This window comes from Cupriavidus sp. NPDC089707 (genome assembly GCF_044748965.1).
GTDB lineage: Bacteria > Pseudomonadota > Gammaproteobacteria > Burkholderiales > Burkholderiaceae > Cupriavidus.
Window position 1 is genome coordinate 115,135 of record NZ_JBIVHB010000007.1, and the last position, 112,281, is coordinate 227,415.

The window sequence follows — 112,281 nt, forward strand, 5'->3', positions numbered from 1 at the left end:
ACGATCGCCACCACCATCAGGATGTCTTTCAGGATGGCGATGTAGGCCGACGCGCGCACGCCGGATATGGCGATATAGGTGAAGGCCAGCGCCGCCGAGATCAGCACCAGGTAGAGGGGATCGAACTCCCACCCCAGCCCCTTGAGCGCCGCCACCAGCCCGGTGAACTGCAGCTGGCCCCAGGGCAGCAGGAACAGGATGGAAGACGCGGCGACGATCAGTTCCAGCGCGCGGCTGCCGTAGTGACCCTTGAACAAATCGGGCAGCGTGATCGCGTTGTAGCGCGCGCCCGCCTGCCAGATCCGGGGCCCGAGGAAATAGCCGAGCGGGTAGGCCAGCAGGATGTAGCCGAGGAACCAGACGCCATACGTCGGTCCCTTGGCATAGATGCCGCCGGGAAAGCCCACCATGGTGCCGATGCTGTAGATCTCGCCCGCCGCCAGGAAGAAGACCAGGTAGGCGCCGAATTGCCGCGACGCGACAAAGAAATCATGCACGCTCTGCGCGCCGTGGCCCTTCCTGGAGCGGATGGCGAGATAGAGCGAGAAGACGATAAAGCCGAGGAATACCGCTGTAGTCATGGCTGGTCTCCCTCACGCTTCATGCGCCGTGTCGGCGGCATGGCGGTCGTACAACAGCCAGCACGCCAGCATGCAGCCCGACGTGAGCACGAACCAGGCAAAGATCCAGGCGTAGATAAAGGGCACGCCGAGCACGAAGCGATCGACCGAAGCCACCCAGGGCAGGAGCCCGATCACCCCGATATACGGGATGCCGAGGCCGATAAACAGCTTGAGCATGTGTTGTCTCCGATGTTTTCCGATAAACGGTGCGCGGTGCCTGCCGCATGGGGCCCGCGCTGGTTTCCGGTCATCTTAGGGAGCGCCGATGTATGATTCAAATGCAAATATTGAACCGCTCCCATAACCAACACGCATGGGATTCCGCATGGACACCCAGAAACTCCTGCACCTGCTCGCCATCGTCGAACACGGCACCTTCTCCGAGGCCGCACGCGCCGTGCACCTGACCCAGCCGGCGCTGAGCCGCAGCATCCGCGCGCTGGAGCACGAACTGAAAGCGCCGCTGTTCGACCGCGGCGCGCGGCGAGCGCGCCTGACCGTGTTCGGCGAGCTGGTGGCCGACCGCGCCCGCCGCATGCGGCTGGAGGAGCGCCAGCTGCGCCGCGACCTTGACTTGCTGCGCGGCGGCGAGGAAGGCTCGCTGACGATCGGCGTGGCGCCCGCGCCCGCCGCGCTGCTGCTGACGCCGTTCCTGATCCACATGGCGCAGGCGCACCCGCGCATCAAGGTGCGCACCGAGACCGGCGCCACCAGCGCGCTGCTCGATGCGCTGCGGCGCGAGACCATCGACGCCATCGTCGGCGACGCCTACGTGCTGCGCGCCGCCGACGACATCGAACTGGAGCCGCTGGGCGAGCTGCCCGCCGGGCTGGTGTGCCGCGCCGGCCATCCGATCCTGCGCAAGCGCCGCATCGATATCGAGACGATCCGCGCCTACCCGGTGGCCACCACCACGCTCAGCACCATCGTCAGCCGACAATTGGCCGAGCTATGGGGTCCCGAGGCCGCTCCCGACAAGCTCTTCACCCTGCATTGCGACAACCTCGACATGCTGCGCAGCGTGACGCTGGCCACCGATACGTTGCTGTTCGGCGTGCTGTCGATCACGCGGCAGGAGCGCGCCGCGGGGCTGATGGCGGAAGTGCCGATGCCGCCCGACCCGCGCCGCTGCGGCCGCTACGGCATTGCGCGCATGGCGGCGCGCTCGCTGTCGCCGGCGCTGGAGACGCTCTATGCCTTCACGCGCGAGCATTGGAAGGCATTGTCGTCGGCGCCGGGCAGACAAGGCGCGCGCCGCTGACCTGCCCATGGCCGCTGATGTATGCTCCGGCTGATTCCCAGTTCAAACCCGGCATGACCGATTCCACGCCAGACCGCCCCCGCCGCCTCACCATCCACGACGTTGCCCGCGCCGCCGGCGTCTCGCTGACCACGGTCTCGCACGCGCTGAACGACCGCGGCGTGCTGGACCCGGCCACGCGCGCACGGGTCAAGCGCATCGCGGCGGAGCTGGGCTACCGGCCCAGCGTGCGCGCGCAGCGGCTGCAGTCGGGGCGCGCCAACTGCATCGCGCTGCTGTCGTCGATGCCGTTCGCGGTGGCGGGCGGCACCTCGCGGCTGGGTTTCATGATGGAAGTGGCCGCGATCGCGGCGGAAGCGGCGATGGGCCGCGGACTCGGCGTGGTGCTGGTGCCGCCGCTGGAAGGCGCCGCGGGATTGCTCGATACGCTCGATATCGACGGCGCCATCGTGATCGAGCCGATTGCCGCCGATCCGCATATCGCACGGCTGCGCGAGCGTGGCGTCAGCATCGTCTCGATCGGGCGCGAGCCGCTGACCGGGACACCGGTGCCTTGCGTTGACCTGCAATCGGCCGAAACCGCGCGCCTGTTGCTGGAGCACCTGCACGGCCATGGCCGCCGGCATATCGGCCTGATGATCGGCGCTGCGCCGCGCCAGTCGTACGTGGAAACCGAGCGCGCCTATCGCGAGTTCACGCAGACCGCCGGCCTGCCCTGCCATATCGTCAAGGCGCCCGAGGAACGCGGCGAAGCCGGCGGCGCCGATGCCTGCGCGCAGTTGCTGGCGCAGATGCCGCAGCTCGATGCGCTGTGCGCGCCGGTGGATGCGTTCGCGGTGGGCGCGATGACTCACCTGCAAAGCCTGGGCAAGCGCGTGCCCGACGACGTGCTGGTGGTCACGCGCTACGACGGCATCCGCGCCCGCGGCGCGCAGCCGCCGATCACCGCGGTCAACCTGCACCTGGAACGGGTCGCGTCGCTGGCGGTGGAGCTGTTGTTTGCCCACCTGTCCGGCGACTGCAGCCGCACCGTGATCGCCGGGCCCGCCCCTGAACTGGTGGTGCGGACCTCGTCTACGCCCGACGCAACGCCCGACGCGACGCCCGGCGCCTAGCCGCGCAGCAGCACCACCGCGCCCGACACCAGCGCGAACACCAGCACGCCGATGCGCAGCATGCGCTGGTTGACGCGCCGGTGCACCAGGTGGCTGGCGACCATGCCAACGCCCAGCACCGGCAGCAGGCCGGCGGCGTAGAGCACCTGCTCCATGCCGAGCTTGCCGCTCAACGCCAGCACCACCAGCGAGATCACCTCCCCCACCAGGAAGCACAGCGCCACGGTCGCCCGCAGCGTCGCCACCGGTGCGTGCTGGTAAGCCAGCGCCAGCGGCGGCCCGCCCACGCCGGTGGCGGTCTCGGTGACGCCGGTGATCAGCCCGGTCGACGCAAAGGTCAGGCGCCCCGGCGTAAAGGCCGGCGCCAGCAGCGACGCCAGCGCGGCGGCAATCGTGCTGCCGCCGACCAGCGCGTTGAGCCACGCCATCGGCATCGCCACCAGCACCCACAGGCCGCCGAAGGTGCCGGCCAGCCGCCCGGCGCTGATCCAGCCCGCGCCGCGCAGGTCGATGGCATGGCGCTCGCGCCAGGCCACGTAGGCATTGAGCGGCAGCATCGCCAGCAGCAGTGCACCGGGCAGCATCGCCGGTGCGGCCAGCGCCAGCACCGGCACCACGATCAGCGCGAAGCCCATGCCGGTTGCGCCCTGGACCAGCGCGCCGGTGAAGACCGCCACGCCGACACTGAACCATGTCATGTCCATCGTCACGCTGCCTCGCCGGTTGCGGGGGCGGCGTGGCGCGCGCGGTGCACGTCGGCCGTTTCATGCAGCTTGCGGATCGGTGCGTTGGCGACGGTGTCCGCGGCCATCGCGTGGATGGCCTGCATCAGTGCGCGGGCGTCCCAGTCGGTGGGCCAGCCTTGCCACAGCCGCAGGCTGCCGTCGACAAAGACCGCGCGAATCTGGTCGCGGTTGGCCAGTCGCACCAGCTCCCAGGTCAGATCCCACGAGGGCGCCAGTTCGGGCACGTCCAGGTCGACCAGCAGGAAGTCGGCACGCTTGCCCGCGGCGATCTCGCCGGTCAGCGCGCCCAGTCCCGCGACGTCGGCGGCATCGTGCGTGGCCATGTCGACCCAGCGCCAGCCCGCGCCGCACGACGAATCGCCCACGCCGATGCCGAAGGCAAAGCGTTGCGCCGACTCGGCATAGTCAAGCAGGCGGAAAGCGTCGCTGCGGGTGCCGTCGGTGCCGAGGCCAAGGCGCACGCCGAAGGTCGCCATGGTTTCGGCGGGCGCTACCGCGTTGCCCTTCCACGCGCTGGCGACTGGGTTATAAGCAATGGCCGCGCCGGTATCGGCCAGCAGGCGGATCTCGTGCGGCGTCACCAGCGTGGCATGCGCCAGCAGCGCCGCCGGCCCCAGCGCGCCGACCGCCGCCAGGTGTTCGATCGGACGGCGGCCGCAGGCGTTGAGCGAGCGCTCCACCGCCACCAGGTGCTCGTTGGCGTGGGTCTGGAAGATGCGGCCGGATTCGGCGCAGAGCTGGTAGACGTGGTGCAGCATCGCGTCGGAGGCGACCTCGGGGATCGAGATCGCCAGCGACGGCGCCACCAGCGGGTCGCTGGCGTACTTGTCGAGGTGCGCGGCGGCGCGGCGCAGGATCGGCGCGGCGTCCAGCGTTTCCGTGCCCGGCTTGTCGTTGCAGATCAGCCCCAGCACGCAGCGCACGCCGGCATCGGTGACCGCGCGCGCGATCGCATCCAGCCCGGCGTCGCTGCGCGTGCCGGCATCGACCACGGTGGTGAAGCCGCCGCGCAGCGCTTCCAGCGCCGCCAGCTTGGACGACAGGTACAGGTGCTCCGCCTTCAGGCTGCCCTCCAGCGGCACCCACACCCTGCGGAAAATCTCGGACGGCTCGCCGAACACCAGCGACTTGCCGAACGACTGGGTCAGGTGATGGTGCGTGTCGATCATGCCTGGCATCAGCAGCATGCGCGGCAGCGGCAGGGTTTCCAGTTCAGGGAAACGCGCCTTGACTTCATCGGCGCTGCCGACAGCCGTGAAACAGCCATCCTCCACTACCACGGCATGCCCGCGCACCGCGCCCTGGCGCAGCAGCGTCCATTCCGGCAGCAGGATGCGCGGTTGCCTGAACAGGTCCGGCTGCAGCGCCGGAGTATTTTCGCCGGGCCAGGCCGGCAGGATTGCATTGAGTCGGGTCATTGCGATTCAGGAATCGGGATCAGTGCGTGGCGGCGGCATCGTCGCCGGCCGCCGGGGCCGGTGCCGCGGCACGCAAGCCCGTGTGGAAAAACAGGAAGTTGAGCAGCGCGGCGGTGATGGCGCCCATTGCCACGCCGTTGCCGACCAGGATGCGCAGGTTGGCCGGCAGCCCGCCGTAGATGCCGGGCACCAGGATCGGCAGCAGGCCCACGGCCAGCGCCACCGCGACGATATACATGTTGGCGTGATGGCGCAGGTCGACCTTGCGCAGCATATCGATGCCCATGGTGCCGACGATGCAGAACACCACCAGCCCGGTGCCGCCGACCACCGCCTCGGGGATCGCACTGATCAGCGACGACACCGGCACCAGCAGCCCGAAGACCACCAGAATCGCGCCCGACACCGCGGTGACGAAGCGCGAGCGCACGCCGGTGGCCCGCACAATGCCGATGTTCTCGCCGCTGGTGATGATCAGCGAAGTGCCGAACATCCCGCCCACCAGCGAGGTCAGCGCATCCGCGCGGATGGTGCGCGGCACGTCGCGCTGCTGGTCCACCGGCTTGCCGACCGCATCGCTGATCGCCAGCGTCTGGCCGGTGGCCTCCACCATCGAGATCACGGCAAACACCATCAGCGGGATCGCGGCCAGCACGTCAAAGGTCGGCATGCCGAACGGGAACGGCGTGGGCAGCGCGATGACCGGCGTCATCGACACATGGCCGACATGAAAGGCACCGGTCAGCACCGCGACCAGCGCACCGCCCAGCAATCCCAGCAGGATCGCCAGCTGCGCCAGCATTCCCGTCAGCAGCCGCGATGCGGCCACCGTGCAGGCGATGGTGGCAAACGCCAGCAGCAGGTTGAGCGGATCGACCGTGGTGCCCGCGGCGGGATGGCCCGCGACCAGCTTGCCCGATACCTGCGCCAGGTTGATCGCCACCAGCAGCAGCATCGTCCCCACCACCACCGGCGGGAAATAGCGCAGGCAGCGCCGGAACACCGGCAGCACGCAGAAGTAGAAGACACCGGTCAGGATCACCGCGCCGGCCGCGGTCTGCACGTCGGTCTGCTGCGCGATCAGGATGAACAGCACGATCGGCGCGCCGCCGGGCAGCATCACGAACGGCAGCCTGGCGCCGATACCGCGCTTGCCCAGCGACTGCAGCAGCGTGCCGAGGCCACAGATCACGAAGGTGGCGCTGAGCAGCTGCACCGCCAGCGCCGGCGGGAAATTGAGCGCCTTGCTCATCAGGAATACGGACGCGATCGGCGACGCGGCCATGACAAGGACATGCTGGAGGCCGAAGACGAACAGGCGCCGCCATGGCAGCAGTTCGTCCACCGGCGCGGGGGCGGCGTGGGACATGAATAGGCTCCTCGTTTGGTGTGCCGGGCGTTGTGCGGTAGCCGGGTGGCCAGCCGCTGCGTCTGTGCGCAGTTCGCCTCGGATGTTATCGATTTCCGCTAACAAAAACGTTTTTGTAAGTGTAGGGAAAGCGAATCCGTGGCGCAAGCGGTTTCTGCCAGGGCTAACGGCGGTGTTTCCCCTATATCGATTCAATCGATAACGACTAGCAGGAAAACCCGTTTCACAAGCTAATGCTGTCCAGCGCAAAGTGAGCGCCACAACGCATCGCGCACGCCCCTGCGAGCGCCAAGGAGACGCCCCCATGCGAGACAAGAACAAGCCCGCCGACCTTGCCGGCGCCCACCAGACTGCCCCCGCCCGCCGCCGCTTCGTTCGCCATGCTGGCGGGCTGGCGCTGGCCGCCTCACCGCTCGGCGCCCTCGCGGCAAAGGCAACCGACGGCGTCACGCTCGCCGATGGACCGCGTCCGCTGGTGCGCTATCCCGGCAAGCGCCCGCTGGTGCGCGTCAGCACCCGCCCGCCGCACCTGGAAACGCCCTTCTCCACGTTCAACGAAGGGCCGATCACGGCCAACGACGCCTTCTTCGTGCGCTACCACCTGGCCAATATTCCGCTGTCGGTAGACCTGAACACGTACCGTCTGAGCGTGGGCGGCCATGTCAGCAAGCCGTTGCGGCTGTCGCTGGACGAACTCAAGAAGCTGGCCGATCCCATCGACGTGGTCGCGGTAAACCAGTGCTCGGGCAACAGTCGCGGCTTTGCCGAACCGCGCGTGTTCGGCGCGCAGCTGGCCAACGGCGCGATGGGCAATGCGCGCTGGACCGGCGTGCCGCTGCGCAAGGTGCTGGAGCATGCGGGCGTCAAGGCCGGCGCCAAGGTGGTGACCTTCAACGGCATGGATACGCCGGTGCTGCCGAGCACGCCGGACTTCCGCAAGTCGCTCGATATCGCGCACGCGATGAACGGTGAGCCGCTGCTGGCCTGGGGCATGAACGGCGAAGACCTGCCGCTGCTCAACGGTTATCCGCTCAAGCTGATTGTGCCCGGGTACTTCGGCACCTACTGGATCAAGCACCTGTCCGAGATTGAGGTGCTCGACCACCCGTTCGAGGGCCATGACGCGTTCTTCATGACCAAGGGCTACCGCGTGCCGGACAACGACTGCCAGTGCGTGGCCCCCGGCACGCCGGCCGCGAAGACGAGGCCGATCTCGACGCTGGCGGTGCGCAGCTTTATCACCAGCGTCGAAAGCGGTGCCAGGCTTCCGGCCGACCGCACCGTGGCGCTGAAAGGCATCGCCTTTGATGGCGGGTCCGGCATCCGCGCCGTCGAGGTTTCAGTCGATGGCGGGCAGAACTGGCAGGCCGCGAAGCTTGGCGAAGACCTGGGCCGCTTCTCGTTCCGCGCCTGGCACTTGCCGGTGAAGTTCGCCCGCAAGGGCCCCGCGGTGCTGATGGTGCGCGCGACCAGCAACAAGGGCGAGACCCAGCCGGCCAAGGCCAACTGGAACCCCGCCGGCTACCGCCGCAATGTCGTCGAAGCCACGCCGGTCACCATCGCCTGAGGAACGCCATGAAAGCAACCATCGCCCCCGCGCTGCTGGCGCTCGCCTTGCTCGGTGCCGGCAGTGCCTGCGCCGCGCCGCAAGACATCAAGCTGCCGGCGGAGAACGTCAAGCTCAAACCCGCCAGGCTGCCGGGCTATGGCATCGCCATGCAGAAATGCGCGATCTGCCATTCGGCCGACTACGTCTCCTACCAGCCTCCCGGCCTGAGCCTGGCGCAGTGGACTGCCGAGATGAAGAAGATGCAGCAAGCCTACGGCGCGCCCATCGACGATGCCGAGGTCGAGCAGCTCGGCGCCTACCTGGCTGTGGCCTATGGCTCGGCCAAGGCGAAGGATCCCGAGATCGTTGCGATCGCGCAGAAGGCTGGCAAGCCGGCTGCGGCGGCGCCTGCCCCCAGCCCGGCGGCAGCCAGCGTCGACGTGCAGGGGCTGCTGGCAAAGAATGCCTGCCTGAGCTGCCACAGCGTGACGCAGAAGGTGGTCGGTCCGGCCTACCATGAGGTCGCCATGCGCTACAAGAACGATGCGCAGGCCCAGGCAAAGCTCGAAACCAGCATCCGCGACGGCAGCAGCGGCAAGTGGGGGGCGGTGCCGATGCCGCCATTTGCCAGCCTGAAGCCGGAAGAAGTGCGCGCGTTGGCGGCATACGTGCGCCAGCAATAAGGCCAGCTACCGCCAGCGACAACGCCGTCAACAAGTCTGCGCCTTGCAAACGCCCCGGCTAACACCGGGGCGTTTGCATTTATTCCTTGCCAGGCGCGATACCATCTCTATACTTAGCCACATGGCTAACCATTACGCCGCCCGATCCACCCTGCCCGCCATTGCCGAGCTGTCCGACGTCTTCTACGCGCTGGCCGATCCCACCCGCCGCGCCGTCGTCACCATGCTCGGTCGCGGTCCGGAAACGGTCTCGGCACTGGCAGCCCCGTTTGCGATGGCGTTGCCTTCGTTCCTGAAGCACCTGCAAGTGCTGGAGCGCAGCGGCCTGATCCGCTCGCGCAAGACGGGGCGCGTGCGCACCTGCGAGCTGGTGCCGCAGCCGCTGTCCGAAGCGCAGCAATGGCTGGCCGATCAACATGCGCTTTGGGAGGCTCGCACCGATCGCCTCGCCGCCTTCGTCGAAGCGCTTCACCAGGAGGAACTGTCTGATGCCGAACGGAAACAACGCAAGCCCTGAAGTTGCCCACGATCTCGCCCACGATCTCGCCCACGATCTGGTTATCTCGCGCCTGCTCAAGGCGCCGCGCGCCAAGGTCTGGCGCGCGTGGAGCGATCCGGAACTGCTCAAGCAATGGTGGTGCCCCAAGCCCTGGACCACCGAGGTGCGCGCCTTCGACATGCGCCCGGGCGGCGCCTTCCATACCTTCATGCAAGGGCCCGACGGCGGCACCAGCGACAATCCCGGCTGCTTCCTGGAGGTGGTGCCGATGGCGCGCATCGTCTCCACTTCGGCACTGGTGGCGGGCTATCGCCCGGCCAAGCCGTGGCTGTCGATGACCGCGGTCATCACCATGGAAGACGAGGGCGACGGCACGCGCTACACCGCGCGCGTGATGCACCCGGACGAAGCCACGCGCAAGCAGCATGAAGAACTGGGCTTCCACGAGGGCTGGAATATCTGCATCACGCAGCTGGAGGAATTTGCCGCGCAGCTGAAGTAGCACACGCCATCGCGCCCGGATGGCGATTGGCATTCCGGGCGCCGGCACCGCGGCTTGCATCGACGCCGCCCCTGCCGTATGGTTGCGCCTTGCAGGGATAACCGAAGCATCGCCTCGAAACCCGCCGAAACCGGCCCCGGCTTGCCGTGGCCATCTGATCGACGGGAGCGCATCTTGGACAGGCGGGTCTATCTGCTGACGGCAACGGTATTCCTGGCCGGCATTGCCGAAAATATCTGTATTGGCATCCTGCCCTCCATCGCCGCCGGCCTCGGCGTCTCGGTGGCGTCCGCCGGACAGCTCACCACCATCTTTTCCGCCATCTTTGCCGTCACGGCCTTCCTGGCCTCGGCGCTGCTCACCCGCGGCGAGCGCAAGGCGCTGCTGCTGGCCGCGCTCGGCGTGTTCGCGCTCAGCAATGCCGTCGCCGCGGCCAGTCCGGGCTATGCGACGCTGTTCGGCGCACGCATCCTGATGGCAGCCAGCTGTGCCATGGTGATCCAGTTGGCCGTGATGCTGGCCACGACGCTGGCCGCGCCGGCGCAGCGCGGTCGCGCCATCGGGCTGGTCTTTGTCGGCATCAGCGGCTCGCTGGTGCTGGGCGTGCCGGCCGGCATGCTGCTCGATCAGTGGGCCGGCTGGCGCGCGGTGTTCGGCACGCTGGCACTGCTGTCCCTGCTGCCCGCCGCGCTGCTTTGGCGCGGGCTGCCGCCTTCGCCAATCTCACCGCTGCGGCACACAGCGTCACTGCGCGCCTGCTGGCGCGAGCTGGCCGAGCCGCGCGTACTGTGCGCGCAGCTGGTCTCGGTGGCGATGATCGGCGGGCATTTCACCCTGTTCGCCTACCTCACACCATTCCTGCAAGCCAACCTTTCCGCCGACCCGCGCGTGCTGACCGCTGGCTACGTCGCCTTCGGTGTGGCTGGGGTGTGCGGTGCCTGGCTGGGCGGCTGGTGCTCGGACCGGATTGGCACGGTACGCGCGCTGCTGGCGTGCCCGGCGGCCTTCTGCGTGTCGATGGCGGTGCTGCCGCTGGCGACTGCGTCGCCCTGGCTGCTGCTGCCGGCGATGATGGTCTGGGGCGCGATCAGCTGGTCGATTTCGCCCATCGTGCAGAACTACCTGGTGCGGCATGCCCCCGGCCCGGCTGATGCCCGCGTCGGCATCAATGTCGCAGCGATGCATGTGGGCGTGGCGCTGGGCGCCGGCATCGGCGGCTTGATGGTCGAGCGCGGCGCGCTGGCCGGCACGCCATGGCTGGGCAGCGCCATGGTGGCGCTGGCGTTCGGGCTGGCGCTGGCGTCGGTGCGGCTGCCGGGCGGCGGCGCTGCCGCCGCGCAGGAGTCCTGAGCGCCCGGTTCAGTGCGAGAACAAGACCGGCACGGTCATCGACTGCAGCAGCACGCGGGTCACGCCGCCAAGGACGAGTTCGCGCAGCCGGCCGTGGCCGTAGGCGCCCATCACGATCAGGTCGGCGCCAAAGTCCGCGGCGCGCGACAGGATCAGCTCGCCGATGGTCAGGTCGGCGCCGCCGGGGCCGTGCTCGATCTCGACCGAGGCGCCCTGCCGCTCCAGCACCCGCACTGCGTGGCCGACCGGCGTGGCATCGGCGCGCAACTCCTTGGCGGCGGTATGGGCGGCGAGTATGCGAACTTGCGCGCCTGCCAGCAGAGGCAGCGCGTCGTGCAGGGCGCGCGCGGCCTCGCGGCTGCCATTCCAGGCCAGCAGCACGCGCGTGCCGATGGTGCTGAACTCGCCGGCGCATGGGACTACCAGCGTAGGTCGACCGGATTCCAGCAGCAGCGCTTCCAGCAGCTGCCTGGCAACCGGGCCTTCGACGTTGCCGCTATCGTACTGGCCGGACACGATCAGCCCGGCCTCGCGCGCTTCGCGCAGCGTCAGCGTGACGGGGTCGCGATCGACCGCACGCCAATCGGTCACGACCCCCAGTTCGCGGGTGGCGGCCTCGAAGGCGCAGTGCATGTTTTCGCGCTGCAGCCTGCGGCGTTCCTGGTCTTCGGCCAGGCAGCGCTGGGCGTTGTCCATGCGGTAGGACCAGCTGGGGTCGGGCACGCGCCCGGCCAGCAGGCCGATCAGCGGGCAACCGGCGGCGCTGGCAAGGCGGCCGGCAAGGTGCAGGCGGCGGGAGGACTGTGGATTGCCGTCCAGGTGGACCAGGATGCTGTCGTAGGCCATGATGCGCTCGCTTCTGTCTTGTTTGCATCCAGTCTAGGCCGCACGAGGGATTGGACCTTGACGTATCAAGGCGGCCGGAACCCGCGCTTGATCCGGCCGGAAGCGACAGGCGCCATCTGCCGGCACCACTCAATCGTCGTCGTCTTCGTGCCAGCGGCGCCATTCACGCTCGCGCCGCTTCTGCTCTCGCCATTCCCGCTCGCGCCACTTGCGCTCCCGCCATTGCTGCTCGCGCCAGGCGCGCGCGCGCCAGTCGTCGTAGTAGGCAGGCGCCACGACCACCGGCTGGGGTGGTGCCACATAGACCGGCGCCGGCTCGTAGTAGACCGGGGGTGGCGCCACGGCATAGCCCGGAATGCCGATGCCGATATCGACGTTGACGCGGGCCTGGGCGGTGCCCGGCCCTATGACTGCAACGCCTGCCAGAGCGCAGGCCGCCAGGATGCTTCGCATGGTGATGTCCTCCTGGCCGGCAATGTAGCGACGCCCCGCGACGGCAGGTGTTCGCAGAACGTTAGCCACGTAGCAACGTGTAACCGCGCCGGCGCTTTCGCCTGCGCCAGCGGAATGGAGCCGCTTCCATGGCCGGCAATCCCGGCACGAATGCGCGTTCGATCCAGTCGATCTCCGGCGGCGCTGGCATCGCGCGCGCATTTAACCCGGTCACGCGCCCATGGCAAGGCTGGTAAATCACCGTTGCAAAAACAAACAGAATGTCAGGTGCCTCGGCGCTAAAGTGGCCCTTCCCATGCCTGAAGGCAATTTTGGAGGTACACGCATGAAGCAACATCTGGCGAAATCCCTGTTGATGGCTGGCGCGATGGTCGCGTCCTACCCGCTGTTCGCACAGCAGGCCCAGCCCCTTCAACCGGCCCAGCCGATGCAAGCCACGCAACCGATGCAAGCCATCCAGCCGGCGCCGTCCGCGCAGCCGGTGCAAGCCATGCCGGGCGCCATGCCGTCCGCGCAGGTCGCGCAGGCCCCGGGCGCGGCCAGCCCGTATGCACCGGCAGGCCAGCCAGCGCAACCGGGCATGGCCCCGGCTCCGGTCGATCCGATGCAGGCAACCGCGCCTGCCAGCGCTGTCGACCCCGCCAGCATGAGCCTGGCCCCCGATGCGCTCGGCACCCGCCTGGGCCAGCGCAGCACCTTCCTCGACGGCGCCTGACGCCAGCTCCCGCGCGTCAACGGCGGGCGCAAGCTGTGGTAGCGTAGCGCCCTGCCGATTTGACGCCACCATGACTCCGTTCGATTCCGACGCACTGAAGCGGCTCGTCAGCGTCACCATGCCCTATGGCAAGCACAAGGGCACGGTGATTGCCGACCTGCCGGGCAACTACCTGAACTGGTTCGCCCGCGAAGGCTTCCCGCCAGGGGAGATTGGCGGGCTTCTGGCGCTGATGCACGAACTCGACCACAACGGGCTGTCGCATCTGCTCAAGCCGTTGCGCGGGCGCGGCTAACCCCGCGCCGGCTAGAGGCCCAGCGCGCGGCCGTCGCTGCGCGGGTCGTGCGCGCCGGCAAGCTGCCCCTTCGGACCGATCCGGATCGCGCCCGGATGCCCCGCCAGCTGGCTCTGCGCCGGGATCGGGCTCAACTGGTGTCCGCGCGCCGCCAGATCACTGAACACCTGTTTGCCGGCGTCCTGTTCGAGCTTGAGGCTGTCGCGGCTGTCGGAGAAAGTCTTGCCCAGCAGGAAGCGCGGCCGGCCAAGCGCGGTCAGCGGATCCATGTCGTAGTCGATCATCCGCGTCAGCACCGCCGCCAGCGTCTGCGGCTGTCCGTCGGCGCCCTGCGTGCCATACAGCAGCCGCGGGCGGCCGTTCTTCAGATAGATACCCGGGTTCAGCGTATGGAAGGGCCGCTTGCCGCCCTGCAGCACGTTGGGGCTGGCGGGATCGAGGCTGAACGACGCGCCGCGGTTGTGCCAGAGCACGCCCGTGTCGCCCACCACCACGCCGCTGCCCCAGTCGAAATACACGGTCTGCAGCATGCTGACGCAGCGGCCCTCGCGGTCGGCCGCGCCGATATACACCGTATCGCCGGGCTGGTAGACATGCGGCCACGGCATGGCCCTTGCCATGCGGATGCGTTGCGCCTGCGCATCCAGGTGCCGGCGCGACAGCAGCCGATCCACTGGCACGTCGACAAAATCGGGATCGGCAACGTAGCGATTGCGATCCAGGAACGCCAGCTTCACGGCTTCGACCAGCAGGTGATAGTAGTCCGCACTGCCCTCGGGCACGGACGACAGGTCGAAGCGGTCGAGGATCCCCATGATCTCCAGCGTCGTCACGCCCTGCGTGGGCGGGCGCAGGCCGAGCAGTTCGCCGCCACGGTAGGCAACGCGCAGCGGCACTTCCTCGCGTGCCTGGCAGCGCGCCAGGTCATTGGCGCGCAACGGCGAGCCGGACTGCGCCAGCCCGGCCGCAAGCCGGCCGGCGATGTCGCCCTCATAGAACTCCCGTCCGCCCTGCGTCGCCAGCCGGTCCAGCGTGCGCGCCAGCTCGGGCTGGCGGAACATTTCGCCTGGTTTCGGCATGCGCCCGCCGGGCGCGAACACGCGGCCGAAGCCGCTCCAGGCCGGCAGGTCCGCGGCACGGAACTCCTGCCAGAAGCACTGCGACGGCGTGACCGGGAACCCGTTGGCGGCGTATTCGGTGGCGCGCGCCAGCAGTGTCGACCAGGACTGGGTACCGCCCCACTGGCTCTTGCTGAAGGCAAAGGCGCGGTCCCAGATCGCGACTGTCGCGGCCGCCGTCAGCGCGGAACCCGGCCCGCGCAACGGGATGGCGCCGCTGTAGCCCGGCGCTTCGGCGGCGGCCTGCCCGATCCCGGAGAACGAGCGCACATTGCCGTCGCGGTCGCTGATCACCAGGAAGGCATCGCCGCCCAGCCCGGTGAAATGCGGATAGGTCACGCTCAGCACCGCCCCGATCGCAATCGCGGCTTCGATCGCATTGCCGCCTGCCTTCAGCACTTCCAGCCCCGCCTGGCTGGCAAGCCCATGCGGGCTTGTGACCATGCCCGCATCCGAATGCGCCAGGCCGTTGCGCGCCGCGGCCGCGGCGTCCTGCACCGCCTCGGCGCTTGCTGGCGCGAGGATCGTGCTGCCCGCCAGCGCTGCCGAACTCGCCAGGAAAGCCCTGCGCGAGGTGCCGCCGCAGGGATCGACTTCGATCGTATGTTTCATGCCCATGTATTCCATGCCCATGTATTTCATTCCCACTTCCCCGGAAGCGGCTGCGCCGTGCTGTCGCCAAGCGGGCAGCCGCGATGATGATGACGATGTGATAGCGGCTCAGGCCTCGCGCTTGCGCGCTGGGTACGGCCGCTCGACCAGGCTTTCCGGCGCCGAGTAGCGCGCCTTGATCCAGGCATAAGCCGGCCCCAGCGCATTCATGGCAAAGACGGCGCCGAGAACTGCTCGGCGGCCTGGCGGAAGCACAGCACGATCACGAACGCAAACAGCGATCCCACCGGCAAGGTCGGCCAGATCTTCTTCAGGTTCTCCGGCGTGGGCCCGCCCATGGCAAAGGTCGCGGCCCAGCTGATAAAGATGGCCCATGGCGGCAGGTGCGAGGCATGCGCGGCAATGGGAACGGTGGTGATGGCCAGCAGCGAGGCCACGACTTCGGCGGGCAGCTTCTTCATGATCGTCTCCTTGAAAGCCTTGAACGGAATGGGGGCGGTTCAGTGCGCGCAGCAACGGTGCCGGCGGATGTCGCAGCGGTGCTGCGTCACCACCGTGATCCGCCCGCGCTTGACCACCCACAGGCGCGGCGGAATGTCGATCAGCGCGTCCGCCACCTTGAAGGCATCGAGGATCACGATATCGGCCTGCCGGCCCACTTCCAGGCCATAGCTGTCCTGCAGCCCGATCGCGCGCGCGGCGTTGTGCGTGCCCATGCCGAGCACCGCGAGCTGGTGCTCCGGCACGCCGAACTGCGCCACGTGCGCGAGCATGTTGCCGATCTGCAGCATGTCGGCCTTGCCGAACGGCGTGAAGGCATTGCGGATGTTGTTGGACGAATAAGCCACGTTGACCCCGCCGTGATGCAGGGCCTTCACCGGCGTCAGCCCGCGGCGCTGGTTCTGCGCGTCCTTGCGCCCGCCCAGGTACAGGTCGGTCGCCGGCAGGGTCACGATGCTGATGCCGGCCTCGCGCAATTGCGCCACCAGCGGCTCCAGCTGCGCCGTGTCGAGCGCGCCCAGGCTGGTCACGTGGCCCAGCGAGACGCGGCCCTGGTAACCACATTCGATGGTCTTCCGCGCGATGTAGTCCACCGCGGCAAACCGCTGGTCGGCGGTGTCGTCGGCAAAGTCGGCATGCATGTCGACCGGCGCGTCATAGCGTTGCGCCAGCTCGAACACCATGTCGATATGGCGCACGGTGTCGGCCCAGCTCAGCTCGTTGTACGGGCAGCCGCCGACCACGTCCGCGCCCATATCCATGGCCTCGATCATCAGCTCGCGCGTGCCCTGCGACTTCAGGATGCCCTCCTGCGGGAAGGCCACGATCTGCAGGTCGAGCAGGTCCTGGTACTCCGTCTTGAGTTCCAGCAGCGTCTCCACGCCAATCAGCCCCTGGATCAGGTCGACGTCGGGATGGGCGCGGATCGCGACGGTGCCATGCCTGACCGCCATGTCCAGCACCTGGCGCGAGCGGTCCAGCACGTCGTGCCGCTGCTGCTTGCTTTTCAGGATGCCGGTGACGCGGATGGCCTCGTCGAGCGTGCCCAGCCGGGCGGGCAGCCGGCGATGCAGCAGCGCCTTGTCCAGGTGCAGATGCGGTTCCACCAGGCCCGGGATGGCGGCGCGACCGCCGGCTTCGATCACTTCGTGCGCCGGCGCGTCGATGCCGGGCTCGATGGCGGCAATGCGCCCGTCGCGGATGGCGATATCGGTCAGGGGCGCGTCGTCGCGGACGCACGCATCCCGGATCAGCAGGTCCAGCTGCATGGCGTGTCTCCTCAGGTCTTGTCGTTCTGGCGGAGCTGCTGCCCCGTGACCTGAAGCGTAGGTGCCGGCGCGCGCCGGCTGCATCAGGATCGGCTGAATTCGACCTAAGGATCGGCCTAGCTGCGCCGCACCATGCTATGGGATATGGCTCGCCTCGCCGACCTCCTCCGCATCCGCCAGCAGCCCGTGCCGGATGGCGTAGTGCACCAGCCCGGCAGTCGACGTAAGCTCCAGCTTGGCCAGGATGTTGGCCTTGTGCGTACTGACCGTCTTGCCGCTGAGCGACAGCGTCAGCGCGATCTCATTGATGCCCTGCCCTTCGGCCAGCATCTGGAACACCTGCAGTTCGCGCGCCGTCAGCCGCGCATGCGGCAAGGCTGCCAGCGGCTGGCGCGCCTGCCCGATCAGCTTGTCGGCGATCGCGCCCGACACCGCGGTGCCGCCGCGCGCCACCTTCCGGATGGCGCCGATCAGCTGGTCCGATTCGACATTCTTGGTGAGATACCCGGCCGCGCCGGCGCGGATCGCCTGTACCGCGTACTGCGACTCACGGTACATGCTCAGCACCAGCACGGGCAGCGCGGGATAACTGGCCTGCAGTTGCTGGATCAGCACGATGCCGCTGCGGCCCGGCATCGACATATCGAGCAGCAGCACGTCCGGCAGGCCGGCGCGCAGCAGCGCGAGCAGTTCGTTGCCGTCGGCGGCCTCGGCCACCACCTGCATGTCCGGCACGGTAGACAGGATCTTCTTCAGCCCGTCGCGGATAATGGTGTGGTCGTCGGCCAGCAGGATGCGGATCATCTGGTGTCTCCTCCCGCAAACCCGGCAACACCGGCATCGCGCGGAATCAGCGCCTCGATCCGCGTGCCGTGGCCCTTCTCGCTGGTCACCACCAGCTTGCCGCCCAGCATCAGCGCACGCTCGCGCATGCCGAGCAAACCCAGGCTGCGCCGGCGGCCGGTCACGGACGTATCGATGCCGCAGCCGTTATCGGCGACCACCAGCCGCAGGATGCCGCCCGCCTCGCTCAGTTCGACGCGCACGCGATCGGCCTGGCCATGGCGGCAGGCATTGGTCAGCGCCTCCTGGGCGATCCGGAAGATTGCAGTGCTGACTTCGGCGCCGAGGTCCGCCACCGGCTGGAGCGTTTTCTCGCCGGTAATGCCACCGCGCTCCGACACCGACTCGACCAGCCAGTCGATCGCCGAGGCCAGCCCCAGCTCGTCCAGAACGGGCGGGCGCAGGTCCGCTGCAATGCGTTGCACGGCTTCCACGGTCGAGTCCGCGATCTCCTTGAGCATCTGCAGGTGCTTGCGGTACGCATCGTCGGCGGCCGGGCCCTGCTGTGCCTCGATGAAGCTCAGTCCCAGGCGCAAGGCCGTCAGCGACTGCCCCAGCTCATCGTGCAGCTCGCGCGAGATCCGGGTGCGTTCGGCCTCGCGCACGGATTGCAGGTGCGCTGACAGCTCGCGCAGCTGCGCGCGCGAGGCCAGCAGCTCCTGCTCCGAGCGCTTGCGGTCGGTGATATCGCGCGAGATCCCCACCGTGCCGATCACGTCGCCGCGCGGGTTGCGGATCGGCATCTTGATGGTGTCGAACCAGCGCACGCTGCCGTCCTTGCCATGCCGGCTTTCCTCGTAGCGGCGGCGCACGCCGCTGTCGACCACCGCCTTGTCGGTATCGAGGTAGACCTGGCCCCATTCCGCCGACCAGACCTGGTCGGGCGTGCTGCCCAGGATCTCGGCCTCGGTGCGTCCGCATGCGGCCATGAAGGCGTCATTGACCAGTACGTAGCGCGAGCTCGCGTCTTTTAGCCACGCCTGGTCCGGGATGTTGTTCAGTATGGCGCGCTGCAGTTCGACATCCATGCCTTCCCCTTTGCAGGGCTGCCCGCCGCCCTGCCGTTCCGGTCTTTCGGATTGATTCGGGACGCGCATGCATTCATGCCGATTGCGCATGGGTTGCACACCAGGCGCGCGAGGTGCGGTGCCTCCTTGTCCCGCCGCACACTATAGCCAGCGGCGGGCGGCGGCGCCCTTGTCGTTTTCCTGAATGGGCGAGATCGCCGGATGCGGACGGGGCGTCGCGTGGCACCCGCCCTATGCCAGCACCGCGCGCGCAATCACCGTGCGCTGGATCTCCGACGAGCCTTCGTAGATGCGCAGGATGCGCGCATCGCGCACCAGCCGCTCCAGCGGCATTTCGCGCGTGAAGCCGTAGCCGCCGTGGATCTGCAGTGCGGTATCGGTGACGAAGGCGACCATCTCCGAGGCATAGAGCTTGGCCATCGATGCGTGTTCGGTGAAAGGCTCGCCGTCGCGGCGCCGCACCGCGGCCTGCAACGTCAGCAGCCAGGCCGCTTCCAGCCGCGTGCGCATGTCCGCGAACATCCACTGCAGGCCCTGCTTGCGCGCCAGCGGTTCGCCACCGACCTGGCGCTGCCTGGCCCAGTCGACCGCGCACGCCAGCGCCGCTTCGGCTATGCCGAGGCTGGTGGCGGCCACGTCGAGACGGCTGTTGTCGAGCACCTTCATCGCGGTGCGGAAGCCGCTGCCTTCCGCTCCCAGCCGGTTTGCGGCGGGGACGAAGCAGTCCAGCGCCACCTCGTGCGCCGGCGCGCCGCGGATGCCCATCAGTTTCTCGGCGGGCGCGACGTCCACGCCGGCGCTGTGCCGATCCACCACGAAGGCGCTGATGCCGCGCGTGCCGGCCGCGGGATCGGTCTTGGCATAGACGACGATAAAGTCGGCGGCGTCGGCGTTGGAGATGAAATGCTTGACGCCGCGCAGGCGGTAGCCGCCGCCTTCGGGCATGGCGCGCGTGGCCATGTCGGCCGGGTTGGAGCCGGCGCGCGGTTCGGTCAGCGCGAACGCGCCCAGCTTGCGGCCGGCGGCGGCATCAGGCAGGTAGCGTTCGCGCAGGCTGTCGTCGCCACCGATGAGGATGGAGTCGGTGGCCAGGTAGTGCGCGCCGATCATCGACGAGGTTGAAGCGCAAGCCTTCGCGACTTCGGCCAGCGACAGGATCAGCGCGACCGGCGAAGTCTCGGTGCCACCCCAGCGTTCCGGCAGGTTCATGCCCATCAGGCCGAGTTCGGCAAGCTGCGGCACGTAGCGCGTGGTGGAGGTTTCGGCGCGGTCCACTTCGGCGGCGTTCGGGGCCAGCTCGCTCTGCGCGAAGCGGCCGATCGCGTCGGCGATCTCCAGGTCTTCCGCTTCGACGCCCATTCGCTTATGCATGTTGCTTCTCCTTATCGAAATCGTGCGCGGCCAGGATGGCCTCGGTGTGCTGGCCCAGTGCCGGCGCGGGCGTCACGCGGTTGGCGCCGTACGCGGAAAACTTGACCGGCTGCGACGGCAGGCGCACCGTGCCGCCGCCCGTGTCGGGCACCTCGGTCAGCAGGCGGCGATGCGCCGCGTGCTCGCTTTCCAGCGCTTCCTTGACGTTGCAGATCGGCGCGACCGGGATGCCGGCGGCGCCGAGCACTGCGTTCACCTCCGCCACCGTGCGCGTGGCCGACCAGCCTTCCAGCATGGCGCGCAGGTCAGACTCGAAGCGGCACCGCGTCTCGTCATCGGCAAAGCGCGGGTCGCGCGCCATCGCGGGCTGGCCGATGGCGTCGGCAAGCGCCTGGAACAGCTTGTTATTCAGCACCGCCACCACGTAGAAGCCATCCGCGGCGCGATACGCGCCAAACGGCGCCGACGACGGATGGCGGTTGCCGACGCGCCGCGGCGCCAGCCCTGTGGCCGCGTAGCGGGCGACCAGCGTGGCGCTGAGGCTGAGCGTGGCGTCGAACATCGACACATCGACATGCGTGCCGCGACCCGTCCTCTCGCGCGCCAGCAGCGCAGCCAGCACGCCCCACGAGGCGAACAGGCCGCTGACCGCATCGGACACGGCTTCGCCGAGCATGGTCGGGGCGCCGTCGGGCGCGCCGGTGGCGTCCATCAGCCCGCACATCGCCTGCAGGATGATGTCGTAGGCCGGGCGGTGCGATTCCGGGCCGGTCTGGCCGAAGCCCGACACGCTGGCGTACACCAGCGACGGGTTCAGCTCGCGCAGCGCGGCGTAGCCGATGCCGAGCTTGTCCGCCACGCCGGGGCGGAAGTTTTCCACCACCACGTCGGCACCGCGGCACAGCGCGCGGGCGACCGCCAGACCGTCCTCCGTCTTCAGGTCGATCACGATGCTCTGCTTGTTGCGGTTCATCGCGGAGAACAGGCCGCTCTTGCCGTCGGCGAAGGGGCCGACCGCGCGATAGTCGTCGCCGCCGGGCGGCTCTACCTTGATGACCTCGGCGCCGAGGTCGCCAAGCAGCGCGGTGCAATAGGGGCCGGCGAGCACGCGCGAGAAATCGATCACGCGCAGGCCGGCTAGCGGGAGATCGGGCAAATCAGGCAGGTTGGATTGCGTCATGGTCTTGCTCCTCCAGGGCTTGTGCGCCGATTCTGCGCAGCGCAGGCTATCAAGTAAAATATTGATTTCGAGTAGCACGTATAGCCTTTCTTAATGCCATCGCTGCCCACTTCGCTGCCCTCCTCCTCGCGCGTCTCGCTGCGCCTGTTGCGATACTTCGCCGCCACGGCGGAAACCGGCAGCACCACGGCCGCGGCACGGCTGCTGAACGTCTCGCAGCCTTCCATCTCGGTCGCCATCCGAGAGTTGGAAACCTTGTTCGACGACGCACTGTTCGCCCGCGATGCGGGCACAAAGCTGGCCCTGACCCGCTTTGGGGCACGCAAGCTGGCGGAAGCACGCCAGATTCTGGGAGCGGCAACGGCATTCGAGACTGACAAGCGCGGCGACGGCGACGCCGGCGAGGTGCGGATCGGCGTGTTCCGCACGTTGGCGCCGGCCTACCTGCCGGCGGTGCTGCGCGTGGCGCGCGAGCGCTATCCCCGGCTCGCCGTGCGCTTTGTGGAAGGCGACCTGGCCCAGCTCGAAGACTGGCTGCACGGCGGCCAGATCGAACTGGCGCTGACCTACGACGTGGGGCTGCCTGCCGAGATCGGCCGCGAAGTGCTGGCGGAACTGCGGCCCTACGGGCTGGTGCCGGCCGGCTCGAAGCTGGCCCGCGGCAAGGCCGCGATCTCGCTGCACGCATTGGCGCGCGAGCCGCTGATCCTGATCGACCTGCCGCACAGCCGCGAATTCCTGATGGCGCCGTTCTGGCAATTCGGCCTGCAGCCGGAAGTACGCTACCGCGCCACGTCGCTGGAACTGGCGCGCAGCATGGTGGCGAACGGGCTGGGTTCAGCGCTGCTGATCACGCAGGCGCCAGCGTCCGGCCAGTCGGCCAGTGTCGTGGAGAAGCCGATCCTGGAGGAAACGGTGCGCCAGCCGCTGGTGATCGCGCAGGCCGGTACCGCCCAGACGCGCGCCGCGGCGCTGCTGGCGGAATGTGTACGCGAAGCCGTCAGGGAAACAATGGCGGCGCGGGCGGCCCCCAGGAAAGCCGGTACTGCGCCAGCGCGAAAACTAAGGTAGAAAGCAAGCCAGGGGCGCCGCGTTACCTGCCTTGCCTGCGCCCCCTCCCGAGCAAAACGCCACGACCAGCATGTCCAAGCCCCAGATCCTGACGTATGTCGACGCCGGCGCCTCCGACTGGACCGCCTGCCTGATGCGCACCATCGGCCACCAGCTGCAGGCCGGCGCCTACGAGATCCGCGCGGTCATGGCCGACGATATCCGCCACGACCCCACGCTGTTCGACGACGCGGTGATGTTCGTGATGCCAGGCGGCGCCGACCTGCCCTACTGCGCGGCGCTCAATGGCGCACCCAACGCGCGCATCCGCAGCTTTGTCGAACGGGGCGGCGTCTACCTTGGCATCTGCGCCGGCGCCTATTACGCGTGCCGCGAACTTGCCTTTCACGCCGGCACCCCGGGCGCGATCTGCGGCGCGCGCGAGTTGCGCTTTGTCGACGCAGTGGCGGTCGGCTCGTTGCCGGACCTCACCGGCGGACGCCTGTACGACGGCACGCCGCGCACCGCCGCCGCCGTGGAGATCCGCACCACTGGCCACCTGACGCCGGTGCCGGTCTCGCTCTACACGCATTACCACGGCGGCTGCCTGTTCGATTTCGGGGGCGAGCCCGCCCCCCCCAACCCCGATACGCAGGTTTTGGCGGTCTACACGGGCATGGCCGGCACCCCGCCCGCCATCGTGGCCGCGCGTGTCGGCTACGGGCGCGCCATCCTGACGGGGGTCCATCTGGAGATTTCCGAGCGCGAGTGCAAGGATGCGCTGCGCAGCCACGCCGACATGGATGCCCACGTCCACGTGTGCCACCGGCTGGCCGAGACCGGTGATACCCAGCTGGCCGTGTTCCGCCAGTTGCTGGCGCATGGCGGCCTTGCGCTGGGTTAGTGTCATGACACCAGCACGCGGCGCCCGTATCAGCGTGCCGTGCTGCGCACCGCGCGCGGCTGGTCGAGCAGTTCGATCATCAGCCACGCGTACAGCGTGACGCCGATAAACAGCCCCATGCGCACGATAAAGGCGGTATAGACGTCCTTGCCCGCCGCGCTGTCCTGCACCGACTGCCCCAGCAGGATGACGAGCGTCACCAGCGTGTTGAGCCAGAAGCCGGGCGCCTGGCGCGTGGGGCTGAGCCCGTAGAGCTTGCGCGCCACCAGCAGCGCGAACAGCAGCATCCACAGGAAATACATCCACAGGTGCACGAACAGGCTGAGCGCGCCCCAGAACACGATCGCCAGCAGGCCGCCGAGCAGCGTCGAGCCCAGCAGCTCGCGGCCCGCGTTGCGCGCGGAGGTGGTGCAGCTCTGCCGGCCCAGGCTGACCGCCTTCATGATGATCGGCATGTAGGCGGTGGGATCGGTCATCGTGAGCAGGAAGGCGGGCATGACCACCAGCGCCGCGCGCAGCGCGACCCACGCCGCCAGGTCGTCCGGCAGCGCGCTGGCCGGGGGCACCGGCGGCACACCCGCGGGCTCGGGAAAAAGCCAGTGCCCGAGCGCCAGCGCCAGCACCGCCAGCAGCAGGCCCTTGACCAGCGCGGCGATGACCGTCACGGCCAGCCCGAAGTCGAAGGTGCCGGCGGACGAGATCATGGTCAGGCCGATCACCAGGAAGGTCGACACCAGGTTGTTGCCGCCGCGCAGCCCGTAGCGGAATGCCAGGAACAGGCACAGGGCGGTCAGCAGCACGCCGCTCGCCGGATAGTGGCGCAACAAGGGAATCAGCAGCAGGCCGCTGCCGGTGGTCAGCATCGTCACCAGCGCCAGGCCTGCACCGGCCTTGAACGCCAGCGGACGGTCCATGCTGGCGAGCAGGAATACGGCAAGGACGGGCGCGAGCATCGGGATCGGCAGGCCCAGCCCGAAGCTGGCCGCCAGGCACAACGCGGTGCCGCTGGCCAGTCGCAGCGCGCGCCGTGCGCGTGGCGAAGGTGGCAGCGAAGGTGGCAGCGAGGGTGGCGGCGAAGGTGACGGCAAAGGCGGCGCGGGCCTGTCAGTAGACATACGACAGCCAGCTCATCAGGTACAGGAAGGCACGGCCGAGCGGGTTGAGCGGATTGCCCTGCGTCGGAAACGCCATGACTTCGGCCTGCCCGCCCACGCGCACGCCGCGCAGCGACGACAACTGCCCCGGATCGAACCCCACCGTCACCGGGAAACGCTGGGCCGGGCGCAGCCAGTCGCGGCTGTTCTGCACAGTCGGCAAGCTGCCGGGCGCCGTTGGGGGGCCGCCGACACTGACGCCGTAGCCGACGCTGCGCACGCGCCCGGTGAAGATCCGCCCCGGCAGCGAATCCAGCACGATCGCTACCGGCGTGCCGGGCACCACGTGGCCAAGGTTGTTCTCGGTCATCTCCGCGTTGATCCACACGTCGTGGATGGTGATCAGCGTCATGACCGGATTGCCCGCGGCGGCAAACTGGCCGGTCTCGGTGCGCAGGTCGGTGACCAGCCCGGCCGAGCGCGCGCGTACGCTGGTATTGGCAAGGTCGAGTTCCGCCTTTTCCAGCGCGGCGGCGGCGCTGCGCAGCTTGGCGTTGTCTTCCGCGCTGCCGCCCTCCTGCTCGCGCGCGCGCTGGACTTCGGCGCGGGCCGCGGCCACCTGGGCGGTGGCCGCTTCCAGGCTGGCACGCGCGATCTCCAGCCGGCGCAGCGATATGGTGCCCGGATCCTCGCTGTACAGGCGCTCCAGGCGTTCGCTGTCCTGGCGCGCCTTGACCTCGTTGGCGCGTGCCGCGCGCAGCGCCGCCTGCGCCGATTCGATGCCGGCGGTGCTGGCGCCGATCTGCCGGCGCGTCGACTCCAGGTCGGCGCGCGCGCGGTCGGCGGCGATCCGGTAGTGCTGTGGGTCGACCTCGAACAGCACCGCGCCGGCCGCAACGTCCTGGTTGTTGCGCACATGGACGCGGGTCACGCGCCCCGCCACCTCCGACGCCACCGGCACCACGAAGGCCTGCACGCGCGCCTGCTGGGTATAGGGCGTGAGCCGGTCGGCCAGCAGGTACCACACCAGGCTGACAGCGATCAGCACGAGCACCCAGCGGATGCCTTTCTTTGCCGGATCGGCGGCCGGTGCCGCCGCGGGCGGCGGGGGCGGGGGCGGGGGCGGTGGTGACTGCGCTGGCGACGGCGGGACTGCCGCGGGCTGTGGCGTGTCGCTCATCGGGCCTCCGCGTTGGATACCTGCCGTGGTGTCGCAGGGGCGCCGGCCCCGGCAGGCGCGGACGGCCGCCCGGCTTCGTCGAACAAATCGCCCCAGTTGGTGCGCTGCTGCATCTGCTGGCGCGTCGCCGGGTCGACCAGAGGCAGTTCGCTGTGCCACCCGCCGCCCAGCGCCTTGTACAGCGCGATCAGGTTGCTCACGGCGCTGCTGCGGTTGAGCACGTAGGCGTCCTGCTGGGCCGCCAGCGCGCGCTGCGCGTCCAGCACGCGCTGGAAGTCGGAATAGCCCTCGCGGTAGAGCGAATTGGCCAGCGACAGCGAGCGGTTGGCGGCGACGGTGCCTTCGCGCAGGATCTGTTCGCGCTCGAGCGACTTGAGCAGGCCGCTGGCGGCATCGTCGGCTTCGCGCGCGGCCTGCCGCACCGCGTCCTGGTAGGCCACGATCAGCTGCTGCAGGCGTGCGTCCTGCACCCGCACGTTGTTGCGGATGCGGCCATAGTCGAACACGTTCCAGCGCAGGCTTGGCCCGCCGACCAGCGCCAGTGTGTTGGGCGTGCCGGCCAGCGTGCCGGCGGACCAGACGATGCTGCCCAGCAGCGACAGCGACGGGTAGAGATCGGCCTCGGCCACGCCGATCAGCGCGGACTGCGCCGCGATCTGCAGCTCGGCGGCGCGCACATCCGGACGGCGCACCAGCAGGCTGGCCGGCACGTCCTGCACCACGGCGCGGTCGATCAGCGGGAGGGCCCCTTCCCGCTCCGCGAGCTCGGGCAACTCCGGCAGCGCGCCGGGCGGATGGCCCGCCAGCACCGCGAGCGCATTGCGCGTGCGCAGGATCTGCCCCTCGAACTCCGGGATGCTGCTGAGCGTGCCCAGGTACTGCGTCTTGGCTTGCTGCAGGTCAAGCTCGTCGGTCTCGCCGCTGCGGAACAGGCGCTCGGTGATTTCATAGCTGCGCTGCTGCAGCCGGGCATTGTCGCGGGCGATGCGCAGCCGCGCCTCGGCGGTGCGCAGCGCGAAGTAGGTTTCAGCCATCTGGGCGCGCAGCAGCACCAGCACATCCTCGTGGTTGGCGCGCGCGGCAAAATACGCGGCATCGGCGGATTCAATGGCGCGGCTGAAGCGCCCCCAGAAGTCCAGTTCCCAGCCGATGTCGAAGCCCGCGCTGAACTGCCAGAAGCGGCTGTTCTGCGGGTTGCGCCCGCCGGCCTGGCGGCTGGCGGTGTACAGCGCGTCGGTGCTCACCTGCTGCAGTTGCGGGTAGCGGCCGCTCTGGGCGATGCCGAGCTGCGCGCGCGCTTCCATCACGCGCAGGCCGGCGATGCGCAGGCCGGCATTGTTGGCATCGGCCTCGGCGATCAGGCGCTCCAGCGTGGGATCGCCGAATACCTGCCACCACTGCCGCAAGTCCGGCGCCGGGCGCTGTTCAGTCGCGCGCTGCAGCGCAGGGCTGTCCCATGAAGGCGTCCACGCCTCGCGCTGCGGCTGGAAGTCCGGCCCCACCCGCGCGCACGCGCCCAGGCACAGCGCGCCGGCCAGCAGCATTCCGTTGAGCCGGTTGCGGGCGGGCATGGGGCGAGCCGCCTGGCACTATTCCGCAGTCTGCTCGATGGATTCGGGAACCGGCGGGGTTGGCTGCGGCTGCGGCTGGTCTTCGACCCACTGCCAGAACAACCGGTAGGCCACGGCCAGCATCACGGGGCCGATAAACAGCCCGATGACGCCGCCTGTGACCATCCCGCCCAGCGCGCCGATCAGCACCACCGGCATCGGCACGTCCACGCCACGGCCCAGCATCAGCGGCTTGAGCACGTTGTCGGCCAGTCCCGCGACAAAGGTGTAGATGGCAAATATCACGGTCGCCAGGCTGGCACCCTCGGTGGCGAAGACAAAGGCGATCACCGGGATCGTGATCAGCGTCGCCGGCAACTGCATGATGCCGAGCAGCAGCACCGCCAGCGCCAGCAGGCCGGCGCCGGGAATGCCCTTGATGACGAAGCCGACGCCGATCAGCAGCATCTGGATAAAGGCGATGCCCACCACGCCCTGCGCCACCGCGCGAATGGTGGCGGTGCACAGGTCGGCCAGCCGGGGGCCGCGCTCCGGGCCAAACACGCGCGAGGCGATCTGCCTGGCGCTGCGCGTCCCTTCCTCGCCATAGGCCATGATGATGCCGGCGATGATCAGCGCGAACAGCAAGATCAGCAGGGCCACGCCGACGCCAGCGAGCTTGCCCAGCAGCGCCAGGCTGAAACCCTTGAGTTGCGGCATCAGCTTTTCCATCACCGCGGTCATGTCAGTGGCCGCCTGCAGCCAGAAGTCGTAGAGGCGCTGCCCGACAAACGGCCACGCGGCGACCGACTCCGCCGGCATCGGGATATGCACGCGGTCGTCCCTGACCATGGCGATGGCGTTCTCCACGGACTCGACCAGGGCCTCGCCCAGCAGGTAGGTCGGCACCAGGATGATGGCGAGGACCAGCACCACGATCAGCGTGGCGACACGCCCGTCATGGCCGCCCAGGCGTTTGCGCAGCCTGACCTGCAGCGGGTATATGGTGACCGCCAGGATCACCGACCACAGCAGCAGGTCCACGAACGGGTGGAATATCTGGAAGCAGAAGATCGCCAGGACGGCGATCAGCCCCGCGCGGATCAGGACGTCAAGCAACCCGCGGGACAGCGCCTTCTCGGAAATGGGCGTGGGCAACATCGATTGTCTCCCCGCGGTGCAAGCCGCAAAGGTTCACATCGGTACGCCAGCCTTGTGCTCAGCGCCGGCCGCAATCCAGTCTAGGCGAGCCAGGGCGGCTCGGGCAACCTTTCCGTCACCCGGGCCGCATGCGTGCCACGGCGCCGGCCCGCCTCAACTACGCTTGTCCGGGCTTGCGCAGCATCTTCTCGACCTCGCCCGCATGCAGTTCCTCCAGCTGGATCGACTGGCGCGCATATTCTTCCAGCGCCACCGAGCGGCCCTCGACCAGGCCCAGCAGCTGGCGGTACAGGTCCAGCGCCTGCCGCTCGGTCGCCAGCGATTCGCGCAGGATGGTGCCGATGTCGGTCGTGTGGCTGTCCAGCAGCGCGGCGATGCCGAGCGAGGGGTACGCGCCCAGGGTAGTGATCCACTCCCCGGCCTGCTGCGCATGCAGCAGCGATTCATTGGCTTGTTCGCGCAGCCACGACACCACCGGAATGCGCCCGAAACCGAACACCAGGAATGAGTAGTGCGTATAGCGCACAACCCCGGCGAGTTCGGCTTCCAGTATCTGGTTCAGCACCCCGACCACCTTGTCTTTCTCGATTTCCGCCATGGCATCTTCCTCACGGGTTGCAGGGACAGGAACAGCTGATTAGCAGGCTGATTCATTCTAGTCGGCGCCACGCCACACCTGAGGCTTCGCGCACCGGCCGGCAAGCGCGTGCGGGGCAGCAATCCGGCAGCGGAATTCCTATCATGCAGACGTGGCGCGCGCCTGAAGTAGCCCGGCGCGGCCCTGCCCGGAACACTGACAACATCGCCGGTGATGCAAAAGAATCCAGGTTCGCCAGCTGATCAATGCGACGGCGGCGACGGCGCCGTGATGTTCGCGGACATCTGCGACAGCACGCGGCTCTACGACAAGGCCGGCGACGCAGTGGCACTCGCCGCCATCCGCCATTGCCTGGCGCTGATGAAGGCGCGCGCCGCGCTGGCGCAGGGGCGCGTGGTCAAGACCATCGGCGACGAAATCATGGTGCTGTTCCCCGCCGCCGACCATGCGATGCAAGCCGCACTCGACATGCAGGAAGGCGTGGCCGGGCTGGCGCCCATCGCCGGCATTGCCTTGTCGATCCACATCGGTTTCCACCACGGCCCGATCCTGTCGGACGAAGGCGGCGACGTGTTCGGCGACACGGTCAACCTGGCCGCGCGGCTGGTCAAGCTGGCCTCGCGCGGGCAGATCATCACCAGCAAGCATGCGGTGGAGCAGTTGTCGGCACCGCTGCGGCAGATGACGCGCGCGTTGTATCCGATCCAGGTGCGGGGCAAGCACCAGCTGGTGGAACTGTACGAGGCGATCTGGCAGCAGAACACCGAACTGACGTTGGTCGCCCCGGTGGACCTCGCCGCGCGCCGCTCGCTGTTCCTGTCGCTGCGCTACCGCGACACCCTGTTCGAGATGGACGCCTCCTCGGCGCCGCTGACCATCGGCCGGGACTCCACCATGAGCATCGTCATCCTGGACCGGCAGGTGTCGCGCTTCCAGGCGACTGTCGAGCCCCGCGGCGGCCGCTTCGTACTGATCGACCGCAGCTCCAACGGCACCCATGTCCGCATCGACGGCGAAGACAGCCTGATGCTGCGCCGTGACGAGATCACGCTGCGGGGGCATGGCTGGATCACGTTCTCGCCGCCCGGCGATGCCGGCCAGGAGGCGATTGAGTTCTTTGTCGAGGAAGACTGAGGCGGGTCCCGCACGGTTCGGTGGTGCGGAGATTCTCCGCCTGCGGACCCTTCCAAAAAAAAGACCAGGCAAGGTGGGCCGCATGCGCGCATTGATCTTCTGCTCCGTGCAGTTCCTGCTGGCGGTCACGTGGACCCTCTACGTGGCGTTCCTGCCGCAGCTGGCCGCGCAGGCAGGCATCCCCCGCGCGCACGTCGCGTGGATCCTGGTGATGGACCAGGTGATCTTCGTCGCCATGGACCTGGCGCTGGGCATCGCCGCCGACCGTGTCGCCAACGGCATGCGCCGGCTCGGCGGCTGGATCCTGGCGCTGTCGGTCGTTTCCGCGGTGGCGTTCGTGCTGCTGCCTTCGGCTTCCTCACCTGTGCTGCTGCTTGCCCTGACGGCGTTATGGGCGGCCACCTCTTCGGCCTTGCGCGCGCCGCCCATGGTGATCATCGCGCGGCGCCTGCAGGGTTCAGCTTCGTCGTTCCTGGTCTTGGCATCACTGCTCGGCATCGGACTGGCCGGCGCGGTGGCACCGGTGCTGACGGCGCGGCTGCGCGAGGCTTCGCCGTTGATCCCCTTTGCCGCGGCCAGCGCGGCGCTGGTGCTGGCCGTAGTCGCGCTGCGCTGGGTGGAATTGCCGCCGGCAACCCAGGCTGGCAGGACGGAGCCGGCTGCCAGCGCCGGCCCGCGGCGCCTGTGGCTGCTGTTCGTGGCGGTCTGGCTGCTCGCGCTGGGCTTCCAGGTCCACACTGCGATCAATTCGGCGCCGGCCTACCTGCGCTTCGTCTCGAGCCCTGACCTGACACGACTGATGCCGGCGTTCTGGATCGGCTTCGCCCTGTGCGTGCTGCTGCCCGAGACGCCATGGCTGCGGCGCTTTCCTGCCCACGTGCTGCTGCTCGCCGCATCGGTGCTGGGCGCGCTGGCATTGTCCGGTTTCATTGCCGCCGCTTCGCTGCAGGCGGTGCTGGCCGCGCAATGCCTGGCCGGCGGCATGTGGGGCATCATGTTCGGCGCGGCGGCCAATGCCGCGCTCGATGCCGGGCATGTGGGCCGCGAAGGCAAGCTCACCGGATTGGTGTTTGCCGTGCTTGCCATCGCCGCTTTCCTGCGCATCGCAATGGTGGCGTCCGGCGCCGCCAAGGGCGCGATACTGGCCAGCCTGATGGCGTGGGTGCCGGCGCTCGCATGGAGCGCGGGCGCGCTGCTGCTGGCATTCTTCGTCGCGGCAAACCTGCCCTATCTCGCCGCCCGCACTCACACTTTGCGCCAGCAGGCACGCTCCGGCCAGCGGTAGCGGTTCACGAGTGCCACGGCAGCTCGATCGGCGTGCCGTCAGGAAAGAACACCGGCACCGGCGACACCGACAGGATGCCGATCAGCGCCAGCGGCGCTTCCCCCACGTTGATGATCTGGTGCACGGCGTTGCGCGGCACCACCAGCGTCGTATCCGGGCCGAAGGCCTGTACCCGTCCTTGCAGGTGCAGCTCGCCCCGGCCGGACTGGATGATCACCACTTCCTCGCAGTCATGGCGGTGCGGCGGCGTGGCCGCGCCGGGCGCGATGCTCTGCTGCCAGACCGACAGGTGGGCGAGCCCCTGCGCCGATCCCGCCAGCGTCACGTGATCGATGCCGGGCAAGGCGCTGCGGGGAAGTTCTGCATTGCGGATCACGCTCATGGCTGTCTCCTTGGTTGCGGTCGCTTGTAGTATGGCCGCCCCAGCCAGGGTGTGAACGGCATCAATAGTCCTAATATTGACGACACAGAGTCGGTAATCGGGAGATGCCATGGCCAGTCTCGAGCTTATCGTGTCGTTTTCGGCGGCGGCCCGCCATGCCAGCTTCGCCAGCGCGGCGCGCGAACTCGGGCTGACGCCGTCCGCGGTCGCCAAGAACGTGGCGCGGCTGGAGGCGCAGTTGGGCGTGCGGCTGTTCCAGCGCACCACGCGGCAGGTCACGCTGTCGCCGGACGGCGAAGCCTTGCACGCCCGCTGCCAGCGCATCCTGGAAGAGCTGGAATCGCTCGACGCCGCCGCCGCGGACGCGCGCACCGGGCCGCGCGGCACGCTGCGCATCGACATGCCGCTGGTCTATGGCCGGCTGGTGGTGCTGCCGGTGCTGGCCCGGCTCCGGACAAGCCATCCGGAGCTGAAGATCGACGCGCGCTTTTCCGATGGTGTCGTCGACATCATTCGCGACGGACTCGACGCCGCCGTGCGCATCGGCCCGCTGGCCGACTCGCGCCTGGTCGGGCGGCAGTTCGACAAGCAGCAGATCTGGACCTGTGCCAGTCCTGCCTACCTGGCCCGCCACGGCGCGCCGCAAACCCCTGCCGACGTCCTGCGGCATACCTGCCTGCTGTTCCGCCTGCCCTCCAGCGGCCGCGACCGGCCCTGGCAATTCCGCAGCGGCAGGCGCGACCTCTCCTTGATGCCCGATGGCGAGGTGCGGCTGGGCGATGGCGAGGCGCTGGTGCAGGCCGCCGTGGCGGGGCTCGGGCTGGTGCAGGTGCCGAGTTACATGGCCGGGCAGGAAGTGGCCCGGGGCGGACTGGTGGAGGTGCTGCAGAAGTACCGGCCGGCGGCGCTGCCGGTCTCGCTGGTCTATCCCAGCCACCGGCATATCCCGCTGCGGGTCAGGGCACTGGCGGATGCGCTGTCCGTGCAGCGCTACAACTGAGCCCGGCCGCGCTTGAGCTGGAACGCCACGGTCACCCGGTCGGCCGGGTAAATGGTGTCGGTGATTTCCAGGATCTTGCCCTGCGCGTCCTTGTAATGGCGGATCAGCCGCAGGCCTGCCGAGCCCGGTTCGGTGCCCAGTTCCCGCGCCATCCCCTCGTCGATCAGCACGCCGCGGATGACCTGCCGGATCTCGGCAATCGCCAGCCCGCATTCGCGCTCGATCAGCGCGCTGACCAGCACCTGGGGGTTGTCGCGGATGGCCGGTTCGAGGTGCGCCAGCGCGGCATCGATGTAGATCTCCGCATGCGCCACCGGCGTATTGCCCTTGCGCGCATCCACGCGCGTGCCGCTGAAACGCAGCCATTCGCTGCCCATCGGCGCTTCCAGCAGGCGCGCGTCGGCGCGGTCGAGCGTGACGCGGCGCGCCGAGCCAATGCTGCGGATCTCCGTGGCCGCCACGCGCACGAGGTCTTCGGCGGTGCCGAACGACTGCGTGTAGGCGGCATCGGGGTTGGCGCTGGCGACGATGGTCCCCACCGCCTTCTTCCGAGAGATATAGCCCCAGTCCTGCAGCAGCGTCAGCGCGGCGCGCACCGTGTGGCGGCTGACGCCGTGCTGCCCGGCCAGCTCCGGCTCGGTGGGCAGCAGGCTGCCGACCACGCGGCGGCCCTCCTGGATATCGCGCACCAGCGTGCTGGCCAGTTCGGCATAGCGGGGCGCCGCGGCGGGCTTGTCCTTCAGTTCGTTGCGCATGGGGTAGCAATGGCGGCTTGGAGCAGAGGCGAATTGTAAGCGCACGCGCGGCATCGCCGGCGATGACGGCAGCGTCCTTCAGGTTCAGGCACACCCCGGGGCATGACTCAATCATATGTCCGCACATAGTGTACAGGAAAAAGCGGATTGTCCACCGTCGCGGCGTACTCCCCATATCTGGCAGCATGTGCTCGATTTAACCCCAACCATATTTGGGTGGGTGCCGACGACCAACTTGCCTGGCCCCCTCCCCATCGATTTACGATGTACGGACATATTAGATAGACGCACGGATCGCCGCAAAGGAGTGAAGCAGTGCAAAACTGACCGAAGAGCGCCGCATGATCCAGGAGGCCGGGCGCCAGTTCGCGATGGAGCGCGTGATGCCCATCGCCAACAAGCTGGATCCCGAAAAAGGCCAGATCCCGCGCGAACTGATCGACGAGATAGCCGGGCTTGGCTACTTCGGCATTCTGATTCCCGAGGAATTCGGCGGCCTGGGGCTGGGCGCCTATGAGCGACACCGCATTCTGATGCCCGCCGCGCCAGCGGCCAGCGCATTCCATAAAGGAGACCAGCATGACCATCGATCCCACCGGCGACGCAAGCATCCTCGCCGCGCCAGCCGGCCCGCTCGCGGCGGGGCCTGGCATTGCGCTCGGCGACGTGCCGCGCGTATTCCACCCGCCGCAAACCACTGTGTTCGAGAACCTGGCGCTGTCCGCGCGCCGCTTCCCCGCCAAAGTGGCGATCCAGTTCTATCACGCCGCCACCCCCTACGCCGCGCTGCTGGCGCAGGCCGAGCGCATGGCCGGCTACCTGCAGCACGCCTGCGGTGTCCATCCCGGCGACCGCGTGGTGCTGTTCAGCCAGAACTGCCCGCAGTTCATCGTCGCCTACTTCGCCATCCTGCGCGCGGGCGCGGTGGTGGTGCCGGCCAATGCCATGCTGCTGGCCGACGAGCTGCGCCATATCGTGACCGACAGCGGCGCGGTCGCGGCCTTCGCCGCCAGCGAGCTGGCCGGCCAGATCGCGCCGCTGCTGGGCCAGACGCCGCTGCGTCACCTGATCGTGCATCACTATGGCGATGCGCTGCCCGAGCAGGACGATGGCATGCTGGCCATTCCCGACTGGGTCCGCGCACGCGGCGACGGCGCGGCGCTGCCCGACGGGACCGTGCACTGGCACCACGCCATGGCATGCGCGCTCGCGCCGCATGTCTATGGCGGCACCATCGACGACCTGTGCATGCTGCCCTATACCTCCGGCACCACCGGCGCACCCAAGGCCTGCATGCATACGCACCGCACGGTGATGGTATCGGTGGCGGGCTCGCAGCTGTGGCGGCGTTCGCACACCGAATCGACCTTCCTGGCGGTGGCGCCGATGTTCCATCTGCTCGGGCTGCAGAACGGCATCAACGCACCTGTGTACCTGGGCGGCACCATCGTGCTGTTGCCGCGCTGGGACCGGCGCACCGCCGCGCAGCTGATCGCGCGCCACCGCGTCACATTCTGGGCCGCGCCGCCGCCGATGCTGGTGGAGTTCTTCGCGCAGCCCGGCCTCGAGTCGTTCGAACTGGGCAGCCTCGCGTGCGTGGTCGGCGGCGGCGCGGCCGTGCCGGAAAGCACGGCACGGCTGATGAAGGAGCGCTATGGGCTGCAGTTCGTCGAGGGCTATGGCCTGACCGAGACCGCGTCGTTCATCATCGCCAACCCGATGGCAGCGCCGCGCACCGGCCATCTGGGCGTGCCGACCTACGGCGTCGACGCGCGCGTGGTCGACCCCGAAACGCTGGCCGAAGTGCCGCAGGGCGAGGTCGGCGAGATCGTCGTGCACGGCGCGCAGGTGATGCTGGGATACTGGAACAAGCCTTGCGCCAATGACGAAAGCTTCATCGCCATCGACGGAAAGCGCTTCTTCCGCACCGGCGACCTGGCCAGTGTCGACGCCGACGGCTACTTCCGGATGCGCGACCGGCTCAAGCGCATGGTCAACGCCTCGGGCTACAAGGTGTGGCCGGCCGAGGTCGAAGCGATCCTGCACACCCATCCCGCCATCCTGGAAGCCTGCGTCATCGCCGCGCGCGACCCGCACCGCGGCGAGACCGTCAAGGCGGTGATCGTGTTGCACGACGGCGCGCAGCAGGTATCCGAGTCAGCGCTGATCGACTGGTGCCGCAGCAACATGGCCACCTACAAGGCACCACGCCTCGTGCAGTTTGTTGAACGCCTGCCGCGCTCCGCCACCGGCAAGATCGCCTGGCGCGAACTGCAGGAGCAGGAGATGGCCGAGAAATAAGGCGCCACGCCGATCCCTTTCCCCCACAAGGTGAACAAGATGCACAAACAATCCCTGACCGCGATCGCCACAATCTCCACAATCTCCACGATCACCCTTGGCGCCTGGAGCGCCGCATGCAGCGCGCAAGGCCTGGGTGGGCCTGTTCGTGCGCGCCGGCACGCCGGCGCCGGTGCAGGCAAAGCTGGAAGCCGAGGCGCTGGCCTCGATCCAGTCGCCCGCCATGCGCGCCCGGCTCGATGCCCTGTCGCTGGAGCCGGTGGGCAGCAGCGGGGCTGAATTCAGCCGCGAGTTCGATACGCAAGAGCCGGTGGTGGCCCGGATGATCAAGGCGACCGGCGTGACGCCGGAGTGAAGCGAATAAGGCCCCGATCGACGCCGCGGCTACGCCCCTTCCGCGTAGCCGCGCAAGCCCGCGACCAGCGCGGCAAACGTCACCGCGCAGCGCGCACTGCCGCGCAAGTCCTCGTGCATCGCTACCCAGGTATCCATTGCTATTGAAAACTCGCTGCGCAACACCCTGACCAGCCGCGGGTCGCGCGCCGCCAGCGCGGACTGGCACACGCCGATGCCGAAGCCGGCGCGGATCGCGCCCAGTTGGGCCAGGTCGCTGTCGGCGCGAAAGGCCAGGCGTTGGCGCGAGAGCGCCGGGAATCGCTCCAGCAAGCGGCGGATGAACGGCGTCTCCCGATCAAAGCCGATCACTGCAAACCCGGCCAGTTCCTCCAGCGATTGCGGCACCCCGTGCGCGGCCAGGTAGCGCTCATGCGCATGCAGCCCCAGCTCGATGCCGCCGACACGCTGCGCCATCAACGCATCCTGCTCGGGCCGGAACATCCGCACGGCGATGTCGGCTTCGCGATGCAGCAGGTCGTCGACGCGGTTCGACAGCATCAGTTCGATCTCCAGCGCCGGATGGGCTTCGCGCAGTGTGGCGAGAATCGGCGGCAGGACTTCGACGCCGACGGCTTCGCTCGCCGACAGCCGCACCGTGCCGCGCACGCCGTCGCCGTGCCCGCTGGCGGCGCGCCGCATGGCCGCGGCCGTGGCGGCCAGTCCGGCGGCATAGGGCCGCAGTGTGTGCGCGGCGTCGGTCGGGGCGAAGCCGTCAAAGGAGCGCGTAAAGAGCTTCAGGCCCAGCGCGGCTTCAAGACTGTCGATATGGCGGCCAACGGTCGGCTGTGTCAGCCCCATGGCGCGTCCGGCCGCCGACAGCGAGCCGGTTTCCAGCACGTGCAGGAAGGTGCGATACCACTCCCAGTTCGGTTCGCCGGCCATGGCTATGCATTTATGTTTAGCGACCAGCCGATTATAGGCAATTTTCTATTTGCTCCGGTGCCCGCAAACTGGCTGCATCCAACGACCGCAGACCCCTGCAAAGGAGCATCCCATGTCCAGGATCGCGCTGTTTGGCGCCGCCGGCGCCATTGGGCACAGCATCGCCGCGCTGGCAAGCCGGGGCGAGCCGTATCGCGTGGTCGGCCGCGATGCGGCGCGCCTCCATCAGGCCTTCTGGGCCGACCCGCTCGCCGGGATCGTCACGTGGGATCCCGACTCGCCGACGTCTGTCCAGGCCGCAGCGAGCGGAATCGACACGCTGGTCTACATGGTCGGCGTCGACTATTGGCGCTTCGATCTGCACCCGGAACTGCTGCGCAAGACACTGGATGGCGCGATCGCAGCGGGCGTCCGGCAATTCGTCCTGATCGGTACCGTCTACCCGTATGGACGCGTCCAGGGCGGCAATCCGGTCAGCGAGGACCACCCGCGCGCGCCGCATACCTTCAAGGGCCGCATGCGCAAAGCGCAGGAAGACCTGCTGATGCAGGCCGCCGCCGCCGGGCGTATCCGCGCCACGGTGCTGCGGCTGCCCGACTTCTACGGCCCGGGCGTGCAGGCCAGCCTGCTGCACCGCGCCGCGCAGGCTGCCGCATGTGGCGGCACCGCGGACCTGATCGGGCCGATCGATGCGCCGCACGAGTTCGTCTATGTGCCGGACGTGGGGCCGGTGGTGACGCGGCTGGCCGATACGCCCGCGGCCTTCGGCAGGATCTGGCATCTGGCCGGCGCCGGCGTCACGACACAGCGCGAACTGGTGTCGGAGATGGAAAGGCAGATCGGCCGCCAGCTCAAGCTGCGCGTCGCCGGCAAGGGCATGCTGCGCCTGCTGGGGCTGTTCAACCCGTTCATGCGCGAACTGGTCGAGATGCACTACCTGATGACGGATCCGCTGGTCCTGGACGATACCGCGCTGCAGCGGCTGATCGGGCCGATCCGCAAGACGCCGTACGCCGAGGGCATCCGGCAGACGCTGGCGGCATGCCAGCCCGGCCGGCGCGCTCCTAGCCTGCCTGCTTGCGGAACGCCCAGCGCCCCGCCAGCACGGTGAAGCTGGCCACCAGCGCCACCAGCACCCAGAATCCGTGCGGATGCTCGGCCAGCGGGACGCCGCCCACGTTCATGCCGAAGAAGCCGGCGACGATATTGATCGGCAGCGCCAGCACGGTCACCAGCGTCAGCGTGAACAGCGTGCGGTTAGTCTGTTCGTTGAGCTTGGCGGCGATCTCTTCCTGCAGCAGCTTGATGCGTTCGACCAGCGCGGCAAGGTCGTTGAGCACCAGCGAGAATTCCTCGGTCGATTCGCGCAGCTCCTGCAGGTCGCTCTCCTGCAGCCACGCCGGCGGCCGGTTCAGCAGCCGGAACAGCGCGCCCGGCTCGGGTGCCAGCAGCCGTTGCAGCCGCACCAGGCCGCGGCGCATCGCGCCCAGGTCGGCCCGGTTGCCTTGCAGGCGCTGCGACAGCAACTGGTCCTCGATCTGGTCGACGTTCACGCCGGTCTCGCGCACGATCTGCACCAGCACGTCGGCCTGGTCGCGCAGCAGGTGCACCATCAGGTCCAGCGGCGAGCGGAATGCCTCGCCGTGCCGCACCGCCTCGCGCAGCCGGTCCACGGAGCGCAGCGGCCGCGCCCGGGCCGTGACCAGCAGGCGGCGGTCGGCATGGGCCCACATGGTCGAAATGTCCGTCGATGCGACGCCGAAGTTGTAGATCACATCGTTGACCACGGCCAGCAAGGCAGCGTCCAGCCGCTCGATCCGCGTCGAGCGCGAGCCCTGGCGCAGCGCCTCGAAGTACTCGGCAGGCAGTCCTAGGTGCGCCTTCATCCAGCGCTCGCAAGCGCTGTGCGACAGGTTGAAATGCAGCCAGACGAAGGGGTCGAAGGGGTGCTCCTGCGCGGCATCCGGCGGCGCCTGCTCCAGCCACGCCACCGCGCCCCGCGAATCGATCTCGCGCACGGCCCCGCCGGGCGCGAACAGAAAACCACTGACCAGGCCGACCGGGTCCGATCCATAGCCCGCCTCGACAATGCCCGCTTGCATGCCTGCTCCCTTCACATGGAATTTGCCTCGCGCGACGTTATCACGCCGCGATGACAGTGTCGGGAAATGCAGGCACGGGCGCCTGGCGTGGCTTGTCAGAGCATCGACTTGCCCTGTGCCAGGATCTTGTCGCAGACCTGTTTGGTGACTTCGGCTTTCGTGGATGGCCGCACCACTATAGCGCGAGAGGTCCCGGGTCTGATCTGCAGGTTTTCGATTTCTGGCTCCGCCGCTCCGCCCTCTTTGCCACTCCGCCCTCTCCGCCCCGGGCCCTACAACACCGTCGCGTACTCCAGCGTCTTCGGCGTCTTCACGATCACCTCGGGCGCTTCCCCGACGATGACCGTGTCATCGAGCCGGAAGCCACCCAGCCCGTAGACATACAGCCCCGGCTCCGACGAATACACCTCCCCCGCCAACAGCGCGCGCGTGTTGAAGGCCATGTCTTCGGGATAGTCATGCAGCAGCAGCCCGACCGCATGCCCGGTCCGGTGGAAAACGTACTGCCCGCAGCCGGCGGCTTCGATCACCGCTTGCGCGGCAGCGTCCATGTCGCAGACGCGCCTGCCCGGGACGGCGGCGGCAACGGCGGCATCCGTCGCGCGGGCCGCGACCTGGTAGAGCCGCGCCTGTTCGTCGCCGGGCCGGCCGCAGAACCAGGTGCGTTCGTTCTCGACATAGAGGCCGTTCAGCCGCGGCAGTATGAGATTGACGATGGTGTCGCCTTCGGCGATGCGCGATCCGCACGCGGCGCCGTCGCCGTGCGGCGAGGCCGAGGCCGGGCCAGTCAGCGTCCAGCACTTGAGGATTTCGAAATCCTCCCCCGGGAAACGCCTGGCCGCTTCCTCCACCATCAGCGCCGCCATGGCATGGTCCAGCTCCTGCACCAGGCGGCCGGGGCGGATGTTCTCGCGATAGCGGTCTTGTACCCAGTCGGTCAGTGCGCCCAGTTCGCGCATGACCTGCAGTTCTTCCGCATGCTTGACCCAGCGCAGGCTGCGCATCTCGGCCAGCGACGGGCGCAGCGTCAGTTCGGGCAGGTGGCGTTGCGCGCCGGCGAGTATGGAATGCGGCACGTCGACGGCGATGCGCGACATGCCCAGCCCCTTCGCCGCCAGCAATGCGGCAACCACCTCAGGCAGCTGCGCCGGCAGCGGCAGGCGGTTGGTGACGCGCGGGTGCTCGGCATACCAGGTGACATCGCGCAGCCAGACCGTGCCCTTCTCGATGGCAAAGCGCATGTGGTTGGTCGACAGTTCGTTCATCACCGCGAAGGTCTCGCCGTTGCGCGGCACGACCACGAACACGGGCCGCTCCCACGGCCAGACGTCGAGCTGGAAATTGGTGGCGTACTGGAAGAAATCGGGCGTGCCGAATACCAGCGCGTCCACGCGCAGCCTGTCCATCAGCTGGTGCATGGCCGACAGCCGGTCGTCGTGTACTGCCTTGGTCAGATGTGGCATGGCGGGTTCTCAGAGGGAAATGTTCAGGCGCTTGATGATCGGGCCCCAGGTCTCGGCGTCGCGCTTCATGTAGCGCTCGACTTCCGACGGCGGCCCCTTGATCGCATCGAGGAACTGGAAGCCGAGCTTCTCCTTGAACTGCGGATCGTCCAACACGCGGTTGATGTCGGCGTTGACCTGCTGCACCACGCTTGCCGGCGTGCCAGCGCGCGCCACGATGGCGTACCAGCCCGGCACCTGCACGTCGTAGCCAAGCTCCCTGAACGTCGGCACATCCGGCAGCGCGGGCTGACGCTTGTCGCCGGTCACGGCCAGCGGCACCAGCTTCTTGCCGGTGATAAAGGGCTGCACGCCGGCGACCACATTCATCATCACCGGCGTCTGCCCGGTCATCAGGCTGGTAGCGCCGCCGGCGCCGTTAAAGGGCACATGCTGCATCCGCACGCCGGTGCGCTCGGCCACCAGTTCCATCGCCAGGTGCGTGGAGTTGCCAATGCCGCCCGAGGCAAAGCTGATTGCGCCCGGCCGCCCTTTGGCCATGCGCACGAAGTCCTGGAACGTGTCGACCTTGAGCGCTGGCGCCGCGACAAACACGAACGGCGAGTTGGCCAGCATCGCCACGCCGGTCAGGTCCTTTGACGGGTTGTACGGCAGCTTCGGATACAGGAAGGGATTGAAGGCAAGGTTGGAAACGCCGGCGAAGAACAGCGTGTAGCCGTCGGCCGGCTGGCCCAGCACGTATTGGATTGCCAGCGTGCCGTTGGCGCCAGGCTTGTTCTCCACCACCACCGGCTGCTTCCAGGCCTGCCCGAGCTTCTCGGCCAGCGCGCGCGCCAGTACGTCGTTGCCGGTGCCGCCGGCCTGCGGCACCACCAGCCGCACGGGTTTAGTCGGGAAGTCCTGCGCGTGACCGATACCCGGCAGCGTCATCGCCACCGCGGTACCGGCAGCCCATGCCAGTAGTTGTCGCCGGTCCATATTGCACCCTGAGTCGTTCACCAAGCCGCCCCGACCACCGGGGCGTGGAACGAAATGTACCATGTGGTACACTCATGGGCGAAATCAGGGTTTACGCTGGGCTTATGCTGGATTTACGCGAACACTATGCCGCTCTGTCCAGCGTCGGGAGCGTTACTTTCGGGTCTTGCGAGGGCCGGGCAGCGCGGCCATCATGCCGGCGAAATACTTCAGCGCGTCAGTGGTGCCCTTGCGGTCGCCAGTGGTCACCAGGTCGAGCAGCAAGCCGCGCATGGCGGCCAGTTCGACGCGCGCGCGCAGCCGCGCCTCGGATTCACTGAGGCCCATGTCGTGGCGGAACCGTTCCGCCAGCATCGTGGTCCAGCTGCCGACCACGTCTTCAAGGAAGCCGCTGAAACGCTCACGGTCGCGGATGGCCTTACCGTAGATCTCGAACAGCAGTTGCATGATCGGCAGGTAGGACGGCGCAGCATAACGCTCCCATGCGGCTTCCATCGCGGCCTGCGGGTCCATGCCGTCGACCACCACGTTGTGCCGCGCGTCCTGCTCGGCATGGCGGATCCGGTGCAGCAGTGCCTGCCAGAAGCCGTCGGCCGATCCGAAGTAGTAGATCAGCATGCGGTGGCTGGTGCCGAGCGCGTCGGCGACGCTGCGCAGGGACAGGTCGCCGAGGCCGTTGGCGAGCACGTGTTCGGTGGCGGCGTCCAGCAGTTGGAGTGCCTGCTCGCTGGCGGAGCGGTCTGGGGCAGTGGCTTTGGCTTTCGGCATGGGAGGATTGTGCTGGGACACCACCCGCAAACCGCGGCAGTGTGGCGGCTACGGATTCTACGTCATGCAACGGCGCCGTCCCATGCGACCGGCCGCTGCCTACTGCGCCACGACCCGGTTGCGGCCGCCGGATTTTGCAGCATACAGCCGCTGGTCCGCGACCAGCACCAGCGAATCGAGATCGTTAGTGCCGTCCGGCACGATTTGCGCCACGCCGAACGAGGCAGTGAAGCGGATATTGCCCTTGGCGGTGGCATCCGCGGCGGGCTCGCAGGACAGCTCGCCCATGGCCTGCCGCAATTGTTCCGCCACGGCAGCGGCATCGGCTGCCCCGGTACGCGGCAGCAGGATCGCGAATTCCTCGCCGCCCAGCCGCGCCGCCAGGTCGACGCTGCGCACACGGGTGCGCAATACCTGCGCCACCTGCCGCAGCACGATGTCGCCGCTGGCATGGCCCCAATGGTCGTTGATGCGCTTGAAGTGGTCGATGTCGAGCATGATCAGCGCGATCGGCATCTGCTCGCGCGCACCGTGCGCATATTCGAGCGCAAAGCGCGCGGTGAAGACGCGGCGGTTGGCCAGGCCGGTCAGTGCGTCGGTTTCCGCCAGCGCGCGCAACGCTTCGCCGCGCGCGAGGTAGTGGCCGAACAGCGTATGGACCACCATCAGCGTGAGGCACAGCAGCAGCGCCAGCGCGGCGGCACCGGCCCCCACCGCGCCGCTGAGGCGCGCGGCGCTGCGCAGGATCACCTCGCGCGTCGACACCACACCGATCATGACGAGGTCGCTGTCGGCCAGCCTGCGGAAGATCAGCCGGCTGCCGTCGGACGGCTGCAGGATACCTGCGTCGGCGTCGAACAACCGTGCCATCGTGCCAGTTTCCAACCCTTCCCCGAGCACGCCGGCCAATGTTTCGCCGCGGCTGACGTTGCGCGCGCTCGCGCCGACCAGCCCGCCGTCGCGGTCGACCAGGAAGCTGCGCACGCCGTCACGGGGCGTGCTGCCCAGCAGGTCGTCCAGGCTGCGCCGCGCGATCTCCGAGACGACCACGCCCCGGAATAGCTGGTCCAGGCAGACTGGCAGGCTGAGGAACAAGGACTGGTCGCCGCTGCCGTCCGACGCCTCGGCCAGCGCCCACGTCGGCATCCGGTTCCGGCCGGCGCACGATGCACTGTCGCGGAAGTAAGCGGCCGCGGCGTGGCGGCGCAGCATGGCAAGCACCTGCCCTTCGCCGATGGACGGGCGCGACACCACGAAGCCGTTGCGGGAGACATAGGTCATGCGCCGCTGCAGCGTCGAGCCCGCGGGTGTTGCCCCCAGCAGGTGGCTCATCGCGCGGGCGACATCCAGGCCCTGCATCAGCTCCGCGTCGTTGCGTGCAAAGCCGTCGAGACCTTTGACCTGCGCCTCGCCCACGCCGATCACCGCCGCGTCGCCATCCGAAGGCAATGTCCAGGTTTCGGCATGACGGCGTTCGAACGCCTGCAGCAGGTCCGCATCGGGATGGAGCGGCCCGATCTGCTGCAGCCGCAGCAGGTGCTCGGCGTAGTTGCGCAGGCTGCGCAGGCGCTCCGCTTCCAGGTTGAGCAATGCATCGATGGCCTGCACCCGCATCCGTTGCGTCTGCTGCAGCGACTCGATGTCCCGGTCGCGCGCCTGCAGCAGGCCGCGGAACAGGATCAGCAGCAGCAGGACGATGGCGATGCCGAACGACACCAGCACGATCCGGTGCGGAAACCTGACCGCGAAGCCCCACCACTTGCCTAGCAGTGACGCCGAGCCATTCGGTGGTGTGTCCAGATCCAGTTCCTTCGGCATTCCGTCATCCGGGGCTGCGTGGCGTCGTGGTCGATGGCGACAAGACCCGCATCCGCGGGTCCTGTCCGGCAGCCATCATCGCCGAGGACATTTGCCGGTTGGAAGTGAATTCTGTGGAAGCCGAGTTAAACAAGTTTCCCGGCGAAAGATAACGATGCGCAACTTTTCAAGCTGTCCCGACTGGGCACGCCATGCCGCCGGCTTTGCGCCGGGTCAGCGCTGGCCGGCATCGAAGGCCTTCTGCCAGACATCGTGGCCCGGCGGATACACCGCATCGAAATGCTCGCGCAGCGCGGCGATCTCCTGCACGATCGCGAACGAAAAGCCCTGGCGGCCGCCGCGGTCGTCGAACTGCAGGCCGTTCAGGTAGTGCCGGCAACCGACCGCATCGAACCACTTGGCGGCGATGGTATTGATGATCCGGGGGAAGGCACGCCCGAGTTCTACCGGACGGACGGCTTCGGGCAGCTCGGCCATCCAGCGGATGGTCTCGCGGCGCAGCGTCAGGTCATCGTCGGTGGCGGTCTTGCGGTGGAAGGCTGGGTCTTGCGTCAAGGGAGTCTCCGCGTGCAGCCGGGAGAATAGCCGATTGTGGCCGGACCATGGCAGGTCCGGCCAGCCCGGGCTTTCTCCCGGTTGCGCGCCGCAAGGCTCAGGCCGCGGCCCGGCGCGCCGCCCCGCGATACTGCGCCAGCAGCGCTTCGCGGCGCGCGGCCGCCGCCTGCATGCTGGCTTCCTTGACGTGGCCGTAGCCGCGGATGTCGTCGGGCAACGCGGCCAGCGCCAGCGCGGTGTCGAGCTTGCCGGCGTCCAGCGAGGCCGCGAACTCGTCGATCATGGCCAGGTAGCCGGACACCAGCGCGCGCTCGGCGCGACGCTCCGCGGTCTTGCCGAACACGTCGAACGCAGTGCCGCGCAGGCCTTTCAGGCGGGCCAGCAGGCGGAAGGCTGTCAGCGTGCGCGGGCCGAAGCGGCGCTTCACGGGATGGCCCTTGCTGTCAGTCTTGCCCGCATTCGTCAGCGTCGGCGGGGCCAGCCAGAAGTTGAGCTGGTAGTCGCGGCCGGGCTCGCCCTCGAATTGCGCGCGCAGCTTGTCGAGGAACGCCGGATCGGCGTACAGGCGTGCCACCTCGTACTCGTCCTTGTACGCCATCAGCTTGGCCAGGTTGCGCGCCACCGCTTCGGTCAGCGGCAGCTTGCGGTCGGCGCCCAGCTTCTGCTCGGCGGCGCGGATGCGCTCGACGGCGTCACGGTAGCGCTGCGCGTAAGCGGCGTTCTGGTAGTCCGTCAGCATCGCCTCGCGCTTGCGGATCAGCGTGTCGAGCGTCTGCGGCAACGCCACCACCTGGGCAGCCGGCGCATGCGGCAGCAGTGCCTCGTTCTGGCTCAGCGCTGCCTCGCCGTGGTGCGCGAGATACCGGCCCCATTCGAACGCCTGCCGGTTCTTGTCGATCGACACGCCGTTGAGCTCGATCGCGCGCAGCAGGCTGGCATGCTGCAGCGGGACCCAGCCTTTTTGCCAGGCAAAGCCAAGCAGCAGCGGGTTGGAGTAGATGGCATCCGCCAGCAGCGTCACCGCCCAGGCGCTGGCGTCGATAAAGGCGCTGGCCTCGCCCACGCTGTTGCGCAGGTCCTGCTCGGCGCTGGCGCCGGGGAATTTCCACTTCGGGTTCTTGATGAACTCGGCGGTCGGGGTGTTGGCACTGTTGACCACCGCAGCGGTGACGCCGTGCCGGGTCTTGGACAGCACCTCGGCCGAGGCCGAGACGATGGCGTCGCCGCCGATCACCAGCCGCGCGTCTCCGGTGGCGATGCGCGTGGCATGCAGGTCGTGCGGCGCCGGTGCGATCTGCACGTGGCTGATCACTGCCCCGCCCTTCTGCGCCAGGCCCGCCATGTCGAGCACGGTGACGCCCTTGCGCTCCAGGTGCGCGGCCATGCCCAGCAGGCCGCCGATGGTCACCACGCCGGTGCCGCCAACGCCCGTCACCAGCACGCCGTACGGCCGTTCCAGCGCGGGTAGCGAAGGCATCGGCAGCGCCTCGAAATCGGCGCCGGTGCCCTTGCCGCCCGCCGCCGCCGGCTTGCGCACCTGCGCGCCCTCGGCGGTGACGAAGCTGGGGCAGAAGCCGTTGACGCAGGAGAAATCCTTGTTGCACGACGACTGGTTGATCCGGCGCTTGGTGCCCAGTTCGGTCTCCAGCGGTTCCACCGACAGGCAGTTGGACTTGGCCGAGCAGTCGCCGCAGCCTTCGCAGACCGCATCGTTGATAAAGGCGCGCTTTGCCGGATCCGGATACGTGCCGCGCTTGCGGCGCCGGCGCTTCTCGGTGGCGCAGGTCTGGTCGTAGATCAGGATGGTGACACCCTCGGTGTCGCGCAGCTCCAGCTGCACGGCATCGAGCTGGTCGCGATGGAACACCGTCACGCCGGACGGCAGCATGCTGCCGTCGCCATACTTCTGCGGCTCGTCGGTGACGACGACCAGTTTCTTCGCGCCCTCGGCCAGCACCTGATGGGCGATCTGCGGCACGGTCAGCACGCCGTCGATCGGCTGGCCGCCGGTCATCGCCACCGCGTCGTTGAACAGGATCTTGTAGGTGATATTGGCCTTCGCCGCGATCGAGGCGCGGATCGCCAGCAGTCCCGAGTGAAAGTACGTGCCGTCGCCCAGGTTGGCGAACACGTGCTTGTCGCTGGTGAAATGCATCTGGCCGGTCCACGCCACCCCTTCGCCGCCCATCTGGCTGAAGGTGTCGGTATTGCGGTCCATCCACAAGGTCATGTAGTGGCAGCCGATGCCGGCCAGCGCGCGCGAGCCTTCCGGCACGCGCGTGGAGGTGTTGTGCGGGCAGCCCGAGCAGAACCAGGGCTTGCGCTCGGCCGAGATGCGCGGCTGCGCGGCCTCGCGCTCCTTGGCCTCGATCACCGCGACGCGCGCGGCGATGCGGGCGCGCACGGCTTCCGGCAGGTCGAAGCGCTCCAGCCGCCGGGCGATGGCCTTGGCGATCAGCGCCGGCGACAGCTCGTAGTGCGCCGGCAGCAGCCAGTCGCCGCGCGGCACCGACCATTCGCCGCCGTCGTTGCCGCGCTGGTCGAACTTGCCGAACACCTTGGGCCGCACGTCCTCGCGCCAGTTGTACAGCTCTTCCTTGAGCGCGTACTCCAGGATCTGGCGCTTTTCTTCCACCACCAGGATTTCTTCCAGGCCGGTGGCGAATTCACGCGCCCCGTGGGCCTCCAGCGGCCACACGCAGCCCACTTTGTAGACGCGGATGCCGATCTGGGCACAGGTCTCGTCATCGAGGCCGAGGTCGGCCAGCGCCTGGCGCACGTCCAGGTAAGCCTTGCCGGCGGTCATGATGCCGAAGCGCGCGTTGGGGGAATCCAGCACCACGCGGTTCAGCCGGTTGGCGCGGACATAGGCGAGCGCCGCGTACCACTTGTGGTCGAGCAGCCGCGCTTCCTGTTCCAGCGGGGTATCGGGCCAGCGGATATTGAGGCCGCCGGCCGGCATGGCAAAGTCTTGCGGCAGCACCACCTGCACGCGGTCGGGGTCGATCTCGACCGAGGCGGTCGATTCGACCACGTCGGTGACGCACTTCATCGATACCCACAGGCCGGAATAGCGGCTCATGGCCCAGCCGTGCAGGCCGTAGTCGAGGTATTCCTGCACGTTGGCCGGATACAGCACCGGGATGCCGGCGGCCTGCAGCACGTGCTCGGACTGGTGCGCGACGGTGGAGGACTTGGCGGCATGGTCGTCGCCGGCCAGCAACAGCACGCCGCCATGGCGCGACGAGCCGGCCGAATTGGCGTGCTTGAGCACGTCGATGGACCGGTCCACGCCCGGGCCCTTGCCGTACCACATCGAGAACACGCCATCGCGCGAGGCGTTGGGGAACAGGTTGACCTGCTGCGAACCCCACACCGCGGTGGCGGCCAGGTCTTCGTTGACGCCGGGCTGGAACACAACGTCGCTGGCGGCCAGGTGCTGCTTGGCCTTCCACAGCGCCTGGTCGACGCCGCCCAGCGGCGAGCCGCGATAGCCGGAGATAAAGCCGGCCGTGTTCAGGCCGGCGGCGCGGTCGCGCGCCTTCTGCAGCATCGGCAGCCGGACCAGGGCCTGGACCCCGCTCATATAGACGCGGCCTTTGTCCAGGGTGTACTTGTCGTCCAGGCTGGCGCTGGCCAGGGTGTCGAGCAGGGCGTGGGGTAGGGGTGCGTTCACGATGTCTCCGTGCTTATTCTGGTGTCCGGAGCAGTGTAGGAAGGCCGCTGGCTATCGTAAAATCAAGAATTCCAACACCTGATATCTGCAAAACGGATATCCCGGAGACGATCATGGCCAAGGCGCGAGAAGGCTCGGAGAGACTTGCCAAGGAAATCACATTGCGGCAGTTCCGCTACTTTGTCGCGGCTGCGGAAACCGGGCAATTCTCGATGGCTGCCACCGCGGAACACGTGTCCCAGTCGGCGGTGACCAATGCCGTGCTGGCGCTGGAGCAGCGGCTGGCCGTGCGGCTGTTCGAGCGGCGCCCGCACGGCGTGACGCTGACGGCGGAAGGCCACCTGTTCTACCAGCATGCGCGCCAGATTCTTGACTCGGTCGAGGATGCGCTGCGCGAGCCGCGCTTCCAGGTGCACGGCCTGCAGGGCAGCGTGCGGCTGGCCGCCTCCTATACCGTCCTCGGCTACTTCCTGCCGGGCTTGCTGGCGCGCTTCCGCACCAATTACCCGGATATCGAGCTCGACCTGCTCGACATGGACCGGCCGGATATCGAGCGCGCCGTGCTGGCGGGCGAGATCGAGCTGGGGATCGCGCTGCTGTCCAACCTGGAGCGGCCGCAGCGCTTCAAGCGCCACACGCTGATGCGCTCCCGGCGCCAGTTATGGACCTCGGCCAGCCATCCGCTGCTGGAGATCGAACGGCCGTCGCTGCGCGACATCGCGGCCTACCCGTACATCCTGATCACGGTCGACGAGGCCGAGGAATCAACCATGCGCTACTGGCGCAGCCTGAGGCTATCGCCCAAGGTCGCCTTTCGCACCGGATCGATGGAGGCATTGCGCGGGCTGGTCGCGCACGGCTTTGGCGTCACCGTGCTGTCCGACATGGTGTACCGTCCATGGTCGCTGGAAGGCAAGCAGATCGAAGCCCGGCCGATCGCCAACGCGGTGCCGGACATGGAGGTCGGCATGCTGTGGCAGCCAGGGCGCAAGCTGGGCAAGCCGGCCGATGCGCTGCGGGAATTCTTGATCCACGCGTGCGGCAGCTGATGCGCCGGTAGCGGCTGATGTGTGTAGCAGGCCATCGCCGCAGGCATATGGTTCTGCGCACACCTTGGTTCCCCTGCCGCCATGGCTCGACTATGGTGGAAGCGTTCCCCCGCGCATGTCAGCCGCCGGGGGCCGCAAGGAGGGTTATGGACCTGCTCGACTGGATAACCGCCGTGGCAACCGTGGTTCTGGTGTATGCCGCGTTGCGCCATCCGCTATATCCGCCCGGCTGGAACCGCCGGAAAGGCGACCGTTCGTGACGGGGCCGCCGCTTGGATGAAAGACCGCACGCCGCGCGCGCGGTACAGCTCTTGCGGCTCCCCTCGCAACCATCCTCGGCGGCACCAGCCCCAACTGGGGCGGGTCGCCCTCTACAGCCTGCGCTGAAAATGGTGGCGCGGCCTGGCAGGCGTGAAAATCTTGCACGGCGTGCAATCTTCCCGGCACCGCATGCGGCAGCGCAGGCGCTGCGGCGCGCTGGCGCTCGCCGCGGCGGCATTCGGCGCGACCTGCGCGGCACAGGACCTCGATGAGGTGGAACGTCCGCTGTGGGAAGCTGGCCTTGGCCTCGGCGGCATCTCCTTGCCGCACTACCGCGGCTCGGACCAGCGCGCCAGCCTGCTGTTTCCCGTGCCCTATTTCATCTACCGCGGCGAGCACCTGCGCGCTGACCGCAATGGCGTGCGCGGCAAGCTGTTCGACAGCGACCGCGTCGAACTCAACGTCAGCCTGGGCCTCTCGCTGCCAGTGGAAAGCGGCGACGACGAAGCGCGCCGGGGCATGCCCGACCTGAAGACCGCGGTGGAAATCGGCCCCTCGCTGAACCTGACGCTATGGCACTCTGATTCGGACCGCACCCGCCTCGATCTGCGGCTGCCCGTGCGGCTGGCGCTGACGGTGGAATCGTCCCCACGGGCAATCGGCTGGATCTTCTCGCCAAACCTGCATCTCGACATCGCCAACGTGGGCGGGTTCGCCGGCTGGAACCTGGGCGTCACGGCGGGGCCGCTGTTCGCCACCGCACGCTACAACCAGTACTTCTATGCCGTCGAGACGCAGTTCGCCACCGCTACGCGCCCGGCCTACGCCGCCCACGGCGGCTACGCCGGCAGCATGGCGATGGCGACGCTATCGCGCCGCTTCCGCCACGTCTGGCTGGGTGCGTTCGTGCGCTACGACCTGCTGGACAGCGCCACCTTCGAGGACAGCCCGCTGGTCCGGCGCAAGGACGCACTTGCGGCCGGCGTGGCGCTGACCTGGGTCTTCGGCGAATCGGCGACGCGCGTTCCCAGCCGGGAATAAAGTCGGTAATAGCGTGCCCAGGAGGATCATTCCTCGCTGGTCCACTCGACATGGACGCCGAGGCTGCGCAGGTTCTCGACAAAGCGCGGATGCGCGCGCCGGATCGGCGTGGCGTTGCGGATTTCCGAGCGGCCTTCAATGCTGGCCGCGACCATGAACAGCGCAATCGCGACGCGGATGATGTACGGGCTTTCCACCACCGCCGGCGTCAGCGGATTGCCGCCGAAGGTGATCAGCCGGTGCGGGTCCGACTGGAACACATGCGCGCCGAACTTCGACAGCTCGCCGGTCCAGCCGAGCGCGCCGTCGTAGATCTTGTTCCAGAACATCGCATTGCCCTGGGCGCGCACGCCCAGCGCGATAAAGATCGGCAGCAGGTCGACCGGGAAGTACGGCCACGGCGCGGCCTCGACCTTGGTCAGCACATTGCTGGTGAACGGCGTCTGCACCTTCAGCGGCCCCTGCAGCAGCGCGCGCGACCAGCCGTCCTCGTGCACCACCTGCACGCCGAACTTGGCGAAGGTGCGGTCGATCAGCGGGAAGTTGCCCGGCGTGCTGTTGCGCACCACCACGTCGCCGCCGGTGATCGCGCCCAGCGCGAGGAACGTGGTGATCTCGTGAAAATCTTCCTCGAAGGTGAACTCGCCCCCGCGCAGCCGGCCCCCGCCGCGAACGGTCAGCCGCGAGGTGCCGATGCCGTCGATGTCGGCGCCCATCATCTGCATGAAGCGGCAGAACTCCTGCACATGCGGCTCGGACGCGGCATTGGTCAGCGTCGATTCGCCTTCGGCCGCGGCCGCGCACAGCACGAAGTTCTCGGTGGTGGTCACCGAGGCATAGTCGAGCCAGTGGTGGGTGGGCTTCAGCGGGCCGCCGCTGCGCACCAGCAGCGAGCCGCTGGCGCGCTCCACTTCGCCGCCGAACGAGCGGAAGATGTCGACGTGCGGATCAATTTCGCGCACGCCCAGCGTGCAGCCCTTGACGTTGTCTTCCAGCCGCGCCACGCCGAAGCGCGCCAGCAGCGGGGGCACCAGCATGATCGACGAGCGCATTTCTTCCGGCAGCCGGTGCGTGGCCGCGTCGAAGCTGGTGTCGCGGTGGTGCAGGTCGAGCGTGCCGGTCGCTTCATCAAGCCGGACATCGCTGCCCAGCATGCGGAAAATATCGAGGATCTTGCGGACATCGGTGATGTCCGGCACGCCGTGCAGGCGCAGCGGCTGGTCGGTCAGCAGCGTGGCGCAAAGCACGGGCAGCACTGCATTCTTGTTGGCCGAGGGGATGATGCGGCCGCGCAGAGGCGTGCCACCGTGGACGATGAGATTGGACATGGGCGATGCGGTCGGGTGGCGGTCGGGTGGCGGGAAAGGCAGATCCGGTAAAACAAGCGTCCGGCATTGTACTGTCCCCGCGCGCCGCCCCGGCTCGCGCGGAGAAGCGCCTCTTATTGCGCAGGGGATGAAGTGACCGGTACGCCCGCCACGGCGTGACGCAGCCTGCGCTTGCCGGCCGCGCGCTCAGCGCCGGAACCACAACAGCGACAGCCCGGATGCCAGCACCAGCAGCAGCACCGCTGCCGCCGACAACAGCGCACTCACCTCGGTTTCCCGGCGCTCCAGCGCGAAACGGGCGCTGAGCTGCCGATAGACCTGGGTCAGGTCGGCGGCCGATCCCGCCTGGAAGTACTCGCCGCCGGTCAGCGTTGCGACCGCGCGCAGGGCTGGTTCGTCGAGCTGCATGAAGTACGCCAGGCTCGACTCCGGCACGCCGCCGCCGTAGGGCGAGCCGAAGCCCACGGTATAGACGCGCACGCCGCGCTCGGCCGCCATGCGCGCGGCGTCGATCGGGTCCGGGCCGGTGGTGCGGCGGCCGTCACTGAGCAGGATCACCGCGCCATGCCGGTATGCGCCCGGCTGCATCGGCTGGCGCTCCTGCTCGCGCTTGCGCGCCTCCGCTGCCGCAGCCTCGTCGAGCGACGGCGCGCGCCGGCCGAACAGGGCGGCGCTGTCGCTGAAGAGAATCGCCTCCAGGTCGATGCCGTCGTCGGGGAACAGCACCGCCAGCGCCTGGATCAGCCCGCTGCCGGTGGCGGTGCCGCGTTGCAGCTGGACGCGATCCAGCGCGTCCAGCATGTCCTGGCGATTGCTGGTCGGCGGCAGTACCACGGTCGCTGTGGCGGCGAAGGACACGATGCCGAGCCGCACGCTGGCCGGCAGTCCCACGACCAGGTCACGCGCGGCCTGCTGCGCCGCGGCGATGCGCGTGGGCGGCACGTCGGTGGCTTCCATGCTGCGCGAGGTGTCCATGGCCAGCACCAGCGTGATCGTGTCCGACGGCAGCGTGACGGTTGCGGTGGGCCGCGCGCACGCCAGCAGCGCCGCGCCCAGCGCGATCAGAAACAGCAATGGAGGGATGTGACGCCGCAGGCGTTGGCGCCGGCCGAGCGCAGCGCGGGGCAGCGCAAGGCTGGCATACAGCAGGGCGGATTTCTTGCGCCGCGCGAGCAGGTACAGGTAGGCAGCTGCCAGCACCGGGAGCGCCAGCAGCAACCAGAGCATCTGCGGCCAGAGAAACTGCATGCCCTGCTCCTTGGCGCGTGGTTAAGAGGATGGTACTGTATTTTCCAAGGCGGGACGGGACCTCGGGGGCTGCGATGAAACGGGTGACGATCTACGGGCTGGCCTCGGCGGCGGTCGTCGTGGTCATCGCAGCGGGCGCGGCCATCGCCTGGCGGTCGCAGCCGCCACCTCGCGTGCTCAAGCAGGCAGACATCGACGCGGCGGTGCTGCACACGCTGCAGACCAAGAGCCTGCCGTCGCGCACCGCCAGGGCGGCCGAGGCGGTACGCGAATCGGTGGTCGAGATCCGCAGCTATACGCCGGCTGAGAATCCCGTGGAAGCCGCCTCCGCGCCGAAGGCAAAGCGTGATCCCCCTGCCACACGCCGCAAATCGTCGCCAGCCTCCGAGCCCGCGCCACAGGACGAGCTTGCCAGGCGCGAAACGCCCGACGGCAAGGATCCGGCCGGCGGCAAGCGCGAAACGCGCCACATCGGCTCGGGCGTGGTCGTGACCGAAAGCGGCATGGTGCTGACCAGCTACCACGTCGTCGCCGATGCCAAGCGGCTGGAGGTCAGGTTCCACGACGGCCACATGGCCGAAGCCACCGTGGTGCAGGCCATCCCCGAAAAAGACCTCGCCGTGCTCCGGCCCAAATCCATTCCCGACGACCTGCCGGCGGCGACACTCGGCTCCAGCCGTGAACTGGCGCCCGGCAGCGAAGTCGTGGCGGTCGGCTTCCCCTTCGGCATCGGCCCGTCGATATCGGCTGGCGTGGTCTCCGGGCTCGACCGCCATTTCGTCTCGCCTGACCGCAAGCAGAGCCTGGACAAGCTGATCCAGTTCGACGCCGCCGCCAACCCGGGCAATTCGGGCGGGCCGCTGGTGAACATGGACGGCGAAGTGGTCGGCATCGTCACCGCCATCCTCAACCCTAACCAGAGCGGCACTTTCCTCGGTATCGGCTTTGCCGTCACCATCGAGAGCGCCGGCGTTGCCATCGGATCTTCTCCTTTCTGAAACGTGGAGGCCTATGAACGACCAAGCCAGGGGCGCTGCGGACAGCGCAGACTTGATGGAACGCCTGCTGTACGAGGTGAAGCGCGTGGTCGTGGGCCAGGACCACTTTCTCGAACGTGTGCTGGTGGCGATGCTCGCCGGCGGGCACCTGCTGGTCGAAGGGGTGCCGGGGCTGGCCAAGACCCTGACGGTCAACACGCTGGCGCGGACCATGAGCGGCACATTCAAGCGCATCCAGTTCACGCCCGACCTGCTGCCCGCCGACCTGATCGGCACGCGCATGTATAACCAGGGCACCGGCGAGTTCTCCACCGTGCGCGGCCCGGTCTTCGCCAACCTGCTGCTGGCCGACGAGATCAACCGCGCGCCGGCCAAGGTGCAGAGCGCGCTGCTCGAAGTCATGCAGGAGAAGCAGGTCACCATCGCCGGCGAGACCCACCGCGTGCCCTCGCCCTTCCTGGTCATGGCCACGCAGAACCCGATCGAGACCGAAGGCACCTATCCGCTGCCCGAGGCGCAGGTCGACCGCTTCATGATGAAGGTGCTGGTGGGCTACCCGAGCGAGGAGGAAGAGGTCGTGATCGTCAACCGCGTCACCGGCCCGCGCATCAACGTGGGCGCGGTGGCCACGCCGGAGCACCTGGCGGCGCTGCAGGAGGCGTGCCGCAAGGTCTATGTCGATCCCGCGCTGATCCAGTACGCGGTGCGCGTGGTCGCGGCCACGCGCAAACCCGGCAGCTACGGCGTGGAGGACATGGACCGCTACATTGCCTTCGGCGCCAGCCCGCGCGCCACCATCGGCCTGATCGAAGGCGCGCGTGCGCTGGCATTCCTGCGCGGCCGGCACTATGCGCTGCCCGAAGACGTGGCCGACCTGGTGCCTGACGTCTTGCGCCACCGCCTGGCGCTGTCCTACGAGGCGATGTCCGACGGCGTCACCGCCGACCAGCTTGTCGGCCGCATCCTGCAGGCGCAGCCGCTCCCCGAGCGGCCGCTGGAATCCCATGTTCGGGCGGCTGCTGAGCGCTAGGCGCCGCCGACCGGCGGAGGCCGCGGCACCTGCCCCCGCGGCCGCCAGCGCGGCAGTGGCCGCGGTCGGGTCGAAGCAGACCGAGGCGCTGCTGCGCCGGCTCGAATGGACCGTGGTGCGCCGGCTCGACGGGCTGCTGCAAGGCGACTACCGCACCCTGTTCCGCGGCTTCGGGCTGGACCTGGCCGACCTGCGCGAATACCGTCCCGGCGACGACGTGCGCCATATCGACTGGAACGTGACCGCGCGGCTGCAGACCCCGCATGTGCGCGAGTTCCAGGAAGACCGCGATCTCTCCGCGTGGTTCGTGCTGGACCTGAGCGGATCGGTCGAGTTCGGCTCGGGCACGGTGCGCAAGCGCGACCTGCTCACCGACTTCACCTCCGTGATGGCGCTGCTGCTGACACGCTACGGCAACCGCGTCGGCGCCGTGCTCTATGGCGGTGCCACCGACAAGGCCGCGACGGTGATCCCGGCGCGTTCAGGCCGGCGCCAGCTGCTGCACGTGCTCGACCGCATGCATGCCACGCCGGCGGCCTGCCCGGGCGACACCCGCCTGCGCGGCCTGCTGGAGCAGGCACGCTCGGTTGCCAGGCGGCGCTCGGTGGTGTTCGTCGTGTCCGACTTCATCAGCGCGACGGGCTGGCAGGCATCGCTTGGCATGCTGGCGCGGCGCCATGAAGTGGTCGCGGTGCGGCTGGTCGATCCGCTCGAACTGGCCCTGCCCGACCTGGGCCTGGTCGTGCTGCAGGACGCCGAGACCGCCGAGCAGATCTTCGTCGACACCCATGACCCGGCCTTCCGCAAGCGCTTCGCCGCCGCGGCGCAGGCGCGCGAAGCCGAGTTGCACCAGGCATTCGCGCGCGCCGGCGTGCAATGCCTGACGCTGTCGACCTACGCCCGGCTGGACCTGGCGCTGCTGAATTTCACGCGCCAGCGGCGCCACCGGCAAGGAACCGCCAGGGGTGCGGCATGACCGATGCGATGACCCGCTTGCCCGTCTTCAGCTTCCTGTGGCCGAGCATGCTGTGGGGGCTGGCGACCGTGCTGGTGCTGGCCGGCGGCTACCTGTGGCTGGATGCGCGCCGCCGGCGTGCGACCGTGCACTACCCCGCGCTGAAGTCTGTCGGCGTGCCGGTCCGCGGCGGCGCGGGCTGGCGCCGCCATGTGGCACCCGCCCTGACGCTGCTGGCGCTGACCGCGCTGATCGTCGCCATCGCCCGGCCCCAGGCCCTGCTGACGCTGCCCTCGCGCATCCAGACCGTGATCCTGGTCATCGACCTGTCCGGCAGCATGCGCGCGCAGGACATCAAGCCCAGCCGCATCCGCGCCGCGCAGCAGGCCGCCAGGGTCTTGCTCGCCGACCAGCCCGCCAGCGTCAGCGTTGGCGTGGTGGCGATGGCGGGCACCGCGGCCGTGGCGCAGGCCCCCAGCCGCAGCAAGGACGACGTGGCTGCCGCCATCGAGCGCCTGAAGCCGCAAGGCGGCACGGCGCTGGGCAATGGCATGCTGATCGCGCTGACTGCGCTGCTGCCGCAGGCCACCAACGAAGCCGAGCGCCTGATGAACGACGACACCCCGCCGTCGCGCAAGCCGGCGGTTTCGGGCAGCGCCTCCTCGTCCTCCGGCGACAGCGACAAGGAGCCCGTCACGCCCGGCTCGTACGGCGCGGGCGCGATCGTGGTGTTCTCCGACGGCGAGAGCAACGCCGGCCCGGGTGCGCTGCAGGCCGCGGAGCTGGCCGCCACCTACGGCGTACGCGTCTACACCGTGGGCGTCGGCACGCCCGAGGGCGTGGTGCTGTCGGTCGACGGCATGTCGTCCCGCGTCAGGCTGGACGAAAAGGTGCTGAAGCAGGTCGCCAACGCAACCGGCGCCGAGTACTTCCGGCTGGAAGACTCGGCCCAGCTGAAGAAGGTGTACCGCGCACTCAATGCGAAGCTGGCTTTCGACAAGCGCGACCAGGTGGAGGTCACCGCGTTCTTCACCGCGCTGGGCGCGCTGCTGGCGGCAATGGCGGGGCTGCTGTCGCTGTGGTGGTTCGGTCGGGTGATGTAGTGCGGCGCGAACCCGGCTGAGCGCCGCTGTCCCTGCGCCATTGTCCCTGCGCGAGGCATGCGCGGCGCGCATGCCTCGCGCCGGCATCAGGGCAAACCCTGATATCCCCCGTCCGATCCCGGCCAGCGGCGTGGCATAAGACTTTCCGGCCTGCTGCCCGCCAGCCCTGCCCCGGCGCGGCTTTGCCGTGATCCACCGCCTGCTGCGCCCGCCCCGCCATGCGCTACGCGCATGCCTCCATGCGCAGATATCGTTTTTTTCATCATCGGGCCGACACCTATCATCGGCTTGCCTACCGATGCCTGCCGCCCTCGACCCGCTGCCGCTTCGCACGCGCGCCGGGCATCCCCCGTAGCCCCATAGCCCCCGATCTGTCGCCTGGAGTGGAGTGACATGCAAGCCAACCCAACCCTTGACCGCGTGAGCGCGCCGATCGGCGCCAGCCAGCGGCGCCGCGCCATCGTTGCCACCGTGATCGGCAACGGTCTCGAGTGGTTCGATTTCACCGTCTACAGCTTCTTCGCGGTCATCATCGCCCGGCTGTTCTTCCCCACCGGCGATGAACTCTCGTCGCTGCTGCTGGCCGTCGCCACCTTCGGCGTCGGCTTCTTCATGCGGCCGGTGGGCGGCATCATCATCGGCGTCTATGCCGACCGCGTCGGCCGCAAGGCGGCACTGTCGCTGACCATCCTGCTGATGGCGGTGGGCACCACGCTGATCGGCATCGCGCCCACCTACGAGCAGGTGGGCCTGTTCGCGCCGATGCTGATCGTGATCGCGCGCCTGCTGCAGGGCTTCTCCGCCGGCGGCGAGATGGGCGGCGCCACCGCCTTCCTGACCGAGTACGCTCCCGAGCGCGAGCGTGCCTACTACTCCAGCTGGATCCAGGCCAGCATCGGCGTGGCCGTGCTGCTGGGCGCCGCGGTCGGCACCTTCGTCACGTCGTCGCTGCCGCCCGAGGCGCTCAACAGCTGGGGCTGGCGCCTGCCCTTCCTGATCGGCATGCTGATCGGGCCGGTGGGCTACTACATCCGCCATCACCTCGATGAGACTCCGACTTTCCGCGAAGCGAAGGACAAGACCGATTCGCCGCTCAAGGAAGTGCTGCGCGACTACCCGCGCCAGACCGCCGCCAGCTTCTCGATGGTGATCCTGTGGACGGTGTGCACCTATGTGCTGCTGTTCTACATGCCGACCTACGCCGTCAAGGTGCTGAAGGTGCCGCAGTCGTCGGGCTTCGTGGCCGGCATGGTCGGCGGCATGGCGATCCTGGTGTTCGCGCCGCTGGTGGGCCGCCTGGCCGACCGCTTCGGCCGCCGCATCCTGCTGTCGGGCTCGGCCGCGCTGATCTTCATGCTGGCCTGGCCGATGTACGTGTACATCAACCAGGTGCCGGGCCTGTTCTCGCTGCTGGTGTTCCAGCTGGTCTTCGGCGTGCTGATCGCCGGCTATACCGGCCCGATCCTGGCGGCCTTCTCCGAACTGTTCCCGGCCAAGGTGCTGTCGACCGGCCTGTCGGTCGCCTACAACCTGGCGGTCACCATCTTCGGCGGCTTCGCCTCCTTCATCATCACCTGGCTGATCGCCACCACCGGCAGCACCATGGCGCCCGCGTTCTACGTGATGATCGCCGCCGCCATCAGCTTCGCCGGCACGCTGCTGGTGCGCGAACCTGCCTACCTGCGCAAATGACCATGAACCAGATCCTGTTGAAGGGCGGCAACGTCCTGGACCCCGCCCGCGGCACCGCGCTGCCGCGCGCCGATGTGCTGATCGAGGGCGAGCGCATCGTCGAAGTCTCCGCGCAAGGCATCGCGGCGCCGCATGCGCGGCAGATCGATGTCGCCGGCAAGACCGTGATGCCCGGCCTGATCGACTGCCACGTCCACGTGCTGGCGTCGCTGGCCAACCTGGGCCTGAACGCGGTGCAGCCGAATGTGCTGGTGGCCTTCCGCGCCATGCCGATCATGAAGTCGATGCTGGAGCGCGGCTTCACCACCGTGCGCGATGCCGGCGGCGCCGACTGGGGCCTGTCGCAGGCGGTCGCCACCGGGCTGATCCCTGGGCCGCGCATCTTCCCGTCCGGCAAGGCGCTGTCGCAGACCGGCGGACATGGCGACTTCCGCCCGCGTGCGGACGTGCTGGAGCCCTGCTCTTGCGCGTTCCGTGCCGGCGCCATCGCGCGCGTTGCCGACGGCGTCGACGCGGTGCGCCTGGCCGTGCGCGAAGAGATCCAGAAGGGCGCCACGCAAATCAAGATCATGGCGTCCGGCGGCGTGGCTTCGCCGACCGACCCGATCGGCAACACCCAGTACAGCGAGGACGAGATCCGCGCGATCGTGGCCGAGGCCGAGGCCGCGCAGACCTACGTGATGGCGCACGCCTACACCGGCCGCGCCATCACGCGGGCGATCCGCTGCGGCGTGCGCACCATCGAACACGGCAACCTGGTCGACGCCGCCGCGGCGCGCGTGATGCGCGAGCACGGCGCCTTCGTGGTGCCGACGCTGGTCACCTACGATGCGCTGGCCCGCGACGGCGCGCGCCTGGGCCTGCCGCCGGAATCGGTCGCCAAGATCGAGACCGTGCGCGAGGCCGGCCGCAATTCGCTGGCGATCTACGCCGAGGCCGGCGTGCCGATGGCCTTCGGCTCCGACCTGCTGGGCGAGATGCACCACTACCAGTCCGACGAGTTCCGCATCCGCGCCGAACTGCTCGGGGCGCTGGAAACCATCCGCTCGGCCACCTCGATCGCCGCCGCGGTGCTGCAGCGCGAGGACGAGCTGGGCACGGTCAGGGCCGGCGCGCTGGCCGACCTGCTCGTGGTCGACGGCGACCCGCTGCAGGACCTCAACCTGCTGTGCGGCCAGGGCGAGCATCTCTCGCTGGTCATGCAGGCCGGCCGCATCCACACGCCGCAGGGCTAAGCACCCGGCTGAGCGTCCCGTTGGCTTTCCCTTAAGATGGGCGGCTGGTTCCCCGACGTCCGGCCGCCCCATGCGCATCTCCCCGCTTCCTCCCCTTCCCTGCCTGGTCGCCTTCGAGGCGGCCATGCGGCACGGCAACTTCACCCGCGCGGCCGCGGAACTGCACCTGACCCAGAGCGCGATCAGCCGGCAGGTGGCGCAGCTGGAACGCTTCCTTGGCAAGAAACTGTTCGAGCGCGGGCCGCGCGCGCTGAGCCTGACGGTCAGCGGCCAGCAATACGCCGAGCAGGTCCAGCGCCTGCTGGTCGACTGTGCCGAAGCCACCGAAAGCGTGATGCGGCGCAAGGGCAGCACCGAGTTGACGGTGGCGGCGTCGTCGGGCGTTTCCACGCTGTGGATCGCGCCGCGGCTGGCGCAGTTCCGCGCCGAGCATCCCGACGTGCAGGTGCGGCTGTTCGTCAGCGACAGGCTGGCGTCGCTGGTCGACACCAGCTTCGACGTCGCGCTGTACTACCTGCGCGAAGGTCCGCCGCAAGGGCTCGCCGCGCAGCGCCTCTATGACGAGGAGGTGATACCGGTCTGCGCGCCCGCCTACTTGCGCGGCCGGCGGCTGGCCGTGGCCGACCTGCCGGGCGAAACGCTGCTGGCGCTGGAAGACGCGCAGCGCCAGTGGATGTCGTGGCCCACGTGGCTGGCGCAGAACGGACTGGGCAAGGCGCGTGTGCAGAACACGGTGGTGTCGAACGCCTACCCGATCCTGGTGCAGCTCGCCATCGAAGGCCACGGCATCGTGCTGGGCTGGCGCCACATGATCGACGGCTGCCTCAAGGACGGCCGGCTGGTACGTGCATGCGAGGCCAGCGCCACGCTCGGCGGCGGCTACTACGCGCTGTGGCATCGCGACCGGGTGGAGACATCGGTCGCGCGCACCTTCCGGCAATGGCTGGTGCAGCAGAGCGGCAAGCCGGGCTGATCCAGCAGCATGCCGCCAACGCTCGCAGGTCAGAGCGGCAGCAGCGCGGCGCGTCCGGCCGCCAGCACCTCGCGGCTCAGGCCGTCGAGCAGCCCGGACGCGGCGCGCGCGTATTGCCAGTGCAGCGGCACGTCCAGCGGTGTGCCCTGCACCAGTTCGACGAGCGAGCCGTCGTCGAGATGCTGCGCGATCAGCGACTGCGGATGCAGGCCCCAGCCCATGCCGGCCAGCGCCGCGGTCACGAAGGCCTGCGACGAAGGCAGCGAGTGCCGGGGCAGCTCCACGTGCCGATGGCACAGCCGCCGCGCCCAGCGCACCTGCAGCTCGTCCTTGGTGTTGAACACCAGGCTTGGGGCCTTTGCCAGCGTGCCGGCTCCCACGCCGCCGGCAAAATACTGCTGCACAAAGGCCGGGCTGGCGGCCGCCAGGTAGCGCATCGCCCCCAGCGGCTGGCTGTTGCAGCCTGCCGCCGGGCGTGCCGTCGCGGTCACGGCGGCCAGCACGGCGCCGCTGCGCAGCCACTCGGTGGTGTGGTCCTGGTCGTCCACGGCCACTTCCATCAGCACGGGGCTGGCCGCGGCGAAGGCTGCGATGGCCGGCGCGGCCCAGGTCGCAAGGCTGTCCGCATTCACCGCGATCGGCAGCGCCACGCGTGCGATGCCCTCCGGCGCCAGTGCCGGCAGTGCGCCCTGCAGATCCTGCTCGAGCAGCCGCACCCGATCGACGTGCTGGCACAGCCGGCGCCCGGTTTCCGTGGCGCGGCACGGCTGGTCGCGAACCACCAGCGCACAGCCCAGCTTTTCCTCCAGCAGCCGGATCCGCTGCGAGACGGCCGATGGCGTCACGTGCAACGCGCGGGCAGCGCGATCGAAACTGCCTTCGCGCACCACGGCGGCCAGTGCGGCGAGCGCTGAGTAGTCCAGCATCTCTTAAGTTTTCCTAAATTGGATCAAGAAAAGATAGTTTGTCTTCATTGATGCAGACAGGCAAGCTGCGCCCATGATGACACCGCTCGCCGCCCCCTTCCTCTCCCAAACCCTCCCCCCATCTCTCGCCTTGTCCGTCTCCCTCCAGGGTATGGTCCTGAGCCTGGGCCTGATCGTCGCGATCGGCGCGCAGAACGCGTTCGTGCTGCGCCAGGGCTTGCGCCGCGAACACGTCGGCAGCGTGGTGCTGTTCTGCGCCGTCGCGGACGCAGCACTGATCGCCGTGGGGGTCATGGGCATGGCACGGGCGCTGGGCGAAAATCCCGGCCTGGCGCGCGCGCTGGCGCTGGCCGGCGCCGTCTTCCTGGCGCTATACGGATGGCGGGCCCTGAAGCGCGCGCGCCAGTCGCACCAACTGCGGGCGGCGGCGGGACAGGACGGGCTGACCCGCGCTGCCGCGCTGGCGCAGGCGGCGGCATTCACGCTGCTCAACCCCCATGTCTATCTCGACACGGTGCTGCTGGTCGGCAGCATTGGCGCGCAGCAGCCACCGGCGCTGCGCGGCTGGTTCGTGGCGGGCGCGAGTTCCGCCAGCCTGTTCTGGTTCGGGCTGCTGGGCTTCGGGGCGCGCTGGCTGGCGCCGTGGTTTGCCCGGCCGTGGGCCTGGCGAGCGCTGGACGGGTTGATCGGCGTGACGATGTTCGTGCTGTCTGCGCTACTGCTGCGTCACGCCCTTGCCGGCATCTGAGGCCCCGCGCCGGCCTCCCGTGTACGGCGCCTCGCCTACTTGCGCTGCATCTCCACGACAGTCGGCTTGCCATTGACGTTGTCGAATGTGACCGACACCGATTCGCCTTCCTTGAAATGCTTCAACGAGGCGGGATCCTTGACCGGGAACGCCATGGTCATGGCGGACATGCCGAGGTTCTCGATCGGGTCATGCCTGAGGGTGACTTTGCCGGCCTTCATATCGATCTTCTTGATTTCCGCCGCTACAGGGCGAGGCGCCTGCTTCGATCCCGTCGACGGCTTCTTGTCCATGCCGTCCATCGATCCTGCAGCGAATGCCGCCGGCGTGGCAGCGAGGGCCAGCACGATTGCGAGCGTCTTGAAGCGTTTCATTCTGATTTCTCCTGAAGCGAGGGTTGAGTGGAAAGAGTGGGTCTTGTCTTGCGCCTGCGTATCAGCAGGTATGCCGCCGGCACAACAAACAGGGACAGCAACGGCGCAGTCACCATGCCGCCGACCATCGGCGCGGCAATGCGCTGCATGACTTCCGAGCCGGTGCCATGCGACCACATGATAGGAATCAGGCCGGCGAGAATCACCGCGACCGTCATGGCTTTGGGGCGCACGCGCAGTACCGCGCCTTCCTGGATGGCTTCCATCAGGGCCGCCGGGCTGGTCTCGCCTCGATCCTCGCGCTCGCGCCAGGCCTGCTTCAGGTAGAGCAGCATGATCACGCCAAACTCTGCCGCCACCCCGGCCAGCGCAATGAAGCCAACCACGCCGGCCACTGACAGGTTGTAGCCCAGCAGGTAAAGCAGCCAGAAGCCGCCGATCAGCGCCAGCGGCAGCGTGCCCATGATAAGCAGCGCTTCGTCGAGACGGCCGAACACCAGGTAGAGCAAGACGAAGATGATCAGCAACGTGAACGGCACCACCACCTTCAGCTTCGCCGTGGCCCGCTCCAGGTACTCGAACTGCCCCGACCAACTGAGGGAGTAACCCGCCGGCATCGGCACCGCCTTGGCCACGGCGGCCTGCATGTCCTGGACGGCCGAGCGCAGGTCGCGTCCGCGGATATCCACGTACACCCAGCCGGACAGGCGGGCGTCTTCGCTGCGCAGCATCGGTGGTCCCTGCACCACCTGGATACGCGCAACATCGGCCAGGACGATCTGCTGGCCCCGGTCGGTGACGATGGGGAGGTTGCGCAGTTGCTCGACCGATTCGCGGTAGTCGCGCGGGTAACGCACATTGATGGGAAAACGCGCCAGCCCGTCGACGACTTCCCCCACGTTGTCACCGCCGATCGCCGACGATACGATGCGCTGGACATCCTCGATGTTCAGGCCATACCGGCCGGCCGCCATGCGATCGATGTCGACGTCGATATAGCGGCCTCCGGTCAGCCGTTCGGCGAGCGCCGAGGTGACGCCAGGCACCGTCCTGACGGCGTCTTCGATGCGCGTGGCAAGACGGTCGATTTCCTTCAGGTCAGCGCCGGCCACCTTGATGCCCACCGGGCTCTTGATGCCGGTGGCGAGCATGTCGATGCGGTTGCGGATCGGCGGCACCCAGATATTGGACAGCCCCGGCACCCTCACCACCCGGTCGAGTTCCTCCACCAGCTTGTCGGCCGTCATGCCGGCACGCCACTGGTCACGCGGCTTGAACTGGATGGTGGTCTCGAACATCTCGATCGGCGCCGGATCGGTCGCGGTATCCGCGCGGCCCGCCTTGCCGAACACGGTGGCCACCTCCGGCACGGTCTTGATCATGCGGTCGGTCTGTTGCAGCAACTGCGCAGCCTTGCCGACGGACAGCCCCGGCAGCGCCGACGGCATGTACAGCAGGTCGCCCTCGTCGAGGGGCGGCATGAACTCGCCGCCGATTCGCATGATCGGCCACGCGGTCGCAAGCAACAGCAGCGCGGCAATCGCCACGGTGGCCCTGGGATAGGCAAGCACCCTGGCCAGCACGGGCTGGTAGGCACGGATCAGCCATCGGCTGAGCGGATTCGACTGCTCGGCAGGAATCCTGCCGCGGATCATGTAACCCATCAGGACCGGCACCAGGGTCACGGACAGTCCCGCCGCCGCGGCCATGGAGTAGGTCTTGGTGTAGGCCAGCGGCGAAAACAGCCTGCCCTCCTGCGCCTCGAGCGTGAACACCGGGATAAACGACAGCGTGATGATCAGCAACGACAGGAACAGCGCCGGCCCGACCTCGGCTGCCGCCTCGCCAATCACACTCCAGCGCTCGTGCCCGCCCAGCTCACGGCCGGGATTGTCCGCATGCCAGTGCTCCAGGTGCTTGTGCGCGTTCTCGATCATGACAACCGCGGCATCGACCATGGCGCCGATGGCGATGGCGATGCCGCCCAGCGACATGATGTCGGCATTGACGCCCTGGTATCGCATGACCAGGAACGCGGCCAGCACACCCAGCGGCAATGAAACGATGGCCACCAGCGCGGAGCGCAGGTGGAACAGGAAGGCCAGGCAGACCAGCGCGACGACGATAAACTCTTCGACCAGCTTGTGCGTCAGGTTTTCCACCGCCCGGTTGATCAGGGCGGACCGGTCGTAGGTGGTGACGATCTGCACGCCAGCCGGCAGGCTCTTCTGCAATGTGGCGAGCCTGGCCTTGACCGCCTCGATGGTTTCCAGCGCGTTCTTGCCCGAGCGCATCACGATGACGCCGCCGGCAACCTCTCCCTGGCCGTCGAGCTCGGCAATGCCGCGCCGCATTTCGGGACCGAGCTGGATGACGGCGACATCGCCCAGCCGCACCGGGATGCCGGCCTCGCTGGTCACCAGCGGGACCTGCCGGAAATCATCGAGTGTCTTCAGGTACCCGCTGGCGCGGACCATGTACTCGGCTTCCCCAAGCTCCAGCACCGAGCCGCCGGTTTCCTGGTTGGCCCCCTTGAGCGCCGCCAGCACCCTAGCCTGCGACAGGTTGTAGGCGCGCAACCGATCCGGCATCAGCACGATCTGGTACTGCCTGACCATGCCGCCCAGCGAGGCGACCTCGGCGACATTGGGCAGCGATTTCAGCTCGAAGCGCAGGAACCAGTCCTGCAGCGCGCGCAATTGGCTCAGGTCATGCTGCCCGGTCTTGTCCACCAGCGCGTACTCGTAAATCCAGCCGACGCCGGTGGCGTCCGGCCCCAGTGCCGGCCTGGCGGCGGCGGGCAAGCGGGATTGCACCTGGTTCAGGTATTCCAGCACCCGCGACCGCGCCCAATAGAGGTCGGTGCCGTCCTCGAACAGCACGTAAACAAAGGAGTCGCCAAAGAATGAATAGCCGCGCACGGTCCTGGCGCCGGGCACCGACAGCATGGTGGTGGTCAGCGGATAGGTGACCTGGTTCTCGACAATCTGAGGCGCCTGGCCGGGAAACGGCGTGCGGATGATGACCTGCACGTCGGACAGGTCCGGCAATGCATCAAGCGGTGTGCTGCGCGCCGCCCACAGTCCCCATGCGGTCACGATGACCGTGACCAGCAGCACCAGGAAGCGGTTGCGGATGGACGCGAGAATGAGCCGGGCGATCATGGCCTGGCCCCCTGGGGGACGCCTGCCGGCTCGACCGAAGACAGGATCGCCGTGCCGTCCTTGTCCAGGTAGAAGCGGAAGCGAATCCGGTCACCGGGCTTGAGCCCTTTGGGCAGCCCGGCAGGCGGCGCGGCAAAATCCATGGTCATCGCGCCCCACTGTACCGAGGGGATGGGGCCGTGCGAGATCGTCAGGCTCTCGGGGCCGCTTTTGGTGACGTTGATTGCCTCGATGCGGCCGAGCCCCTCGTGCCCGGGCGTAGCCGCCGCCGGCGCGGAAGCCGCCGGTGAGGCATCCATGCGCCCCGCGGTGCCGCGCAGGCTGGCCTCCGAATCGATCAGGAATTGCCCGGAGGTGACCACCTTCTGGCCCGCCTGGAGCCCGTCCAGCACCTCGACCATGCCCGCGCCCTCGCGTCCGGTCTTGATGTCGGTTGCCACAAAGCCTGCCGTGCCGGCATCCACCATGACGATGCTGCGCCGGCCGGTGCGGATGACGGATTCCAGGGGAATCATCAGCACCTCTTTCTGGTCGCCGCTGTCGAAACGGGCCGTCACGAACATGCCCGGCAACAGCTGCCGGCCCTGGTTGGGCAGGACAATGCGCACCTTGATGGTACGCGTGGCCGGATTGACGTCCGGCAGGACGGTATCGATCTTGCCGGCAAGTGGCTCGGTTGCGCCGGTGGGCAATACCTTGACCGCCTGGCCGGGAGCGATCGCACGGGCCTGGCCCTCCGGAACCTCTGCAATCACCCAGATCCGGCTCAGGTCGGCCAGGCGGAACAGTGTCGTGCCTGGGGAGACCGTCATGCCCTCGCGGACTGCAACCTCGGTCACGACGCCGTCCACCGAACTCACGATCCCAGGATGGGGCTGGAGCTTGCCCGACGACTCGACTGCGCTGACCTGGCCTGGCGTCATGCCTGCCTGCAGCATGCGGGCCCTGGCCGCACCGCGCAGGTCGGCCCGGCCATCGGTGGCCATGCGGGCCACGGCGAGGTATTCCTCTTGCGCGGCGATCCAGTCGGGCGAATACACAGTCACAAGGACTTGCCCGCGCCGAACCGGATCGAGGGTTGCCTTGACCGCGACATGCTGAACGAAGCCGCTGGTTCGTGCCTGAATCACCTGGACACTGCGTTCGTCGATGGCGACATTGCCTGGCGCCTCGAGCACGGCGCTGATCCGGCTGGTCCTGACCTCCGCCGTGCGGATGCCCAGGTTCTGCGCGACTCGGCTGTCGACCACGACACCGTGACTGCCGCTGCCTCCCCCTTCCCCATCGGCGTAGACCGGCACGAGCTGCATATCCATGAAGGGAGACTTGCCCGGCTTGTCGAAGCGCTGGCCGGGCACCATCGGATCGTGCCAGTACAGGATCTTCTTGCCGGTCTTCGGATCGATGTCTCCGGCCTTGAGCGCGGACCCGCCGCCGGGTGCTCCCGATCGGGCAAGCTGTGTCCCGCGCGTGACGCCAAGATGATAGGCGCCATAGATGGCGGCGCCGGCGAGAATGAGGGCCGCGGCCGCTGCAATGACTGCTTTCTTCATTTCAGATCCTTGATGGCCGGCCCGGTCTGCGCGGTTGGCAGCGGGATCAGGAAGGCCAGATCGGCCCAGAGCTTAGCCGTCCTGGCCTCCAATGCCAGCCGTTCCGCCGCCAGGTCGATGGCGCGATGGTTGGCCTCGGCGACAGCGAGCAGCGACCCGGTATTGGCCCGGTAGGCGGTGAGCGCTGCATCCGCTTGCGCGCTGGCGAGCGGCAGGGTCTTCTCGTCGTAGCGCTTGAGCCGCGCCAGGTTGCGCTGCAGTTCGGCGAGCCTGGCGCCCACCATGGCCTGCGTGTTGCGGCGGATGATTTCGAACCTGGCGCGCGCCTCATTGGCCTGTGCGAGCCTGGCTGCGACGTCGCGGTCCTGGCGATTGCCGCGGTCCCACGGTACCGGGAAGCTGACGTTGAGCGACCCCATGTTGGAGTACGCCGGGCCGCGCTGGCTATACATCAGCTCGACCGTCACATCCGGCTTCCGGGCTTCGGTCGCCACCTGGATCTCCGACTCCGCCAGGTCCACTTCGCGCTGCGCCGCCGTCACCTCAGGCACCGCGTCGAACTCGCCTTGCACCAGATGCTGGATGCCTTGTGGCACGTCGAGCGGCGGGCGCTCCGACAACGGGCGCCTGGCCGCTGGCCCGACCCAGCGCTCAAGACTGAGCATGGCAGTGGCAACCGCGGCACGGTTTTCGTCCTGGCGATCGTGCAGCTTCTCGATTTCGAGCTCCATCGCCAGGACATCCGCACGCGAGCCACGTCCGCTGCGATAGGCGGCCGTCGCCGCCTGGAGCGCAAGTTCCAGCGGGTGGAGGTGGTGGCCGAGGAGGACGGCGGTCTGCTCGGCGTACCACCGCTCGAGCCAGGCACCGACCGCATTGCGCTGCACGCTGGCCAGTCCGACGGCACGTTTCGCCTCGGCTGCAGTCGCCTCGGCTGCGGAACGCGCCGCCCTTGCGCGCCGCTTGTCCGCGCGCGTGAATTCCTGCATCACGCTGACGGACCGCATAGTCATGAAATCCCGGGTCAGCGAGAACTGGTCCGGCCCGTTCAGAGGGACGTTGTTCAGCCCGAGCTTGAGCACCGGGTCCGGCAGCTGGCCGGCGGCGACCGCCATCTGCGCGGCCGACTCGACGGCTCCGGGAGAGGATTCGGCATTCCCCGCGTGGGCGGTCGCGAGCGCAACGGTTTCCTCGAGGGAAAGCGTTGGAACCGCTTGCGCAGCCGCGGCGTGCAGCCACACTGGCGCGCACAGCAGCGCCAGTGTCAGGCGACGAAAAAAATGCATAAAGCCTCCGTTAGCGACGACAGCTGCGCCCGGGTCTGGCGGGGCAGCACTGAATGGACGTCGATCCGGAGGCTACGTTTGAAAACTGCAGTGAAGGATATTCAGGGCCGGCGGGCCGCGGGCTTCCACTTCTGCGCGCAGCGCGACGCGAACATCGGCAAGGACCACGCGCGTGGGCTCCACGATGCTCTTCAGCACCGGCAGGAATGCGGGAAGCTGCGCAGGGGCATGGTCCGCACTCTTGGAATCGGCCTGGCAGTGCGCCTGGCATAGCCCGCTCTGGTCAACGCCCTGGCCGTCGCTGTCAGGCGCCATGTCCGCACACGATTCGGTCATTGCCGCCGCCGTGCCGCTGGCTTCCAGCTGGTAGCGGATGCCGGTACAGGCGTACGCGGCCGCTGCCAGCTGAACTGTCAGGAATACAACCAGCAGGAGGCCGGCAAAGACGGGGTGCCGGCGAAAAGATTGGCGCAAGAGTGATGTGCGGGTGGCGTGCGTGTCGGAAGGATACTGCGTTTTTGGCCGATCGAGCTGCCTGTTGGCGAATGCCAGGGCATGCCAGCGTGAATGCACAGCGAAACGAAAACGAAAACACAAAACCGTGCAAAAACGCCGAAACCATCGGGGAATCCCCTTAGCGCCCCACACCACATTGTTTAGAGTGTTTACTCTAGAATGGGGCGCGAATGATGCAACGCAGCACTCCGGGTGTCTCCTGTTTCCTTCGACGCACCCCGGTCGTGCGTTTACGAGCAAACGTGTCGCCGGGCACCATGCCCAGGCGGACCCCAAGGAAACCATTGCATGCCCGTTTTCGCGCCCGATCCGTTCGCGGTCACCCACGGCAGCGGCTTCGCTGACTGCTTCGCCTACTCCAGCATCCTGTTTGCCGGCTTCCAGCGGATCGCCGAACTGAACCTGCAGACCGCACAGGCGGCCTTCGAGGAAAGCCAGCAACGCATGCAGGCGCTGCTGGCCAGCAGGGACCTGCGCAAGGTCCTCGACATGCAGAACGGCCTGACGCCCGTTGCCGCCGACAAGGCCTGCGCCTACACGCGGCAGGTGTGCGAAATCGCGTCCGAAACGCAGGCCGGGCTTGCCCAGCTGGCGCAGGCCCGCTTCCAGCAAGCAGTCGAACTTGCGCAATCCAGGCTGAGCCACGCCACCACGTCGGCTGTCGCCGGGCGAGTCGCCGCATAAACCACGGCCGCCGGACGTGCCGCGCCGCTTGCCGCCCCCTGCCGCGGCGGCGGCGCCACGTCCGCGCGCAAGAGAGAAGTATGCAATGAAGGTGCTGTTGATTGAAGCCCACGCTTTGCTGCGGGTGGCGTTGCGCAGGACGCTGGAAGATGTCGGGGCCGGCGGCGAGGTCGTCACCGTCGACCCGGCGGAACTCGCAGGGTGCCGCGCTGCCGGCGAAGCCATCGCATTGGTCGTGCTCGGCCTGCCGGAGGATCCGGAGGCGGCATGGCAGCTGCTATGCCAGGTCGGCAGGACCTGGCCCGCGGCGCGGGTCCTGGTACTGTCCGACATCGCGCCCGGGAACTGGGTCGATGACAAGGTCACGGCGGGCGTCGTGGGTTGCCTGCCGAAATCGGTACGGCCCGATGTTCTGGAAGCATCGATCCGGCTGGTCGCCAACGGATACCAGGTCAGCCTGGGTCCGTTCAGCCAGCGGCCGGGGAATGCACCGGGGATTGCGCCGGCATCGCACGATGGCACGCGCAAAGGCAGTGCCGGGACTGCCCTTGCAAATGCGGAGCGCCGCGCCCAAGGCAGCACCGCCGCCAATGCGGATACCGTGGCCGACTCCCGTGCGCCCGGCGAAGCGCGGTTGCTCGGCCTCACGCCGCGCCAGTACGAAATCCTCGTACTGCTCGCACGCGGCTATCCCGCCAAGACCATCAGCCGGCAGCTGAACGTTTCCGTGGCGACGGTCAAGTGCCATTGCAACGCCCTTTACAAGGCCCTCGGCGTACGCAGCAAGGGCGAGGCCGTCCACGTGGCGCTGCAACGTGGCGCGCGCCTGGGGCAGGCAATGGGTCTCGGCCCGGGGCAACCGGTACTGAAGCCCGTGGCAAGCCCACCGCAGCCGGCGCCACACGCTGCTGTCGCGGATCCTGAGGATTGCGCCGCGCTGTAGCGGGGCGGAACAGAGAAGGCCCGCCGCAAGCGGCGGGCCTTCTCCCCGGGCGCTCGGGGCCCGGACAGGTGTGGCTGGCCAGCCCGCCCACCGTGGCAGCCAGTGCCATGGCCGGCGAGCTGGTGTCATTCCATGACTTACAGGCGCCATGGGTAAGCCCGCCGGCCGGCGACGTAGCCAGGCCGGGGCGCTCAGGCCTGTCGTCAGTACGGCGGGTTGACCACGACGTACTGCGGGCCCTGCGGCATGTACCAGGTATTGCCGCATTGCTGGTACACCATGCCGCCGTAGTTGACCGGCACGCAGCTCGGCGGGACCGAGCGCACGATGGAGCCCACCACCGCCGACGTTACCGCCACCGTGGCGGTCACCGCGGCGGCCGTCGCCACCGGGTGGTAATCGTTGTCCCAGCCGCAGCAGCCGCCGTGGCTGTCGACGTTCACGTTGACGTTGCGGTTCGTATTGACGTTGACGTTGCGGTTGGCGTTGACGTTATTGACGCTGGTGTTGCGGACGTTGTTGGTACGCACGTCGGCACGCTGGTTGTTCACCTGTCGCGCTTCGCGGTTACCGCCGCCGGCAGCGGCGCGCTGCCCGCCGCCAGCGTGTCCGCCGCCTACGGCATGTCCGCCACCGCCGCCATGCCCGCCGCCACCGCGGGCGGCCTCGGCCACCGGTGCCCAGCCGGACGCCACCAGCACGAGCGCGGCCGTGCACACTGCGAGCGGCTTTGCGAATGTGTAGGTCATGGCAATGCTCCTTTTGTCCATTGCGCCGTTACCGGGTGGCCTTCAGGGGAACGAACTCCGCCTTCCTGGCGTCCTTGGGCGGCGCGAAGGCGAACGCTGAATTGCCGAACTTCGGATTCAGGTTCCACTTGTAGAACGTGACCGATTGCGGCCTGGCCTCGTCGGACCGGTTGGTGATGACGAGCTTGCGCGGCAGCGGACGGTTGCCGGCGGCGATCCAGATCTGCCAGTCGAGCTGGCCCTGGCGGAAGACATAGTGATCGCACAGTTCGCCGCCAACGATATCCTGGCCAGCGTTCATCGCCGATTCCATGTTATCCAGCGGCGCCGCGGGCGTGCCCCACAGGAACAGGTCGGCCGAAGGAATCTCGACGCCAAAGCGTTCGCGCAGCCGCTGCGCCAGCACGCCCAGGTTGTCGCTGAAGTCGGCCTGCGAATACGACTTCTGCGCCGGAGAGTAGAGCGTGACTTTTTTGCCGTCATAGATCAGGTCGCGCTGCGAGCGCGCGCTGCGCATCTCCGCGCGCAGCCGGTCCGGCCGCTGCACATCCAGATCCGCCGTGGCGGTGTGCTGCAGTTTCTGGCCGTCCTGCAGCACCCGTTCACCCGACAGGTCGATAAAGACAGCGAACTGGCGCAGCGACTGCAGGTACTTGCCCATGTCGTTGAGCGCCTGGATCGCGGCGGGGTCGACTGCGTTCGGCTGGGGTTGTGCCTGAGCCTGAGCCTTGCTGGCCGGAGCCGGCGCCGCGGCGGATGCTGCCGATGTGGCAGGCGCAGCGGGTGGCGGCGCGGGCGGCGTGCTGCTGCAGGCCGCCAGCGCAATGACGAGCAGGGTCAGGGCCGGTATGCGTGTCATGGTGAACTCCCGGTTGACTGGACAATTCGCCCGGCCGCGTGCGGTTTCAGGCCAGCGATGAAGATGCTGGGGAATCTTCTATGACGGGAGGGGGGAAGTGAAGTGAATCTTTTTGTGGCTGCGCTAAGCCGTGTTGCAGGGAATTGGAATTGGCCGAACTAGCGGTGGGAATGGAGATCCGATATTGGCTGGAATGCCGCGCAAGTGATGCCGGATTTACTTTGCTGGAAGCAAGAGGTTAGCGTTGCTCGCGCATGGATACCGCCACCACGGCGCCAGAGAGCATCGTGAGTCCGGCGATGGCATAAATGGCAGCGGAAAATCCGAACCGGTCAGCGATCAGGCCCGCGCTCAATGCGCCGATCGCGTAGCCCAGATCACGCCAGAACCGATAGACGCTGAGCGACCGCGCGCGCCAGGCCGGGTGCGACGCGTCGGAAACGGCGGCGATCAGACTTGGGTAGACCATCGCTGTCCCAATCCCAAGCAGCACGGCCGCCAGCACCCACCATGCGAACTGCCCCGTGGCGGCGGTCAGGAACAGACCGAGCGCCTGCACCCACATGCCCCACACAATCAGTCCCTTGCGTCCCCACCGGTCGCTGAGCGGACCGGTGATGATCTGACCGACACCCCAGACCACGGGATAGACCGCCTTCAGGATGCCAATACGCTCGACGCCCAGACCCAGCCCGGCAAAGAACAGCGGGAAAATGCCCCAGCTCATGCCATCGTTGAGATTGTTGACGAGCCCGGCCTGCGATGCGGCAAACAGGTTCCGATCCCTGAAAGACGTGAGCACGAAGACTTCGCGGAACGACAAAGGTCGCGTTGCATCCGCCTGGCCACCCACTTCAACGCGCACGTGATGGCGCGTGTCGCGCACCACCAGGATGGAAAGCAAGGTGCCCGCAATGGCATAGAACGCACCCACGTAGATAGGCACCGGGCGCAGTCCATGGCGGCTGGCAAGATAGCCTGTCAGGAAGGCGGTCAGCCCCACAGCAAGGTAGCCCGCGAATTCGTTCAGGCCCACCGCCAGGCCACGCCCCTTCGGCCCCACCAGGTCGATCTTCATGATCACGGTCATTGACCACGCGAAGCCCTGGCTCAGGCCCAGCAATACATTAGCGGCAATGACCCATTCCCAACCCGGTGCCGCGATGATCATGAACGGCACCGGCAAGCCGGTCAGCCAGCCAATGACCAGCACGCGCTTGCGGCCCCAGGCGTCTGCGAGCTGTCCGGAGACCAGGTTGGCACACGCTTTCACCAGGCCAAAGCTCACAATGAACGACGTGATCAGTGTCGTGGAGTGAATGTGGAACGTCTCCGACCCGATCAGTGGCACCACCGTCCGCTCGACCCCGACCATGCCACCGACAAACGCATTGATCAGGATAAGCAGTGAAAACTGTCGCCAGTTCTCGCGCAAGCCGAGTCGAACACCTGCTTTGACCGAAGCAGTATCTGCCGGCAAATTGTTCATATCGTTCATGTCGCCCGTCAGCCCGCTAGCGGCTGTTGCCAGCCGCCCGGCGCGCGTTTGCCAGGCGCGTCGCGCACCGTTCGACCGGCAGTCTGCCTTGCTTCAGTCGCGGCATCCCGCCCTTCATGCCCGCGTCGTTGACAGGGCTTTGACCAGTTCCTCGACTTTGAACGGCTTTTGGCAGCGCGGAACATTGCGATAGGCCGGCGCGATGACATAGGATCTCTCCCCGTGCAGGTCTATGTCGGGAAGCGCGGCGTCTAGCGTCGTGCCTTGGCTCCCAATCAATGCGAGGGCGTCATCAGCCCAACCGACCAGTCCAATTACCGCGGCGCATTCGCCCTCGAGCAAGAACATGATTGCCTGGCTAACGCCGTAGTCGGCCTCGATGACCAGGATACGGCGTCCCTTCAGCGTTGGCACATGGTCCATGGGCGCCTCCCGTCAAGCTTCCTTCCGTTGCTGCACGACGGTGATGGCGTCGATCTCCATCGGGTCACCGATATCGCGGTTTGCTGGGCGTGTCTTCTCCTCGCCTGTCCCTCTGAGGGTACTACTTTATCCCTCCCTTGGGATCGGAAGTGGCCGGAAGTACGGAGAGAACTCATGGCCCCTGGTCACAGTGCCGCCGCAAGCGGCGTGCCGTCCGCGATGCGCGTCCCTTGCACGTGCCGCTGTCGTATTTCCCACGTAAAATCCACCGGCCCCTGCCATCTGCCGGCACCATGTCTTTACATTTGGGATGTACGTCGATCTCCTCACTCTTTACCTCCTGGCAATCGGAACCCTTCTCGCCAGTGCCGGAATGACGTACTGGGAGCATCGGTCCCATCCCACGCACGGCAAGGCATTGCGGACCCTGGCTGCAGGCTTCGCGGTGCTCGCAACCGGCTGTACAGCAGTGCTGTTCCGTCGCGACCTGCCCGGCGAGATGGGCTCTGCCCTCAGCAATCTCTGCATTCTCAGCGGTTACGTGCTGGTCCTCGCCGCGGTCGCTTCGTTGCGTGGGCGCCAGTATCGCGCCACATCAGCCGCCGTGCTCATCGGCATGGCGCTGTTGTGGGCGGTGGCGGGCACGCGCTGGCCGGAGGTCATGTGGAACTACGTCAGCTCGTTTCCGATCGCGGTGGTCAGCGCGCTGACCGTACTCGAGATGCTGCGCTGCGAGCCGATGAAAGCGCTGCATGCGCGCCGCATCGTCGTAGCGGTGACGGGGATCCATGCGCTTTTCTATGCCATCCGGGCCTGTGTCCTGCCATGGCTGGTGATGGCATACGGACCGTCGCTCCAGTCGATGGCCAGCAAGATCACCGTCTACGAGGGCGTGCTGTACTCGGTCCTGCTGCCAATGGCCCTGCTCAGGCTCGTGCGTGAGGAGACCCATGGCCAGCTGTTGCGCGAATCCCAGACCGACTACCTGACCCGGCTCGGCAACCGCCGCTGGTTCTTTGAAGAAGGCGTACGCCTGCTCGGCCACGCAAGCAACTCCGGTCCGGTTGCCTTGCTCGCGTTCGACCTCGACCAATTCAAGGCGATCAACGACCGGCACGGGCACCAGGCGGGCGACAAGGTGCTGAAGTCCTTTGCGGAAGCCGCCCGCGGCGTCCTTGGTCCCCACGTGCTGCTGGCGCGCATCGGCGGAGAAGAGTTCGCGGCGCTGCTATGCGGCGAAGATGCACGCCGCGCCCGTGCGCTGGGAGAGGCCGTCGCCAGGCGCTTCGCCGGAGCCATTCCCGACCGCATTGACAGCAACCGGATACCGGCAACGGTCAGCATTGGCCTGGCGCAGTTCGACAGCGCAGTGCCGGCGCTGGCCGACGGGCTTGCCGCCGCGGACCGCGCGCTGTACCGCGCGAAATCGCTGGGGGGCAATCGGCTTGAATCGGCGCTATCTGTCGAAGAGTCGGCGGCGGCCTGACGCATCGCTGGCCGCAGCCCTGCCCGGCATCGTCAGCGTGCGTTGTACTGTTCATCGCTGACCTTCTCCATCCAGTTGACATTCTTGCCGTCGACGGTGCCGGTCACGGCCAGGTGGGTCATCGCGGTAGCGGGCGCCGCGCCGTGCCAGTGCTTGACCCCGGGCTGGCACCAGACCACGTCGCCGGGACGGATTTCCTGGATGGGCTTGCCCCACTCCTGCGTCAGCCCCGCGCCCGAGACCACCACTAGCCGCTGGCCCGCCGGGTGTGTATGCCATGCGGAGCGCGCACCGGGCTCGAACGTCACCATCGCGCCGGAAGCTGTGAGGTGCTTGTCGGCAGGCCAGACCGGATCGATGCGCGCACGGCCGGTGAAATAGTCCGCCGGGCCCGCCAGGGACGGCTGGGAACCGGCGCGCGAAATCTGCTGGCCGGATGCCGCGGTGCCCGCCTGCGGGTCGGCTGCCGCCGCTGCCGTGGCCTGCAGCGCAGCCGCGCACAGCGCAAGTCTTGCAAGGGAGATCTTCATGACGGAGGCCTTTCCTGGTTGGGGGGATAGTGAAGTCGAGCTGACCTGCAACGCGTCAGGCGCGGGGCACTGAACGCACCGGCAGGCTGCGGATGCGCTGTCCGGTCGCGGCGAAAATCGCATTGCACAGCGCCGGCGCCACCGGCGGCACGGGCGGCTCGCCGACACCGCCCGGGGGCAGTGCGTGGTTGTCGTTCACCAGGTGGGTACGGACCACGCGCGGCGAGCCGAGGTGGCGCAGCACCTCGTAGTCGTGGAAGTTGCTTTGCTGTACACGGCCCTTTTCGAAGCTGATTTCGCCCTTCAGCGCGAGGCTCAGCCCCATGATGGCGCCGCCCTCCATCTGCGCGCGGATACGCTCGGGGTTGATCTGCGGGCCGCAGTCCATCGCCATGTCCACCGCCAGCACCTGTACCTCGCCGCGCCCGTCGACCGCCACCTCGATCACCGTGGCTGTGTAGCTGAGGAAGCTGTAGCAGAACGCCAGCCCCAGGCCATGGCCCCTGGGCAGCTTGCGGCCCCAGCCCGCCCCGCGCGTGGCGGCCTCGATCACCGCGCGCAGGCGTCCGGTGTCGAAGGGATAGCGCGCGGGCGATTCGGTGTAATTCCATGTGTCGGCCATGGCGCCGGGATCGATCCTGCGCGCGGGGCCGATCAGTTCAAGCGCGAACTGTTTATGGTCGCGTCCGGCGCGGTGCGCCAGCTCGGCGATAAAGCTCTGCGCGGCAAAGGCGTGCGGGATGTTGGCCACCGAGCGGAACCAGCCGATGCGCGCATGCGCCGGCACCTCGGCCGTTTCGATGCGCACGCTGGGGATGCGATACGGCATGTTGATCGCGGACATCGCCGATTCGAACAACTGCTGGCCGCGTGCCTCGCTGGAGAACAGCGAGGCGATGGTCGGCGCGGCGCTGCGGTGCAGCCACGACGCGGGTCGTCCGTTGGCGACCACCGCCTCCAGGCGCTCCACCGATATGGTATGCAGGTAGTCATGGCGGATGTCGTCGTCGCGCGTCCATACCAGCTTGACCGGCGTGCCCTCGGGCATGGCACGCGCGACGATGGCCGCTTCGTCCACGAAGTCAGGCTTGGACTTGCGGCCGAAGCCGCCGCCCAGCAGCAGCACATTCACCCGCACCTGCTCCGGCGCGAGCTTGAGCCGGGCCGCCACGGCGGTTTGCGCCGCGGCGGGATTCTGGATGGACGTCCAGACCTCGGCACGGCCGCCCTGGATCCGCACCGTCGCCACCGGCGGCTCCATCGACGCGTGGGCCAGGTGCGGAATGTAGTATTCGGCGGCAAAGCGGTCCGATGCGGGCGCCTTGTGCCACGCCTGCAGCGCGTTGCCGTCGCTGCGCACGACCTTGCCCGGCACGCGCGCGGCAGCTTCCAGTGTTTTCCGGAACGCTGCGGAGTCATAGGCGCCATTGAGCCCATCGTCCCATTCGATATCCAGCACTGCGCGGCCCTGCATGGCCGACCACGTGTTGCGCGCGACCACGGCCACGCCGCCCAGCGGCTGGAAGGCCGGGGCGCCGCTGAAGGCCGGGATCTCCACAACCTTGAGCACGCCGGGCACCGCCAGCGCCTTGCTGCTATCGAGCCGGCGCAGCTTGCCGCCGACCACCGGCGGGCGCGCCACCACGGCGTAGACCATGCCGGGCAGGCGCATGTCCATGCCATAGCGCGCTTCGCCCTTGCCGATGGCCTCAAGATCGACCAGCCGCACCGTGTCCTTGCCGATATAGCGGAAATCCGCCGGCGTCTTGAGCCGCAGCGCATCGCCGCCGGGCACCGGTTGCCTGGCGGCGTCGGCGGCGAGTTCGCCAAAACCGAGGCGCCGGCCGGTCTGCGCATGGATGACCTCGTGCCGGACCGCGCGCACCTGCGCCACCGGCACCGACCAGCGCGCCGCCGCCGCCGCTTCGAGCATCTGCCGGGCCGCGGCGCCCACGCGGCGCATTGGCACCAGGAAATGGCGCACGCTGCGCGAGCCGTCCACGTTCTGGTTGCCGTAGCGCTTCTCGTCGGCCTCGGCCTGCACTACCTTCACGCGCTCCCAGCGGCATTCCATTTCGTCGGCAACGACCATCGGCAGGGTGGTACGCACACCGGTGCCCATCTCGGCGCGATGCGCGACGATAGTGACCGTGCCGTCTGTCGCAATGGAGACGAAGGCGAGCGGGCTGTCGACGGTGCCGCCGGGCATGGTATCGGCGCCATAGCGCTTGCCTGGCGCCTCGGCCGCCTCCGCCGCCGACGCGAGCCGGACCACGCCGTCCGGCGCCACCGCCAGCGACAGCGCGCCCAGGCCGCCCTGCAAGAAGGCGCGCCGCGAAATCCGTGCGGACGTGCTCATCGCTTGCTCCCTTGCCCCAGCTGGCTGGCCGCTTGCAGGATGGCGGCGCGAATGCGCGGGTACGTGCCGCAGCGGCAGATATTGCCGCTCATGGCCCCGTCGACCTGGCGCGGCGTCGGCTTCGGCGTAGCCTTCAGCAGGCTCACGGCGGACATGATCTGCCCCGCCTGGCAATAGCCGCACTGGGCCACGTTGTGTTCGATCCAGGCCTGCTGCACCACCCGGCCCACCGGGTCGGCGGCCATGCCCTCGACCGTCGACACGGCATGGCCGGCCACGGCCGACACCGGGGTCACGCAGGCACGGGCAGGCGCGCCATCCACGTGGACCGTACATGCGCCGCACAGCGCCATGCCGCAACCGAACTTGGTGCCGGTCATGCCGAGTTCGTCGCGCAACACCCAGAGCATGGGCATGTCGTCGGGAACGTTGACGTCCCTGGGCTGGCCGTTGATTCGAAGTCGAGCCATAGCGAGATAAAGTACTGGTTGTTAACCGGTGGAAGCGGTGGAAGCGCAGGCGGCCCGGATGCGGGACCCTCTCCCGCATGCCATGCCTGCGCGAAAGCCCGATGGTAGGGCTTGTGCCGCGGCAGATCATTAGCCTGCGCGGCATGTGTCTATGAATCCAGCTCATCAATGCGCAAGGTATTGCGCAAAAGCCAAGACCCCATGGCCCGCGACAACATCAACGACATCCTTGCCTTCCTGGCAGTCGCCCGCGAACGCAGCTTCACGCGCGCGGCGGCGCGGCTGGGGGTTTCGCAATCGGCGCTGAGCCATGCCATGCGCGCACTGGAAACGCGGCTGGGCGTGCGCCTGCTGACACGGACGACGCGCAGCGTAGCGCCGACGGAGGCCGGCGAACGGCTGCTCCAGACCGTGGCGCCCCGCGTCCAGGAAATCGAAGCGGAAATCGCGGCGGTCAGCGAACTGGGCGCCAGGCCGGCCGGCACGATCCGGATCACCGCGATCGACCACGTGATCGACAGCGTCCTGTGGCCGCGCCTGGCCACGGTACTGTCAAGCTATCCGGACCTGCGCGTGGAAATGAGCGCCGACTACCGCCTGGTCGACATTGCCGCCGAACAATTCGATATCGGCGTGCGCTACGGCGACCAGGTGGCCAAGGACATGGTTGCCGTCAGGCTCACGGAAGATGTGAAGATGATGATCGTCGGCGCCCCGGGCTATTTCGCCTCGCGCGGCGTGCCGGCGACGGTGCGTGACCTGCTCGCGCACAATTGCATTACGCTCAGGCTCGCCGGCGGCGGCATCTATGCGTGGGAGCTGACCCGCGAGGGCCAGTTGTTCGAGGTCAAGGTCAGCGGGCAGGCGACCTGCAACGGCGTCTACCAGATGTTGCGCGCGGCGCTCGAAGGCTGCGGGCTGGCCTTCGTTCCCGAGGACCTAGCCGGCCCGTATGTTCGCGCGGGCTGCCTGCGCAGCGTGCTCGAGGACTGGTGCCCGAAGTTTCCGGGCCTGCACGCCTATTACCCAAGCGCGCGCCACTCGTCGCGTGCGCTGCGGATCGTGATCGATGCCATCCGGTATCGCGGCGACGCCGTATTGCCCGCAACACGCTCAGCCGGGTAATGCACGGCGGCAAGCGTTTCACCCACCGTCTACCCCTTCTCCGAACTGCCGGCAAAGCGCTCGATCTTGCTGGTCAGGCCCGACACCACCAGCAGGTCGCCGGGCAGCACCATGGTGGCCGCCGTGGCGTGCTCGAACTCCGCGTTGCCGCGCTTGATGCCCACCACCGTCACGCCGAATTGCTCCCGGACATGGGACATCAGCAAAGTCTTGTTATGGGTGGATGGCGGCGCATGGATCCGCGCGATGGCGAAGCCGTCGTCGAACTCGATGAAATCGATCATCTTGCCGGTGATCAGGTGGGCAACCCGCGCGCCCATGTCCGCTTCCGGATAGACGACGTGGTGCGCACCGATGCGCTCCGCGATCTGCCCGTGCTCGGCCGTAAACGCCTTGACCCAGATGTCCTGGATCTGCAGCTCGGTCAGCGCCATCAGCGTCATCAGGCTGGACGACATGTCGGTGCCGATGCCCACGATGGCATGTGAAAAATCCGCCACCCCCAGCTGGCGCATGACATTGACATCGGTCGAGTCGGCCTGGATCGCGCAGGTCAGCACATTGGACCAGCGCTGCACCAGCTCGGGATCGCGGTCGATGCCCATGACATCATGTCCCAGCCGCATCAGCGACTGCGCCACGGAACCGCCGAAGCGCCCCAACCCGATCACGGCCACGCTATCGCCTGCCGAGAAGGCGAACTGTTCGGAAAACAATCTAGCCAACAATTGGATGCTCCTCGGGGTAACGGTACGGCGTACGGCGCTCGCCCATGGCAAGGGATACCGCGAGCGTGATGGTGCCGACCCGGCCGGCATACATCAGCCCGGCCAGGATCAGCTGGGCGGAAGCCGGGAGGTCGGCGGTGATGCCGGTCGACAGGCCCGCGGAACCGAAGGCCGCGATGACCTCGAAGATGACCTGGTCGGTCGGGAATTCCGTGACAAACAGGATGGCCAGCGTCCCGATCGTCGTCAGCGCGCTGCCCAGCACCAGCACCGTGATCGCCTGCCGCTGCGCCGAACTGCTGACGCGGCGCCCGAAGGCTTCGCTGTCGCCGCGCCCGCGGATCTCGGCAATCACCAGCAGCGCCAGGATCGCGATGGTGCCGACCTTGACGCCGCCCGCGGTACTGGCGCTGCCGCCGCCGACAAACATCAGGAAGTAATGCAGCGCCATGCTTTCATGGGTCAGGCCGCCGATGTCGATGGTGTTGAAGCCGACGGTGCGCGCGGAGACCGAGGCAAAGGCCGCCGACAACAGCTTCTGCCCCGCGGCCATCGGGCCGAGCGTGCGTGCGTTGGTCCACTCGAACATCAGCACGCCGGCCAGGCCCACCAGGAACAACACCCCGGTGGTGGCCAGCGTCAGCTTGCTGTGCAGCGACCAGCGGTGCGGGCGGAAAGTCTTGTTGCGCAGGTCGTGCAGCACCGGGAAGCCGATGCCGCCGACCAGCGCCGCCACCATGACCGGCAGCAGCACCCACTGGTCGGCCGCATAGCGGACCAGGCTGTCGGCATGTGTCGAGAAGCCGGCATTGTTGTAGGCGGAAATGGCGTGGAACAGCCCGTTCCAGGCGGCGTCGCCCCACGGCGCGCCATAGACGGAATGCAGCCGCCACGCCAGCCAGGCGGCCAGCAACAGCTCCATCCCGATCGTCACCAGCAGCACCAGCCTGGCCACGCCGACGATATCGCCAAGCCCGATCGCGCGGGTCTCGGCCTGGGTCAGCAGCTTGGTGCGCAGCCTCAGCGAGCGGTTGACCATCAGCCCCAGCAGCGTCGATGCCGTCATCATGCCGAATCCGCCAAGCTGGAACAGGACCATGATGACCGCCTGGCCAAAGCCGGACCAGTACGTGCCGGTATCGACCACGGTCAGCCCGGCCACGCACACCGCGGACACCGCCGTGAAGAACGCGGTCAGCCACGGCACGCTGCCGCCGCCGTCGCGCGACCAGGGCAGCATCAGCAGCACGCTGCCCGCCACGATGGCCAGCAGGAACCCCATGGCGACGGCGCGGGCAGGATGCAGGGAAGCTCTCATGCAGGCATTGTGTGCCTTGGCGCGGCACAAATCCATGTGTGCAGCGCAGCACGGCCCCCCCCCTTTTCTGGCTCTGGGGATTTCCCGATGGTTGCCCGATGGTTCCCCGAGCGCGGCGGCGCCGGCACAGCGAGCCGTCCCTACGATGGACAAACCCTTGCGGATTGCCGAGACTGGCGCAGATCCGCGTGCGTCGCCTCTGAGCCGCCCCCTGCCATGCCACCCTTGTCCGCGCCTCCTTTACTCGATGCAACGCTTCGCACCGTCGCCCGCCGCTATCGCTTGCCGGCAAGTGCCACCGCAATTTCCGAACTGCAGTCGACCAGCCCGGCAACGACGCTCGCGCTTGCGATCGAGCAGGCTCGTGCAGCCGTGGCACGCGGCGAAACGCCAGCAGCGCCACTCAAAGACCGCTTCATCGATGCGCTCGCGCACCTGATCCGCGAAGCGCTGCGCGCGGATGCGGGCGACCCGGTGTTCCAGGCCATGGTCATGCGGCACCGGGCGGCGCATGTGCGCGAGTACGCATCGCTGTCCGCGGGCGCCGGCCAGGACCGCCGCGAAGTCCAGGCGGCCGTCAACGCGATCGCCCATCCGGGCCGGCAGCAACGCCTCGTGCCAGGCCCGTGGCGCGAGGCATTGGCCCGGCTCCATGCCTGCGCCGCCGCGTCATCATGGTCCGCGCTGCACGATGCCGTGCGAAGCCTGCCCGATATGCCGGGGACGGCGAATGGCGGCCCGGGCCTGGCCAGGCTGCTCGACAATCCCGCGCTGAAGCGCTTGCAGCGTCTTGAAGCGCTGGCCTTGGATGACCTGGTCCGCCAGTACCAGATGCTGTGGGAGCGGCATGGCCCGCGCTCCGGAAGCGCCAGCGCCAGTGCGCAAGGCGTTGCCGCCCGGCAGCGTGGCGCTGCCACCGAAGCACAGGCCGCACAGGCACTTGAGGCGCTGGCGCGGCGACTCAACGAGTCCGAGACGGCGCCGGCGTCATACCGCGTCGTGACCTCGATGCGCGTACCGGCTTCGATCCCCGCCACGCATGAACGCGCCAAGACCGAATGGGATGCGGTGCTGCTCAGGCAAGTGCTGCCGATGGAGAAAACACCGGCCTGGGAGATCTGCCTGCTCGCGGAGGCCAAGGCCTCCGTCGATGCCGCCACCACCGACCTGCCCAGGCTGCTGCGCGGCTTGCGCTTGCTGGCGCATGCCGACAAGGACGCGGTCTATGCGTTCGAGACGCAGCAAGGCGTGGTAAGCCTGCATGGTGCCTCGCTCCGCGCGCTGTGTACCGACGCGGCCAGCCTTGCCGGCACGGTGCTGTATTGCTGCGATGCGCCTGCCGAAGCCGGGGCCGGGGCCCGCCTGCTCGGCGCCGCCAGCCGGATGCAACTGCTGTCGGCGCAGGCCAGCCTTGAATTCGCCAGCGCGCTGGCGCAAGCGCAAACCGCGGATTCAGCCGTGCTTGCGCCGGTCTGGCAACAGCTATTGGAATCGCCCCGCTGGCACAGCGTACTCAACCAATACCCGACGCTGTGGCAAGTGCGCGAATTGATGGTCCATCCAGACGACCTGATGGCCGCGATAAAAAACGGGGCCGGCGCCTGACGTGCCAGGATGTCGTGACGCTGACCTACTGCGCGAACAACGTCATCTGCCCCGTCAGCAGCCGCTCGAAATCGTCGTCCAGGAACGGCAGGATCGCATCGGCAATCGGCTGCAACTGCTTGCCGACGTAGTGTACATAGTCGATCGGCGCGGATCGGCACTCGAGGGGCTCCGGCCCCGCCGTGGTCATCACATAGCTGATCCAGCCGCCCTGCTGGTACTGGCGCGGGCGCCCGTGGCGCTCGTTGTAGTCATCGGCGATGCGGGCAGCCCGCACGTGCGGCGGCACGTTGCGCTGGTACTCCTCCAGCTTGCGCCGCAGCCGCTTGCGATAGACCAGCTGTTCGTCGAGCTCTCCCGCCAGCGTACGGCGCACGATGTCGCGCACATAGTCCTGGTACGGCTCGCGGTTGAAGATCCTTGCGTACAGCGTCTGCTGGAACTGCTGCGCGAGCGGCGACCAGTCCGTGCGCACCGTCTCGAGCCCCTTGAACACCATCTCGACGGTGCCGTCCGGCCGCTCCACCTGGCCGGCGTAGCGCTTCTTGCTGCCGAGATCGGTGCCGCGAATGGTCGGCATCAGGAAACGGCGGAAGTGCGTTTCGAACTGCAGTTCGAGCGCGCTTTCCAGGCCATAGGTCTGCCACAGGTGATCGCGCCACCAGTCGTTGATATAGGCCACCAGGCTGCGGCCGATCTGCTGCGCGTCGGCTTCGGTGCGCGCGCGGCGCAGCCAGACGAAGGTGGAATCGGTGTCGCCATAGATCACCTCGTAGCCGCGCGCCTCGACCAGCGCGCGCGTCTGCCGCATGATCTCGTGCCCGCGCATGGTGATCGACGAGGCCAGCCGCGGATCGAAGAAGCGGCACCCGCTGGAGCCGAGCACGCCGTAGAACGCATTCATGATGATCTTGAGCGCCTGCGCGAGCGGTTTGTTGCGCTCGCGCTTGGCCGCCTCGCGGCCCTGCCAGACCCGGGCGACGATCGCCGGCAGGCAATGCTTCGTCCGCGAGAAGCGCGCGCCGCGGAAGCCGGGGACCGAGTCGGCATCGTCAGGATGCGCCAGCCCCTCGACCAGGCCGATCGGATCGATCAGGAAGGTGCGGATGATCGACGGATAAAGGCTCTTGTAGTCCAGCACCAGCACCGATTCATAGAGTCCCGGCCGCGAATCCATGACGAAGCCGCCGGGGCTGGCTTCCGGCGCCAGTTCGCCGAGGTTGGGCGCGACATAGCCCTGGCGGTGCATCAGCGGCATGTAGAGATGCGTGAAGGCCGCGACCGAACCGCCGCTGCGGTCGGCCGGCAGGCCCGTGACCGTGGCGCGCTCCAGCAGGAACGACAGCAGCTCCGCTTTCTCGAAGATCCGCGTCACCAGTTCGCAATCGCGCAGGTTGTAGCGTGCGAGCGCCGGCTTGTCCTGCTCGAACATGCGGTCGATGGCATCCATGCGGTCGTACGGGTTGTCGATCGCCTTGCCTTCGCCGAGCAGCGCCTGGGCCACCGCTTCGAGACTGAACGACGGGAAGCTCCACGTGGCGGAACGCAGCGCCTCGATGCCGTCGATGATCAGCCGGCCCGGCGCGCCGGCAAAGTAATGCTGCTGCGCGTTGTGCTCGCGCCATTCGAGTTCCGCACCGCCGCGGCCGAGGCGCAGCGGCAACTGGAACCGCCGTGCATGCTCGACCAGCACGCGCAGGTCGAACTGCACCAGGTTCCAGCCGATGATCGCGTCGGGGTCGTGATGGGCCAGCCACTGGTTCAGCTTCTCCAGCAACGCTGGCCGTGTCGCGCAGTATTCGAGCGAGAAATCGACATCGGCCGGCTCCTGCGGCGCAGCGCCCAGCATATAGACCTGGCGCTGGCCGCAGCCTTCGAGCGCAATCGAATAGAGCTCGCCGAATGCGTTGGTTTCGATATCGAGCGAAGCCAGCCGTAGCGCGGGCCGGAAGTCCGCCGCGGGTTTCAGTTGGGCGTTGCACAGCACGCCGTCGCCGTCAGGTTCGCCCTCGAACCAGACCGGGGCCGTGATGAAGCGCTCCATCAGGTAGCGCTCGGGCGGGCGGATATCGGCTTCGTAAATGTCGATGCCGGCCTCGCGCAGCGAACGGCCAAGCTGGATCAGCTGCCGATGCTGCTGGCAATACAGGCCCATGACCGCCCTGCCCCGGAAGTCCTGCAGCTTGAGCGGACGCAACTCGGTCCCGCGCTCGCGGCGCAGCAGCGCCTCGGCCCGCTCGCATTGTGCTTCAGGGATGAATGCAATCGACGGCTGATACGGCAGCCGCAGCCGGCGTGGCCCGTCGTCGGTGGCCAGCCAGACTTCGACCTCGGTGCCGGCCGGGGTATCGCGCCAATGTCGGGTCAGGATGAAACCCTGGTGGAGTGCCACGCTTTATGCCTTTTGGGATGTAACCACTATCGCGGTGATTTTAGCGAAGCGAGAGGCGTCCTCGACCCCGCGCGACCATGTGCGCGACAATGCCCCTCATGAAACCAAAGTTTCATTCAGAATTTTGTTTGACACCAAAGTTTCATGCGCCTATATTTCTGAAACCGAAGTTTCATTCGGACCCGACCATGACCTCATCGTTGCAAGACAAAATCCTCACGCTGAACGACCAGCTCACCGAAAGCGAGCGCCGCCTGGCCGCCGTGACCCTGGAGTGCATCGGCAGCCTTGCCGCCTACTCGGCCACCGAGCTGGCGCATAAGGCCGGCGTGTCCAAGGCGACCGCCGGCCGGTTCTTCCGCCGCCTCGGCTACGAGAACTTCAACGAGGTCCGCGCCCTGCTGCGCGACGAAGCCGACCGCGGCTCGCCCCTGTACGAGCTGGCCGGCGTGCAGGCACCTGCCGACGACCAGGCGCCGCTGGCGCGCCATCTTGCCAACGACCTGCAAAACCTCGCCCAGACGTTCGACCGCCTGAACCCGGCCGATGTCGAGCGCGCCGTCTCGCTATTCGCCGGCGCGGGGCGGGTCTTTATCGCCGGCTTCCGCAACGGCCGCGTGCTGGCGCAGTACGCGTGGGCGCTGCTGACCCAATTGCGGCCGGGCGTGACGCTGGCCCCTGGCGCTGGCCTGAACCTTGCCGAAGACCTGGCCGACCTCGGCGCCAACGACGTGCTGCTGGTCATGGACTTCCGCCGGCGCGTGACACTGCTGTGGCCAATGGTGGCGCATGCCAACCGCGTCGGCGCCAAGGTCGTGATCCTGACCGACCCCAGCGCGACGGACCTGCCGGCGCGCTCCGACGTGGTGCTTCGCTGCGTCAACCACGGCGCGGCGGTATTCGACTCCTATGTCGCGGCCGTCAGCCTGATCAACCACCTTTGCACAAGCCTCGCGCTGATCCTCGGCGACGCGGCGCGCGAGCGGCTCGAGGAAATCGAATCGCTCCACGACCACTACGGCGACCTCCATCGCTAGATCCCAACCCAGGAGACTGTCTTGAACCACCCGCTCCCTAACCTGAAGCTGCAGTGCGCGCTGAACCCGGGCGCCACGCCCGACGCCCCCTATGGCGCCCGCCAGCAAGCCGTGCTCGGTGGCGAAGCCTTTGTCCGCGCCGCCGCGCAGATCCGCCGCTGGCCGGGCTACGCGGCAACGCCGCTGGTCGCCCTTGACGGCCTCGCGCGTGCCGCCGGTGTCGCACAGATTCTCTACAAGGACGAAGGCGAGCGCTTCGGGCTGAGCAGCTTCAAGGCGCTGGGCGGCGCCTATGCGGTCAGCCGCCTGCTGGTGCGCGAGATCGGCAGCCGGCTGGGCGTGGGCGACGTGTCGGTCGACGACCTGCTGTCGGGCCGCTATGCCGACGTGGTGCGAGACATCACCGTCACCTGCGCCACCGACGGCAACCACGGCCGCTCCGTGGCCTGGGGCGCGCAGCGCTTCGGCTGCCAGTGCGTGATCTATATCCACGCCACCGTCAGCGAAGGCCGCAAGTCCGCCATCGAGCAGTATGGCGCGCAGGTGGTCCGCACCGCCGGCAACTATGACGACTCGGTGCGCCAGGCGGCCGAGGACGCGGCAAGGCTGGGGCGCTTCGTGGTCTCCGACACCTCCTATGAAGGCTATATGGAAGTACCCAAGGACGTGATGCAGGGCTACGCGGTGATGGCCGACGAGGCGCTGCACCAGTTGCCGGACGGCCAGTTGCCGACCCACGTGTTCCTGCAGGGCGGCGTGGGCGGGCTAGCCGCCGCGGTGTGCGCGCACTTCTGGGAAGTGCTCGGCGACAAGCGCCCCCGCTTTATCGTGGTCGAGCCGGACAAGGCCGCTTGCCTCTATGAAAGCGCGCGCGCCGGCAAGCCGGTGGCGGTCCATGGCGACCTCGACACGGTGATGGCCGGGCTCGCCTGCGGCGAAGTCTCGCTGCTGGCGTGGGAAGTGCTGCATCCCGGCGCGCATGCCTTCCTGACCATCGACGATGCCTCCGCGCTGGAAAGCGTGCGCCTGCTGGCCGACGGCCGCTATGGCGATGCACCCATCGTCGCCGGGGAATCGGCGGTCGCGGGGCTGGCCGGGTGCCTTGGCGCCGTGGCCGATCCCGCCACGCGTGAACAACTTGGCCTGGACGCAGCCAGCCGGGTGCTGGTGTTCGGCAGCGAAGGCGCGACCGACGTGGCGCTGTACCAGCGCATCGTCGGCCGCCTGCCCGAAGACGTGAGGAAGGCAGCGTGAACGCCGCCCTCGACGTGGAGCGAGCCGCGCGGATCGACCTGCCTCGGCTGCTGCGCCGGATCGCCATGCTCGGCGATGTTGGCGCCATCGAAGGCGGCGGTGTCTGCCGGCTCGCGCTGACCGACGAAGACCGCGCCGGGCGCGATCTCGTGGTGTCGTGGATGCGCGAGCTGGGACTGGCGCTCAGCATCGACGGCATCGGCAATGTGGTCGGCGTGCGTGCCGGCCGCGAAGACCTGCCGCCAGTGATGACTGGCTCGCACATCGACACCGTGCGCACTGGCGGGCGCTACGACGGCAACCTCGGCGTGCTCGCTGGCCTGGAAGTCATGGCCGCCTTGGACGATGCCGGCATCGTCACGCGCCGTCCGGTGGCGGTCGCCTTTTTCACCAACGAGGAAGGCGCGCGCTTCGCCCCCGACATGATGGGCAGCCTCGTTTTCCAGGGCGACCTGCCGCTGCAACAGGCGCTGGACACGCGCGGCATCGACGGCACCACCGTTGGCGAAAACCTCGCGCGCATCGGTTATGCCGGCCCCGCGCCGGTGGGCCATCACCGCGTGCATGCCTTCGTCGAACTGCATGTCGAGCAGGGCCCGGTGCTTGAGCACGAGGACATCGCCATTGGCGCGGTCACCGGCGTGCAGGGCATCCACTGGACCGAATTCACCGTGGAAGGCACCTCCAACCACGCCGGCACGACGCCGATGCGGCTGCGCCACGACGCGGGCCTCGTCGCCGCGCGCGTCGCCTGCTTCGTGCGCGACCTGTCGCGCGAGCTGGGCGGCGCGCAGCTTGCGACCGTCGGGCAGGTGCAGTGTTTCCCGAACCTCGTCAACGTGATCCCGAGCCGCGCGGTGTTCACGGCCGACCTGCGCAATACCGACGGCGCCGACCTGGCGGAGGCGGTGCAGCGCACGCTGGCGCATGCACAGGAGGTGGCGAGGTCCGAGGGCGTTCGGCTCAGCCATCGCACACTGGCTGACTTCGCACCGGTGGCGTTCGACGCCGGCATGGTCGCCCGCGTCGAGGCCATCGCGCGCCGGCGCGGGCACAGCGTACGGCGCATGCCGAGCGGCGCGGGGCACGACGCCCAGATACTCGCCCGCATGTGCCCGGCCGGCATGATCTTCGTGCCGAGCGTGGCCGGCCTGTCGCACAACGTCGCCGAACTGACCCACGACCGCGACATCCAGGCCGGCGCCGACGTGCTGCTCGACCTGATGCTCGAACTTGCCGCCTGACAATCCCCGCGTAACAGGAGATTTCCCAATCATGTCCCGCTTCGTCCACGTCGCCGCAGCCCAGCTCGGCCCGATCCAGCGCACCGACTCGCGCCGCGACATCGTCGCCCGCCTGCTGGCCCACCTGCACCATGCCCACGAGATGGGTTGCCACCTCGTGGTGTTCCCTGAACTGGCACTGACCACTTTCTTCCCGCGCTGGTACATGGAAGACCCCGAAGCACTCAACGCGTTCTACGAGCGCGAGATGCCCGGCCCCGAAACGCGCGTGCTGTTCGACACCGCCGCGCGGCTCGGCATCGGCTTCTACCTCGGCTACGCAGAACTGGCGCTCGAAGGGGGCGTGGAACGGCGCTACAACACCGCCATCCTCGTCGGCCGCGACGGCAGCATCATCGGCAAATACCGCAAGGTGCACCTGCCCGGCCACGACCAGCATGAGCCGTGGCGCGCCTTCCAGCACCTGGAGAAGCGCTATTTCGAACCGGGCGACGACTTCGGCGTCTGGCAAGGGTTCGGCGGCGTCATGGGCATGGCGCTGTGCAACGACCGCCGCTGGTCGGAGACCTATCGCGTGATGGGCCTGCAAGGCGCCGAAATGATCCTGCTGGGCTACAACACGCCCGTGCACAATCCGCCCGCGCCGGAGCACGACGACCTGTCGATGTTCCACAACCACCTGGTAATGCAGGCCGGCGCCTACCAGAACGGCACCTGGGTGGTCGGCGTGGCCAAGGCCGGCAAGGAAGAAGGCTGCGAGATGATCGGCGGCACCTGCATCATCGCGCCGTCCGGCGAGATCGTCGCGGCCTGCTCGACCAAGGGCGACGAACTGGCCATCGCGCGCTGCGACCTCGACCTCTGCCAGTCGTACAAGACCACGACCTTCAACTTCGAGCGGCACCGCCGCCCCGAGGCCTACGGTCGCATCACCAGTCAGCGCGGCGCCACGCCGCCGCAGGCCCTGGCCGTCGCATAGCCGGCGCACCTTTCCGCCCCCTTCCCAAGAGATAAATAAAACATGCAGGCGCCTTCGGGCGCCCGCAGGGGGCGTTGTTGTCTCACCAAATCCAAAGGAGGAACATAGTGAGCGATTCCCTGCATTCCGCGCCGACGCTTCACGCTCCGGCCACGACCCCGAACACCACCGACACGACGGCGGCGCATGACAACGCGCTCTATCGCAAGGTAGCCTGGCGACTGCTGCCCTTCCTGATGGCCTGCTACGTGGCGGCCTTCCTGGACCGCGTCAACGTCGGCTTTGCCAAGCTGCAGATGCTGGACCAGCTGAAGTTCAGCGACACGGTGTACGGCCTGGGCGCCGGCATCTTCTTCATCGGCTACTTCCTGTTTGAAGTGCCGAGCAACGTGCTGATGCACCGCATCGGCGCCAAGAAGACGCTGGCGCGCATCATGGTGCTGTGGGCCTGCATCTCGGCCTGCATGGCGCTGACCAGGACGCCGACGCAGTTCTACATCCTGCGCTTCCTGCTGGGCGCCGCCGAGGCGGGCTTCTATCCCGGCATCATCCTGTACCTCACCTACTGGTTCCCGTCGCACCGCCGCGGCCAGGTGATCGCGGTCTTCATGACCGCGGTGCCGGTGGCCGGCATCCTCGGCGGCCCGCTGTCGGGCTGGATCATGGAGAGCATGCACGAGCACTACGGCTTTGCCGGCTGGCAATGGATGTTCCTGCTCGAAGCGATTCCATCCGTCGTGCTCGGGATTGCCGTGCTCTGGTACCTGGACGACAGCATCGCCGAGGCACGCTGGCTGAGTGCGGCCGAGAAGCACCGTCTCGCCCACAACATCGCGGCGGAGAAGGCAAGCAAGACCCAGCACGTATCGTTGTTGAAGCTGTTCCGCGACCGCCGCGTGATCCATATGGCGCTGATCTGCTATTGCACGGTGTCCAGCCTGTCGGGCCTGGCGTTCTGGATTCCGTCGGTGATCCGCTCGACGGGCGTGGTCTCGCTGCTCGACGTCGGCCTGCTGACAGCAATCCCGAATGCGTTCGCGGTAGTGTCGATGATCCTGGTGTGCCGGCATTCCGACAAGACGCGCGAGCGGCGCTGGCACATGGTCATCCCGTTCCTCGTCGGCGGCGCTGGCCTGGCGCTCAGTACGATGTTCAGCCATAACCCGGCGTTCGCAGTGGCGATGCTGTCGGTGGCGGCAGCCGGGTGCATGGTCTGCTCGCCACTGTTCTGGAGCCTGCCGACTGCGTTCCTTGACGGCCGCAGCGCGGCGGCGGGGATCGCGGCGATCAATTCCTTCGCTGGCCTCGCCGCCTTTGCCAGCCCGTATGCGATCGGCTGGATCAAGGACCTCACCGGCTCGACCGACTGGGGCATGTATTTCCTCGCTTCCTTCACCGTGATCGGTGCGCTGCTGGTGCTGCGCGTGCCGGCTGCGCTGGTCAACCGCTGACAAGAGAAATACCGAAATGATCGATCCAGCAAGCAATCTCAGCGATGTCGCAGCGCTGGCGCGCGAGATGGTGCGCATTCCCAGCCTGTCCGGACAGGAGGGCGACCTGGCCGCGCTGCTGTCGCGCCGCATGGCCGAAGCCGGCTTCACGTCGGTGACGACGGACCGCAACGGCAGCGTGCTCGGGCTGATCGGCCCGGAGGACGCCGACGTGGCGCTGCTGTTCGACGGCCATATGGACGTGGTGCCGGTCACCGGCACGTGGCGTTTCGCCCCGTTCGGCGGCACCATCCACAACGGCCGGCTGTACGGTCGCGGCAGCACGGACATGAAGGGCGGCATCGCCGCCGCTATCTGCGGCGTCGCCGCGGCAGCGCGGGAGCGGCCGCTGCGCAGGCGCATCGCGGTGTCCGCCAGCGTGCTAGAGGAAGTCATCGAAGGGCATGCGCTGGCATCGGTGCTGAGCTGGTGCGAGCCAGATGCGGTCGTTATCTGCGAACCGTCGAAACTGCAGGTCAAGACAGGACAGAAGGGCCGGCTGGAAATCCAGCTCACCTTCCATGGCAAACCCGCGCATGCGGCGACGCCGCATCTCGGCGTCAATCCGCTGCTGGCCGCCGCGCGTGCGCTGACAGCGCTGGAGGGCCTGCAACTGCCCGCCGACCTGGTTCTGGGCGCAGCGCTGCTGGTGCCGACGGACATCGTCTCTTCGCCGTATCCGTCGATCTCGATGATCCCTGCGTCGGCGACCATCCGCTTCGATCGCCGCACCCTGGACGGCGAGACGCGCGAGGACATCCTCGGCCAGATCGACACCTGCCTGAGCGCTGCCGGCCTGCAAGACTTCGCACTAGCGGTATCCGACGACGAGGTGCGGACCTTCACCGGCGAATCGGCGCGGCCAACCCGCTGGCTGCCGGCATGGCAGCAGCCGGAAGGCACCCCGCTCGTGCAAGCCGCGGTGCGCGCCATCGCGCAAGCCGGGCGGTCGCCGCAGGTTGGAAGTTGGGCGTTTTGCACCAACGGCTCCGAATCGGCCGGCCGGCGCCACATCCCGACCATCGGGCTGGGGCCGGGGTGCGAGGAGGATGCGCACACCATCGATGAATCGATCGCGCTGGAACAGCTGGAAGGCGCGCGCGAGATCTATCGCAACCTGGTGCTGGAGATGGCCTGACATTACAGGTGACCGACGCGGCGGCACGCTTCTTCACAGCATGCGCGCCGCCTCATCGAGCAACTGCATCGGCGACAACATTCCGGCGCGGGCCACGCACACCAGAGAAAAAGTGCGGACCAGCGGCGGATCCCCCGGAACCCGCGCCGTCATCAGCCGCAGGTCCGCGCCGGGCCCGGCGCTGCCGGGCGGCAGCACGATGTTCATTGGACTCAGCCGCACCGCTTCCCGTTCGACCGAGAAGCTGGCGTCGGCATGCGTCAGCACGTCGACCAGCGCCTGCAGTTGCCTCTCTGGCAGGCCAGCCCGGCCGCCCTGCGCGTCAGCTGCGTCAGGTGCTTCAGGTGCGCCAAGGGCGGCGAGCGCGGCCTCGTTCTGTGCGACCTGCTCCCGCAGCCGCGCGGACTCGTCGGCTTGCGTCTCGTCACGTTCGCCAAGTACGCTGCGCATGCCGACGCCCTGCTTTTCCAGCAGGTGCAGTCGCGTGGTCAGCAGCGTCTGCTCGCGCTCGATGCGGTCGCGGCGGGAGGTGCCGCCGGCGATCTCGGCCAGTGCCTGCAGCGCGAACTGGTCCAGCATGCGGCACGCGATTTCCTCGCGCAGCGCCGCTTCGGTCGCCGCGCAGATCCTGACCCGGTGATCGGTAAAGCTGACCGTGGTCTGTGGCACCTCCGTGCGCATGACGTCGCCCTCCAGCGCCACGCCCAGCGTGCGGCGCTCATGCTTGTCCATCCCCAGTACGCAATAAGCCTCGGCAGCGGTCGCCGAACCGCTGAAATAGTCGCGCAGGTCCGGCGACCGGCTGAACACCGGCATGACGTCCTGCGGCGTGCCAAAGAAGGCATGGATATAAGGATCGCTGTTCCAGGTGGCTTCGCTTGCCGCCGACGCCGGCGGCAAGCCCGCCACGACATCGCGCACGTACCGGTCTGCAATCGCCAGCGCCGGGGCAAGCCGCTTGCGATAGCCGCCTACCAGCCGCACGTACGGACAAAGCCTGGTCACGCGCTCCGCCAGCGCGGCGCGCGCTGCCTCGCGCGCCCCGTCAGGATGCTTGCCGCGACGGCGCAGCCAGTTAAGGATTGTCATTGCCCGACACCTCCGTGGCGCGATCGCTTGGCTTGCGGCGCTGGCGAATGCTGACAGCTAGGGACCATCCGCTTCTGCCTGGCGCGGTGCCGCGCGGGTGCGCGGCAGTTTGCGGTGAGCTAGCAACAGCAGCGGCGTCGTCGCCATCGACAACGCAACGACGACCGTGACGACGGAGAGTTGCTCGGCATCGATCAGGTTTGCCGCCTGCGCAGCGCCCATCACCACAAAGGCAAACTCACCGCCCTGCGACAGCAGGATGGCAAAGTAGACGCGGTGCTGGGGCGGCAGATCAATCCGGCTCGCCAGGTACATCAGAGCCAGGAACTTGCCCACGACCAGGGCAATCACCAGCACCGCTACCAGCAGCGGCTTGTTGGCCAGCACCGAGAAATCGATCGACATGCCCACCGCGATAAAGAACAGCCCGAGCAAGATGCCCTTGAAGGGCGCCATGTCCGATTCGATCTCGTGGCGGCATTCGGAACCGGCCAGCAGCAGCCCGGCCACGAACGCGCCGAGCGACATCGACAGGTGGACCACGTGCATCAGCAGCGCGATGCCGATGACCCAGAGCAGCGCGAAGATGGTAAAGATCTCGCGCGTGCCACTGCGCTGGATCATGCGCAGCACATACTTCAGCACGAAGCGTCCGACTACGACGACCGCGGCGAGCATAGCCAGCGCCTTCCCCGCGGCAATCCCGCCGCTCGACATGCCGGCGTCCGCGGCAACCGGCGCAAGCAACGGCAACAGCGCGATCATCGGGATCGCGGCAATGTCCTGGAACAGCAGGATGCCGAAGCTGGACTGCCCGACGGGTGCATCCATCAGCCGGTTCTGCTCCAGGATCGCGATCACCATCGCCGTGGAAGACAGCGACAGCGCAAAGCCGGCCGCAACGCCCACGCGCCACTGCACGCCAAAGACGATGAAGATCGCCGCCAGCAGCGCCGCGCACAGCGCGACCTGGATCCCGCCATAGCCGAAGATGGAGCGGCGCATCGCCCACAGCTTCTGGAAGTCCATTTCAATGCCGATGATGAACATCATCAGCACGATGCCCAGTTCGGACACGTCCAGGATCGAGTCGACATCCGTGACCAGCCTCAGCCCCCACGGACCGATCACTGCGCCGGCTACCAGGTAGCCCAGCACCGAGCCAAAGCCGAAGCGCACCGACAGCGGCACGGCGATCAGTGCCGCGGCGAGGAAGATTACCGCGTCAACCAGCAGTTGTTCCATCACTCCCCTCCCGAGGAGATGGCGGGGCGATCGCCCGGGGCGCTTGGCGGTACCTCGGTGCAAGCCGGGCACCGGCCGGCTTTTGCGCGAGGTAACGGCTTGGATACGTATTACATCATCCACGCCGAAGTGCAAGCCGGGCGCCGCTCGCCGGCACGCGCTGCGCTATGCGCCCGGAGGCACATGCGGCAGCATGACCGCACAGACGCCGTGCAACCTGCTACAGCCGCGCGCCGCCATCGAGCGTGACCTTGAGCCGGCACACGGCTTCTGCCCGAGTCCGCTTCGACATGTTTGCGCAGTGCTGCCCGGCTCAGCAGCGAAAACAGCAAAGCAGGCGCCCGGCAGGTGAATGTCCGCCGGCACTAGCGCAACACCCGGCACTGCGCGCTCAACATGAGCGGCGCCGCGCTCAGCGCCGCCACCGAGTCGAAGGACACGCCTTCGGCCAGACCCGTGACCAGCAGTCCGCCGCCGGGCTGCACGTCGATCACCGCCAGGTCAGTGTAGATGCGGTCGACCACGCCGAGGCCAGTAAGGGGATAAGTGCAGCGCTCCACGATCTTGGGCTGGCCGTCGCGGGTGACATGCTCCATCATCACGAAGAGCCTGGCCGCTCCTGCCACCAGGTCCATGGCACCACCCACGGCAGGGATCGCGTCGGGCTCACCGGTCGACCAGTTGGCCAGGTCGCCCCTGGCGGAGACCTGGAAGCCGCCCAGCACGGTGATGTCGAGATGACCGCCGCGCATCATGGTGAAGGACATTGCATGGTCGGAGATGGAAGCGCCCGCCAGCAACGCGATCGGCTCCTTGCTGGCGTTGATCAGGTCGGGATCAACCGCACCGTCGCGGATCACCCGGCCCATGCCAAGGATGCCGTTCTCGCTGTGCAGGATGATCTCCCGATCCGGCGGCAACTGGTCCGACACCAGGGTCGGCATGCCAATGCCAAGATTGACATAGCTGCCGTCTGGAATGTCGGCCGCTACGATGCGCGCCATGGCGTGGCGGCTGAGTCGGGGCAGTTGCTGCATCAGCGGCATCTCAAGCGGCATGGTGTTCTCCGGTCTGCACCACCGCGTTGACGAAGATGCCCGGCGTCATCACTTGCTCTGGCATCAGCGTGCCCAGCGACACGATTTCATCGACCTGGACAATAGTATGGCGCGCAGCGGTGCACATCACCGGCCCAAAGTTGCGGCCCGCATAGCGGTAGGCGAGGTTGCCCCAACGATCCGCACGATGCGCCTTGACCAGCGCGAAATCGCCGTGCAACGGTTGCTCCAGCACATAACCTATGCCGTCGATCTCGCGCGTTTCCTTGCCCTCTGCCAAGGCCGTGCCATACGCGGTCGGCGTAAAGAACGGCCCCAGGCCGGCGCCGGCGGCGCGCATGCGCTCCACCAGTGTGCCTTGCGGCACGCATTCCAGCTCGACCTTGCCGGCGCGGTAGGCTTCGATAAAGGCTTCGGCATTGCTGGAACGCGGATGGGAGCAGATCACCTTGCGCACAGCTCCGGCGCGTATCAGCGCCGCAATGCCCGTGTCGCCGTTGCCGGCATTGTTGTTGACGATGGTGAGCTCGCGCGCACCGCAGGCAAGCAGCGCGTCAAGCAGCGCACCGGGAATGCCGGAGCCGCCGAAGCCGCTCACCAGCACGGTGGCGCCGTCAGTGATGCCGGCAACCGCTTGTTCCAGTGATGCCACAGTCTTGTCGATCATGTTGATGGTCTCGTGGCGGCTAACAAGCCCGGTTGGCCCGTCGCCTTATTGCTGCGGAATGCCGGTGTCCTTGACCACGCGTGCCCAACGCTCGCGCTCGCTCCTGATGAAGTTGCCGAAGTGGGCGGGCGTATCGCCGCCGGGGCTGCCACCCAACTCCGCCAGCCTGGTTTTGATCTGGCGCTCGTCCAGGATGCCGGCGACGGTCTTCTGCAGCCGATCGATCACCTCCTGCGGCGTGCCGGCCGGCGCCACCAGGCCGAACCATGCCGTCACCTGGAAGTCGTCCACTCCGGCCTCCTTCATGGTGGGCACGTCGGGCAGCTCGGGCACGCGGCTGGCGCTGGTCACCGCCAGTGCGCTCAGCTTGCCCGACTGGATATGCGGCAGCGAGCTGGGCAGATTGTCCACCATCATGGTGACCTGCCCGGCCACCAGGTCGGCCACGGCCGGTGCTGCGCCTTTGTAGGGCACATGGATCAGGTCCGTGCCGGTGCGCTTGCGGAACAGCTCGCCGGAAAGGTGGACCGACTGGCCGGTGCCTGAGGAGGCAAAGGAATACTTGCCGGGGTGCGCCTTGGCAAGCGCGACCAGTTCGGCCACGGTACGAGCCGGGACGTTGGCATTGACCACCAACACATTGGGCACCGACACCACCATGGTAATGGGCGCAAAGTCCTCCGCGCGGTAGGGCAGTTGCCGGTACAGGCTGTAGTTGATGGCATTGGGCCCGATATTGCCCATCATCAGGGTGTAGCCATCGGCGGCAGACTGCCTGAGCGCCTGCGCGCCGATGATGCCTCCTCCGCCGGCGCGGTTTTCCACCACTACCGGCTGGCCAAGCAACTCGCCCATGCGCTTGCCGACCAGGCGCGACGCGATATCCGTTGTGCCACCCGCGGCCGCCGGCACGATCAGCCGGATCGGCTTGTCGGGATATGCTGCCAACGCTGCGCCCGGGGCGACCACTACCGCCACACCAACCACCCCTGCCATCCGGGTTGCCGCTAGTGCCAGCCTGGCGCGCGCCTGCCGCAGCCCGTCGAGAGCCTGCTTCATTGTCGTCTCCTATGTCGGTCACGCCGTGCTTCCATGATGTGGTTCTATCACGGCACCAGGGACGATAAATCGAACGCGACGGCAATGTGAATTCACGATTCGCAAAAGAAGCCTTCGGTCTGACGAAACTCGTGCATACGCCGCGGCGCGTTGTGACACCGATTTCCGGCCTCATTACCGCGATCTCTGCAACTGCGGACGGATTTTTCCCAGCAAGCGCGTACGCACCAGGTCGAAGCAGCGATGCTCGGCATCGTGGTCTGCTTCGACTAAAGGCGTCCTTGCAGCCCGGCCCGGACTTGTATAGGCTTACTACTACGATTGCAACAGTCCGAGTTATCCATGTCCTTCATCAGCACAGGCGTCGAATACGGCCTTCACTGCCTGCTTTACCTGACGCGTTCCCCCGCTGCCGTGGAAGAAGCCAGTGTCCGCGACCTGGCCGAGCTCCAGGGCATCCCCAGCGAATTCCTGGCCAAGCTGTTCACCAAGCTGGCCAAGGCCGAGCTGGTTGTCGCCACCGAGGGGATCAAGGGCGGCTTCCGGCTGGCGCGGCCCGCCGGCCGCATCACGGTCCACGACGTGGTGGTCGCGATCGATGGTGACAAGCCGTTGTTTGACTGCCGCGAGATCCGCAGCCGTTGCGCCGTGTTCGAGGATGACGCACCGGCCTGGGCAACGCGAGGCGTGTGCTCGATCCACGCAGTGATGCAGGTCGCGGAGAAGGCCATGCGGGCCGAGCTGAAGCAGCACACGCTGGCCGACCTTGCCCAGCGCACTGCCGACAAGGCGCCCGCCAGCTATGGCGGACAGGTGGTACGGTGGCTGTCGGACCGTGCAGCCGACCGGGCAGCCAGCAGGCGTGGCGACAAGCCGGAACCTGTGCGCACGAAGGCGCGCAAGAGCGCCTGAGCGTGTCAAGGCTTTTCGCTCCGCGCGGATGACTATGCGGATGCAATGCAAACAGGGCGATCCTTGGGATCGCCCTGTTTGCTTTTTTGCGCGTGCCGTCAGGCAACAACGATCCGGCGCGGATCAGCCAGCGCCAGCGCTTCCGCACGGTCGGCGCTCGGCGGGTAGATCCATTCGGTATTGATCCGCGTCTTCAGCGCCTTGGCCACGCCGCCGGTCAGCTTGACCTGCCGGTTCCAGCCTTCCGTGTAGACAGCACCCCACGGCCCCAGGTCCAGGCAGGTCACATACTTCGGCTGGCGATACGGAATCAGCGCCTCGCCCACGAGATCCGCCGCCACGTTGTGTCCGGCCGAACGGCCGAGGTTCATCGCGTGCTGGCAGGACATCGCCGCAAAGTTTCCTTCGTCATCGGTCGCGGCATAGGCGCAATCGCCAGTGGCGAACACTTCATCGACACCCCTGACCCGGAGGTCGCGATCGACGTGCAGCCGGCCCAAGCCATCGCGCTCGGCCGGAATCTGCGCGGTGAGCGCGCTGGCGCGGGCGCCCGCCGTCCAGATCACCGTATCCGCTTCGATGCACTCGCCGTTCTCCAGCGTGACGCCAGTCGCATCGACGGCCGCGACGCCGGAGCCGAGCTTCCAGGTCACGCCCAGTTCAGTCAGCGCCTGCGTGATCACCGGCCGCGGCCCCGCGCCCAGGTCGGGCCCGATCTCGGCGTTGCGCTCCACCATGATCACGTTCACGGTGGCATCCTCGCCCAGCACTTCGCGCAGGCGGGCGGGCATTTCCGCGGCCGTCTCGATACCGGTGAAGCCGGCGCCCGCGATCACCACCGTATTGCGCCCGGGACGGTCCGGCCGGCTGGCCAGGCCGTGCAGATGCGCTTCAAGCTGCGCCGCATCGGCGACCTGGTCGACGTTAAATGCGTGCTGGTCCAGGCCGGCAATTTGCGGACGAAACAGCCGACTTCCCGCGGCGAGCACCAGGCGGTCATAACCAAGGCCTAGGCGCGAGCCATCCGCGCCGGCGCCCGCGATGCTCACTTCGCGGTTCGCGACATCGATGTGCTCGACCCTCCCCTGGATGAACCGCACGCCGACGGCCTTGAAGATCTCTTGCAGCGGCGCCTTCATCCCGTTCGCATTCTGCTCATAGAGGCGGGGACGGACATGCAGTTCGGGTTCCGGCGCGACCAACGCGATTTCCACGTCGGTGCGCCCGACCTGGTCGAGCAGACGGGCTGAAGCCAGTGCGCTCCACATGCCGGCAAAGCCGGCGCCGATGACAAGAATACGTTGGGACATCTTCAAGCTCCTGAATCAAACCTCGGTTGTCGTGGGACAGGGCGGTGTACAGCCGACCCCATAACTACGATCATATTAGTCGTAGTTTATAAGCGCAAGATTTTTCTTTCCTGTGATGCGAAGCAAACCCGCACGCCAGGCTTGCGCTTTGGCTGACGATCCACTATCGTTACTCCGACTATATTAGTCGTAGTTTTAACCAAACCAGATTACCAAGGAGATAGACATGAAACCCCAACGCGTCCTGTTACCGCTCATGGCGGCAGCCGCCCTGGCCCTCAGTGGCATAGCGGCCGCGCACGGCCCCGCTGAAACGGTGAAGGAAAACTTTTCGCGATCGATCACGAACATTCCGGGCAAATCGATCGTCGCCGTGGAAGTCGTTTATCCGCCAGGCGGCGCCTCCATGCCGCACTACCACGCCAAGTCGGCGTTCATCTATGCCTATGTGGTCTCAGGCAGCATTGCGAGCAAGGTGGACGATGGCCCGGAACGCGTCTACAAGGCTGGCGAAAGCTTCCACGAGGAGCCAGGATCGCATCATCCGGTCAGCCGCAACGCGAGTCGCACAAAGCCGGCGAAGCTGTTGGCCGTGTTTGTCGTGGATAGCGGAGAGAAGAATCTGACGACGTACGAAGGGAGCACCAAATGAGACTGGACTACACGAAAGCATCTCCTGGCGGCGTGAAGGCATTCGGCAACGTCTACGGATACATCCTGCAGTCGGGGCTGGACAGCATCCTGGTAGAGCTCACCTATCTTCGCGTCAGCCAGATCAATGGCTGCGCCTACTGCCTGGACATGCACACGCGCGATCTGGTGAAGAAAGGCGTGTCGGTCACCAAGCTCGCACTCGTGCAAGCCTGGCGCGAGGCGGGCGACCTCTTCAGTGAACGTGAGCAGGCCGCGCTCGAATGGGCCGAATCGGTGACGCGCGTTTCGGAAACGCACGTTCCCGACGATGTGTTCCATAGGGCCGCGGCGGTCTTCAGCGAAAAAGAACTCTCCGACCTGACGATGGCGATCAGCCTGATGAATGCGTTCAACCGTCTGGCGATCAGCTTCCGTCGGCCGCCGGAAGTGCAGCACCAGGACTAACCACCATGCCGCTTGCTTCGGCTAACACCTCGTGCGAAATGGGCCAGCCATCACATGGATGGGCGGTGGCTGCGCTCGTGGGGCATCGGCTATGTGATCGTGATCCCCGCCATCCTGCTGGTCGGGCCGCGCCTGCAAGCGCACGTCGAGCGCTGGGTCCATTGATCCGGCATGCCGTTTCCTCGAACCGCTGACATGTCCAGGCCCCTGCTGCAGCGGCTGCTTGCCTTCGCTCTCATCCTTGGCGCTCCCATGGCGTCGGCGATCGCCCATGCCGCCCCCTCCGCCCGCATGCAGGCACGACAGCCTGACATCGGATGGATCGAGATTGACGAGAACATCTCGCTGAGACGAATGGTCGTGCACCATCCCGGCGCGAAGGGAACCGTCCTGTTCCTGCATGGATTCCCGGAAACCCTTTACGCATGGAAGGACATCGCCCTGTCGCTGGGCGACGACTTCAAAGTCGGCGCGCTGCCGGCCTTGCTTCTGGCGCTCGAGGCGCCCTGCTTATTGCCGGCAGCAGCCTGCCTCTGCTGAACGCCCAGGCGCAAACCGACATCCAGCGCACGGACCTGGTTCACCACGCTCTCAGCATTCCCGGCCGTGATGCCATCCAGGTCCACGTCGACTTCGACCCCGGCGCATTCGCGCCCAAGCATTCGCACCCCGGCGAAGAAATCGCCTATGTCCTGCAAGGCACGCTGGAATACCAGCTCGACGACAAGCCGCCCGTCACGCTGAAGGCCGGAGAGGCGCTGTTCATTCCGGCAGGCAGTGTGCACCCGGCACGCAATGTCGGTAGCGGCAAGGCTCCTTGGGCCGTGACGCGATCCTCGACAATATCTCGCTCTACTGGCTGACGAATACTGGTGAATCCAGCGCGCGAATCTACTGGGAGACCAGCGCGGCGCCGGCAAAAAGCGGCCCGGTTACCGTTCCGGCGGCCGTGACAGTCTTTCCGGGTGAGGTCTACCGGCCACCGAAGGCTTGGCTGGCGCGGGCCTATCCCAACCTGGTCTATTACAACCAGGTTGCCAAGGGCGGTCACTTCGCGGCGTGGGAAGAGCCGGAGTTGTTCAGTGCGGAGCTGCGGTCGGCGTTTCGGTCATTGCGCTAGGCAGCCTGGCTTGCCACCCCCTCTCACGAGGGGTGTCGGCAGAAAATGATCAAGCCTCACAATCTGACGCCGAAAAAGCAACTATCCACAATCAAATCTCGGAAAATAAGAATGAAACGGGTCTTGGTCGCTGCCTCCGCCTTGTGTCTTGCTGCATGCTCAACATACATGCCACAGCGCTACTCCATCTCCGCTGACAACAATGTCGCGCTGAAGTCCCTGTCGGTGGGGAATATCAACGTCGGAAGCTTTAGCGGGGTTAAGGACTTCAACAGTATGTGCCGTGGCGCAGGTCCTATTGCACCGCCGGACAGCATTTCTTTCGAGGCCTATGTACAAAAGGCATTGGCGGATGAGCTCAAAGTCGCAGGAATGTTCGACGACAAGACTCCGAAGGTTACCCTTTCCGGTTCACTCACACAGCTTGAATTTTCGTCCTCCCGCGCTCTGACCGGTGGATCATGGGACATTGGACTCGTTCTGTCTTCCTCCAATGGCAAGAAGATGTCGGCGTCCGAACACTACGAATTCAATAGTGGATTTATCGCTGATACCGCCTGTAAGCAAACGGCCGAGGCGTATTTGCCTGCCGTGCAAAATCTCATCGGGAAGATCGTCAAGGCACCGGAGTTTAAATCGCTCGTAGTGGCTGAGTAGCGAGGCTATGCCTCCATCAATCGCACGCCACCGCGAATCCTGGCGTTCGCGCTCACTCATTTTCCCACAACGCCCGGATCGTCGTGTGCCTGGCACTGATGGCCAGTTGCATGTCCCTGTGATCTGAGCGCTCTTGCCCGGGGGCGGGTACATACGCAGGTCAGTTAAAAACGTCCTGCCGATAGCGCCCCGCCGCTACCAGTGCCGCAAGCCAGTCCGAAGCCGCCGCCTCGGTCATCGCGCCCTGCTCCGTGGCGATCCGGATCAGCGTGTGCCTGACCGCCGGCGCCATCTGCCGGCCGTCGCCGCATACGTAGAACACAGCGCCTGCGTCCAGCCGTGCCCAGACGTCTGCCCGGCGCTGCCAGAGCAGGTCCTGGACAAAGCGCGGTGCGCCATCGACGACCGAGTACGCCGTATGGACTTCGGCCACGCCTTGCTGTTGCCAGCGCGTCACGTCTTCGCGGTACAGCCAGTCGTGCGCAGGGTGCCGGCAGCCGTAATACAGCTGCACCGGCTTCACCGCCTCCCCTGCGGCCTGCTGCGCCGCGCGTTCTTCCAGGAAGCCGCGGAACGGTGCGATGCCGGTACCGGGCCCGACGAGGATCATCGGTACGGCCGGCGCCTCGGGCGCGAATGGCGGATTGGGCGTGCGGATCGCACCTGCCACCACCGCGCCGGGTGCCAGGCCCTGCAGCCAGGTGGACGCCACGCCACGGAACAGGCCGCGGCCCGACAGCGCCGGCGCGCAGACCGTGCCGACGGTGATGGTCGCCACGTCGGGCGAGACCCGCGGTGACGACGCGATGGAGTAGAACCGTGGCCGCATCGGCACCGTGCAGGCAAGCAGGCCCGCCAGGTCCAGCCCGATCGCAGGAAACCGGTCGAGTACGTCGCCCAGGGCCAGCCGGCGCTGCGCGACCTGGGCGGCATAGCCAACTGCTTCATCGTCTGAGGCAAGCTGCTGCAGCGACTGCCGCGTGAACGGGCAACGCGTTGCCTGCGCGAGGCTGCGCAGCGCGTGGCGCGACACGACGTCCTGCAGTTCCACGAAATGCGTCAGCAGTTGCCGCACGGAGAGCGCCTCGCCAACCGGCAGCGCACGCGCCGCACCGGGCGCGGCGGACAAGGTGACGATGGCATCCGGGTCGACATGGATCCGCTCGCAAAGCGCCGTGACATTTTCCGGCCGGTTCTGCGGATAGACGGCCAGGTGGTCGCCGGTGTGGTAGCGCACGCCTTCGGGCAACCGCAGCCGGATGTCGCGCGTGGATGTCCGCGGCGCCTCGCGCGTGAAGTCCCACAGGCCGTCGGGATCGTTCACCAGTTCGGTGTTCGACAGCACCCTGAAACCCTGCGTATTGGCCGGCAGCGTCATCGCGCGGATGTCTGCCACGTTTCGCAGCTGTACCTGTACCGCTGGCACTTGCGGCGATCCGCTGGCGCTGTCGCCGCCCTGCAGCGCTTGCCACAGCAGCGCGAGCCAGCGCTCGGCGGCCTGATCGAAGTCGCCGTTGCCGTCGGCCTCGCCTCGCGGCAGCAGTGGCGTGGCGCCGGCGTGGGTGAAGAACTCGAATACCCGACGCGGGAAGGCCTGGTACGTTGGCCATTGCGAATTGCCGCAGCCCAGGACCGCCACGCGCAGGTCCGGCGCGCGGTAGCCGCTGGCGGCGCCGTTGTCGAGCAGGGCTTCGAAGCGGCGCGCCGAGTCCGGCGCACGGCCGTTGTAGGTCGCGGCAACGATGACGGCCAGTCCGCTGGCCGGCAACGCATCGACAATCTCGTCGAGGTCGCGCAACGTCGCGTCGAAGCCCGCGGCAAGCGCGCCGGCGTGCACCTGCTCGGCCAGTTCGCGCGCGGTGCCCAGGCTGGATCCGCACAGCACGGCCAGCGGCCGGCCCGCGCCTTGCACTGCCGTCCCAGCCAGCGGCGCCTGTTCTTCTCCAACGACCGGCATCGCGACGATGCGCTCGTGCGGCCGGCGCCGGCGCGCGCGAACGGTGAAGCCGTCGGGCTTGATCGTCAGCGTTTCCTTGATGCGGAACTGGTAGTCATGCGCATCGGCGAACTGGAAATTGCGCAGCATCAGCGCCAGCGCCAGCTTGGCCTCGGTCAGCGCGAACTGGCGGCCGATGCAGGCGCGCTCGCCGTTGCCGAACGGCATGTAGGCGTGGCGCGGCAACCTGGCCTCGTTGTCGGGCAGGAAGCGGTCGATGTCGAAGCGCTCGGGATCTGCCCAGACCCTGGGGTCGCGGTGCAGCGCGGTCAGCACCACGGAAACGCGGCGGTCCTTGCGGATCAGGTAGCGGCCGTCGATCAGCGCGTCTTCATACGGCGCGACGGCGAAGGCGGGCGCGGTGGGCCACAGGCGCAGCGTTTCCTTGAGCACGCGGTCGAGCACGGGCAGCCGCGCCAGGTCGGCGTACACCGGCGCGGCGTCGCCGGGCAGTACCGCGTCCACCTCGGCGTACGCCTGCGCCATCACGCCGGGATTGCGCAGCAGCTCGTACAGGGCGAAGGTCAGCAGCCCGCTGGTAGTCTCGTGGCCGGCGATCAGGAAGGTGATGACCTGGTTGCGGATGTTCTCGTCGTCCAGGCGCTGGTCGGTGTGGGGATCGCGCGCGTCGAGCATCAGTCCGAGCAGGTCCAGGGCAGTGCCCTGCCGCTCGCCTTCGTCGGCGGCGCGGCGGCGGCGGATCACGTCGTCGACCAGTTCGCGCATGAAGCGCGTGTCTTCGTCGAACTTGCGGTGTGCCGCGTACATGAAGCGGTCCTGCAGCGCAAAGCGGGTGAGCCTGGACATCGCCTCTTCCAGCGCGCCGACCATGGCTTCGATAAACGGGTGCAGCTGCGCGCTGGCAAACGAGTCGAAGTCGTAGCCAAAGCCTGACAGCGCGATGGTGTCGAGCGTCAGCCGCGTCATGTCGTCGGCCACGGCGATATCGGCCCCGGGGCCCTGCCGGTCCCATTTGTCGACCAGCCGGTTGGCCACGCGCAGCATCGCGTCGAAATAGCCCTTCATCGCGCGCTGGCTGAAGGCCGGCATGAGGATGCGGTGCGCCTTGCCCCAGTTGGCCTCGTCGGTGTGCGCGGTGAACAGGCCGTCGCCGGCCATGCCGCGCAGGTAGGACAGCGGCGGGCCGATGTACTTGCGGAAGCGCGCGGCGTCGCACACCTCGGCCGCCAGCGCGACCGAGGTCACGAACGGCACGCGCCGCCCGGCGAAGTCCAGTTCGAAGATGCCGTCATGGTGGCGGCTGCGCGCCAGCAGATGCTGCCCCACCGCGCCCGGCGTGATCTGCAGCAGATTGCCGACCAGCGGCCAGCCGGGATCACGCGGGATCGGCTCGGGGGCCGGGCGGGCGGCGGGATGGGCTGGCTGGGCAAGGGCGTCGGTGCCCGGTGACACGGTTGGCTGCGACATGACTCGGGGGCGATCTGCGCGATCTGCGGTGAAATCCGGGGGGGGGGGCCGGCGAGGCAATTGCCATCCGTGGCCGTTTCGTCTAACGTAGACAGTTGTCTACCTCAGCGAAGGGTAGACAACCGTAGACACCGTGTCAACGCGGCGTGTCGACCAAAAACCGAGCATCACTACTAATCGCATGGAAGCCATTGCCGACGGCAAACGCCGCCTGATCGACGCCGCACTGAAGCTGGCCGCCGCCAAGCGCAGCTTCGCGGCGCTCAAGCTGCGCGAGATCGCGCGCGAGGCCGATCTCAACCCCAATACCTTCTACCGGCATTTCCGCGACATGGAAGACCTGGCGCTGACAGCGGTGGCCGAGGTCAGCGCCGAGTTGCGGCCGATGCTGCGCTCGGTGCGCTGGGCCGCCGCGCGCGACAACCCCAACGAGGTGGCCAGCCGCGCGTGCGAGGCGCTGTTCCTGTATGCCCGGCATCACCCCGATGCGTTCGTGGTGGGCGTATGCGGCATCACCGGTCCGCAGCCGGCACTACGTGCGGCAATCCGCGCGGTGCTGGACGACATTGCCGCCGAGATGGCCGACGACATCGAGCGGCTCGATCTGTGTCCGCAACTCACGCGCCCGCTTATCGATGAATTCTGCGCCTATGTCGTGCCCTGCCTGTTTCACCAGTGCGTTGACTACATCGAAGCCGGCAGTGCCGACCGGCGAAGGCTGATGGAGCGTTCAGTGCAGCTGTGTTGCTGGTTGCTGGCGGGCGCAGCGGGAGCCAACGCGGCAGGGCAACCTGCTCAAGGCCGCGCAGCACGAAAGGCAGCGGCCCATTAGCAGCGCTGTGCCGCACTACGGCGCCTTGGGCGGCACGATCGTCGCGCCGGGCTCAATCGTGCGTTCGTGATGCATCTTCGGCATCATGTTGCTGTTCAGGTGGAACATCACCCACAGCGATCCGGTCAGCGTGATCACCACCAGCGTCAGCGTGAACATCAGCGACAGCATGTTCCATCCGCCTTCCGATTTGGCGTTCATATGCAGGAAGTAGATCATGTGGACCACGATCTGCACCGCGCCAATCAGCAGGATGACGATGGCGGTGGTGGAAGACTTCTCGAACACCCCGCCCATCACCAGCCAGAACGGGACCGCCGTCAGGAAAACCGACAGCACGAAGCCGGTCAGGTAGCCGCCCAGCGTGGCGTGCGGCCCGACGTCTTCCTCGTGTTCGTGGCCATGCCCGTGGCCATCCAGCGTCTCGTCGTGCGCGCTCATGGCAGCGACCCCATCAGGTAGACGAAGGTAAAGACGCCGATCCAGACGACGTCCAGGAAGTGCCAGAACATCGACAGGCACATCAGCCTGCGCTTGTTGGCGGTAATCAACCCGTGCCGCGCCACCTGCGTCATCAGCACGATCAGCCAGATGATGCCGAAGGTCACGTGCAGCCCGTGCGTGCCCACCAGCGCAAAGAACGAGGTCAGGAACGCGCTGCGCTGCGGCCCGGCCCCCTGGTGGATCAGGTGCGCGAACTCATACAGCTCGACCGCCAGGAAGGCCGCGCCGAAGACGCCGGTAATCGCCAGCCAGATCTGCGTGCCGGCGATGCGATTCTGCTGCATCTGCAGCATGGCGAAGCCATAGGTGATCGACGACAGCAGCAGGAAGGTGGTATTCAGCGCCACCAGCGGCAGCTCGAACAGCTCGCCCCCGCTCGGCCCGCCCGCGTATTCGCGGCCCAGCACGCCATACGCGGCGAACAGGCATGCGAAGACCAGGCAATCGCTCATCAGGTAGAGCCAGAACCCGAGCAGCGTGCCGTTTTGCGGGTGGTCCTCTTCGGTCAGGTGGAAGGTGAAGCCCCCCGGCGGCACTTCATCCGCCGCGGAGGTCCCGCTCACGTACTGGGGATAGGTCGTCTCAACCATGGCCGGCCATCAGTTGTGTGCGCGCCGATTCGGTCCCGACCACCTGCTCGGCCGGAATGTAGTAGTCGCGCTTGTAGTTGAAGGTATGGATGATCGCCCCGATGATGGTCGCCGCGAACGCCGCCACCACCAGCCACCAGATGTGCCAGATCAGGCCGAAGCCGCACAGCGTGGACAGCCCCGCCAGCACGATGCCGGCCGCGGTGTTCTTCGGCATGTGGATGGGATTGAAGCCCTGCAGCGGACGCGTGTAGCCGTTCTGCTTCATGTGCCACCAGGCGTCGGTGTCGTGCACCACGGGCGTAAAGGCAAAGTTGTACTGCGGCGGCGGTGACGAAGTGGACCATTCCAGCGTGCGGCCATTCCACGGATCGCCGGTCAGGTCGCGCAACTCCTCGCGGCGCAGGAAGCTGACTACCAGCTGGATGATGAAACAGGCGATGCCGATGGCGACCAGCGCGGCGCCGAAGGCAGCGATCTGGAACCAGATCTGCAGCGACGGATCGTCGAAACGGTTCATGCGGCGCGTCACGCCATGCAGCCCGAGCCAGTACAGCGGCATGAAGGCAAAGTAGAAGCCGGTCAGCCAGAACCAGAACGAGGCCTTGCCCCACGACGAGACCAGGCGATAGCCGAAGGCCTTGGGGAACCAGTAGTGGATGCCGGCCATCAGCCCGAACACCACCCCGCCGATGATCACGTTGTGGAAGTGGGCGATCAGGAACAGGCTGTTGTGCAGCGAGAAGTCCGCCGGCGGCACCGCCAGCAGCACGCCGGTCATGCCACCGATCACGAAGGTGACCATGAAGCCGATGGTCCACAGCATCGGCGCCTCGAAGCGGATCTTGCCGTGGTACATCGTGAACAGCCAGTTGAAGATCTTGGCGCCGGTCGGGATCGAGATGATCATCGTCGTGATCCCGAAAAACGAATTGACGCTGGCGCCCGAGCCCATGGTGAAGAAGTGGTGCAGCCAAACCAGGTAGGACAGCACCGTGATCACCACCGTCGCGTAGACCATCGACGCATAGCCGAACAGGCGCTTGCGGCAGAAGGTGGCGACGACTTCGGAGAAGATGCCGAACACCGGCAGCACCAGGATGTAGACCTCGGGGTGGCCCCAGATCCAGATCAGGTTGACGTACAGCATGGCGCTGCCGCCCTGGTCAGCGGTGAAGAAATTGGTGCCGACGTAGCGGTCGAGCGACAGCAGCGCCAGCGCGGCGGTCAACACCGGGAAGGCGGCGATGATCAGCACATTGGTGCACAGCGCGGTCCAGGTGAAGATCGGCATGCGCATCAGCGTCATGCCCGGCGCACGCATCTTGACGATGGTCACCAGCAGGTTGATCCCGGATAGCAAGGTCCCTACCCCCGCTACCTGCAATGACCATATGTAGTAGTCGACGCCGACATCCGGACTGTGGATGATCCCGGACAGCGGCGGATACGCCAGCCAGCCGGTGCGCGCGAACTCGCCGACGAACAGCGACATCATCACCAGGATGGCGCCACCCGTGGTCATCCAGAAGCTGAAGTTGTTGAGGAACGGGAAGGCGACGTCGCGCGCGCCGATCTGCAGCGGCATGACGAAGTTCATCAGCCCCGTGACCAGCGGCATGGCCACGAAGAAGATCATGATCACGCCGTGCGCGGTAAAGATCTGGTCGTAGTGGTGCGGCGGCAGGTAGCCCGCGTTGTCGCCGAAGGCAATGGCCTGCTGGATGCGCATCATGGCTGCATCGGCAAATCCGCGCAGCAGCATGATGATGCCCAGGATCACGTACATGATCCCGATCTTCTTGTGGTCGATGCTGGTGAACCACTCGTGCCAGAGATAGCCCCACAGGCGGTACTTGGTGACCGCCCCGACGAGCACCAGCCCGCCCAGCACCACCACGGCGAAGGTGCCGATCAGGATGGGCTCATGCAGCGGGATGGCTTCCCACGTCAGCCGTCCGAAGATCAAATTGGCGAGTTCCGAGCGCTCGGGCATGTTTGTCACCTGGGGCCTGAAGTAACCAACCGTGGCCGATGGTAGCTGGCCAGTACCGCTGGGAAATGGAGAAAAAGGAGGATTCGCGCCTACTGCAGCAGCAGCCGGCCCTCGTTGCGTGCAACGCCGGCCGCGAAGGCAGGCGCAACCGCCTGGGTATTGCTCGCGGTGCAGATCTCGCGTGACGGGTCGAACTTGCCGCGGCTGCGGTCCAGTGCCATGGTGTCGGCCATGCACCGGCCGCCGCTCACGCAGCGGTTCAGGATCAGGTCATAGAGGCCGGGCGCCACGCTGGCGTAGCGCTGCACCGGCACGCGCTCGCTGGGCTGCGCGAGCTGCAGGTAAGCATCCGTCGACAAGCCCTGGCCCGAGGACTTGACCTGCTGGATCCAGCGGTCGAAGTCTTCGTTCGACAGCCCGTGGAACTTGAAGCGCATGTTGGTGAAACCCTCGCCGCTGTAGTTGGCCGACATGCCCTCGTACTCGCCGGGCTTGTTGATCACGGCGTGCAGCTTGGTTTCCATGCCGGGCATGGCGTAGACCATGCCGGCC

General features: G+C 67.6%; 105 protein-coding genes and 1 pseudogene (2 of these 106 cut by a window edge). 48 read left to right on the top strand and 58 right to left on the bottom strand.

Annotated elements, in window-relative coordinates; all coding sequences use genetic code 11:
* Positions 1–581 carry the 5' end (the start) of a sodium:solute symporter gene (locus tag ACIP1U_RS13755; RefSeq protein ID WP_400315641.1) on the bottom strand. 802 nt of this gene lie to the left of the window's left edge, so the window shows 581 of its 1,383 coding nt (coding positions 1–581); it begins with the start codon at positions 579–581; its stop codon lies beyond the left edge, outside the window.
* 12 nt (positions 582–593) lie between these two features.
* Entirely contained in the window at positions 594–800 is a 207-nt protein-coding gene (locus ACIP1U_RS13760; protein WP_400315644.1) for a DUF3311 domain-containing protein, read from the bottom strand.
* Between the two features lie 148 nt (positions 801–948).
* Here ACIP1U_RS13760 and ACIP1U_RS13765 point away from each other — a divergent pair, with 148 nt between their 5' ends.
* Together ACIP1U_RS13765 and ACIP1U_RS13770 are read left to right on the top strand one after the other, a co-directional pair.
* Complete coding sequence (locus ACIP1U_RS13765) at positions 949–1,884, top strand: LysR family transcriptional regulator (RefSeq protein WP_400315646.1); 936 nt, start codon at positions 949–951, stop codon at positions 1,882–1,884.
* Between the two features lie 53 nt (positions 1,885–1,937).
* The gene (locus ACIP1U_RS13770) at positions 1,938–2,999 is read left to right on the top strand and encodes a substrate-binding domain-containing protein (RefSeq protein ID WP_400315649.1); all 1,062 of its coding nucleotides are present in this window, start codon (positions 1,938–1,940) and stop codon (positions 2,997–2,999) included.
* Here the strand turns inward: ACIP1U_RS13770 and ACIP1U_RS13775 are convergent.
* The 3 genes from ACIP1U_RS13775 to ACIP1U_RS13785 are packed head-to-tail and all read right to left on the bottom strand — an operon-like array spanning position 2,996 to position 6,532.
* Positions 2,996–3,703: a sulfite exporter TauE/SafE family protein gene (locus ACIP1U_RS13775; protein WP_400316082.1), complete on the bottom strand. Its 708-nt coding sequence runs from the start codon at positions 3,701–3,703 to the stop codon at positions 2,996–2,998. The genes ACIP1U_RS13770 and ACIP1U_RS13775 overlap by 4 nt on opposite strands.
* Before the next feature lie 2 nt (positions 3,704–3,705).
* A complete protein-coding gene (locus tag ACIP1U_RS13780; RefSeq protein WP_400315652.1) occupies positions 3,706–5,163 on the bottom strand; it encodes an amidohydrolase family protein in 1,458 nt (485 codons plus the stop codon).
* Positions 5,164–5,182: 19 nt separating this feature from the next.
* Entirely contained in the window at positions 5,183–6,532 is a 1,350-nt protein-coding gene (locus ACIP1U_RS13785; protein WP_400315655.1) for a uracil-xanthine permease family protein, read from the bottom strand.
* A gap of 304 nt (positions 6,533–6,836) precedes the next feature.
* On the opposite strand from ACIP1U_RS13785, the gene ACIP1U_RS13790 reads away from it, so the two are divergent.
* The 5 genes from ACIP1U_RS13790 to ACIP1U_RS13810 all read left to right on the top strand — a co-directional run bounded on the left by ACIP1U_RS13790 (position 6,837) and on the right by ACIP1U_RS13810 (position 11,115).
* Complete coding sequence (locus ACIP1U_RS13790; RefSeq protein ID WP_400315658.1) at positions 6,837–8,099, top strand: molybdopterin-dependent oxidoreductase; 1,263 nt, start codon at positions 6,837–6,839, stop codon at positions 8,097–8,099.
* An 8-nt stretch (positions 8,100–8,107) separates the two neighbouring features.
* Positions 8,108–8,764, top strand: coding sequence for a c-type cytochrome (locus ACIP1U_RS13795; protein WP_400315661.1), 657 nt, complete (start codon positions 8,108–8,110; stop codon positions 8,762–8,764).
* A 121-nt stretch (positions 8,765–8,885) separates the two neighbouring features.
* A complete protein-coding gene (locus ACIP1U_RS13800) occupies positions 8,886–9,281 on the top strand; it encodes an ArsR/SmtB family transcription factor (protein WP_400315664.1) in 396 nt (131 codons plus the stop codon).
* The gene (locus ACIP1U_RS13805; RefSeq protein ID WP_400315666.1) at positions 9,253–9,765 is read left to right on the top strand and encodes an SRPBCC family protein; all 513 of its coding nucleotides are present in this window, start codon (positions 9,253–9,255) and stop codon (positions 9,763–9,765) included. The genes ACIP1U_RS13800 and ACIP1U_RS13805 overlap by 29 nt, the downstream gene beginning before the upstream one ends.
* A 174-nt stretch (positions 9,766–9,939) precedes the next feature.
* Entirely contained in the window at positions 9,940–11,115 is a 1,176-nt protein-coding gene (locus ACIP1U_RS13810) for an MFS transporter (protein ID WP_400315669.1), read from the top strand.
* 9 nt (positions 11,116–11,124) lie between these two features.
* On the opposite strand, the gene ACIP1U_RS13815 is transcribed toward ACIP1U_RS13810, so the two are convergent.
* Positions 11,125–11,961 carry a universal stress protein gene (locus ACIP1U_RS13815; RefSeq protein ID WP_400315671.1) on the bottom strand — a complete coding sequence of 279 codons (837 nt, stop codon included), beginning with the start codon at positions 11,959–11,961 and terminating at the stop codon, positions 11,125–11,127.
* A gap of 129 nt (positions 11,962–12,090) precedes the next feature.
* Entirely contained in the window at positions 12,091–12,414 is a 324-nt protein-coding gene (locus ACIP1U_RS13820; protein WP_400315674.1) for a hypothetical protein, read from the bottom strand.
* A gap of 325 nt (positions 12,415–12,739) precedes the next feature.
* Here ACIP1U_RS13820 and ACIP1U_RS13825 point away from each other — a divergent pair, with 325 nt between their 5' ends.
* Positions 12,740–13,129 carry a hypothetical protein gene (locus ACIP1U_RS13825; RefSeq protein WP_400315676.1) on the top strand — a complete coding sequence of 130 codons (390 nt, stop codon included), beginning with the start codon at positions 12,740–12,742 and terminating at the stop codon, positions 13,127–13,129.
* 70 nt (positions 13,130–13,199) lie between these two features.
* A complete protein-coding gene (locus ACIP1U_RS13830) occupies positions 13,200–13,424 on the top strand; it encodes a DUF3820 family protein (RefSeq protein WP_063240740.1) in 225 nt (74 codons plus the stop codon).
* 11 nt (positions 13,425–13,435) lie between these two features.
* Here the strand turns inward: ACIP1U_RS13830 and ggt are convergent, their stop codons facing one another.
* From ggt to ACIP1U_RS13865, 7 genes are all read right to left on the bottom strand, one after another.
* Positions 13,436–15,154 (bottom strand): gamma-glutamyltransferase, encoded by a 1,719-nt coding sequence (gene ggt / locus ACIP1U_RS13835; RefSeq protein ID WP_400315679.1) that lies wholly within the window; start codon positions 15,152–15,154, stop codon positions 13,436–13,438.
* A 206-nt stretch (positions 15,155–15,360) separates the two neighbouring features.
* Positions 15,361–15,615 carry a DUF1097 domain-containing protein gene (locus ACIP1U_RS13840; protein ID WP_400315682.1) on the bottom strand — a complete coding sequence of 85 codons (255 nt, stop codon included), beginning with the start codon at positions 15,613–15,615 and terminating at the stop codon, positions 15,361–15,363.
* Between the two features lie 39 nt (positions 15,616–15,654).
* Positions 15,655–16,923 carry an amidohydrolase family protein gene (locus ACIP1U_RS13845; protein WP_400315684.1) on the bottom strand — a complete coding sequence of 423 codons (1,269 nt, stop codon included), beginning with the start codon at positions 16,921–16,923 and terminating at the stop codon, positions 15,655–15,657.
* Between the two features lie 135 nt (positions 16,924–17,058).
* A complete protein-coding gene (locus tag ACIP1U_RS13850; protein ID WP_400315686.1) occupies positions 17,059–17,727 on the bottom strand; it encodes a response regulator in 669 nt (222 codons plus the stop codon).
* On the bottom strand, positions 17,724–18,794 hold the full coding sequence (locus ACIP1U_RS13855) for a PAS domain-containing protein (protein ID WP_400315689.1): 1,071 nt from the start codon (positions 18,792–18,794) through the stop codon (positions 17,724–17,726). The genes ACIP1U_RS13850 and ACIP1U_RS13855 overlap by 4 nt, the downstream gene beginning before the upstream one ends.
* A gap of 231 nt (positions 18,795–19,025) precedes the next feature.
* Positions 19,026–20,165, bottom strand: coding sequence for an acyl-CoA dehydrogenase family protein (locus ACIP1U_RS13860; RefSeq protein ID WP_400315692.1), 1,140 nt, complete (start codon positions 20,163–20,165; stop codon positions 19,026–19,028).
* Positions 20,158–21,345, bottom strand: a complete 1,188-nt coding sequence (locus tag ACIP1U_RS13865; RefSeq protein WP_400315693.1) for a CaiB/BaiF CoA transferase family protein — start codon at positions 21,343–21,345, stop codon at positions 20,158–20,160. Before ACIP1U_RS13865 ends, ACIP1U_RS13860 begins: the two co-directional genes overlap by 8 nt.
* Before the next feature lie 93 nt (positions 21,346–21,438).
* Here ACIP1U_RS13865 and ACIP1U_RS13870 point away from each other — a divergent pair, with 93 nt between their 5' ends.
* Positions 21,439–22,416 carry a LysR family transcriptional regulator gene (locus tag ACIP1U_RS13870; protein ID WP_400315696.1) on the top strand — a complete coding sequence of 326 codons (978 nt, stop codon included), beginning with the start codon at positions 21,439–21,441 and terminating at the stop codon, positions 22,414–22,416.
* Positions 22,417–22,486: 70 nt separating this feature from the next.
* A complete protein-coding gene (locus ACIP1U_RS13875) occupies positions 22,487–23,299 on the top strand; it encodes a BPL-N domain-containing protein (RefSeq protein ID WP_400315699.1) in 813 nt (270 codons plus the stop codon).
* 29 nt (positions 23,300–23,328) lie between these two features.
* Here ACIP1U_RS13875 and ACIP1U_RS13880 read toward each other — a convergent pair whose 3' ends face one another.
* From ACIP1U_RS13880 to ACIP1U_RS13900, 5 genes are all read right to left on the bottom strand, one after another.
* The gene (locus ACIP1U_RS13880) at positions 23,329–24,414 is read right to left on the bottom strand and encodes a DUF2955 domain-containing protein (RefSeq protein WP_400315702.1); all 1,086 of its coding nucleotides are present in this window, start codon (positions 24,412–24,414) and stop codon (positions 23,329–23,331) included.
* Positions 24,404–25,573: an HlyD family secretion protein gene (locus tag ACIP1U_RS13885; protein ID WP_400315704.1), complete on the bottom strand. Its 1,170-nt coding sequence runs from the start codon at positions 25,571–25,573 to the stop codon at positions 24,404–24,406. The genes ACIP1U_RS13880 and ACIP1U_RS13885 overlap by 11 nt, the downstream gene beginning before the upstream one ends.
* A complete protein-coding gene (locus ACIP1U_RS13890; RefSeq protein WP_400315706.1) occupies positions 25,570–27,144 on the bottom strand; it encodes an efflux transporter outer membrane subunit in 1,575 nt (524 codons plus the stop codon). Before ACIP1U_RS13890 ends, ACIP1U_RS13885 begins: the two co-directional genes overlap by 4 nt.
* Positions 27,145–27,162: 18 nt before the next feature.
* Positions 27,163–28,284 carry an AI-2E family transporter gene (locus ACIP1U_RS13895; RefSeq protein ID WP_400315709.1) on the bottom strand — a complete coding sequence of 374 codons (1,122 nt, stop codon included), beginning with the start codon at positions 28,282–28,284 and terminating at the stop codon, positions 27,163–27,165.
* A gap of 157 nt (positions 28,285–28,441) precedes the next feature.
* On the bottom strand, positions 28,442–28,882 hold the full coding sequence (locus ACIP1U_RS13900) for a bacterioferritin (protein WP_400315712.1): 441 nt from the start codon (positions 28,880–28,882) through the stop codon (positions 28,442–28,444).
* A gap of 213 nt (positions 28,883–29,095) precedes the next feature.
* Between ACIP1U_RS13900 and ACIP1U_RS13905 the strand changes: the two genes are divergently transcribed.
* Together ACIP1U_RS13905 and ACIP1U_RS13910 are read left to right on the top strand one after the other, a co-directional pair.
* A complete protein-coding gene (locus ACIP1U_RS13905; protein WP_400315715.1) occupies positions 29,096–30,016 on the top strand; it encodes an adenylate/guanylate cyclase domain-containing protein in 921 nt (306 codons plus the stop codon).
* A gap of 82 nt (positions 30,017–30,098) precedes the next feature.
* The gene (locus ACIP1U_RS13910; protein WP_400315717.1) at positions 30,099–31,301 is read left to right on the top strand and encodes an MFS transporter; all 1,203 of its coding nucleotides are present in this window, start codon (positions 30,099–30,101) and stop codon (positions 31,299–31,301) included.
* A gap of 4 nt (positions 31,302–31,305) precedes the next feature.
* On the opposite strand, the gene ACIP1U_RS13915 is transcribed toward ACIP1U_RS13910, so the two are convergent.
* Positions 31,306–31,683, bottom strand: coding sequence for a cupin domain-containing protein (locus ACIP1U_RS13915; protein ID WP_400315720.1), 378 nt, complete (start codon positions 31,681–31,683; stop codon positions 31,306–31,308).
* Between the two features lie 109 nt (positions 31,684–31,792).
* On the opposite strand from ACIP1U_RS13915, the gene ACIP1U_RS13920 reads away from it, so the two are divergent.
* Positions 31,793–32,683 carry a LysR family transcriptional regulator gene (locus ACIP1U_RS13920; RefSeq protein ID WP_400315723.1) on the top strand — a complete coding sequence of 297 codons (891 nt, stop codon included), beginning with the start codon at positions 31,793–31,795 and terminating at the stop codon, positions 32,681–32,683.
* Here the strand turns inward: ACIP1U_RS13920 and ACIP1U_RS13925 are convergent.
* The gene (locus ACIP1U_RS13925) at positions 32,674–33,438 is read right to left on the bottom strand and encodes a GntR family transcriptional regulator (protein ID WP_400315726.1); all 765 of its coding nucleotides are present in this window, start codon (positions 33,436–33,438) and stop codon (positions 32,674–32,676) included. The two genes, ACIP1U_RS13920 and ACIP1U_RS13925, sit on opposite strands and share 10 nt — an antisense overlap.
* A 341-nt stretch (positions 33,439–33,779) precedes the next feature.
* On the opposite strand from ACIP1U_RS13925, the pseudogene ACIP1U_RS13930 reads away from it, so the two are divergent.
* The 3 genes and pseudogenes from ACIP1U_RS13930 to ACIP1U_RS13940 all read left to right on the top strand — a co-directional run.
* Positions 33,780–33,956: pseudogene (locus tag ACIP1U_RS13930) on the top strand (acyl-CoA dehydrogenase family protein); the annotation flags it as partial.
* Between the two features lie 61 nt (positions 33,957–34,017).
* Positions 34,018–35,739, top strand: coding sequence for a long-chain fatty acid--CoA ligase (locus ACIP1U_RS13935; protein WP_400315728.1), 1,722 nt, complete (start codon positions 34,018–34,020; stop codon positions 35,737–35,739).
* Positions 35,740–35,836: 97 nt separating this feature from the next.
* A complete protein-coding gene (locus ACIP1U_RS13940) occupies positions 35,837–36,094 on the top strand; it encodes a hypothetical protein (protein WP_400315730.1) in 258 nt (85 codons plus the stop codon).
* 29 nt (positions 36,095–36,123) lie between these two features.
* Here ACIP1U_RS13940 and ACIP1U_RS13945 read toward each other — a convergent pair whose 3' ends face one another.
* A complete protein-coding gene (locus tag ACIP1U_RS13945) occupies positions 36,124–37,017 on the bottom strand; it encodes a LysR family transcriptional regulator (RefSeq protein WP_400315733.1) in 894 nt (297 codons plus the stop codon).
* 112 nt (positions 37,018–37,129) lie between these two features.
* Here ACIP1U_RS13945 and ACIP1U_RS13950 point away from each other — a divergent pair, with 112 nt between their 5' ends.
* The gene (locus ACIP1U_RS13950) at positions 37,130–38,128 is read left to right on the top strand and encodes an NAD-dependent epimerase/dehydratase family protein (protein ID WP_400315736.1); all 999 of its coding nucleotides are present in this window, start codon (positions 37,130–37,132) and stop codon (positions 38,126–38,128) included.
* Here the strand turns inward: ACIP1U_RS13950 and ACIP1U_RS13955 are convergent.
* The 7 genes from ACIP1U_RS13955 to ACIP1U_RS13985 all read right to left on the bottom strand — a co-directional run bounded on the left by ACIP1U_RS13955 (position 38,082) and on the right by ACIP1U_RS13985 (position 48,377).
* On the bottom strand, positions 38,082–39,119 hold the full coding sequence (locus tag ACIP1U_RS13955; protein WP_400315738.1) for a transporter: 1,038 nt from the start codon (positions 39,117–39,119) through the stop codon (positions 38,082–38,084). The two genes, ACIP1U_RS13950 and ACIP1U_RS13955, sit on opposite strands and share 47 nt — an antisense overlap.
* A gap of 272 nt (positions 39,120–39,391) precedes the next feature.
* Complete coding sequence (locus ACIP1U_RS13960) at positions 39,392–40,582, bottom strand: M24 family metallopeptidase (RefSeq protein WP_400315741.1); 1,191 nt, start codon at positions 40,580–40,582, stop codon at positions 39,392–39,394.
* Between the two features lie 9 nt (positions 40,583–40,591).
* Positions 40,592–41,560, bottom strand: a complete 969-nt coding sequence (locus ACIP1U_RS13965) for a Bug family tripartite tricarboxylate transporter substrate binding protein (RefSeq protein ID WP_400315744.1) — start codon at positions 41,558–41,560, stop codon at positions 40,592–40,594.
* Positions 41,561–41,713: 153 nt separating this feature from the next.
* The gene (locus ACIP1U_RS13970; protein WP_400315747.1) at positions 41,714–42,328 is read right to left on the bottom strand and encodes a TetR/AcrR family transcriptional regulator; all 615 of its coding nucleotides are present in this window, start codon (positions 42,326–42,328) and stop codon (positions 41,714–41,716) included.
* A gap of 99 nt (positions 42,329–42,427) precedes the next feature.
* Positions 42,428–44,146 carry a diguanylate cyclase gene (locus tag ACIP1U_RS13975; RefSeq protein WP_400315750.1) on the bottom strand — a complete coding sequence of 573 codons (1,719 nt, stop codon included), beginning with the start codon at positions 44,144–44,146 and terminating at the stop codon, positions 42,428–42,430.
* Between the two features lie 213 nt (positions 44,147–44,359).
* On the bottom strand, positions 44,360–44,701 hold the full coding sequence (locus ACIP1U_RS13980; RefSeq protein WP_400315753.1) for a hypothetical protein: 342 nt from the start codon (positions 44,699–44,701) through the stop codon (positions 44,360–44,362).
* 97 nt (positions 44,702–44,798) lie between these two features.
* The gene (locus ACIP1U_RS13985) at positions 44,799–48,377 is read right to left on the bottom strand and encodes an indolepyruvate ferredoxin oxidoreductase family protein (RefSeq protein ID WP_400315756.1); all 3,579 of its coding nucleotides are present in this window, start codon (positions 48,375–48,377) and stop codon (positions 44,799–44,801) included.
* Positions 48,378–48,490: 113 nt separating this feature from the next.
* Between ACIP1U_RS13985 and ACIP1U_RS13990 the strand changes: the two genes are divergently transcribed.
* Both ACIP1U_RS13990 and ACIP1U_RS13995 read left to right on the top strand, forming a co-directional pair.
* The gene (locus ACIP1U_RS13990; protein ID WP_400315758.1) at positions 48,491–49,426 is read left to right on the top strand and encodes a LysR substrate-binding domain-containing protein; all 936 of its coding nucleotides are present in this window, start codon (positions 48,491–48,493) and stop codon (positions 49,424–49,426) included.
* 411 nt (positions 49,427–49,837) lie between these two features.
* The gene (locus tag ACIP1U_RS13995) at positions 49,838–50,728 is read left to right on the top strand and encodes a MipA/OmpV family protein (protein WP_400315761.1); all 891 of its coding nucleotides are present in this window, start codon (positions 49,838–49,840) and stop codon (positions 50,726–50,728) included.
* A 26-nt stretch (positions 50,729–50,754) separates the two neighbouring features.
* Here ACIP1U_RS13995 and ACIP1U_RS14000 read toward each other — a convergent pair whose 3' ends face one another.
* Both ACIP1U_RS14000 and ACIP1U_RS14005 read right to left on the bottom strand, forming a co-directional pair.
* The gene (locus tag ACIP1U_RS14000) at positions 50,755–52,056 is read right to left on the bottom strand and encodes a UDP-N-acetylglucosamine 1-carboxyvinyltransferase (protein ID WP_400315763.1); all 1,302 of its coding nucleotides are present in this window, start codon (positions 52,054–52,056) and stop codon (positions 50,755–50,757) included.
* 186 nt (positions 52,057–52,242) lie between these two features.
* Positions 52,243–53,304: a VWA domain-containing protein gene (locus tag ACIP1U_RS14005; RefSeq protein ID WP_400315765.1), complete on the bottom strand. Its 1,062-nt coding sequence runs from the start codon at positions 53,302–53,304 to the stop codon at positions 52,243–52,245.
* A gap of 74 nt (positions 53,305–53,378) precedes the next feature.
* Here ACIP1U_RS14005 and ACIP1U_RS14010 point away from each other — a divergent pair, with 74 nt between their 5' ends.
* From ACIP1U_RS14010 to ACIP1U_RS14040, 7 genes are all read left to right on the top strand, one after another.
* On the top strand, positions 53,379–54,302 hold the full coding sequence (locus ACIP1U_RS14010) for a trypsin-like peptidase domain-containing protein (protein ID WP_400315767.1): 924 nt from the start codon (positions 53,379–53,381) through the stop codon (positions 54,300–54,302).
* Positions 54,303–54,315: 13 nt separating this feature from the next.
* On the top strand, positions 54,316–55,332 hold the full coding sequence (locus ACIP1U_RS14015; RefSeq protein WP_400315770.1) for an AAA family ATPase: 1,017 nt from the start codon (positions 54,316–54,318) through the stop codon (positions 55,330–55,332).
* Entirely contained in the window at positions 55,307–56,308 is a 1,002-nt protein-coding gene (locus tag ACIP1U_RS14020) for a DUF58 domain-containing protein (protein WP_400315773.1), read from the top strand. The genes ACIP1U_RS14015 and ACIP1U_RS14020 overlap by 26 nt, the downstream gene beginning before the upstream one ends.
* Positions 56,305–57,390, top strand: coding sequence for a VWA domain-containing protein (locus tag ACIP1U_RS14025; RefSeq protein ID WP_400315776.1), 1,086 nt, complete (start codon positions 56,305–56,307; stop codon positions 57,388–57,390). The genes ACIP1U_RS14020 and ACIP1U_RS14025 overlap by 4 nt, the downstream gene beginning before the upstream one ends.
* A gap of 393 nt (positions 57,391–57,783) precedes the next feature.
* On the top strand, positions 57,784–59,082 hold the full coding sequence (locus ACIP1U_RS14030; RefSeq protein WP_400315779.1) for an MFS transporter: 1,299 nt from the start codon (positions 57,784–57,786) through the stop codon (positions 59,080–59,082).
* A gap of 2 nt (positions 59,083–59,084) precedes the next feature.
* The gene (locus ACIP1U_RS14035) at positions 59,085–60,317 is read left to right on the top strand and encodes an amidohydrolase family protein (protein WP_400315782.1); all 1,233 of its coding nucleotides are present in this window, start codon (positions 59,085–59,087) and stop codon (positions 60,315–60,317) included.
* Between the two features lie 70 nt (positions 60,318–60,387).
* Positions 60,388–61,290, top strand: a complete 903-nt coding sequence (locus tag ACIP1U_RS14040) for a LysR substrate-binding domain-containing protein (RefSeq protein WP_400315785.1) — start codon at positions 60,388–60,390, stop codon at positions 61,288–61,290.
* Positions 61,291–61,319: 29 nt separating this feature from the next.
* Here ACIP1U_RS14040 and ACIP1U_RS14045 read toward each other — a convergent pair whose 3' ends face one another.
* Positions 61,320–62,216, bottom strand: a complete 897-nt coding sequence (locus ACIP1U_RS14045; RefSeq protein WP_400315787.1) for a LysR family transcriptional regulator ArgP — start codon at positions 62,214–62,216, stop codon at positions 61,320–61,322.
* Positions 62,217–62,292: 76 nt separating this feature from the next.
* Between ACIP1U_RS14045 and ACIP1U_RS14050 the strand changes: the two genes are divergently transcribed.
* Complete coding sequence (locus ACIP1U_RS14050) at positions 62,293–62,964, top strand: LysE/ArgO family amino acid transporter (protein WP_400316085.1); 672 nt, start codon at positions 62,293–62,295, stop codon at positions 62,962–62,964.
* A 35-nt stretch (positions 62,965–62,999) separates the two neighbouring features.
* Here the strand turns inward: ACIP1U_RS14050 and ACIP1U_RS14055 are convergent, their stop codons facing one another.
* The 5 genes from ACIP1U_RS14055 to ACIP1U_RS14075 form a co-directional block, all read right to left on the bottom strand.
* Entirely contained in the window at positions 63,000–63,338 is a 339-nt protein-coding gene (locus ACIP1U_RS14055; RefSeq protein ID WP_400315789.1) for a copper-binding protein, read from the bottom strand.
* Complete coding sequence (locus tag ACIP1U_RS14060; protein ID WP_400315791.1) at positions 63,335–66,502, bottom strand: efflux RND transporter permease subunit; 3,168 nt, start codon at positions 66,500–66,502, stop codon at positions 63,335–63,337. Before ACIP1U_RS14060 ends, ACIP1U_RS14055 begins: the two co-directional genes overlap by 4 nt.
* On the bottom strand, positions 66,499–68,055 hold the full coding sequence (locus tag ACIP1U_RS14065) for an efflux RND transporter periplasmic adaptor subunit (RefSeq protein WP_400315794.1): 1,557 nt from the start codon (positions 68,053–68,055) through the stop codon (positions 66,499–66,501). The genes ACIP1U_RS14060 and ACIP1U_RS14065 overlap by 4 nt, the downstream gene beginning before the upstream one ends.
* Complete coding sequence (locus ACIP1U_RS14070; protein ID WP_400315796.1) at positions 68,052–69,341, bottom strand: TolC family protein; 1,290 nt, start codon at positions 69,339–69,341, stop codon at positions 68,052–68,054. Before ACIP1U_RS14070 ends, ACIP1U_RS14065 begins: the two co-directional genes overlap by 4 nt.
* A 72-nt stretch (positions 69,342–69,413) precedes the next feature.
* Positions 69,414–69,815, bottom strand: a complete 402-nt coding sequence (locus ACIP1U_RS14075) for a hypothetical protein (protein ID WP_400315799.1) — start codon at positions 69,813–69,815, stop codon at positions 69,414–69,416.
* Between the two features lie 330 nt (positions 69,816–70,145).
* Here ACIP1U_RS14075 and phaP point away from each other — a divergent pair, with 330 nt between their 5' ends.
* Together phaP and ACIP1U_RS14085 are read left to right on the top strand one after the other, a co-directional pair.
* Positions 70,146–70,541: a TIGR01841 family phasin gene (phaP, locus tag ACIP1U_RS14080; protein ID WP_400315801.1), complete on the top strand. Its 396-nt coding sequence runs from the start codon at positions 70,146–70,148 to the stop codon at positions 70,539–70,541.
* Between the two features lie 85 nt (positions 70,542–70,626).
* The gene (locus tag ACIP1U_RS14085; protein ID WP_400315804.1) at positions 70,627–71,484 is read left to right on the top strand and encodes a DNA-binding response regulator; all 858 of its coding nucleotides are present in this window, start codon (positions 70,627–70,629) and stop codon (positions 71,482–71,484) included.
* Between the two features lie 203 nt (positions 71,485–71,687).
* Here ACIP1U_RS14085 and ACIP1U_RS14090 read toward each other — a convergent pair whose 3' ends face one another.
* The 4 genes from ACIP1U_RS14090 to ACIP1U_RS14105 form a co-directional block, all read right to left on the bottom strand.
* A complete protein-coding gene (locus ACIP1U_RS14090) occupies positions 71,688–72,233 on the bottom strand; it encodes a hypothetical protein (RefSeq protein ID WP_400315806.1) in 546 nt (181 codons plus the stop codon).
* A gap of 28 nt (positions 72,234–72,261) precedes the next feature.
* Positions 72,262–73,092, bottom strand: coding sequence for a DUF2092 domain-containing protein (locus ACIP1U_RS14095; RefSeq protein WP_400315809.1), 831 nt, complete (start codon positions 73,090–73,092; stop codon positions 72,262–72,264).
* A gap of 238 nt (positions 73,093–73,330) precedes the next feature.
* Complete coding sequence (locus tag ACIP1U_RS14100) at positions 73,331–74,581, bottom strand: MFS transporter (protein ID WP_400316088.1); 1,251 nt, start codon at positions 74,579–74,581, stop codon at positions 73,331–73,333.
* A gap of 123 nt (positions 74,582–74,704) precedes the next feature.
* Positions 74,705–75,013, bottom strand: coding sequence for a hypothetical protein (locus ACIP1U_RS14105; RefSeq protein ID WP_400315812.1), 309 nt, complete (start codon positions 75,011–75,013; stop codon positions 74,705–74,707).
* A gap of 310 nt (positions 75,014–75,323) precedes the next feature.
* On the opposite strand from ACIP1U_RS14105, the gene ACIP1U_RS14110 reads away from it, so the two are divergent.
* Positions 75,324–76,499, top strand: coding sequence for a diguanylate cyclase domain-containing protein (locus tag ACIP1U_RS14110; RefSeq protein ID WP_400315815.1), 1,176 nt, complete (start codon positions 75,324–75,326; stop codon positions 76,497–76,499).
* A gap of 32 nt (positions 76,500–76,531) precedes the next feature.
* On the opposite strand, the gene ACIP1U_RS14115 is transcribed toward ACIP1U_RS14110, so the two are convergent.
* Genes ACIP1U_RS14115 through ACIP1U_RS14125 form a run of 3 tightly spaced genes read right to left on the bottom strand, consistent with a single transcriptional unit; the run spans position 76,532 to position 79,858 of the window.
* Positions 76,532–77,029 carry a cupin domain-containing protein gene (locus ACIP1U_RS14115; protein WP_400315817.1) on the bottom strand — a complete coding sequence of 166 codons (498 nt, stop codon included), beginning with the start codon at positions 77,027–77,029 and terminating at the stop codon, positions 76,532–76,534.
* A 55-nt stretch (positions 77,030–77,084) separates the two neighbouring features.
* A complete protein-coding gene (locus ACIP1U_RS14120; RefSeq protein ID WP_400315819.1) occupies positions 77,085–79,388 on the bottom strand; it encodes a molybdopterin cofactor-binding domain-containing protein in 2,304 nt (767 codons plus the stop codon).
* Positions 79,385–79,858: a (2Fe-2S)-binding protein gene (locus tag ACIP1U_RS14125; protein WP_400315821.1), complete on the bottom strand. Its 474-nt coding sequence runs from the start codon at positions 79,856–79,858 to the stop codon at positions 79,385–79,387. The genes ACIP1U_RS14120 and ACIP1U_RS14125 overlap by 4 nt, the downstream gene beginning before the upstream one ends.
* Positions 79,859–80,059: 201 nt before the next feature.
* On the opposite strand from ACIP1U_RS14125, the gene ACIP1U_RS14130 reads away from it, so the two are divergent.
* Positions 80,060–80,983, top strand: a complete 924-nt coding sequence (locus ACIP1U_RS14130) for a LysR family transcriptional regulator (protein WP_400315823.1) — start codon at positions 80,060–80,062, stop codon at positions 80,981–80,983.
* A 29-nt stretch (positions 80,984–81,012) separates the two neighbouring features.
* Here ACIP1U_RS14130 and ACIP1U_RS14135 read toward each other — a convergent pair whose 3' ends face one another.
* Positions 81,013–81,711: a potassium channel family protein gene (locus ACIP1U_RS14135; protein WP_400315826.1), complete on the bottom strand. Its 699-nt coding sequence runs from the start codon at positions 81,709–81,711 to the stop codon at positions 81,013–81,015.
* On the bottom strand, positions 81,701–83,029 hold the full coding sequence (locus ACIP1U_RS14140; RefSeq protein WP_400315829.1) for a TrkH family potassium uptake protein: 1,329 nt from the start codon (positions 83,027–83,029) through the stop codon (positions 81,701–81,703). The genes ACIP1U_RS14135 and ACIP1U_RS14140 overlap by 11 nt, the downstream gene beginning before the upstream one ends.
* A gap of 216 nt (positions 83,030–83,245) precedes the next feature.
* On the opposite strand from ACIP1U_RS14140, the gene ACIP1U_RS14145 reads away from it, so the two are divergent.
* A complete protein-coding gene (locus ACIP1U_RS14145) occupies positions 83,246–84,634 on the top strand; it encodes a 3-deoxy-D-arabino-heptulosonate 7-phosphate synthase (RefSeq protein WP_400315832.1) in 1,389 nt (462 codons plus the stop codon).
* Positions 84,635–84,659: 25 nt separating this feature from the next.
* Here ACIP1U_RS14145 and ACIP1U_RS14150 read toward each other — a convergent pair whose 3' ends face one another.
* Entirely contained in the window at positions 84,660–87,026 is a 2,367-nt protein-coding gene (locus ACIP1U_RS14150) for a DNA polymerase II (RefSeq protein WP_400315835.1), read from the bottom strand.
* Between the two features lie 188 nt (positions 87,027–87,214).
* On the opposite strand from ACIP1U_RS14150, the gene ACIP1U_RS14155 reads away from it, so the two are divergent.
* The 6 genes from ACIP1U_RS14155 to ACIP1U_RS14180 all read left to right on the top strand — a co-directional run bounded on the left by ACIP1U_RS14155 (position 87,215) and on the right by ACIP1U_RS14180 (position 94,168).
* A complete protein-coding gene (locus tag ACIP1U_RS14155; protein WP_400315837.1) occupies positions 87,215–88,063 on the top strand; it encodes a MurR/RpiR family transcriptional regulator in 849 nt (282 codons plus the stop codon).
* Positions 88,064–88,084: 21 nt separating this feature from the next.
* On the top strand, positions 88,085–89,317 hold the full coding sequence (locus tag ACIP1U_RS14160; RefSeq protein ID WP_400315840.1) for a diaminopropionate ammonia-lyase: 1,233 nt from the start codon (positions 88,085–88,087) through the stop codon (positions 89,315–89,317).
* A 65-nt stretch (positions 89,318–89,382) separates the two neighbouring features.
* The gene (locus tag ACIP1U_RS14165) at positions 89,383–90,561 is read left to right on the top strand and encodes a M20 family metallo-hydrolase (protein ID WP_400316090.1); all 1,179 of its coding nucleotides are present in this window, start codon (positions 89,383–89,385) and stop codon (positions 90,559–90,561) included.
* Positions 90,562–90,592: 31 nt separating this feature from the next.
* On the top strand, positions 90,593–91,540 hold the full coding sequence (locus ACIP1U_RS14170) for an N-carbamoyl-D-amino-acid hydrolase (RefSeq protein ID WP_400315843.1): 948 nt from the start codon (positions 90,593–90,595) through the stop codon (positions 91,538–91,540).
* A gap of 119 nt (positions 91,541–91,659) precedes the next feature.
* Positions 91,660–92,991 carry an MFS transporter gene (locus tag ACIP1U_RS14175; RefSeq protein ID WP_400316093.1) on the top strand — a complete coding sequence of 444 codons (1,332 nt, stop codon included), beginning with the start codon at positions 91,660–91,662 and terminating at the stop codon, positions 92,989–92,991.
* Positions 92,992–93,007: 16 nt separating this feature from the next.
* Positions 93,008–94,168 (top strand): YgeY family selenium metabolism-linked hydrolase, encoded by a 1,161-nt coding sequence (locus ACIP1U_RS14180; RefSeq protein ID WP_400315846.1) that lies wholly within the window; start codon positions 93,008–93,010, stop codon positions 94,166–94,168.
* Between the two features lie 33 nt (positions 94,169–94,201).
* Here ACIP1U_RS14180 and ACIP1U_RS14185 read toward each other — a convergent pair whose 3' ends face one another.
* The 5 genes from ACIP1U_RS14185 to ACIP1U_RS14205 form a co-directional block, all read right to left on the bottom strand.
* Positions 94,202–95,257 (bottom strand): hypothetical protein, encoded by a 1,056-nt coding sequence (locus ACIP1U_RS14185; protein ID WP_400315848.1) that lies wholly within the window; start codon positions 95,255–95,257, stop codon positions 94,202–94,204.
* A 57-nt stretch (positions 95,258–95,314) separates the two neighbouring features.
* Positions 95,315–96,502: a monovalent cation:proton antiporter-2 (CPA2) family protein gene (locus tag ACIP1U_RS14190; protein ID WP_400315851.1), complete on the bottom strand. Its 1,188-nt coding sequence runs from the start codon at positions 96,500–96,502 to the stop codon at positions 95,315–95,317.
* A 365-nt stretch (positions 96,503–96,867) separates the two neighbouring features.
* Entirely contained in the window at positions 96,868–97,560 is a 693-nt protein-coding gene (locus ACIP1U_RS14195) for a 3-oxoacid CoA-transferase subunit B (protein WP_400315853.1), read from the bottom strand.
* The gene (locus ACIP1U_RS14200) at positions 97,550–98,227 is read right to left on the bottom strand and encodes a 3-oxoacid CoA-transferase subunit A (protein ID WP_400315856.1); all 678 of its coding nucleotides are present in this window, start codon (positions 98,225–98,227) and stop codon (positions 97,550–97,552) included. The genes ACIP1U_RS14195 and ACIP1U_RS14200 overlap by 11 nt, the downstream gene beginning before the upstream one ends.
* 45 nt (positions 98,228–98,272) lie before the next feature.
* Positions 98,273–99,223 (bottom strand): tripartite tricarboxylate transporter substrate binding protein, encoded by a 951-nt coding sequence (locus ACIP1U_RS14205; protein WP_400316095.1) that lies wholly within the window; start codon positions 99,221–99,223, stop codon positions 98,273–98,275.
* A gap of 405 nt (positions 99,224–99,628) precedes the next feature.
* On the opposite strand from ACIP1U_RS14205, the gene ACIP1U_RS14210 reads away from it, so the two are divergent.
* Positions 99,629–100,198, top strand: a complete 570-nt coding sequence (locus tag ACIP1U_RS14210; RefSeq protein ID WP_400315859.1) for an RrF2 family transcriptional regulator — start codon at positions 99,629–99,631, stop codon at positions 100,196–100,198.
* A gap of 98 nt (positions 100,199–100,296) precedes the next feature.
* On the opposite strand, the gene ACIP1U_RS14215 is transcribed toward ACIP1U_RS14210, so the two are convergent.
* Positions 100,297–101,508: an NAD(P)/FAD-dependent oxidoreductase gene (locus ACIP1U_RS14215; protein ID WP_400315862.1), complete on the bottom strand. Its 1,212-nt coding sequence runs from the start codon at positions 101,506–101,508 to the stop codon at positions 100,297–100,299.
* Between the two features lie 226 nt (positions 101,509–101,734).
* On the opposite strand from ACIP1U_RS14215, the gene ACIP1U_RS14220 reads away from it, so the two are divergent.
* Genes ACIP1U_RS14220 through ACIP1U_RS14250 form a run of 7 tightly spaced genes read left to right on the top strand, consistent with a single transcriptional unit; the run spans position 101,735 to position 104,383 of the window.
* On the top strand, positions 101,735–102,160 hold the full coding sequence (locus tag ACIP1U_RS14220) for a cupin domain-containing protein (protein ID WP_400315865.1): 426 nt from the start codon (positions 101,735–101,737) through the stop codon (positions 102,158–102,160).
* A complete protein-coding gene (locus ACIP1U_RS14225) occupies positions 102,157–102,606 on the top strand; it encodes a carboxymuconolactone decarboxylase family protein (RefSeq protein ID WP_400315868.1) in 450 nt (149 codons plus the stop codon). Before ACIP1U_RS14220 ends, ACIP1U_RS14225 begins: the two co-directional genes overlap by 4 nt.
* Before the next feature lie 54 nt (positions 102,607–102,660).
* Positions 102,661–102,771 (top strand): DUF2798 domain-containing protein, encoded by a 111-nt coding sequence (locus tag ACIP1U_RS14230; protein ID WP_400315871.1) that lies wholly within the window; start codon positions 102,661–102,663, stop codon positions 102,769–102,771.
* A 30-nt stretch (positions 102,772–102,801) separates the two neighbouring features.
* Positions 102,802–103,146, top strand: coding sequence for a hypothetical protein (locus ACIP1U_RS14235; protein ID WP_400315874.1), 345 nt, complete (start codon positions 102,802–102,804; stop codon positions 103,144–103,146).
* A complete protein-coding gene (locus ACIP1U_RS14240) occupies positions 103,032–103,469 on the top strand; it encodes a cupin domain-containing protein (RefSeq protein WP_400315875.1) in 438 nt (145 codons plus the stop codon). The genes ACIP1U_RS14235 and ACIP1U_RS14240 overlap by 115 nt, the downstream gene beginning before the upstream one ends.
* A complete protein-coding gene (locus tag ACIP1U_RS14245; RefSeq protein ID WP_400315878.1) occupies positions 103,424–103,726 on the top strand; it encodes an alpha/beta fold hydrolase in 303 nt (100 codons plus the stop codon). Before ACIP1U_RS14240 ends, ACIP1U_RS14245 begins: the two co-directional genes overlap by 46 nt.
* Before the next feature lie 45 nt (positions 103,727–103,771).
* Entirely contained in the window at positions 103,772–104,383 is a 612-nt protein-coding gene (locus ACIP1U_RS14250) for a hypothetical protein (protein ID WP_400315880.1), read from the top strand.
* A 160-nt stretch (positions 104,384–104,543) separates the two neighbouring features.
* On the opposite strand, the gene ACIP1U_RS14255 is transcribed toward ACIP1U_RS14250, so the two are convergent.
* Complete coding sequence (locus ACIP1U_RS14255; protein ID WP_400315883.1) at positions 104,544–107,807, bottom strand: bifunctional cytochrome P450/NADPH--P450 reductase; 3,264 nt, start codon at positions 107,805–107,807, stop codon at positions 104,544–104,546.
* Positions 107,808–107,988: 181 nt separating this feature from the next.
* Here ACIP1U_RS14255 and ACIP1U_RS14260 point away from each other — a divergent pair, with 181 nt between their 5' ends.
* Positions 107,989–108,639, top strand: coding sequence for a TetR family transcriptional regulator (locus tag ACIP1U_RS14260; RefSeq protein WP_400315885.1), 651 nt, complete (start codon positions 107,989–107,991; stop codon positions 108,637–108,639).
* A gap of 15 nt (positions 108,640–108,654) precedes the next feature.
* On the opposite strand, the gene cyoD is transcribed toward ACIP1U_RS14260, so the two are convergent.
* The 4 genes from cyoD to cyoA all read right to left on the bottom strand — a co-directional run.
* Entirely contained in the window at positions 108,655–109,080 is a 426-nt protein-coding gene (gene cyoD, locus ACIP1U_RS14265) for a cytochrome o ubiquinol oxidase subunit IV (RefSeq protein ID WP_400315888.1), read from the bottom strand.
* Positions 109,077–109,733: a cytochrome o ubiquinol oxidase subunit III gene (gene cyoC / locus ACIP1U_RS14270; protein ID WP_400315890.1), complete on the bottom strand. Its 657-nt coding sequence runs from the start codon at positions 109,731–109,733 to the stop codon at positions 109,077–109,079. The genes cyoD and cyoC overlap by 4 nt, the downstream gene beginning before the upstream one ends.
* Complete coding sequence (cyoB, locus tag ACIP1U_RS14275; RefSeq protein WP_400315893.1) at positions 109,726–111,729, bottom strand: cytochrome o ubiquinol oxidase subunit I; 2,004 nt, start codon at positions 111,727–111,729, stop codon at positions 109,726–109,728. Before cyoB ends, cyoC begins: the two co-directional genes overlap by 8 nt.
* A gap of 89 nt (positions 111,730–111,818) precedes the next feature.
* Positions 111,819–112,281, bottom strand: partial view of a ubiquinol oxidase subunit II gene (gene cyoA, locus ACIP1U_RS14280; protein ID WP_400316097.1) — the 3' portion only. Its footprint extends 587 nt past the window's final position; 463 of the gene's 1,050 nt are visible here — the last part of the coding sequence; its start codon lies off the right edge, out of view; it ends in the stop codon at positions 111,819–111,821.

Coding starts and splice junctions, on each gene's coding strand:
- ACIP1U_RS13945 (WP_400315733.1), bottom strand. CDS start 37,017: ATGGCCGGCGAACCGAACTGGGAGTGGTATCGCACCTTCCTGCACGTG.
- ACIP1U_RS14120 (WP_400315819.1), bottom strand. CDS start 79,388: ATGAGCACGTCCGCACGGATTTCGCGGCGCGCCTTCTTGCAGGGCGGC.
- ACIP1U_RS14170 (WP_400315843.1), top strand. CDS start 90,593: ATGTCCCGCTTCGTCCACGTCGCCGCAGCCCAGCTCGGCCCGATCCAG.
- ACIP1U_RS14115 (WP_400315817.1), bottom strand. CDS start 77,029: ATGAAGATCTCCCTTGCAAGACTTGCGCTGTGCGCGGCTGCGCTGCAG.
- ACIP1U_RS13935 (WP_400315728.1), top strand. CDS start 34,018: ATGACCATCGATCCCACCGGCGACGCAAGCATCCTCGCCGCGCCAGCC.
- ACIP1U_RS13975 (WP_400315750.1), bottom strand. CDS start 44,146: ATGCCGAAGGAACTGGATCTGGACACACCACCGAATGGCTCGGCGTCA.
- ACIP1U_RS14020 (WP_400315773.1), top strand. CDS start 55,307: ATGTTCGGGCGGCTGCTGAGCGCTAGGCGCCGCCGACCGGCGGAGGCC.
- ACIP1U_RS13970 (WP_400315747.1), bottom strand. CDS start 42,328: ATGCCGAAAGCCAAAGCCACTGCCCCAGACCGCTCCGCCAGCGAGCAG.
- ACIP1U_RS14250 (WP_400315880.1), top strand. CDS start 103,772: ATGATCAAGCCTCACAATCTGACGCCGAAAAAGCAACTATCCACAATC.
- ACIP1U_RS13960 (WP_400315741.1), bottom strand. CDS start 40,582: ATGCCACATCTGACCAAGGCAGTACACGACGACCGGCTGTCGGCCATG.
- cyoC (WP_400315890.1), bottom strand. CDS start 109,733: ATGGTTGAGACGACCTATCCCCAGTACGTGAGCGGGACCTCCGCGGCG.
- ACIP1U_RS13920 (WP_400315723.1), top strand. CDS start 31,793: ATGGCCAGTCTCGAGCTTATCGTGTCGTTTTCGGCGGCGGCCCGCCAT.
- ACIP1U_RS14060 (WP_400315791.1), bottom strand. CDS start 66,502: ATGATCGCCCGGCTCATTCTCGCGTCCATCCGCAACCGCTTCCTGGTG.
- ACIP1U_RS13965 (WP_400315744.1), bottom strand. CDS start 41,560: ATGGACCGGCGACAACTACTGGCATGGGCTGCCGGTACCGCGGTGGCG.
- ACIP1U_RS13845 (WP_400315684.1), bottom strand. CDS start 16,923: ATGCAGCTGGACCTGCTGATCCGGGATGCGTGCGTCCGCGACGACGCG.
- ACIP1U_RS13885 (WP_400315704.1), bottom strand. CDS start 25,573: ATGAGCGACACGCCACAGCCCGCGGCAGTCCCGCCGTCGCCAGCGCAG.
- ACIP1U_RS14225 (WP_400315868.1), top strand. CDS start 102,157: ATGAGACTGGACTACACGAAAGCATCTCCTGGCGGCGTGAAGGCATTC.
- ACIP1U_RS14230 (WP_400315871.1), top strand. CDS start 102,661: ATGGATGGGCGGTGGCTGCGCTCGTGGGGCATCGGCTATGTGATCGTG.
- ACIP1U_RS14155 (WP_400315837.1), top strand. CDS start 87,215: ATGACCTCATCGTTGCAAGACAAAATCCTCACGCTGAACGACCAGCTC.
- ACIP1U_RS13795 (WP_400315661.1), top strand. CDS start 8,108: ATGAAAGCAACCATCGCCCCCGCGCTGCTGGCGCTCGCCTTGCTCGGT.
- ACIP1U_RS14125 (WP_400315821.1), bottom strand. CDS start 79,858: ATGGCTCGACTTCGAATCAACGGCCAGCCCAGGGACGTCAACGTTCCC.
- cyoB (WP_400315893.1), bottom strand. CDS start 111,729: ATGCCCGAGCGCTCGGAACTCGCCAATTTGATCTTCGGACGGCTGACG.
- ACIP1U_RS13915 (WP_400315720.1), bottom strand. CDS start 31,683: ATGAGCGTGATCCGCAATGCAGAACTTCCCCGCAGCGCCTTGCCCGGC.
- ACIP1U_RS13890 (WP_400315706.1), bottom strand. CDS start 27,144: ATGCCCGCCCGCAACCGGCTCAACGGAATGCTGCTGGCCGGCGCGCTG.
- ACIP1U_RS13910 (WP_400315717.1), top strand. CDS start 30,099: ATGCGCGCATTGATCTTCTGCTCCGTGCAGTTCCTGCTGGCGGTCACG.
- ggt (WP_400315679.1), bottom strand. CDS start 15,154: ATGAAACATACGATCGAAGTCGATCCCTGCGGCGGCACCTCGCGCAGG.
- ACIP1U_RS13785 (WP_400315655.1), bottom strand. CDS start 6,532: ATGTCCCACGCCGCCCCCGCGCCGGTGGACGAACTGCTGCCATGGCGG.
- ACIP1U_RS13780 (WP_400315652.1), bottom strand. CDS start 5,163: ATGACCCGACTCAATGCAATCCTGCCGGCCTGGCCCGGCGAAAATACT.
- ACIP1U_RS14260 (WP_400315885.1), top strand. CDS start 107,989: ATGGAAGCCATTGCCGACGGCAAACGCCGCCTGATCGACGCCGCACTG.
- ACIP1U_RS14165 (WP_400316090.1), top strand. CDS start 89,383: ATGCTCGGCGATGTTGGCGCCATCGAAGGCGGCGGTGTCTGCCGGCTC.
- phaP (WP_400315801.1), top strand. CDS start 70,146: ATGCCCGTTTTCGCGCCCGATCCGTTCGCGGTCACCCACGGCAGCGGC.
- ACIP1U_RS14085 (WP_400315804.1), top strand. CDS start 70,627: ATGAAGGTGCTGTTGATTGAAGCCCACGCTTTGCTGCGGGTGGCGTTG.
- ACIP1U_RS14255 (WP_400315883.1), bottom strand. CDS start 107,807: ATGTCGCAGCCAACCGTGTCACCGGGCACCGACGCCCTTGCCCAGCCA.
- ACIP1U_RS14040 (WP_400315785.1), top strand. CDS start 60,388: ATGCGCATCTCCCCGCTTCCTCCCCTTCCCTGCCTGGTCGCCTTCGAG.
- ACIP1U_RS13815 (WP_400315671.1), bottom strand. CDS start 11,961: ATGGCCTACGACAGCATCCTGGTCCACCTGGACGGCAATCCACAGTCC.
- ACIP1U_RS14220 (WP_400315865.1), top strand. CDS start 101,735: ATGAAACCCCAACGCGTCCTGTTACCGCTCATGGCGGCAGCCGCCCTG.
- ACIP1U_RS13865 (WP_400315693.1), bottom strand. CDS start 21,345: ATGACGCAATCCAACCTGCCTGATTTGCCCGATCTCCCGCTAGCCGGC.
- ACIP1U_RS13820 (WP_400315674.1), bottom strand. CDS start 12,414: ATGCGAAGCATCCTGGCGGCCTGCGCTCTGGCAGGCGTTGCAGTCATA.
- ACIP1U_RS13870 (WP_400315696.1), top strand. CDS start 21,439: ATGCCATCGCTGCCCACTTCGCTGCCCTCCTCCTCGCGCGTCTCGCTG.
- ACIP1U_RS14000 (WP_400315763.1), bottom strand. CDS start 52,056: ATGTCCAATCTCATCGTCCACGGTGGCACGCCTCTGCGCGGCCGCATC.
- ACIP1U_RS13895 (WP_400315709.1), bottom strand. CDS start 28,284: ATGTTGCCCACGCCCATTTCCGAGAAGGCGCTGTCCCGCGGGTTGCTT.
- ACIP1U_RS14095 (WP_400315809.1), bottom strand. CDS start 73,092: ATGACACGCATACCGGCCCTGACCCTGCTCGTCATTGCGCTGGCGGCC.
- ACIP1U_RS14065 (WP_400315794.1), bottom strand. CDS start 68,055: ATGAAGAAAGCAGTCATTGCAGCGGCCGCGGCCCTCATTCTCGCCGGC.
- ACIP1U_RS14005 (WP_400315765.1), bottom strand. CDS start 53,304: ATGCAGTTTCTCTGGCCGCAGATGCTCTGGTTGCTGCTGGCGCTCCCG.
- ACIP1U_RS13925 (WP_400315726.1), bottom strand. CDS start 33,438: ATGCGCAACGAACTGAAGGACAAGCCCGCCGCGGCGCCCCGCTATGCC.
- ACIP1U_RS14185 (WP_400315848.1), bottom strand. CDS start 95,257: ATGACAATCCTTAACTGGCTGCGCCGTCGCGGCAAGCATCCTGACGGG.
- ACIP1U_RS13800 (WP_400315664.1), top strand. CDS start 8,886: ATGGCTAACCATTACGCCGCCCGATCCACCCTGCCCGCCATTGCCGAG.
- ACIP1U_RS13900 (WP_400315712.1), bottom strand. CDS start 28,882: ATGGCGGAAATCGAGAAAGACAAGGTGGTCGGGGTGCTGAACCAGATA.
- ACIP1U_RS13955 (WP_400315738.1), bottom strand. CDS start 39,119: ATGCAAGCGGGCATTGTCGAGGCGGGCTATGGATCGGACCCGGTCGGC.
- ACIP1U_RS14200 (WP_400315856.1), bottom strand. CDS start 98,227: ATGATCGACAAGACTGTGGCATCACTGGAACAAGCGGTTGCCGGCATC.
- ACIP1U_RS14180 (WP_400315846.1), top strand. CDS start 93,008: ATGATCGATCCAGCAAGCAATCTCAGCGATGTCGCAGCGCTGGCGCGC.
- cyoD (WP_400315888.1), bottom strand. CDS start 109,080: ATGAGCGCGCACGACGAGACGCTGGATGGCCACGGGCATGGCCACGAA.
- ACIP1U_RS13770 (WP_400315649.1), top strand. CDS start 1,938: ATGACCGATTCCACGCCAGACCGCCCCCGCCGCCTCACCATCCACGAC.
- ACIP1U_RS13825 (WP_400315676.1), top strand. CDS start 12,740: ATGAAGCAACATCTGGCGAAATCCCTGTTGATGGCTGGCGCGATGGTC.
- ACIP1U_RS13790 (WP_400315658.1), top strand. CDS start 6,837: ATGCGAGACAAGAACAAGCCCGCCGACCTTGCCGGCGCCCACCAGACT.
- ACIP1U_RS14235 (WP_400315874.1), top strand. CDS start 102,802: ATGTCCAGGCCCCTGCTGCAGCGGCTGCTTGCCTTCGCTCTCATCCTT.
- ACIP1U_RS14010 (WP_400315767.1), top strand. CDS start 53,379: ATGAAACGGGTGACGATCTACGGGCTGGCCTCGGCGGCGGTCGTCGTG.
- ACIP1U_RS14035 (WP_400315782.1), top strand. CDS start 59,085: ATGAACCAGATCCTGTTGAAGGGCGGCAACGTCCTGGACCCCGCCCGC.
- ACIP1U_RS14205 (WP_400316095.1), bottom strand. CDS start 99,223: ATGGCAGGGGTGGTTGGTGTGGCGGTAGTGGTCGCCCCGGGCGCAGCG.
- ACIP1U_RS14190 (WP_400315851.1), bottom strand. CDS start 96,502: ATGGAACAACTGCTGGTTGACGCGGTAATCTTCCTCGCCGCGGCACTG.
- ACIP1U_RS14240 (WP_400315875.1), top strand. CDS start 103,032: ATGGAAGGACATCGCCCTGTCGCTGGGCGACGACTTCAAAGTCGGCGC.
- ACIP1U_RS13860 (WP_400315692.1), bottom strand. CDS start 20,165: ATGCATAAGCGAATGGGCGTCGAAGCGGAAGACCTGGAGATCGCCGAC.
- ACIP1U_RS13850 (WP_400315686.1), bottom strand. CDS start 17,727: ATGATCCGCATCCTGCTGGCCGACGACCACACCATTATCCGCGACGGG.
- ACIP1U_RS14110 (WP_400315815.1), top strand. CDS start 75,324: ATGTACGTCGATCTCCTCACTCTTTACCTCCTGGCAATCGGAACCCTT.
- ACIP1U_RS13775 (WP_400316082.1), bottom strand. CDS start 3,703: ATGGACATGACATGGTTCAGTGTCGGCGTGGCGGTCTTCACCGGCGCG.
- ACIP1U_RS14030 (WP_400315779.1), top strand. CDS start 57,784: ATGCAAGCCAACCCAACCCTTGACCGCGTGAGCGCGCCGATCGGCGCC.
- ACIP1U_RS14050 (WP_400316085.1), top strand. CDS start 62,293: ATGACACCGCTCGCCGCCCCCTTCCTCTCCCAAACCCTCCCCCCATCT.
- ACIP1U_RS13855 (WP_400315689.1), bottom strand. CDS start 18,794: ATGGATGTCGAACTGCAGCGCGCCATACTGAACAACATCCCGGACCAG.
- ACIP1U_RS14100 (WP_400316088.1), bottom strand. CDS start 74,581: ATGAACAATTTGCCGGCAGATACTGCTTCGGTCAAAGCAGGTGTTCGA.
- ACIP1U_RS13990 (WP_400315758.1), top strand. CDS start 48,491: ATGGCCAAGGCGCGAGAAGGCTCGGAGAGACTTGCCAAGGAAATCACA.
- ACIP1U_RS14145 (WP_400315832.1), top strand. CDS start 83,246: ATGCCACCCTTGTCCGCGCCTCCTTTACTCGATGCAACGCTTCGCACC.
- ACIP1U_RS14070 (WP_400315796.1), bottom strand. CDS start 69,341: ATGCATTTTTTTCGTCGCCTGACACTGGCGCTGCTGTGCGCGCCAGTG.
- ACIP1U_RS13760 (WP_400315644.1), bottom strand. CDS start 800: ATGCTCAAGCTGTTTATCGGCCTCGGCATCCCGTATATCGGGGTGATC.
- ACIP1U_RS13830 (WP_063240740.1), top strand. CDS start 13,200: ATGACTCCGTTCGATTCCGACGCACTGAAGCGGCTCGTCAGCGTCACC.
- ACIP1U_RS13905 (WP_400315715.1), top strand. CDS start 29,096: ATGCAAAAGAATCCAGGTTCGCCAGCTGATCAATGCGACGGCGGCGAC.
- ACIP1U_RS14210 (WP_400315859.1), top strand. CDS start 99,629: ATGTCCTTCATCAGCACAGGCGTCGAATACGGCCTTCACTGCCTGCTT.
- ACIP1U_RS14025 (WP_400315776.1), top strand. CDS start 56,305: ATGACCGATGCGATGACCCGCTTGCCCGTCTTCAGCTTCCTGTGGCCG.
- ACIP1U_RS13765 (WP_400315646.1), top strand. CDS start 949: ATGGACACCCAGAAACTCCTGCACCTGCTCGCCATCGTCGAACACGGC.
- ACIP1U_RS14055 (WP_400315789.1), bottom strand. CDS start 63,338: ATGAAACGCTTCAAGACGCTCGCAATCGTGCTGGCCCTCGCTGCCACG.
- ACIP1U_RS14015 (WP_400315770.1), top strand. CDS start 54,316: ATGAACGACCAAGCCAGGGGCGCTGCGGACAGCGCAGACTTGATGGAA.
- ACIP1U_RS13840 (WP_400315682.1), bottom strand. CDS start 15,615: ATGAAGAAGCTGCCCGCCGAAGTCGTGGCCTCGCTGCTGGCCATCACC.
- ACIP1U_RS14045 (WP_400315787.1), bottom strand. CDS start 62,216: ATGCTGGACTACTCAGCGCTCGCCGCACTGGCCGCCGTGGTGCGCGAA.
- ACIP1U_RS14215 (WP_400315862.1), bottom strand. CDS start 101,508: ATGTCCCAACGTATTCTTGTCATCGGCGCCGGCTTTGCCGGCATGTGG.
- ACIP1U_RS13880 (WP_400315702.1), bottom strand. CDS start 24,414: ATGTCTACTGACAGGCCCGCGCCGCCTTTGCCGTCACCTTCGCCGCCA.
- ACIP1U_RS14130 (WP_400315823.1), top strand. CDS start 80,060: ATGGCCCGCGACAACATCAACGACATCCTTGCCTTCCTGGCAGTCGCC.
- ACIP1U_RS13875 (WP_400315699.1), top strand. CDS start 22,487: ATGTCCAAGCCCCAGATCCTGACGTATGTCGACGCCGGCGCCTCCGAC.
- ACIP1U_RS14195 (WP_400315853.1), bottom strand. CDS start 97,560: ATGCCGCTTGAGATGCCGCTGATGCAGCAACTGCCCCGACTCAGCCGC.
- ACIP1U_RS14105 (WP_400315812.1), bottom strand. CDS start 75,013: ATGGACCATGTGCCAACGCTGAAGGGACGCCGTATCCTGGTCATCGAG.
- ACIP1U_RS13950 (WP_400315736.1), top strand. CDS start 37,130: ATGTCCAGGATCGCGCTGTTTGGCGCCGCCGGCGCCATTGGGCACAGC.
- ACIP1U_RS14140 (WP_400315829.1), bottom strand. CDS start 83,029: ATGAGAGCTTCCCTGCATCCTGCCCGCGCCGTCGCCATGGGGTTCCTG.
- ACIP1U_RS14090 (WP_400315806.1), bottom strand. CDS start 72,233: ATGACCTACACATTCGCAAAGCCGCTCGCAGTGTGCACGGCCGCGCTC.
- ACIP1U_RS13805 (WP_400315666.1), top strand. CDS start 9,253: ATGCCGAACGGAAACAACGCAAGCCCTGAAGTTGCCCACGATCTCGCC.